The sequence below is a fragment of the Propioniciclava soli genome, from assembly GCF_038502305.1.
GTDB classification, from domain to species: Bacteria; Actinomycetota; Actinomycetes; order Propionibacteriales; family Propionibacteriaceae; genus Propioniciclava; species Propioniciclava soli.
Genome location: NZ_CP115965.1, coordinates 1,261,493 through 1,376,547 on the forward strand (window position 1 = coordinate 1,261,493; position 115,055 = coordinate 1,376,547).

General features: G+C 71.4%; 107 protein-coding genes, 1 tRNA gene and 3 rRNA genes (2 of these 111 running past the window's edge). 80 read left to right on the forward strand and 31 right to left on the reverse strand.

What is annotated here, in order from left to right; all coding sequences use genetic code 11:
• A protein-coding gene (locus PCC79_RS05770) for a cytidylate kinase family protein (RefSeq protein ID WP_232549752.1) crosses the window boundary here: on the reverse strand, positions 1–13 show its 5' portion. The gene continues 608 nt to the left of window position 1, outside the view; only the first 13 of its 621 coding nucleotides appear in the window; its start codon is at positions 11–13; its stop codon lies off the left edge, out of view.
• A gap of 95 nt (positions 14–108) precedes the next feature.
• Between PCC79_RS05770 and PCC79_RS05775 the strand changes: the two genes are divergently transcribed.
• The 3 genes from PCC79_RS05775 to PCC79_RS05785 all read left to right on the forward strand — a co-directional run bounded on the left by PCC79_RS05775 (position 109) and on the right by PCC79_RS05785 (position 4,392).
• On the forward strand, positions 109–1,791 hold the full coding sequence (locus PCC79_RS05775) for a ribonuclease J (protein WP_342373266.1): 1,683 nt from the start codon (positions 109–111) through the stop codon (positions 1,789–1,791).
• A 114-nt stretch (positions 1,792–1,905) separates the two neighbouring features.
• Positions 1,906–2,091 carry a 50S ribosomal protein L28 gene (gene rpmB, locus PCC79_RS05780; RefSeq protein WP_232549750.1) on the forward strand — a complete coding sequence of 62 codons (186 nt, stop codon included), beginning with the start codon at positions 1,906–1,908 and terminating at the stop codon, positions 2,089–2,091.
• Between the two features lie 57 nt (positions 2,092–2,148).
• On the forward strand, positions 2,149–4,392 hold the full coding sequence (locus tag PCC79_RS05785) for an ATP-dependent DNA helicase RecG (protein ID WP_425325655.1): 2,244 nt from the start codon (positions 2,149–2,151) through the stop codon (positions 4,390–4,392).
• A gap of 41 nt (positions 4,393–4,433) precedes the next feature.
• Here the strand turns inward: PCC79_RS05785 and PCC79_RS05790 are convergent, their stop codons facing one another.
• Both PCC79_RS05790 and PCC79_RS05795 read right to left on the reverse strand, forming a co-directional pair.
• Positions 4,434–4,967, reverse strand: coding sequence for a helix-turn-helix transcriptional regulator (locus PCC79_RS05790; RefSeq protein WP_342373268.1), 534 nt, complete (start codon positions 4,965–4,967; stop codon positions 4,434–4,436).
• Positions 4,968–5,131: 164 nt separating this feature from the next.
• A complete protein-coding gene (locus PCC79_RS05795; protein ID WP_232549747.1) occupies positions 5,132–5,569 on the reverse strand; it encodes a pyridoxamine 5'-phosphate oxidase family protein in 438 nt (145 codons plus the stop codon).
• Positions 5,570–5,745: 176 nt separating this feature from the next.
• On the opposite strand from PCC79_RS05795, the gene PCC79_RS05800 reads away from it, so the two are divergent.
• The 12 genes from PCC79_RS05800 to ffh all read left to right on the forward strand — a co-directional run bounded on the left by PCC79_RS05800 (position 5,746) and on the right by ffh (position 17,321).
• On the forward strand, positions 5,746–6,339 hold the full coding sequence (locus tag PCC79_RS05800) for an RsmD family RNA methyltransferase (RefSeq protein ID WP_232549746.1): 594 nt from the start codon (positions 5,746–5,748) through the stop codon (positions 6,337–6,339).
• Positions 6,336–6,809: a pantetheine-phosphate adenylyltransferase gene (gene coaD / locus PCC79_RS05805; protein ID WP_232549745.1), complete on the forward strand. Its 474-nt coding sequence runs from the start codon at positions 6,336–6,338 to the stop codon at positions 6,807–6,809. Before PCC79_RS05800 ends, coaD begins: the two co-directional genes overlap by 4 nt.
• A gap of 120 nt (positions 6,810–6,929) precedes the next feature.
• Positions 6,930–7,475, forward strand: coding sequence for a YceD family protein (locus PCC79_RS05810; RefSeq protein ID WP_232549744.1), 546 nt, complete (start codon positions 6,930–6,932; stop codon positions 7,473–7,475).
• A gap of 33 nt (positions 7,476–7,508) precedes the next feature.
• Entirely contained in the window at positions 7,509–7,700 is a 192-nt protein-coding gene (gene rpmF, locus PCC79_RS05815; RefSeq protein WP_232549743.1) for a 50S ribosomal protein L32, read from the forward strand.
• A complete protein-coding gene (gene rnc / locus PCC79_RS05820; RefSeq protein WP_232549742.1) occupies positions 7,697–8,413 on the forward strand; it encodes a ribonuclease III in 717 nt (238 codons plus the stop codon). The genes rpmF and rnc overlap by 4 nt, the downstream gene beginning before the upstream one ends.
• A gap of 18 nt (positions 8,414–8,431) precedes the next feature.
• The gene (mutM, locus tag PCC79_RS05825; protein WP_232549741.1) at positions 8,432–9,289 is read left to right on the forward strand and encodes a bifunctional DNA-formamidopyrimidine glycosylase/DNA-(apurinic or apyrimidinic site) lyase; all 858 of its coding nucleotides are present in this window, start codon (positions 8,432–8,434) and stop codon (positions 9,287–9,289) included.
• Positions 9,286–9,852, forward strand: coding sequence for a GtrA family protein (locus PCC79_RS05830; protein WP_232549740.1), 567 nt, complete (start codon positions 9,286–9,288; stop codon positions 9,850–9,852). The genes mutM and PCC79_RS05830 overlap by 4 nt, the downstream gene beginning before the upstream one ends.
• 32 nt (positions 9,853–9,884) lie before the next feature.
• Positions 9,885–13,475: a chromosome segregation protein SMC gene (smc, locus tag PCC79_RS05835; RefSeq protein WP_342373269.1), complete on the forward strand. Its 3,591-nt coding sequence runs from the start codon at positions 9,885–9,887 to the stop codon at positions 13,473–13,475.
• 81 nt (positions 13,476–13,556) lie between these two features.
• Positions 13,557–13,958 (forward strand): hypothetical protein, encoded by a 402-nt coding sequence (locus PCC79_RS05840; RefSeq protein ID WP_342373270.1) that lies wholly within the window; start codon positions 13,557–13,559, stop codon positions 13,956–13,958.
• 30 nt (positions 13,959–13,988) lie between these two features.
• A complete protein-coding gene (gene ftsY, locus PCC79_RS05845; RefSeq protein WP_425325668.1) occupies positions 13,989–15,140 on the forward strand; it encodes a signal recognition particle-docking protein FtsY in 1,152 nt (383 codons plus the stop codon).
• A gap of 1 nt (position 15,141) precedes the next feature.
• Positions 15,142–15,702 (forward strand): N-acetyltransferase family protein, encoded by a 561-nt coding sequence (locus PCC79_RS05850; protein WP_342373271.1) that lies wholly within the window; start codon positions 15,142–15,144, stop codon positions 15,700–15,702.
• Positions 15,703–15,743: 41 nt separating this feature from the next.
• Entirely contained in the window at positions 15,744–17,321 is a 1,578-nt protein-coding gene (ffh, locus tag PCC79_RS05855) for a signal recognition particle protein (protein ID WP_232549736.1), read from the forward strand.
• Between the two features lie 8 nt (positions 17,322–17,329).
• Here ffh and PCC79_RS05860 read toward each other — a convergent pair whose 3' ends face one another.
• Positions 17,330–17,854 carry a gamma carbonic anhydrase family protein gene (locus tag PCC79_RS05860; protein ID WP_342373272.1) on the reverse strand — a complete coding sequence of 175 codons (525 nt, stop codon included), beginning with the start codon at positions 17,852–17,854 and terminating at the stop codon, positions 17,330–17,332.
• A 280-nt stretch (positions 17,855–18,134) separates the two neighbouring features.
• On the opposite strand from PCC79_RS05860, the gene rpsP reads away from it, so the two are divergent.
• From rpsP to PCC79_RS05925, 13 genes are all read left to right on the forward strand, one after another.
• Entirely contained in the window at positions 18,135–18,599 is a 465-nt protein-coding gene (rpsP, locus tag PCC79_RS05865) for a 30S ribosomal protein S16 (RefSeq protein WP_232549734.1), read from the forward strand.
• Between the two features lie 2 nt (positions 18,600–18,601).
• Entirely contained in the window at positions 18,602–18,853 is a 252-nt protein-coding gene (locus PCC79_RS05870; RefSeq protein WP_232549733.1) for an RNA-binding protein, read from the forward strand.
• Between the two features lie 63 nt (positions 18,854–18,916).
• Positions 18,917–19,447 carry a ribosome maturation factor RimM gene (rimM, locus tag PCC79_RS05875; protein ID WP_232549732.1) on the forward strand — a complete coding sequence of 177 codons (531 nt, stop codon included), beginning with the start codon at positions 18,917–18,919 and terminating at the stop codon, positions 19,445–19,447.
• 2 nt (positions 19,448–19,449) lie between these two features.
• Entirely contained in the window at positions 19,450–20,187 is a 738-nt protein-coding gene (gene trmD, locus PCC79_RS05880) for a tRNA (guanosine(37)-N1)-methyltransferase TrmD (RefSeq protein ID WP_232549731.1), read from the forward strand.
• Positions 20,188–20,286: 99 nt separating this feature from the next.
• Entirely contained in the window at positions 20,287–20,988 is a 702-nt protein-coding gene (locus PCC79_RS05885; RefSeq protein ID WP_232549730.1) for a succinate dehydrogenase cytochrome b subunit, read from the forward strand.
• Positions 20,988–23,012: a fumarate reductase/succinate dehydrogenase flavoprotein subunit gene (locus PCC79_RS05890; RefSeq protein WP_342373273.1), complete on the forward strand. Its 2,025-nt coding sequence runs from the start codon at positions 20,988–20,990 to the stop codon at positions 23,010–23,012. The genes PCC79_RS05885 and PCC79_RS05890 overlap by 1 nt, the downstream gene beginning before the upstream one ends.
• Positions 23,009–23,770, forward strand: coding sequence for a succinate dehydrogenase/fumarate reductase iron-sulfur subunit (locus PCC79_RS05895; protein ID WP_232549728.1), 762 nt, complete (start codon positions 23,009–23,011; stop codon positions 23,768–23,770). Before PCC79_RS05890 ends, PCC79_RS05895 begins: the two co-directional genes overlap by 4 nt.
• Before the next feature lie 210 nt (positions 23,771–23,980).
• The gene (gene rplS, locus PCC79_RS05900; RefSeq protein WP_342373274.1) at positions 23,981–24,331 is read left to right on the forward strand and encodes a 50S ribosomal protein L19; all 351 of its coding nucleotides are present in this window, start codon (positions 23,981–23,983) and stop codon (positions 24,329–24,331) included.
• A 24-nt stretch (positions 24,332–24,355) separates the two neighbouring features.
• The gene (lepB, locus tag PCC79_RS05905) at positions 24,356–25,132 is read left to right on the forward strand and encodes a signal peptidase I (RefSeq protein ID WP_342373275.1); all 777 of its coding nucleotides are present in this window, start codon (positions 24,356–24,358) and stop codon (positions 25,130–25,132) included.
• 4 nt (positions 25,133–25,136) lie between these two features.
• A complete protein-coding gene (locus tag PCC79_RS05910) occupies positions 25,137–25,775 on the forward strand; it encodes a ribonuclease HII (protein WP_232549725.1) in 639 nt (212 codons plus the stop codon).
• Positions 25,772–26,083: a DUF2469 domain-containing protein gene (locus PCC79_RS05915; RefSeq protein ID WP_182815893.1), complete on the forward strand. Its 312-nt coding sequence runs from the start codon at positions 25,772–25,774 to the stop codon at positions 26,081–26,083. The genes PCC79_RS05910 and PCC79_RS05915 overlap by 4 nt, the downstream gene beginning before the upstream one ends.
• A 5-nt stretch (positions 26,084–26,088) precedes the next feature.
• The gene (locus PCC79_RS05920; protein ID WP_232549724.1) at positions 26,089–27,246 is read left to right on the forward strand and encodes an alanine racemase; all 1,158 of its coding nucleotides are present in this window, start codon (positions 26,089–26,091) and stop codon (positions 27,244–27,246) included.
• Positions 27,243–28,532 (forward strand): D-arabinono-1,4-lactone oxidase, encoded by a 1,290-nt coding sequence (locus PCC79_RS05925; RefSeq protein WP_342373276.1) that lies wholly within the window; start codon positions 27,243–27,245, stop codon positions 28,530–28,532. The genes PCC79_RS05920 and PCC79_RS05925 overlap by 4 nt, the downstream gene beginning before the upstream one ends.
• A gap of 24 nt (positions 28,533–28,556) precedes the next feature.
• On the opposite strand, the gene PCC79_RS05930 is transcribed toward PCC79_RS05925, so the two are convergent.
• Positions 28,557–31,022, reverse strand: a complete 2,466-nt coding sequence (locus tag PCC79_RS05930) for a LuxR C-terminal-related transcriptional regulator (RefSeq protein ID WP_342373277.1) — start codon at positions 31,020–31,022, stop codon at positions 28,557–28,559.
• A gap of 137 nt (positions 31,023–31,159) precedes the next feature.
• Positions 31,160–32,185: a hypothetical protein gene (locus tag PCC79_RS05935; protein ID WP_232549721.1), complete on the reverse strand. Its 1,026-nt coding sequence runs from the start codon at positions 32,183–32,185 to the stop codon at positions 31,160–31,162.
• A gap of 88 nt (positions 32,186–32,273) precedes the next feature.
• Between PCC79_RS05935 and PCC79_RS05940 the strand changes: the two genes are divergently transcribed.
• Genes PCC79_RS05940 through PCC79_RS05950 form a run of 3 tightly spaced genes read left to right on the forward strand, consistent with a single transcriptional unit; the run spans position 32,274 to position 35,363 of the window.
• Positions 32,274–32,639 carry a YraN family protein gene (locus PCC79_RS05940; RefSeq protein WP_232549720.1) on the forward strand — a complete coding sequence of 122 codons (366 nt, stop codon included), beginning with the start codon at positions 32,274–32,276 and terminating at the stop codon, positions 32,637–32,639.
• Positions 32,640–32,674: 35 nt separating this feature from the next.
• On the forward strand, positions 32,675–34,177 hold the full coding sequence (locus PCC79_RS05945; RefSeq protein WP_342373596.1) for a YifB family Mg chelatase-like AAA ATPase: 1,503 nt from the start codon (positions 32,675–32,677) through the stop codon (positions 34,175–34,177).
• The gene (locus PCC79_RS05950) at positions 34,170–35,363 is read left to right on the forward strand and encodes a DNA-processing protein DprA (protein WP_342373278.1); all 1,194 of its coding nucleotides are present in this window, start codon (positions 34,170–34,172) and stop codon (positions 35,361–35,363) included. Before PCC79_RS05945 ends, PCC79_RS05950 begins: the two co-directional genes overlap by 8 nt.
• Here the strand turns inward: PCC79_RS05950 and PCC79_RS05955 are convergent.
• On the reverse strand, positions 35,320–36,078 hold the full coding sequence (locus PCC79_RS05955) for a sulfite exporter TauE/SafE family protein (RefSeq protein ID WP_342373279.1): 759 nt from the start codon (positions 36,076–36,078) through the stop codon (positions 35,320–35,322). The genes PCC79_RS05950 and PCC79_RS05955 overlap by 44 nt on opposite strands.
• A gap of 209 nt (positions 36,079–36,287) precedes the next feature.
• Here PCC79_RS05955 and PCC79_RS05960 point away from each other — a divergent pair, with 209 nt between their 5' ends.
• Complete coding sequence (locus tag PCC79_RS05960; RefSeq protein ID WP_342373280.1) at positions 36,288–37,730, forward strand: peptidoglycan DD-metalloendopeptidase family protein; 1,443 nt, start codon at positions 36,288–36,290, stop codon at positions 37,728–37,730.
• A gap of 88 nt (positions 37,731–37,818) precedes the next feature.
• Positions 37,819–39,216, forward strand: a complete 1,398-nt coding sequence (locus PCC79_RS05965; RefSeq protein WP_342373281.1) for a glycoside hydrolase family 30 protein — start codon at positions 37,819–37,821, stop codon at positions 39,214–39,216.
• Here PCC79_RS05965 and PCC79_RS05970 read toward each other — a convergent pair.
• From PCC79_RS05970 to PCC79_RS05980, 3 genes are read right to left on the reverse strand one after another with little or no spacing between them, the layout of a single operon-like run.
• Entirely contained in the window at positions 39,200–40,756 is a 1,557-nt protein-coding gene (locus tag PCC79_RS05970) for an AtzH-like domain-containing protein (RefSeq protein WP_342373282.1), read from the reverse strand. The genes PCC79_RS05965 and PCC79_RS05970 overlap by 17 nt on opposite strands.
• Entirely contained in the window at positions 40,753–41,829 is a 1,077-nt protein-coding gene (locus tag PCC79_RS05975; protein ID WP_232549714.1) for an acetamidase/formamidase family protein, read from the reverse strand. The genes PCC79_RS05970 and PCC79_RS05975 overlap by 4 nt, the downstream gene beginning before the upstream one ends.
• Positions 41,826–42,575 carry a FadR/GntR family transcriptional regulator gene (locus PCC79_RS05980; protein ID WP_342373283.1) on the reverse strand — a complete coding sequence of 250 codons (750 nt, stop codon included), beginning with the start codon at positions 42,573–42,575 and terminating at the stop codon, positions 41,826–41,828. The genes PCC79_RS05975 and PCC79_RS05980 overlap by 4 nt, the downstream gene beginning before the upstream one ends.
• A 215-nt stretch (positions 42,576–42,790) precedes the next feature.
• On the opposite strand from PCC79_RS05980, the gene PCC79_RS05985 reads away from it, so the two are divergent.
• The 10 genes from PCC79_RS05985 to PCC79_RS06030 all read left to right on the forward strand — a co-directional run bounded on the left by PCC79_RS05985 (position 42,791) and on the right by PCC79_RS06030 (position 53,934).
• Positions 42,791–44,005 carry a pyridoxal-phosphate-dependent aminotransferase family protein gene (locus tag PCC79_RS05985; protein ID WP_232549712.1) on the forward strand — a complete coding sequence of 405 codons (1,215 nt, stop codon included), beginning with the start codon at positions 42,791–42,793 and terminating at the stop codon, positions 44,003–44,005.
• Positions 44,002–45,321, forward strand: coding sequence for a Zn-dependent hydrolase (locus PCC79_RS05990; RefSeq protein WP_342373284.1), 1,320 nt, complete (start codon positions 44,002–44,004; stop codon positions 45,319–45,321). Before PCC79_RS05985 ends, PCC79_RS05990 begins: the two co-directional genes overlap by 4 nt.
• Positions 45,322–45,324: 3 nt before the next feature.
• The gene (gene allB / locus PCC79_RS05995) at positions 45,325–46,713 is read left to right on the forward strand and encodes an allantoinase AllB (protein WP_232549710.1); all 1,389 of its coding nucleotides are present in this window, start codon (positions 45,325–45,327) and stop codon (positions 46,711–46,713) included.
• Positions 46,710–47,411 (forward strand): GntR family transcriptional regulator, encoded by a 702-nt coding sequence (locus tag PCC79_RS06000; RefSeq protein ID WP_342373285.1) that lies wholly within the window; start codon positions 46,710–46,712, stop codon positions 47,409–47,411. Before allB ends, PCC79_RS06000 begins: the two co-directional genes overlap by 4 nt.
• 133 nt (positions 47,412–47,544) lie before the next feature.
• A complete protein-coding gene (locus PCC79_RS06005) occupies positions 47,545–48,048 on the forward strand; it encodes a 2-oxo-4-hydroxy-4-carboxy-5-ureidoimidazoline decarboxylase (protein ID WP_232549708.1) in 504 nt (167 codons plus the stop codon).
• The gene (gene uraH, locus PCC79_RS06010) at positions 48,045–48,371 is read left to right on the forward strand and encodes a hydroxyisourate hydrolase (RefSeq protein WP_232549707.1); all 327 of its coding nucleotides are present in this window, start codon (positions 48,045–48,047) and stop codon (positions 48,369–48,371) included. The genes PCC79_RS06005 and uraH overlap by 4 nt, the downstream gene beginning before the upstream one ends.
• Positions 48,372–48,422: 51 nt before the next feature.
• Positions 48,423–49,850, forward strand: a complete 1,428-nt coding sequence (locus PCC79_RS06015; protein WP_342373286.1) for a nucleobase:cation symporter-2 family protein — start codon at positions 48,423–48,425, stop codon at positions 49,848–49,850.
• Positions 49,850–51,007 (forward strand): FAD-dependent urate hydroxylase HpxO, encoded by a 1,158-nt coding sequence (gene hpxO, locus PCC79_RS06020; protein WP_342373287.1) that lies wholly within the window; start codon positions 49,850–49,852, stop codon positions 51,005–51,007. Before PCC79_RS06015 ends, hpxO begins: the two co-directional genes overlap by 1 nt.
• 1 nt (position 51,008) lies before the next feature.
• The gene (locus PCC79_RS06025; RefSeq protein WP_342373288.1) at positions 51,009–52,373 is read left to right on the forward strand and encodes a dicarboxylate/amino acid:cation symporter; all 1,365 of its coding nucleotides are present in this window, start codon (positions 51,009–51,011) and stop codon (positions 52,371–52,373) included.
• A 208-nt stretch (positions 52,374–52,581) separates the two neighbouring features.
• Positions 52,582–53,934, forward strand: a complete 1,353-nt coding sequence (locus PCC79_RS06030) for an HNH endonuclease signature motif containing protein (protein ID WP_342373289.1) — start codon at positions 52,582–52,584, stop codon at positions 53,932–53,934.
• A gap of 72 nt (positions 53,935–54,006) precedes the next feature.
• Here the strand turns inward: PCC79_RS06030 and PCC79_RS06035 are convergent, their stop codons facing one another.
• The 10 genes from PCC79_RS06035 to PCC79_RS06080 form a co-directional block, all read right to left on the reverse strand.
• Entirely contained in the window at positions 54,007–54,744 is a 738-nt protein-coding gene (locus PCC79_RS06035) for a GntR family transcriptional regulator (RefSeq protein WP_342373290.1), read from the reverse strand.
• A gap of 74 nt (positions 54,745–54,818) precedes the next feature.
• Complete coding sequence (locus PCC79_RS06040; RefSeq protein WP_232549701.1) at positions 54,819–55,640, reverse strand: carbohydrate ABC transporter permease; 822 nt, start codon at positions 55,638–55,640, stop codon at positions 54,819–54,821.
• Positions 55,637–56,563 (reverse strand): carbohydrate ABC transporter permease, encoded by a 927-nt coding sequence (locus PCC79_RS06045; protein ID WP_232549700.1) that lies wholly within the window; start codon positions 56,561–56,563, stop codon positions 55,637–55,639. The genes PCC79_RS06040 and PCC79_RS06045 overlap by 4 nt, the downstream gene beginning before the upstream one ends.
• Positions 56,564–56,580: 17 nt before the next feature.
• The gene (locus tag PCC79_RS06050; protein WP_342373291.1) at positions 56,581–57,870 is read right to left on the reverse strand and encodes an ABC transporter substrate-binding protein; all 1,290 of its coding nucleotides are present in this window, start codon (positions 57,868–57,870) and stop codon (positions 56,581–56,583) included.
• Between the two features lie 155 nt (positions 57,871–58,025).
• Positions 58,026–58,535: a fluoride efflux transporter FluC gene (locus tag PCC79_RS06055; RefSeq protein ID WP_232549698.1), complete on the reverse strand. Its 510-nt coding sequence runs from the start codon at positions 58,533–58,535 to the stop codon at positions 58,026–58,028.
• Positions 58,511–59,008, reverse strand: a complete 498-nt coding sequence (locus PCC79_RS06060) for a fluoride efflux transporter FluC (RefSeq protein WP_232549697.1) — start codon at positions 59,006–59,008, stop codon at positions 58,511–58,513. The genes PCC79_RS06055 and PCC79_RS06060 overlap by 25 nt, the downstream gene beginning before the upstream one ends.
• Positions 59,009–59,041: 33 nt before the next feature.
• Positions 59,042–61,126, reverse strand: coding sequence for an efflux RND transporter periplasmic adaptor subunit (locus tag PCC79_RS06065; RefSeq protein WP_342373292.1), 2,085 nt, complete (start codon positions 61,124–61,126; stop codon positions 59,042–59,044).
• Positions 61,127–61,138: 12 nt separating this feature from the next.
• Positions 61,139–62,365: an ABC transporter permease gene (locus PCC79_RS06070; RefSeq protein WP_232549770.1), complete on the reverse strand. Its 1,227-nt coding sequence runs from the start codon at positions 62,363–62,365 to the stop codon at positions 61,139–61,141.
• The gene (locus PCC79_RS06075) at positions 62,365–63,066 is read right to left on the reverse strand and encodes an ABC transporter ATP-binding protein (protein WP_342373597.1); all 702 of its coding nucleotides are present in this window, start codon (positions 63,064–63,066) and stop codon (positions 62,365–62,367) included. Before PCC79_RS06075 ends, PCC79_RS06070 begins: the two co-directional genes overlap by 1 nt.
• 59 nt (positions 63,067–63,125) lie before the next feature.
• Positions 63,126–64,421: a hypothetical protein gene (locus tag PCC79_RS06080; protein WP_342373293.1), complete on the reverse strand. Its 1,296-nt coding sequence runs from the start codon at positions 64,419–64,421 to the stop codon at positions 63,126–63,128.
• A gap of 245 nt (positions 64,422–64,666) precedes the next feature.
• Here PCC79_RS06080 and PCC79_RS06085 point away from each other — a divergent pair, with 245 nt between their 5' ends.
• Both PCC79_RS06085 and PCC79_RS06090 read left to right on the forward strand, forming a co-directional pair.
• Entirely contained in the window at positions 64,667–67,129 is a 2,463-nt protein-coding gene (locus PCC79_RS06085) for a phosphoketolase family protein (RefSeq protein ID WP_342373294.1), read from the forward strand.
• A 594-nt stretch (positions 67,130–67,723) separates the two neighbouring features.
• A complete protein-coding gene (locus PCC79_RS06090) occupies positions 67,724–68,008 on the forward strand; it encodes a hypothetical protein (protein ID WP_342373295.1) in 285 nt (94 codons plus the stop codon).
• 778 nt (positions 68,009–68,786) lie between these two features.
• Here the strand turns inward: PCC79_RS06090 and PCC79_RS06095 are convergent.
• The 5 genes from PCC79_RS06095 to PCC79_RS06115 all read right to left on the reverse strand — a co-directional run bounded on the left by PCC79_RS06095 (position 68,787) and on the right by PCC79_RS06115 (position 72,673).
• A complete protein-coding gene (locus PCC79_RS06095; RefSeq protein ID WP_232549692.1) occupies positions 68,787–69,188 on the reverse strand; it encodes a hypothetical protein in 402 nt (133 codons plus the stop codon).
• Positions 69,188–69,772, reverse strand: a complete 585-nt coding sequence (locus PCC79_RS06100) for a nucleotidyltransferase domain-containing protein (protein ID WP_342373296.1) — start codon at positions 69,770–69,772, stop codon at positions 69,188–69,190. The genes PCC79_RS06095 and PCC79_RS06100 overlap by 1 nt, the downstream gene beginning before the upstream one ends.
• A gap of 815 nt (positions 69,773–70,587) precedes the next feature.
• A tRNA-Leu gene (locus tag PCC79_RS06105) sits at positions 70,588–70,673 on the reverse strand.
• Positions 70,674–70,781: 108 nt separating this feature from the next.
• On the reverse strand, positions 70,782–71,756 hold the full coding sequence (locus PCC79_RS06110) for an aldo/keto reductase (RefSeq protein WP_232549690.1): 975 nt from the start codon (positions 71,754–71,756) through the stop codon (positions 70,782–70,784).
• A 77-nt stretch (positions 71,757–71,833) separates the two neighbouring features.
• Entirely contained in the window at positions 71,834–72,673 is an 840-nt protein-coding gene (locus PCC79_RS06115) for an undecaprenyl-diphosphate phosphatase (RefSeq protein WP_342373598.1), read from the reverse strand.
• Between the two features lie 128 nt (positions 72,674–72,801).
• Between PCC79_RS06115 and mshC the strand changes: the two genes are divergently transcribed.
• From mshC to PCC79_RS06135, 4 genes are read left to right on the forward strand one after another with little or no spacing between them, the layout of a single operon-like run.
• Complete coding sequence (mshC, locus tag PCC79_RS06120) at positions 72,802–74,052, forward strand: cysteine--1-D-myo-inosityl 2-amino-2-deoxy-alpha-D-glucopyranoside ligase (protein ID WP_342373297.1); 1,251 nt, start codon at positions 72,802–72,804, stop codon at positions 74,050–74,052.
• Between the two features lie 11 nt (positions 74,053–74,063).
• Positions 74,064–74,327 (forward strand): phosphoribosyl-ATP diphosphatase, encoded by a 264-nt coding sequence (locus PCC79_RS06125; RefSeq protein ID WP_232549688.1) that lies wholly within the window; start codon positions 74,064–74,066, stop codon positions 74,325–74,327.
• 10 nt (positions 74,328–74,337) lie between these two features.
• A complete protein-coding gene (hisG, locus tag PCC79_RS06130) occupies positions 74,338–75,195 on the forward strand; it encodes an ATP phosphoribosyltransferase (RefSeq protein ID WP_342373298.1) in 858 nt (285 codons plus the stop codon).
• A 22-nt stretch (positions 75,196–75,217) separates the two neighbouring features.
• A complete protein-coding gene (locus PCC79_RS06135; RefSeq protein WP_342373299.1) occupies positions 75,218–75,718 on the forward strand; it encodes a PH domain-containing protein in 501 nt (166 codons plus the stop codon).
• On the opposite strand, the gene PCC79_RS06140 is transcribed toward PCC79_RS06135, so the two are convergent.
• Both PCC79_RS06140 and PCC79_RS06145 read right to left on the reverse strand, forming a co-directional pair.
• Positions 75,719–76,480, reverse strand: a complete 762-nt coding sequence (locus PCC79_RS06140) for a hypothetical protein (protein WP_342373300.1) — start codon at positions 76,478–76,480, stop codon at positions 75,719–75,721.
• A gap of 1 nt (position 76,481) precedes the next feature.
• Entirely contained in the window at positions 76,482–77,030 is a 549-nt protein-coding gene (locus tag PCC79_RS06145) for a hypothetical protein (RefSeq protein WP_342373302.1), read from the reverse strand.
• 57 nt (positions 77,031–77,087) lie between these two features.
• Between PCC79_RS06145 and PCC79_RS06150 the strand changes: the two genes are divergently transcribed.
• Positions 77,088–77,597, forward strand: a complete 510-nt coding sequence (locus PCC79_RS06150) for an SseB family protein (RefSeq protein ID WP_342373303.1) — start codon at positions 77,088–77,090, stop codon at positions 77,595–77,597.
• 87 nt (positions 77,598–77,684) lie between these two features.
• On the opposite strand, the gene PCC79_RS06155 is transcribed toward PCC79_RS06150, so the two are convergent.
• The 3 genes from PCC79_RS06155 to PCC79_RS06165 are packed head-to-tail and all read right to left on the reverse strand — an operon-like array spanning position 77,685 to position 80,424.
• On the reverse strand, positions 77,685–78,719 hold the full coding sequence (locus tag PCC79_RS06155; RefSeq protein ID WP_342373304.1) for an ABC transporter substrate-binding protein: 1,035 nt from the start codon (positions 78,717–78,719) through the stop codon (positions 77,685–77,687).
• Positions 78,720–78,772: 53 nt separating this feature from the next.
• Positions 78,773–79,648: an ABC transporter permease gene (locus PCC79_RS06160; protein WP_232549681.1), complete on the reverse strand. Its 876-nt coding sequence runs from the start codon at positions 79,646–79,648 to the stop codon at positions 78,773–78,775.
• Positions 79,645–80,424 (reverse strand): ABC transporter ATP-binding protein, encoded by a 780-nt coding sequence (locus PCC79_RS06165; RefSeq protein WP_342373305.1) that lies wholly within the window; start codon positions 80,422–80,424, stop codon positions 79,645–79,647. Before PCC79_RS06165 ends, PCC79_RS06160 begins: the two co-directional genes overlap by 4 nt.
• Positions 80,425–80,727: 303 nt before the next feature.
• Between PCC79_RS06165 and infC the strand changes: the two genes are divergently transcribed.
• The 23 genes from infC (at position 80,728) to rrf (ending at position 109,425) form a co-directional block, all read left to right on the forward strand.
• Positions 80,728–81,450, forward strand: coding sequence for a translation initiation factor IF-3 (infC, locus tag PCC79_RS06170; protein ID WP_232549680.1), 723 nt, complete (start codon positions 80,728–80,730; stop codon positions 81,448–81,450).
• 97 nt (positions 81,451–81,547) lie between these two features.
• On the forward strand, positions 81,548–81,742 hold the full coding sequence (rpmI, locus tag PCC79_RS06175) for a 50S ribosomal protein L35 (protein ID WP_342373306.1): 195 nt from the start codon (positions 81,548–81,550) through the stop codon (positions 81,740–81,742).
• Positions 81,743–81,777: 35 nt separating this feature from the next.
• Positions 81,778–82,143, forward strand: a complete 366-nt coding sequence (gene rplT, locus PCC79_RS06180; RefSeq protein ID WP_232549678.1) for a 50S ribosomal protein L20 — start codon at positions 81,778–81,780, stop codon at positions 82,141–82,143.
• A gap of 112 nt (positions 82,144–82,255) precedes the next feature.
• Positions 82,256–83,113 carry a TrmH family RNA methyltransferase gene (locus tag PCC79_RS06185; protein WP_232549677.1) on the forward strand — a complete coding sequence of 286 codons (858 nt, stop codon included), beginning with the start codon at positions 82,256–82,258 and terminating at the stop codon, positions 83,111–83,113.
• Positions 83,114–83,213: 100 nt separating this feature from the next.
• Entirely contained in the window at positions 83,214–84,323 is a 1,110-nt protein-coding gene (pheS, locus tag PCC79_RS06190) for a phenylalanine--tRNA ligase subunit alpha (RefSeq protein WP_232549676.1), read from the forward strand.
• Entirely contained in the window at positions 84,320–86,926 is a 2,607-nt protein-coding gene (pheT, locus tag PCC79_RS06195; protein ID WP_232549675.1) for a phenylalanine--tRNA ligase subunit beta, read from the forward strand. The genes pheS and pheT overlap by 4 nt, the downstream gene beginning before the upstream one ends.
• A gap of 533 nt (positions 86,927–87,459) precedes the next feature.
• Complete coding sequence (locus tag PCC79_RS06200; RefSeq protein ID WP_342373307.1) at positions 87,460–89,982, forward strand: DEAD/DEAH box helicase; 2,523 nt, start codon at positions 87,460–87,462, stop codon at positions 89,980–89,982.
• A gap of 164 nt (positions 89,983–90,146) precedes the next feature.
• A complete protein-coding gene (locus PCC79_RS06205; protein ID WP_342373308.1) occupies positions 90,147–93,131 on the forward strand; it encodes a DUF4040 family protein in 2,985 nt (994 codons plus the stop codon).
• The gene (locus tag PCC79_RS06210; RefSeq protein WP_232549672.1) at positions 93,128–93,457 is read left to right on the forward strand and encodes a sodium:proton antiporter; all 330 of its coding nucleotides are present in this window, start codon (positions 93,128–93,130) and stop codon (positions 93,455–93,457) included. Before PCC79_RS06205 ends, PCC79_RS06210 begins: the two co-directional genes overlap by 4 nt.
• Positions 93,457–94,971 carry a monovalent cation/H+ antiporter subunit D family protein gene (locus PCC79_RS06215; protein WP_342373309.1) on the forward strand — a complete coding sequence of 505 codons (1,515 nt, stop codon included), beginning with the start codon at positions 93,457–93,459 and terminating at the stop codon, positions 94,969–94,971. The genes PCC79_RS06210 and PCC79_RS06215 overlap by 1 nt, the downstream gene beginning before the upstream one ends.
• Entirely contained in the window at positions 94,968–95,330 is a 363-nt protein-coding gene (locus tag PCC79_RS06220; RefSeq protein ID WP_232549670.1) for a Na+/H+ antiporter subunit E, read from the forward strand. Before PCC79_RS06215 ends, PCC79_RS06220 begins: the two co-directional genes overlap by 4 nt.
• Positions 95,327–95,587 (forward strand): monovalent cation/H+ antiporter complex subunit F, encoded by a 261-nt coding sequence (locus tag PCC79_RS06225; protein ID WP_232549669.1) that lies wholly within the window; start codon positions 95,327–95,329, stop codon positions 95,585–95,587. Before PCC79_RS06220 ends, PCC79_RS06225 begins: the two co-directional genes overlap by 4 nt.
• A complete protein-coding gene (locus tag PCC79_RS06230) occupies positions 95,584–95,949 on the forward strand; it encodes a cation:proton antiporter (protein ID WP_232549668.1) in 366 nt (121 codons plus the stop codon). Before PCC79_RS06225 ends, PCC79_RS06230 begins: the two co-directional genes overlap by 4 nt.
• Before the next feature lie 54 nt (positions 95,950–96,003).
• A complete protein-coding gene (gene argC / locus PCC79_RS06235) occupies positions 96,004–97,035 on the forward strand; it encodes an N-acetyl-gamma-glutamyl-phosphate reductase (protein ID WP_342373310.1) in 1,032 nt (343 codons plus the stop codon).
• On the forward strand, positions 97,032–98,186 hold the full coding sequence (gene argJ / locus PCC79_RS06240) for a bifunctional glutamate N-acetyltransferase/amino-acid acetyltransferase ArgJ (RefSeq protein ID WP_342373311.1): 1,155 nt from the start codon (positions 97,032–97,034) through the stop codon (positions 98,184–98,186). The genes argC and argJ overlap by 4 nt, the downstream gene beginning before the upstream one ends.
• Complete coding sequence (argB, locus tag PCC79_RS06245; RefSeq protein ID WP_342373312.1) at positions 98,183–99,085, forward strand: acetylglutamate kinase; 903 nt, start codon at positions 98,183–98,185, stop codon at positions 99,083–99,085. The genes argJ and argB overlap by 4 nt, the downstream gene beginning before the upstream one ends.
• A complete protein-coding gene (locus PCC79_RS06250; RefSeq protein ID WP_342373313.1) occupies positions 99,082–100,320 on the forward strand; it encodes an acetylornithine transaminase in 1,239 nt (412 codons plus the stop codon). The genes argB and PCC79_RS06250 overlap by 4 nt, the downstream gene beginning before the upstream one ends.
• On the forward strand, positions 100,317–100,817 hold the full coding sequence (gene argR / locus PCC79_RS06255) for an arginine repressor (protein WP_232549664.1): 501 nt from the start codon (positions 100,317–100,319) through the stop codon (positions 100,815–100,817). The genes PCC79_RS06250 and argR overlap by 4 nt, the downstream gene beginning before the upstream one ends.
• Positions 100,814–102,214 (forward strand): argininosuccinate lyase, encoded by a 1,401-nt coding sequence (gene argH, locus PCC79_RS06260; RefSeq protein WP_332836199.1) that lies wholly within the window; start codon positions 100,814–100,816, stop codon positions 102,212–102,214. The genes argR and argH overlap by 4 nt, the downstream gene beginning before the upstream one ends.
• A gap of 34 nt (positions 102,215–102,248) precedes the next feature.
• On the forward strand, positions 102,249–103,514 hold the full coding sequence (gene tyrS / locus PCC79_RS06265) for a tyrosine--tRNA ligase (RefSeq protein ID WP_342373314.1): 1,266 nt from the start codon (positions 102,249–102,251) through the stop codon (positions 103,512–103,514).
• Positions 103,515–104,137: 623 nt separating this feature from the next.
• Positions 104,138–105,648, forward strand: a 16S ribosomal RNA gene (locus PCC79_RS06270).
• 407 nt (positions 105,649–106,055) lie between these two features.
• Positions 106,056–109,169: ribosomal RNA gene (locus PCC79_RS06275) — 23S ribosomal RNA — on the forward strand.
• 139 nt (positions 109,170–109,308) lie between these two features.
• Positions 109,309–109,425, forward strand: a 5S ribosomal RNA gene (rrf, locus tag PCC79_RS06280).
• Together the 16S, 23S and 5S rRNA genes form the textbook arrangement of a ribosomal RNA operon.
• A 453-nt stretch (positions 109,426–109,878) precedes the next feature.
• Here rrf and PCC79_RS06285 read toward each other — a convergent pair.
• On the reverse strand, positions 109,879–110,703 hold the full coding sequence (locus tag PCC79_RS06285) for a hypothetical protein (protein WP_342373315.1): 825 nt from the start codon (positions 110,701–110,703) through the stop codon (positions 109,879–109,881).
• Between the two features lie 123 nt (positions 110,704–110,826).
• Here PCC79_RS06285 and PCC79_RS06290 point away from each other — a divergent pair, with 123 nt between their 5' ends.
• The 7 genes in view from PCC79_RS06290 to PCC79_RS06320 are tightly spaced (at most 37 nt apart) and all read left to right on the forward strand, a layout consistent with a single transcriptional unit that may run on beyond the window.
• On the forward strand, positions 110,827–111,792 hold the full coding sequence (locus PCC79_RS06290) for a hypothetical protein (protein WP_342373316.1): 966 nt from the start codon (positions 110,827–110,829) through the stop codon (positions 111,790–111,792).
• Positions 111,789–112,778: an HAD-IIA family hydrolase gene (locus PCC79_RS06295; RefSeq protein ID WP_342373317.1), complete on the forward strand. Its 990-nt coding sequence runs from the start codon at positions 111,789–111,791 to the stop codon at positions 112,776–112,778. The genes PCC79_RS06290 and PCC79_RS06295 overlap by 4 nt, the downstream gene beginning before the upstream one ends.
• Before the next feature lie 37 nt (positions 112,779–112,815).
• Positions 112,816–113,439 (forward strand): biotin transporter BioY, encoded by a 624-nt coding sequence (locus PCC79_RS06300; protein ID WP_232548277.1) that lies wholly within the window; start codon positions 112,816–112,818, stop codon positions 113,437–113,439.
• The gene (locus PCC79_RS06305; RefSeq protein ID WP_342373318.1) at positions 113,436–114,140 is read left to right on the forward strand and encodes an ABC transporter ATP-binding protein; all 705 of its coding nucleotides are present in this window, start codon (positions 113,436–113,438) and stop codon (positions 114,138–114,140) included. The genes PCC79_RS06300 and PCC79_RS06305 overlap by 4 nt, the downstream gene beginning before the upstream one ends.
• Positions 114,137–114,784: an energy-coupling factor transporter transmembrane protein EcfT gene (locus tag PCC79_RS06310; protein ID WP_342373319.1), complete on the forward strand. Its 648-nt coding sequence runs from the start codon at positions 114,137–114,139 to the stop codon at positions 114,782–114,784. The genes PCC79_RS06305 and PCC79_RS06310 overlap by 4 nt, the downstream gene beginning before the upstream one ends.
• Entirely contained in the window at positions 114,781–114,993 is a 213-nt protein-coding gene (locus PCC79_RS06315) for a hypothetical protein (RefSeq protein WP_232548274.1), read from the forward strand. Before PCC79_RS06310 ends, PCC79_RS06315 begins: the two co-directional genes overlap by 4 nt.
• On the forward strand, positions 114,990–115,055 hold the beginning of the coding sequence (locus PCC79_RS06320; protein WP_342373320.1) for a TlyA family RNA methyltransferase. Its footprint extends 684 nt past the window's final position; the window shows 66 of its 750 coding nt (coding positions 1–66); its start codon is at positions 114,990–114,992; its stop codon lies off the right edge, out of view. Before PCC79_RS06315 ends, PCC79_RS06320 begins: the two co-directional genes overlap by 4 nt.

The following is a 115,055-nucleotide window of genomic DNA, read 5'->3' on the forward strand; positions in this document are numbered from 1 at the left end:
GGCCGGTGTCCATGCCGTCCTCCGATGGCTGCAGGGTGACCCCATCCTAGGACCCGTCGCGGTGGGGCGCAGCGATCCGGGCCGTCCCGCACCCTCTAGAGTGGTCGGGTGCGAGAAGCCCTGAAGACGCCCCCGAAGCTGCGCCCCGACACCCTGCGGATCATCCCCCTGGGGGGTCTCGGCGACGTCGGACGCAACATGGCGTCGTTCGAGATCAACGGCGAGATCCTGCTGGTGGACTGCGGCGTGCTGTTCCCCGACGAGAACCACCCGGGTGTCGATCTCATCCTGCCGGCGCTCCACCTGCTGGACGACCGTCTCGACGACGTCGTCGGCCTCGTGCTCACCCACGGCCACGAGGACCACATCGGAGCCGTTCCGTTCCTGCTGCGGCGGCGCCCCGACATCCCCGTCCACGGCAGCAAGCTCACCCTGGCGCTGGTGCGCGAGAAGCTCAAGGAACACCGCATCCGGGGCTTCGACCTCCGTGAGATGGCGGCAGGCTCCACCACGTCCGCCGGTGGGTTCGATCTCGAGTTCCTCGCGGTCAACCACTCCATCCCGGACGCCCTCGCCGTCCACATCGCCACGGCCGCGGGCACCGTCCTGCACACCGGCGACTTCAAGATGGACCAGCTGCCCCTCGACAAACGCCTCACCGACCTGCGCGGCTTCGCCCGCGTCGGCGAGAAGGGTCTCGACCTGTTCATGGTCGACTCCACGAACGCCGAGACGCCCGGCTTCACCACGCTGGAGAAGGACATCCAGCCCGCCATGGAGCGGGTGTTCTCCCATGCGAGCGGACGCCTCATCGTCGCCTGCTTCGCCAGCCACGTGCACCGCGTGCAGCAGGTGATGGACGAGGCCGTCCGCCACGGCCGCAAGGTCTGCTACGTGGGCCGCTCGATGGTGCGCAACATGACGATCGCCGCGCAGCTCGGCTACCTCAACGTGCCGGGCAACACCCTCATCGCGCTGGACGACCTCGAGAAGTACCCCGACGACAAGGTCGTCATCATCTCGACGGGCTCCCAGGGCGAGCCGCTCAGCGCCCTGGCCCGGATCGCCAACCACGAGCACCCGGTCATCACCGCGGGGGAGGGCGACGTGGTGCTGCTCGCCAGCTCCCTGATCCCGGGCAACGAGAACTCCGTCTACCGGGTCATCAACGGGCTGGTGAAGAACGGCGTGAAGGTCGTCCACAAGGGCAACGCGCTGGTCCACGTCTCCGGGCACGCCAGCGCGGGCGAGCTGCTGTACTGCTACAACCTGGTCCAGCCCCGCAACGTCATGCCGGTGCACGGCGAGGTGCGCCACCTGGTGGCCAACGGCGAGCTCGCCATCGCGACCGGCGTCCCGCGCGAGAACACCGTCATCGTCGAGGACGGCGCCGTGGTCGACCTGCGCGACGGCAAGGCCCGCGTGGTCGGACGCCTCGAGTCCGGCTACGTGTTCGTGGACGGCACCACGGTGGACGCGGTGGGCGACTCCCAGCTCGACGACCGGCGCATCCTGGGCGAGGAGGGTTTCATCTCCGCGATCGCCGTGGTGAACCTGCACTCGGGCGAGCTGGTCGAGGGGCCGATCGTGACGGCCCGCGGCTTCGTGGACGGGGAGGGTCTCTTCGACGAGATCTCCGCCGAGATCGCCCGCGCCCTGCGCGACGCGCTCACCGAGGGGGCCGACGACACCCACCAGCTTCAGCAGCTGATGCGCCGCCGGCTGGGGCGCTGGGTGAGCCGGGCGTACCGCGCCCGGCCGATGATCGTCCCCGTGGTGTTGTCGACCTGACCCGACGTCCGCGATTTCGCCTCGCCGAGGCCCTCGGCTATCATGGTCAGGTTCCGTTTTCCCGTCGGGTTCGAGGCGCGCCCTGCGCCACCCGCAATTGCAAGGAGATCAGCCATGGCCGCCGTGTGCGACGTCTGCGCCAAGAAGCCGACCTTCGGCCACAATGTGCCTTGGTCGAAGAAGAAGACCAACCGCCGTTGGAACCCGAACATCCAGAGCGTGCGCGCCGTGGTCAACGGGGGCACCAAGCGGATGAACGTGTGCACCTCGTGCATCAAGGCCGGCAAGGTCGCGCGCTGACCTCAGCGCACCTGCCGCCCGCACGCACCAAGGACCCGCTCCGGCGGGTCCTTTTGCATGCCCGACCTGTCGGAGCCGCCGTTTAGGATCGGGGGCGTGGAACCACTCAACGGCTGGCGCACCGCCGCGTTCGCGGAGTTGAACGCGGCCGCGGACTCGGTGTTGGGAGCGAAGACCGCGAAGGAATTCGCCGCGCTGCGGGTCGAGACGGTCGGTGACCTCCTGCGCCACCTGCCGCGTCACTACCTCAGCGGCACCGAGCTCACCGACCTGGCCACCCTTGAGGAGGGCGAGCACGTCGCCGTCATGGCCAAGGTGGCGTCCACCGACATCAAACGCAACCAGTCCGCCCCCACGGGCCGGCGGCGCAGCAGCGCCCGCCTCGAGGTCGTCCTCACCGACGGCAAGGGGCGCCTCCGGGTCACGTTCTTCGGCAATGACCACGTCGTGGGGTGGTGGCAGGCGCAGCTGAGGATGGGCGTCCGCGGCATCTTCGTCGGCAAGGTCGGCAGCTTCCAGAACCAACCGCAGATGACGCATCCCGCCTTCGTCATGCTGGATGCCGCGGGCAAGGTCGTGGGCCACTCGGAGGAGAAGGAGCGCATCGCCGAGCTCTCCCGCTCCGGCATCGTCGGTCTCTACCCGGCCACCGCGAAGCTGCCGACCTGGAAGATCGCCGAGTGCGTCCGGTTCGCGCTGGCCACCCTCGGCCAGACGGAGGATCCGTGGCCCGCCTGGGTCCTCGATCGCTCCGGCGTGTGTGGGCACGCGGACGCCTTCGCCTTCGTCCACCGCCCCGGTTCGCTCGGCGAGGTCGAGACCGGACGCCGCCGCCTGCTGTTCGACGAGGCGTTCGCCACCCAGCTCACCATGGCCTACCGCCGCGCGGACAATGCCCGGCAGTCCGCGGGCCCCCGCGTGCGGCGTCCCGACGGCCTGCTGGACGCCTTCGACGCCCGCCTGCCGTTTCGGCTCACCGACGGGCAGGCCGAGGTCGGTGAGGAGATCTTTGCCGACCTGGCCCGCCACCAGCCCATGCAGCGGCTGCTGCAGGGTGAGGTGGGCTCGGGCAAGACACTGGTGGCGCTCCGGGCGATGCTGGCCGTGGTCGACACCGGGGGGCAGGCCGTCCTGATCGCTCCCACCGAGGTGCTCGCCCAGCAACACCACGCCACGATCACAGGGCTGCTGGGGGAGCTGGGGCGGGGCCGCGTGCTCGGTGCCCCGGACGCCGCCACGGACGTGGTGCTGCTCACGGGCTCGACCCCCTCGGCGCAGCGGCGGGCGACGCTGTTGAAGATCGCGTCCGGTGAGGCCGGTCTGGTGATCGGCACGCACGCGCTGCTGGCCGACCAGATCTCGTTCGCCGACCTGGGGCTCGTGGTCGTGGACGAACAGCACCGCTTCGGCGTGGAGCAACGGGCGCGTCTGACCGACCGCTCCGCCTCCAAGCCACACGTGCTGGTGCTGACCGCCACGCCCATTCCCCGATCGGTCGCCATGACGGTGTTCGGCGACCTGTCCGTGTCCACGCTGACGGAGATCCCCGGAGGCCGGGCCGAGGTCACCACCACCGTCGTCAACGGCCTCACGCGACCGACGTGGGTGGAGCGGGCGTGGGAGCGGGTCGACGAGGAGGTCGCCCAGGGGCGCCAGGTGTTCGTCGTGGCGCCGCGGATCGGCGCGGACGGCAGCCCCGGCGGCGTCCTGTGGTTGACCGAGCGGCTGGCCCTCGGCCCGCTGGAGCGCCGGCGCCTCGCCGTGCTGCACGGCCAGATGGCCGCCGACGCCAAGGAGGCGACCATGGCGGCCTTCGTCGCCGGCGAGGTGGACGTGCTCGTCTCGACCACGATCATCGAGGTCGGCGTCGACGTGCCCAACGCGTCGATGATGGTGATCTGGGACGCCGACCGGTTCGGCATCAGCCAGCTCCACCAGCTCCGGGGGCGGATCGGGCGCGGCGAGCATCCCGGGGTGTGCCTGTTGATCAGCAACGCCGATCCGCAGTCGGACGCCTGGGTGCGCCTGTCCGCCGTCGCAGGCACCCGGGACGGTTTCGCCCTCGCCGAGCTGGATCTGGCGCAACGCCGCGAGGGCGACGTGCTCGGTGCCCACCAGTCCGGCGGACGCTCCACCCTGCGGCTCCTGCGGGTGCTCGACCACGCCGACCTCATCGACGCCGCCCGCGGGGTGGCCGACGAGGCGGTCGTCCGCGACCCCGAGTGCGCCACGCCCGGGTTCGCCGATGCCGTCGCGCAGACGAACCTCCTGGCCGGCGGGGAGTGGATCGAGCGGGCCTGACCCGGCAATCGTCAGCCCTCGGGCGTCACGTCCGTGCGGGCTCAGGTCCACGGTGGCGGCTGGGTGTGCGGGATCACCCAGCTCGTGCGCGGCGCCGTCGCTCCGGGGCTGGCCGCCATGAACTCCCGCAGCCGTGCGCGGTTGGCCGCGGCCCGCGCGGCGCGCTGCTCGACCAGATCCGTCAGCGCGGGGTGGTCGTCGGGCCGGATCCCGGTGCGCCTGCGGCGCTCGTCGCGCCCGCGGCGGTGCGGAGCACGGATCCAGGGCTCCCCACTGAACGCGTCGCGATCATCGATCAGGTCGAGGTGGGCCGGGCGCAGCCGACCGGCCCGGTCGCGCGGGGCTTCCCACGTCAGGGGTCGCGTCGCTCGCTCCACGGGCGCCGTGAGCGTCACGGTGATGTCCGCCAGTGCCAGCAGCCGGCGGTATTGCGAGATGGTCGGTTCGGTTTGCCCCGTTTCCCACCGTGCGATGGTGGCCTGGCCAACCCCGAGCGCCTGGGCGAGACCACGTTGGCTCAGGTCGGCCTCGCGCCGGACGCGCCGAATGGTGGCGGGAACGTCGTCGGTGTCCATGTGGGCAGTCTGCCGCTCGGGTCCGACAGTTTTTTGCGACGGCCACCCAGCACTTTCCTGGCCGGGTCTGTGCGCCCACAGCACTGTCGAAGTGATCCGTTGTTGGATCAGTTCGACAGTCTCCCCGGTGGAGTGGCCCGGGGAGCGGGGGGAGGGGCGGGCCGTCAGCCGAGGGGGTGGAAATCCTCCGGAGCGTCTCCGAAGGTGAAGCGGCGACCGCTGATCTGGGTCACGTCCAGCCGGACGTAGTGCGACTTGACCGTGCCGACCCACGAGCGCAGGGGTAGTTCTTCGGCCTGTGCGAGGGCCTGGGCGCCCTCCATCTCGGCCAGGGGGCCCCGGGCGATCACGCTGGTGCCTGTGGAGTCGTCGAAGCGGTCGACCTCCAGAGCGCCCACCCCACCGAGCGTGGCGGCCAGCAGCTTGCTGCCCTCGGCGGTGCGGAAGACCAGGGAGCGGCCGTCCACGGCGAAGTTCACCGGGAAGATCTCGGGCTCGCCACCCAGGCTCACGGCGAGGCGCCCCACGGCGTGCGTCCGCAACTCGTCCCACGCTGCGTCGTCGTCGAGGAAGGTGACCGGGTTCGCGTCAGGCGGGCTCATGGGAACCATCGTGCCGCCCCCGGGGGCAGCCCGCACGGCGTTGCGGAGAAGAGTTGTGGAGATGAGGGGTACGGAGATGAGGGGTGCGGAGATGAGGGGTGCGGAGAGGGCAGCTGCTGACACCGGGGGACGTGAGGAGCACGTGGGGAGGGGGACGGGCGACTACCCTGACGGAAATGAGCCGGATCATCGCCGGCCGGGCCGGCGGGCGCAAGCTCGCCACCCCGGCCCACGCCCGTACTCGCCCGACGTCGGACCGGGTGCGTGAGTCGGCCTTCAACCTGATCGCCGACTGGGCGGGCACGACCGGGGAGCCGGCGGAGACGATGCTGGACCGCTTCAGCTTCCTCGACCTCTACGCCGGGACGGCGGGGGTGGCGCTGGAGGCCGCCTCGCGCGGGGCCGCTCCCGTGACCGCGGTCGAGCGCGACCGCGCCACGGCGCACCTCGCTCGGGGGAACGTGCGCACCACGGGTCTGGACGTGACCGTGGTGGCCGCCTCGGTCGACACGCATCTGGCCGGCGACGGCGCCGGCCAGGGGAGCCCCTTCGACATCGTGTGGTTCGACCCGCCCTACGACGTGGCGAATGCCACGCTGACCGCCCAGGTGGAGCGCGTGGTGGAGGCGTGGCTCGCCGAGGACGGGCTCGTCGTGGCCGAGCGGGCCACCCGGGACGCCCCCTTCGCGTGGCCGGACGTCCTTGGGCGTCGCTGGCATCGGCGCTACGGTGAGACGACCCTGTACTTCGCAACCAAGGAGGACGCGTGAGGGCGATCTGCCCCGGCTCGTTCGACCCGGCCACGCTCGGCCACCTCGACATCATCACGCGCGCGGCAGCGCTCTTCGACGACGTCGTCGTCGCAGTCGGGCGCAACAGCGCCAAGAACTACCTGTTCGACCCCGACGAGCGCGTCGCGATCCTCGCCGAGGCCACCGGCGGCCTCGCCAACGTCACCGTGAAGCCGATCTCGGGGCTGCTCGTCGACTTCTGCGCCGACGAGGGGGTGGACGTCATCGTGAAGGGGCTGCGATTCGCCAGCGACTTCGAGTTCGAACTCCAGATGTCGCAGATGAACCACGCCATGACGGGCATCGAGACGATCTGCCTGCCCACCTCCTCGGCGGTTGCCCACATCAGCTCCACGATGGTCCGCGAGATCGCGCGGCTCGGCGGCGACGTGGGTCAGTTCGTGCCCGAGGGCGTCCATCGACGCATCCGGGCCAAGGTGGCGGGCTGACGCGTCGAGGCCCGCGTGGGGTCGCCCAGGGGCGCAGGTCTGGTTGGACGGCGACGGGCGGGGCAGGTAAGGTTGACCCTCGGTGATGACGTTGTCGTGCCCAGGTGAAGGAGTTCTCTCATGGCTCGCTCCATCGATCCGCGTTCCGCGCTCGTGTTCGACATTCACGAATTCGGGCACCACGCGGGGTCGGTCAAGGAGATTGCGCACGAGGTTCCGGCGCCAGAAGGCATCGGCAACGACGTGATCGCAGTACCGACCTCGGCACCCATCGACCTCGACCTGACGCTCGAGGGAGTGGGGGACGGGGTCCTGGCCACCGGAACCGCCGGCGTCCAGCTGCGCGGGGAGTGCGCTCGGTGCCTGACGACGATCGACGCTTCGGCCGAGGTCGACCTGCAGGAACTGTTTCTCTTCCCGGGCGTGGACCCCGACGATGCCGAGGCCAGCCGCGTCGAGGCCGAGATGATCGACCTCGAACCGCTGCTGCGGGACGCGGTGGTGCTGGAACTGCCGTTCATCCCGCTGTGTCGGCCCGATTGCGCCGGGTTGTGCTCCGTCTGCGGAGTCAACCTGAACGACAATCCCGACCACGGCCACGAGGAGTCCGTCGATCCGCGATGGGCGAGCCTGGCCGGCTGGGGTGACGACGAGAAGGACGAATGAGGGGCTCCGGCCCCACGAACCGAGGAGTTTGACGTGGCTGTTCCCAAGCGGAAGATGTCTCGCAGCAACACGCGTGCCCGTCGCGCGCAGTGGAAGACGCAGGCGCCCGCGCTGGTGACCTGCGCCAACGCCGCCTGCCGTGCGAAGCACCTGCCCCACACCGCCTGCCCGAGCTGTGGGCAGTACGGGCCGCGCAGCGCGCGTCGGCAGGTCGTCGAGTCGTGACCTCCGCGGCGCCGAGCCGCGTGTTGGAGACGTTCAGCGAGCTGGGGATCGATCTCGATCCCCAGCTCTTCCGGCTTGCCATGACGCACCGTTCCTGGGCCTACGAGAACGGCGGCACGCCCCACAACGAGCGTCTGGAGTTCCTGGGCGACGCCGTGCTGGGCATCGTCGTCACCGAGCACCTCTACCGGCTGTACCCCGACGACGCCGAGGGCGTCTTGGCGAAGAAGCGATCGGCCGTGGTCAACACCTACGCGCTGGCCGATGTCGCCCGCAGCATGGGGCTGGGCGCGCACCTGCTGCTCGGCAAGGGCGAGAGCTCGACGGGCGGGGGCGACAAGGACTCGATCCTCGCCGATGCGACCGAGGCCCTCATCGCCGCGGTGTTCCTCTCCGGGGGCCGCGACGCCGCCGACTCCTTCGTCCACCACATCATGGATCCGCTGGTGGCCAAGGCCACGGCGACCGGGGTCACGATGGACTGGAAGACCGCGCTGCAGGAACTGTGCGCGGCGCACGGCCTCCCGGTTCCCCGCTATTCCCACACCTCCACCGGCCCCGACCACGACAAGCGGTTCGAGGCGGTCGCGATCGTCGGCGACTCGAACTTCCCCGCGTCCGTGGCACGCTCGAAGAAGATGGCCGAGCAGGGCGCGGCCGAGCAGGCGCACGCGGCGCTGACGGCCGCCTTCGCCGTCACCGAGACCGTCTGAGCCCGGTGGCGAGCCCCCGTGCCTGAGCTGCCGGAGGTCGAGACCGTCCGGGCGGGTCTCGAACCCGTGGTGACCGGACGCCGCATCGAGGCGGTCCGGGTGCTGCACCCCCGCCCGGTCCGGCGGCACCTCGCCGGTGCGGACGCCTTCGCCGCCACCCTGGTGGGGCGCACGTTCGCCGTGCCGCGCCGTCGCGGCAAGTACCTGTGGCTGCCGCTGACCGACGGCGACGCCGTCCTGGCGCACCTCGGCATGAGCGGCCAGTTCCGGGTGGACGCCCCCGGCGCCCCCTTGCAGAAGCACGCGCGCGTGGTGGTCGACCTGGGCGGGAGCGAGCTGCGCTTCGTCGACCAGCGCATGTTCGGTGGCCTCTCGCTGGCCACAGACGGGGCGGAGCTGCCCCGCGAGATCGCCCACATCGCCCGCGACCTCTTCGATCCTGAGCTGGATCTCGACGCCGTGGTGGAGCGGGTCGCAGGCAAGCGCAGCGCCATCAAACGGGTGCTGCTCGACCAGACGGTGGTCAGCGGCATCGGCAACATCTACGCCGACGAGGCGCTGTGGCGGGCCGGCGTCCACGGCGAGACCCCGGCCGAGACGCTCGGGGCGGCGTCCGTGCGCCGCGTGCTGGAGGTCGCCCGCGCGGTCATGACCGAGGCCCTGGCCCAGGGGGGCAGCTCGTTCGACGCGCTGTACGTCCATGTCAACGGCGAGTCGGGATACTTCGACCGGTCGTTGGACGTGTACGGCCGCACCGGTCAGCCGTGTCGCCGGTGTGGCACGCCCATCGTGCGGGAGGCGTTCACCAACCGCAGTTCCCACAGGTGCCCCACATGCCAGCCACAGCGGGGCGGGGATAGGATCTCGTGTTCGTGAGCACCTGGCAGAGCCTCAACACCCGCTGGGGCAACAGCGCGCGCGAGTTCGTGAAGTTCGGGCTCGTGGGCGCGTCCGGCGTCGCGGTCAACCTGCTGGTGGTGGCGCTCTGCCACAACATCGGCGTCCACGTGTTCGGGGTGGCCGACACCGATGCCTTCATCCCGGTTCCGGGCACCGATCGGGCGCTGCGCTACTACATCGTGTACGCCGGCATCGCGTTCCTGGTGGCCAACCTCGTCAACTTCCTGGCGAACCGCGCCTGGACGTTTCGGCACCAGGGCGCGCGCGCCCCGTTCCTGACCGAGCTCCTCCCGTTCCTCACGGTGGGGGCGGCGGCCCAGCTCGTGGGTTTCGTCATCCTGTTCGCCCTCCGCAACGAGAACTCCCCGCTCTACCTCAGTGCCGGCTTCTTCACCGACGACGGCCCGTGGTGGACCAAGCGCCTCTACTGGGCCCAGCTCATCCAGATCGTGCTCGTCATGCCGATCAACTTCGTGGTCAACAAGCTGTGGACGTTCCGCGTCGTCCGCCGCCGCCACCACGCCCGGCTCGGCCGCTGAGCGTGCGGCCCTGCGCCCCGTAAGGTGACCGTGTGTACCTGAAGGCCCTGACGCTGCGCGGATTCAAGTCGTTCGCCTCGGCGACGACGCTGCAGTTCGAGCCCGGCATCACGTGCGTCGTGGGCCCCAACGGCTCCGGGAAGTCCAACGTCGTGGACGCCCTCAGCTGGGTGATGGGGGAGCAGGGGGTCAAGACGCTGCGCGGCGGCAAGATGGAGGACGTCATCTTCGCCGGCACGTCCGGACGCGCACCGCTCGGCCGCGCGGAGGTCAGCCTCACCATCGACAACAGCGACGGCGCCCTGCCGATCGAGTACACCGAGGTGACGATCAGCCGCACGATGTTCCGCTCCGGCGGCTCGGAGTACGCCATCAACGGCGCGTCGGCCCGGTTGCTCGACGTGCAGGAACTCCTCAGCGACTCCGGGATCGGCCGCGAGATGCACGTCATCGTCGGCCAGGGGCAGCTCGACACGATCCTGCAGGCCACCCCCGAGGTGCGGCGCGGCTTCATCGAGGAGGCGGCCGGCGTCCTGAAGCACCGCAAGCGCAAGGAGAAGGCGCTCCGCAAGCTGGACGCCACGCAGGCCAACCTCGACCGGCTCTCCGACCTCATCGCCGAGATCCGCCGCCAGCTCAAGCCGCTGGGCCGGCAGGCCGAGGTGGCCCGCAAGGCCGTCGTCATCGCCGCGGAGCTGCGCGACGCCAGGGCGCGCCTGCTGGCCGACGACTACGTCATGGCGAGCCTCGCCCTGGAGTCCGACCTGGCGGCCGAGGCCGAGATCCGCACCCGCCGCACCAACGTCGAGGCCGCGCTGGAGGCGGCCCGGGCCGCCGAGGCGGAGGCCGAGGACGCCGTCCGCGCGGCCGTGCCGTCGCTGAACCGCGCGCAGGAGACCTGGTACGCCTTGGCGGGCCTGCGGGAGCGGGCGGCGTCCATGGCCGCGATCGCCGCCGAACGCGTCCGCAACGCGTCGAACGTCACGGTGGAGGACCGGCGGGGCCGTGACCCCGAAGCCATCGAGGCCGAGGCCGCCCAGATTCGCGAGGCCGAGGCCGATCTCGCGGGCGTCGTCGCCGAGCGGGCCGACGCGCTCCGGGCCGCGACGCAGGAGCGCGAACGGCTCGAGGCGGCCCACGCGGCCGCGGAGAAGCGGTACGCCGCCCAGCTGCGCGCCATCGCGGACCGTCGCGAAGGGCTCGCGCGGCTGGCGGGGGAGGTGAAGTCGCTGACGTCGCGCGCCGAATCCGCCCAGGCCGAGGCCGGGCGCCTGCGCGCCGCCGCCGAGGAGGCCCGCGGGCGCGCCGAGCAGGCGCGCCGCCGCTTCACCCAGCTCGAGACCGAACTGGGCGGGGTCACCGAGGGCGAGGCGGGCCTCGACGAGGCCTACGCACGCGCCGAGGCCGCGCGGACGGAGGCCGCGGACGCGGTCGAGCGGCTGCGCACCGAGGAGCAACAGGCCGGCGCGGAGCGGGGCGCGCTGACGGCCCGGCTCGAGGGCCTGCGGGTGGGCCTGGACCGCAAGGACGGCTCCGGCGCCCTGCTCGCGGCCCAGGGCACGCTGGCCGGCGTCCTGGGTTCGGTCGCGGCGCTCGTGAGCGTCGAGCCCGGGTATGAGAGCGCGGTGGCGGCCGCGCTGGGCAACGCCGCCGAAGCGGTGGCCGTCGCCGATCCGGACGCCGCGGTGGCGGCCTTCGCCCATCTCAAGGCCGAGGACCTCGGCCGCGCCGGCCTGCTGCTCGGTGCGGGCACGGACGCCGGCGCGCCCGCCGGTGCGGAGGCGGACGCCGCGCGGTCCGCGTGGCCGGACTTGCCGGGCGGGGCTCGTTATGCCGTCGACGTCGTGGACGCCGAGCCGGCGCTGCGGCCAGCCCTGACCCGGCTGCTGCGCAAGGTCGCGGTGGTGGACGACCTGGCCGCCGCGCGGGCCTTGGTGGGCGGCCTGCCCGACGTGGGCGCCGTGACGCGCGAGGGCGACCTGCTCAGCGCCTGGTACGCCGCGGGCGGCTCGGCGAGCCAGCCGAGTCTCATCGAGGTGCAGGCGGCGGTGGATGAGGCGTCCGCCCGCCTGGAACAGGTGCAGGCCGATGTCGAGCGGCTGACGTTCGCACGCTCCCGGGCCGCGACGGCGCTGGACGAGGCGACGGCGGCGAGCGAGGCGGCGTTGGCGCGCCTCCACGAGTCCGACGCGCAGTACTCGGCGCTCGCGGAGGAACTGGGACGCCTCAACCAGACCGCCCGGGCCGCCCTGGCCGAGGCCGAGCGGCAGGACGCGGCGGTCCTGCGGGCCGAGACCACGCAGGCCTCCCACGCCGACGCCCTCGCCGAGCTCACCGACCGGCTGGAACGGGCCCAGGAGACCACCGAGGTCGACCACGCGGATCCGACCGAGCGGGACGAGCTCGCGCGCGAGACGGCCCGGGCCCGCCAGGTCGAGATGGACGCCCGGCTCGGGCTGCGCACCGACGAGGAACGCGCCCGGGCGCTCGCGGGCCGCGCCGACGCGCTGACGCGGGCGGCGCACGCCGAGCGCCAGGCCCGGGAGCGGGCCCGGGTGCGCCGCGACCAGCTGCGCGCCGAGGCCGAGGTGGCGCGCGCGGCGTCCGCGGCCGTGGAGCACCTCCAGGGTGTGATCGCCGCGTCGGCCGAGGCGGCCGGACGTGAGCGCCGCGCGGCTGACGAACGCCGCATCGAGGCCGACCGCCGGGTGGTGGACGCCCGGCAGCGCAGCCGCGACCTCGGGCGGGAGTTCGAGCAGCTCATCGACACCGCCCACCGTGACGAGCTGGCGCGCGCCGAGCAGCGGATGCGCGTGGAATCGCTCGCGGAGAAGGCGCTGGCCGAGCTGGGCCTGGAGGCCGCGGTGCTGGCCGACGAGTACGGGCCGGACCAGCCGATCCCCGTGCTCACCCACCCCGACGGGCGCGCGATCGGCGAGGACGAAGAGCACCCCGAGCCCCGCCCCTTCGTCCGCGAGGAGCAGGAGAAGCGGCTGCGCGTCGCCCAGCGCAACCTCGACGTGCTGGGCCGGGTCAACCCGCTGGCGCTGGAGGAGTTCGAGGCGATGAGCGAGCGGCACGCCTTCCTCGCCGAGCAGCTCGACGACCTCCGCCGCACGCGGGCCGACCTGCTCGGCATCATCGAGGAGGTGGACGCCCGCGTCGAGCAGGTGTTCGCCGAGGCGTACGCCGACGTCGAGGCCGCCTTCGAGCACAGCTTCTCCCGGTTGTTCCCGGGCGGCGAGGGCCGCCTGGTGCTGACCGAGCCGGGCTCGTGGCTCACCACGGGTGTCGACGTGGAGGCGCGCCCGGCCGGCAAGAAGGTCAAGCGGCTCTCGCTGCTCTCGGGCGGGGAGCGCTCGCTGGTGGCGGTCGCGTTCCTCGTCGCGCTGTTCAAGGCGCGCCCCTCGCCCTTCTACATCCTCGACGAGGTGGAGGCGGCGCTGGACGACGTGAATCTCGGCCGGTTGCTGGGGATCTATGAGGAGTTGCGCGAGAACAGCCAGATGCTCGTGATCACCCACCAGAAGCGCACGATGGAGATCGCGGACGCCCTGTACGGCGTCACCATGCGCGAGGACGGCGTGTCCACCGTGATCAGTCAACGCCTGCGCCAGACCTGACCGCGCCGTCCGGGCTGTGGGGTGCGGACGCGGACGTGGGGCATACTGGTGGGGTCCCCAACCCGAGGTGGAGTCGTTCCCATGCCTGCCGTGATCTTCACGATGCTCGTCATCCTCGGCATCGCCGCCGTCGTGATCGCCGTGGTGGTGATGGGGATGGAGGGCACGGGGCGCGCGAAGCACCCGGAGCTCGCCGACGCGATGGCGCGCACCGCCCGGCACCTGAACGGCGAGGGTGAGCCGCCGCGCGGGCTGCGCGTGCTGTTCGACGAGGCGGGTGACGTGCGCACCGCGGCCTCGACGCGATCGGCGTCGTCCGCCGGCTCGGCACCGACAGTCAGCCCGGTGGAGCCCGACGAGCCGGAGGACGCGACCGTCCCCCAGCACGAGGTGCGGGCGTGGCTCGAGGACGCGCCGGGCGACGACGACCCGTTCGGCCTCGCCGGCGCCCCGGCGATCGGGCCCGGGCAGCGCGCCGATTAGCATGAGCACGTGAATCCCTTCTTCGACCAGATCTGGGCCGACCCGACCTTCTGGGTCATCCTCGGCGTCCTGGCCGTCGCCCTGGTGGGCATCGGTGTCGGCCTCACGCTGCGGTCCCGTGGGTTGCGCGAGCTCGAACGCGCCGAGCGCGAACGGGCGATCACGGACGCGGCCGTGCGGCCGGCCGAGCCCCCGGTGTACGACGGCGAGCTGGTCGCCGAACCGGAGGCTCCGGTGGGGCCGACGGTCGACGCCCCGGAGGCGGCGAGCACACGGATGGCGCGGCTGCGGCGGCGGCTGGCGTCCTCGAACAACGCCCTGGCGCGCGCTCTCGGGGACCTGCTGAGTTCCAGCCGCCTGGACGCCGACGTCTGGGACGACTTCGAGGCCACCCTCATCGGCTCCGACCTCGGCGTGGGGCCCACCACCGAGCTGGTCGACAACCTGCGCCGCGAGCTGGCGATCGACGGGGTCGACGACCCCGCCAGGGCGGGCCGCGTGCTGCACGCCGAGCTGGTGAAGCTCGTCGACCCGAGCCTCGACCGGGCGCTGAACGACACCGGGGCCGACGGGCTGCCCGCCGTCGTGCTCGTCGTGGGCGTCAACGGCACGGGCAAGACGACCACCGTCGGCAAGCTCGCCCGCGTGCTCGTCGCCGAGGGCAAGACCGTGCTGCTGGGCGCGGCCGACACCTTCCGGGCGGCGGCCGCCGACCAACTGCAGACCTGGGGCGACCGCGTCGGCGTCGACACGATCCGCGGCGCCGAGGGCGCCGACCCCGCGTCCGTGGCGTTCGAGGCCGTCAACGCCGGCGTCGAACGCGGCGTGGACGTGGTGCTCATCGACACGGCCGGCCGCCTGCACAACAAGGCCAACCTCATGGACGAGCTGGGCAAGATCCGCCGCGTGATCAGCCGCCGTGCCCCGGTGACCGAGTGCCTGCTGCTGCTCGACGCCACGACGGGCCAGAACGGGCTCGTGCAGGCGCGCGTGTTCAACGACGTGACCGACGTCACGGGCATCGTGCTCTCCAAGCTCGACGGTTCGGCCAAGGGCGGCATCGTGGTGCAGGTGCAGCGCGAGCTGGGGGTGCCGGTGAAGTTCATCGGGCTCGGCGAGGGCGTGGACGACCTCGCCCCGTTCACCGCGGAGGGTTTCGTCGACGGATTGCTGGGGCAGTGACGTGGCCGAGGTGCTGATTCGCGACGCCACGGCCGACGACGTGGCCGAGATCAACCGCATCTACAACCACGAGGTGGCGGTCAGCACGGCGAGTTGGGACGCGGAGCCCGAGCCGCTCGCGCAGCGGCAGGAGTGGTTCGCGGCCCGGCAACGCGCGGGTCACGCCGTGCTGGTGGCCGACCGGGACGGCCAGATCCTCGGCTACGGCTCCTACGGCCCGTTCCGGGCGAAGTCCGGGTACGCCCTCACCATGGAGCACTCGGTGTACGTGGACGCCGCCGCGCGTCGGCTCGGAATCGGCGCGATGCTGCTCGGGTCCATCATCGACCGGGCCCGGGGCGCCGGCGTCCACGTGCTCGTCGGTGGGCTGAGCAGCGACAACGAGGTGTCGCTGCGCCTGCACGAGGCGTTCGGGTTCGTTGTCGTGGGGCGACTGCCGCAGGCCGGGGTGAAGTTCGGCCGCTGGCTCGACCTGGTGCTGGTGCAGCTCACGCTGGACGACGCACCGGCCCCGCCCCCGACCGGAGCGGCCGCCGACGGGCGGGGCGCGGACTACCGGTAGGCTGGCCGGGTCCGTTTCCGCGCCCTGACCCGAAGGCACGCATGTTCGACACCCTGCAAGACCGGCTCCAGGCGACCTTCCGCAACCTGCGCGGCAAGGGACGCCTCAGCGACGCCGACATCGACGCCACCGTGCGCGAGATCCGTCTCGCGCTGCTGGAGGCCGACGTCAACCTCGCCGTCGTCAAGGAGTTCACCGCCGCGGTGCGGGACCAGGCGCGGGGGGCCGAACTCAGCCAGGCGCTGAACCCGGCCCAGCAGATCATCAAGATCGTCAACGCCCAGCTCGTCGAGGTGCTGGGTGGGCAGGCGCGTCAGCTGCGCTTCGCCAAGACGCCGCCGACCGTCATCATGCTCGCCGGCCTGCAGGGCTCGGGCAAGACGACGCTGGCCGGCAAGCTCAGCCTCTGGCTGCGGCAGCGCGGCCACACCCCCATGCTGGTGGCGGCCGACCTGCAGCGCCCCAACGCGGTGAACCAGCTCCAGATCGTGGGGCAGCGCGCCGGCGTCCCGGTGTTCGCCCCCGAGCCCGGCAACGGCGTCGGCGATCCAGTGGCCGTCGCGCGGGCGGCCATGGACGAGGCGCGGCGCAAGCTGTACGACACGGTCATCGTCGACACCGCCGGACGCCTCGGCGTCGACGCCGAGCTGATGGCCCAGGCCGCGGACATCCGCGACGCCGTCCACCCCGACGAGATCCTCTTCGTGGTCGACGCCATGATCGGTCAGGACGCCGTCAACACCGCCAACGCCTTCGCCGAGGGTGTCGGCTTCGACGGCGTGGTGCTGTCCAAGCTGGACGGTGACGCGCGGGGCGGCGCGGCCCTGTCGATCGCCAAGGTCACCGGCAAGCCCATCATGTTCGCCTCCAACGGCGAGGCTCTCACGGACTTCGACCTGTTCCACCCCGACCGGATGGCGAGCCGCATCCTCGACCTGGGCGACCTCCTCACGCTCATCGAGCAGGCCGAGCGCACGTTCGACGTCGAGCAGAGCCGCCAGGCGGCCGACAAGCTCATGGCCGGCGGCGACTTCGGCCTGGACGACTTCCTGCAGCAGATGCAGGCCGTCCGCAAGATGGGCCCGATGAGCAAGATCCTCGGCATGATGCCCGGGATGGGCCAGATGAAGGACGTCATCGAGAACATCGACGAGCGCGAGATCGATCACATCGAGGCCATCATCTACTCGATGACCCCGGCCGAGCGCGCGAACCCCGACATCCTCAACGGCTCGCGCCGGGCCCGGATCGCCCAGGGCTCCGGCATGCAGGTCTCCGACGTGAACGGGCTGGTCAACCGCTTCAAGGAGACCCGCAAGATGATGCAACAGATGGGTCGCGGCGGTGGCATCCCCGGGATGCCGGGGATGCCCGGCATGGCTGGTCTGCCGGGGGCGCGCCGTGGGGGCAAGCAGGCGGCCCAGCCGAAGAAGAAGAACAAGAAGGGCGTCTCCGGGAACCCCGCGAAGCGTTCCGGCGTCGAGCAGCAGCCGGCGGCCACCCCGGCGGGCTCCGCGTTCGGCGCGCCCCAGGGCCCCGACACGACGGCCCAGCAGATGGCCGACTTCCAGCTGCCGCCCGAGCTGGCCAAGATGTTCAACCAGCAGAACAAGGGCTGAGCCGGGGGTCAGTCCTCGAGGAGCCGACCCCCCGCCGCATACTGGCGGGCGCGGTCGACGTAGACGGCCGCGTTGCGGGCGACCCGGGCGACCTCGTCGGGCTCCAGGGACCGGCGGACCTTGCCCGGGACGCCCACCACGAGGGAGCGGGGCGGGATCGTGGTGCCCTCCGAGATCAGGGCGCCAGCCGCGACCAGGGTGTCCGAGCCGATGACGGCGCCGTTCATCACGGTGGCGCCCATCCCGATGAGCACCCGGTCGCCGATCGTGCAGCCGTGGATGACCGCGGCGTGACCGATCGAGACGTCGTCGCCGATGCGGGCGGGGAAGCCGGGGTCGGCATGGACGACCGCGTTGTCCTGCAGGTTGCTGCGCTCGCCCAGGCTCACGGCGTCGCCGTCCGCGCGGATCACCGCCCCGAACCACACACTGGCCCCGGCGCCCACCGTGGCGTTCCCCACCAGGGTGGCGGTGGGGGCGATGAAGGCGTCCGGGGTCGTCACCGGTCGCTGCCCGTCGATCTCGTAGCGCATGGTGGCGAGCCTAGCCGCCGGGGGCCCCGGCGGGCGTCGACCCGAGTGGGTGATGGGGCGGGGCGGTGGGGGCGTGGTGGTGGGGCGGGTGGCGGCCGGGTTGGCCCGAAGGCGGGCCGGTCTGGCACAATGAACGGTGCGCTGTGTTCGCGGTGCCCTCTCACGCCGTGAACACGTCCACTCCGAGTCCACCCGCGCCGGCGTCCCACACCGGATGGGCGGCTCACCCGATCCGTCCCCGCACGTGCGGGGGCATGTTCCAACAGGAGAAACCACACCCGTGGCCACCAAGATTCGTCTCAAGCGGATGGGCAAGATCCGCACCCCGATGTACCGCATCGTCGTCATGGACGGTCGCACCAAGCGTGACGGCCGGGCGATCGAGGAGATCGGCATCTACCAGCCGAAGAACGACCCGTCGATCATCGAGGTCAACTCCGAGCGGGCCCTGTACTGGCTGGGCGTCGGTGCGCAGCCGTCCGACACCGTCCGCGAGATCCTCAAGCTCTCCGGCGATTGGCAGAAGTTCTCCGGCGAGGACGCCCCGTCCGGCATCACGCCGCAGCCGGAGAAGTCCGACAAGCTGGCCGCCTTCAACGCCGCGCTCGCCGAGGCCGACGACGAGCCCGCCGCCGGTGCGATCACGGGTCGCCGGGCCAAGGGCGCCGACGCGCCGGCCGAGGAGTCTGCTGCGGAGGGTGAGACCGCCGAGGCCGACGCCGCCGAGTCGACCGACGAGGCCTGATCGTGCTGCCCGACGCGCTGGAGCACCTCGTCCGGGGCCTCGTGACCAATCCGGACGACGTCACCGTGTCCGACCTCGAACGGCGTCGCGTGCGCACCCTCGAGGTGCGGGTGAACCCCGAGGACATCGGCAAGGTGATCGGACGCCAGGGCCGCACGGCGAGCGCGCTGCGCACCGTCATCACGGCCCTGGCCGGCCGCGAGCAGGTGCGGGTCGACTTCATCGACGTCGACCGGCGGTCGCGCCGCAACTGAACCACCACGGATCCCCGGGCCGCGCGGCCCGGGGATCCGTCTTTTCCACGGCAGGAGGCCGAGATGGCGAGCGAGATCGACGTGCTGGTCGGCACCGTGGGGCGCGCCCACGGATTGCGCGGTGAGGTCAGCGTCCACGTCCGCACCGACGAGCCCGAACGCCGCTTCGTACCCGGTGCGCGGCTGCGGGTCACCCCACCGCAGGGGCGCGCGTCCGAGCGCACCGTGCGGGAGGCCCGCTGGCACTCCGGCACGCTGCTGCTGGCGTTCGAGGGGGTGGGGGACCGGACGGCGGCCGAGGCGCTGCGCGGGGCGGAACTGTGGGTCGACGTGCCGGCCGACGAGGCGCCCATGGACGCCGACGAGTTCTACGACCGGCAGCTGGTCGGCCTCGTGGTGCGCGACCACACCGGGGCCGAGGCGGGTCGCGTCCGGGAAGTGCTGCACCTGCCGGCCCACGACACCCTGGTGGTCGACACCCCCACCGGGCAGCGGCTCGTGCCGTTCGTGGGCGCGCTGGTGCCCGTCGTCGACCTCGCGGCCGGGTTCGTCCAGGTGGCGGACGTCGGCGGCCTGCTCACCGAACAGGAGTGAGCGTGCAGGCCGACATCGTCACGATCTTCCCCGACTACTTCGCGCCGCTGGACCTGTCGCTCATCGGCAAGGCGCGGGCGGCGGGCCTGGTGGACTGGCGCGTCCACGACCTGCGGGCCTGGACGCACGACCGCCACCGCACGGTGGACGACACCCCCTACGGCGGGGGCGCCGGCATGGTGATGAAGCCCGAGCCCTGGGGCGAGGCGTTCGACGCCGTGCTGGGGCGGGCCGACGCCCCGCCGACGCTCGTCGTCCCGACCCCGAGCGGCGAACCGTTCCGGCAGGCCACCGCCCACGAGTTCGCCGCGCTGCCCCACCTGCTGTTCGCCTGCGGCCGCTACGAGGGCATCGACGCCCGCGTGGTCGAGCACGCGCGCACCCGGATGCCCGTGCGCGAGGTGTCGCTGGGCGACTACGTGCTCAACGGGGGAGAGGTCGCTGTCCTCGCGATCCTGGAGGCCGTCGTGCGGCTGCTGCCCGGCGTCGTGGGCAACCCGGCGAGCCTGGTGGAGGAGTCCCACAGTGTCGCCGGGGCCGGCTGGCTGGAGTACCCGGTGTACACCAAGCCGCTGAGCTGGCGGGGGCTCGACGTGCCGCCGGTGCTCCTGTCCGGCCACCACGGTCAGGTGGCCGCCTGGCGGGCCGAGCAGTCGCTGGAACGCACGCGGGCACGACGTCCGGATCTGCTCCCCGACACCCCGCCCGCGGCCGAAATAGGGGACGCCGAACTGGCGTAAATGCCGCAGTGGGGGCCCGAATCGACCCACGTCGGGGCGATCTCGCGAAATCGCGTGGGAAGACACGACAAGGCAGGAGTGTTTGTCTAGGGTTGACCCGTGGCTACGACAACTTTGACTCCCCACCAGCGGGCTGTCAGATCGACCGTCGCCCTGAAGGTGCTCATGGCACTGACGGGTCTGATCATGGTCGTCTTCCTGCTGGCGCACATGTACGGCAACCTGAAGGTGTTCCTCGGCGCGGATGCCTTCGACCACTACGCACACTGGCTGAAGGGGGAGATCCTCTACCCGCTGGTGCCGGAGGGGTGGTTCATCTGGATCTTCCGCTTCGTCATGCTCGCGGCCATCGCGGGTCACGTGTACGCGGCCGCGGTGCTGAGCGCGCGCAACGTGAGCTCGCGCTCCAGCAAGTACGCCCACGGGCACAACCACCAGCAGACGTATGCGGCCCGCACCATGCAGTGGGGCGGCGTCATCCTGCTGATCGGCCTGATCTTCCACCTGCTGCAGTTCACCGCCCAACTCGTGACGACGGGCTTCGCGTCCGGCTCCGAGCCGTACCACATGGTGATCGCGACCTTCTCCCAGTGGTGGCTGGTGCTCGCCTACGCCGTCTGGGTGTTCGTCGTGTGCCTGCATGTGCGCCACGGCGTGTGGAGCGCGTTGACGACGCTCGGCGCCAACACCTCCCCCTCGGCCCGCGCCTTCCTCAACGGGCTCGCGTGGGTGATCGCGGTGGTGTTGTTCGTGGGCTTCATGATCATGCCGGTGGCGGTTCTCTTCGGATGGGTGCAGTGATGGCGACGGCAGTGAACGAGACGACGCAGAACCCGGGTGCGGGGGCCTACTTCGAGGTCGGCGCCGACATCGGTGACACCAAGGCCCCTGACGGCCCGATCGACCGCAAGTGGAGCCAGCGCAAGTTCGGCGCGGCCCTGGTCAACCCGGCCAACCGCCGCAAGCTGAGCGTGATCGTGGTCGGCACCGGCTTGGCGGGCGGCGCCGCGGCGGCGACGCTGGGCGAGGCCGGCTACAACGTGCTGAACTTCTGCTACCAGGACAGCCCGCGCCGCGCCCACTCCATCGCAGCGCAGGGCGGCATCAATGCGGCGAAGAACTACCGCAACGACAACGACTCGACGTACCGGCTGTTCTACGACACGGTGAAGGGCGGCGACTACCGCGCCCGGGAGAACAACGTGTACCGGCTGGCCGAGGTCAGCGCGAACATCATCGACCAGTGCGTCGCCCAAGGCGTCCCGTTCGCCCGCGAGTACGGCGGCCTGCTCGACAACCGCAGCTTCGGCGGCGTGCAGGTGCAGCGCACCTTCTATGCGCGCGGCCAGACGGGCCAGCAGTTGCTGATCGGTGCCTACCAGAGCCTGGAGCGCCAGGTCGCGGCGGGCACGGTGCAGATGTTCGCCCGCCACGAGATGCTCGAGCTGATCCTCGTCGACGGCCGCGCCCGCGGCATCGTGACCCGCAACATGGTCACCGGCGCCATCGAGGCGCACACGGCGGACGCCGTCGTGCTCGCCACCGGCGGCTACGGCAACGTGTTCTTCCTCTCGACCAATGCGATGGGCTGCAACGTGACCGCCTGCTGGCGGGCCCACCGCAAGGGCGCCTACTTCGGCAACCCCTGCTACACGCAGATCCACCCCACCTGCATCCCCGTGCACGGCGACACGCAGTCGAAGCTGACGCTCATGAGCGAGTCGTTGCGCAACGACGGCCGGATCTGGGTGCCGAAGAACGCCGAGGACTGCGACAAGGATCCGCGCGAGATCGCCGAGGAGGACCGCGACTACTACCTGGAGCGGATCTACCCGGCCTTCGGCAACCTGGTGCCCCGCGACATCGCGTCGCGGCAGGCCAAGAACCGGTGTGACGAGGGCCGCGGTGTCGGCCCGGCCGTGGAGGAGGTCGACCACGAGACCGGCGAGACCCGCCGCGTCCGCCGCGGTGTCTACCTCGACTTCGCGTCCGCGATCGAGCGCATGGGCCGCCAGACAGTGGAGAACAAGTACGGCAACCTGTTCGACATGTACGCCCAGATCACGGGCGAGAACCCGTACGAGACGCCGATGCGCATCTACCCGGCCGTGCACTACACGATGGGCGGGCTGTGGGTCGACTACGACCTGATGAGCAACATCACCGGCCTGTACGTCACCGGTGAGGCGAACTTCTCCGACCACGGCGCCAACCGCCTGGGCGCGTCCGCGCTCATGCAGGGCCTCGCCGACGGCTACTTCGTGCTGCCGAACACCATCAACGACTACCTGTCGAAGGGGCCGTTCGAGAAGGTGGGGGCCGACCACCCGGCGGTGGTCGAGGCGCTGCGGGAGACGACCTCGCGCGTGGAGCGCCTGCTCGCGATCAACGGCAGCCGCACGGTGGACAGCTTCCACAAGGAGCTCGGCACCATCATGTGGGAGTACTGCGGCATGGAGCGGACCGAGGAGGGCCTGACGTTCGCGATCGCGCGCATCCGGGAGCTCCGCGAGGAGTTCTGGCGCGACGTGAAGGTGACGGGGCTGAACGAGGACTTCAACCAGACCCTCGAGCGCGCCGGCCGCGTGGCCGACTTCCTGGAGATGGGCGAGCTGATGTGCGTGGACGCCCTCCACCGCCGGGAGTCCTGCGGCGGACACTTCCGCGCCGAGTCCCAGACCGAGGACGGGGAGGCGCTGCGCCACGACGACGAGTTCCTGTACGTCGCGGCGTGGGAGTTCACCGGCGTGGGCAACAAGCCGGTGCTGCACAAGGAAGCGCTCGTGTACGACAACGTCGAGCTGAAGCAGAGGAGCTACAAGTGATCATCAACCTGCGAGTCTGGCGGCAGGCCAGCGCCAGCGCGGAGGGGAAGATGGTCTCCTACCGCGTCGAGGGCGTGTCGGAGGACATGAGCTTCCTCGAGATGCTCGACCTGCTGAACGAGGACCTGACGCTCAAGGGCGAGGAGCCCATCGCGTTCGACCACGACTGCCGCGAGGGCATCTGCGGCATGTGCGGCGTCGTGATCAACGGCTCCGCGCACGGCCGCGCGTCCTCGCCGGTGCCGACCACGACCTGCCAGTTGCACATGCGGTCGTTCGCCGACGGGGCGACGATCGACGTGGAGCCCTGGCGGGCGGGGGCGTTCCCGGTGATCAAGGACCTGGTGGTCGACCGGACGGCGTTCGACCGGATCATCCAGGCCGGGGGCTTCATCTCGGTCAACGCGGGCGCGGCGCCGGAGGCCCACTCCGTGCCGGCTCCGAAGATCGAGGCCGACCGTGCCTTCGACGCCGCCACGTGCATCGGCTGCGGCGCCTGCGTCGCGGCGTGCCCGAACGGGTCGTCGATGCTGTTCACCTCGGCGAAGATCACGCACCTGGCGATGCTGCCCCAGGGGCAGCCGGAGCGCTACTCCCGCGTCAAGGCGATGGTCGCGACGCAGGACGAGCTCGGCTTCGGAGGGTGCACCAACATCGGCGAGTGCGCGGCGGTCTGCCCCAAGCAGATCCCGCTCGACACGATCAGCCAGCTGAACCGCGACCTCATCAAGGCGCTGTTCCGCAAGGACGGCAAGTAGCAGGTACGCCTGTTGCTCTGGCTCTGACCCGGCCGGCCCCGCACGTGCTGCGGGGCCGGCCGGGTCGCGTCCGAGGGTCGATTTCGCCGGCTCGGACGGGTGTGGCAAACTTGGTCAGGTTGTGCTGCGCCCCTGCCGGGGGGGGACAGGTGCAGCGCCCACGAACACTGTCGACTACCAGGTGACCTGCGGCACCGGCGAGGACCTCCCATGAACCAGATCATCTCCGAGCTCGCAGCCGAGCAGCTGCGCAGCGACATCCCCGACTTCCGTCCCGGCGACTCCGTGCGCGTGCACGTCCGCGTCGTCGAGGGCACCCGCTCCCGCATCCAGGTGTTCGCCGGCGTGGTCATCGCTCGCAACGGGCGCGGCGTGGGCGAGGCCTTCACCGTCCGCAAGGTGTCCTTCGGCACCGGCGTGGAGCGCACCTTCCCGCTGCACTCCCCGATCATCGAGAAGATCGAGGTCGAGCGCCGCGGCGAGGTCCGCCGCGCGAAGCTGTACTACCTGCGCGGGCTGCGCGGCAAGGCGGCCAAGATCAAGGAGAAGCGCGACAACTGAGTGCGCGCGCACAGGAACAGGGCCGTGGAGTCGGACGAGCAGGACCGCGCACCCCAACCCCAGCGGGCAGCTGCCGGGGCGTGGAGCTTCCTCAAAGAGGTGCTCATCGTGGTGGTCGGGGCGCTCATCGCCTCCACGGTCCTGCGTCTGTTCCTGCTCCAGGTGTTCCTCATCCCGAGCCGGTCGATGGAGACCACCCTCGACGTCGGCGACCGCGTCGCCGTGCTCAAGCTGGGCGGCTTCGAGCGCGGTGACGTCGTCGTGTTCCGCGACGACCTCGAATGGCTGGGCAACCCCGACCGGTACACCCGCCAGTGGTGGCAGGAGGCGTTGACGTTCGTGGGGCTCGTGCCCGACGAGGCCACGAACCACCTCGTGAAGCGGGTCATCGGCCTGGCGGGCGACCACGTCGTCTGCTGCGACACGGGCGGCCGCATCACGGTGAACGGCGCGGCGCTGGACGAGACGTCCTACCTGTACACGGATCCCTCCGGGGTGCAGGACGGCGCCTCGACCTACCCGTTCGACGTGGTCGTTCCCGTCGGACGCGTGTTCGTCCTCGGTGACCACCGCACCAACTCGGCCGACTCGCGCTGCCACCTCGACGAGGCGGTGGGCGGCATCGCCGGGCTCGGGGCGTTCCCCCTGACCGAATCCGTCGTCGGGCGGGCGACGGCCACCATTTTCCCGTTCGACCGCTGGCGCGGCTTCGCGACGCCCGCCACCTTCGCGGCCATCGGCGACGCCCCCCAGCCGGCGCCGCTGGAGCCGACGGTCACCGGGGAACTGCCCCCCTGCTGACGCCGTGGCCTTCGTCGTGCGCCGCGATGCCGGCCTCTACGGGTACGAACGGGCCCTCGGCCGGGCCGGGTTCGCCCGCGTGGCCGGGGCCGACGAGGCCGGGCGCGGTGCCTGTGCCGGCCCGCTGGTGGCGGCGGCGGTCGTCCTGCCGCCCCGGCCCCTCGAGGGCCTCAACGACTCCAAGAAGCTGACGGCCCGCGCCCGGGAGCGGCTGTATGCGGCCATCACGAGCGCGGCGCTGGCCTGGTCGGTGGTGCGGGTGGAGCCCGCCGAGTGCGACCACCTCGGCATGCACGTCGCGAACCTGGAGGCGCTGCGCCGAGCGGTCGCGCTGCTCGAGGTGCGGCCCGACTTCGTCCTGACCGACGGGTTCGGGGTGGACGGGCTCGGCACCCCGTCGTTGGCGATGTGGAAGGGCGACGCCGTGGCCGCCAGCGTCGCCGCGGCGTCCGTGGTGGCCAAGGTGACGCGCGACGCCATCATGACCGCCTACGCCGGCGATCACCCCACCTACGCGTTCGACGTGCACAAGGGGTACTGCACCCCGTTGCACCAGTCCGAGCTCGACGCGCAGGGCCCGTGCGCGATCCATCGCATGAAGTGGGACAACGTGCGCCGAGCCACTAGGCTGGAGCGACCATGAGCACCGAGGATCTCGAGCAGTACGAATCCGAGCTGGAGCTGCAGCTCTACCGCGAGTACAAGGACGTGGTGGGCATCTTCACCTACGCGGTGGAGACCGAGCGCCGCTTCTACCTGTGCAACGCCGTCGACCTGAAGGTGCGCACCGAGGGTGGCGACGTGTACTACGAGGTCTCGATGGGCGACGCCTGGGTGTGGGACATGTACCGGCCTGCCCGCTTCGTGAAGTCGGCGAAGGTGCTGACCTTCCGCGACGTGTCGATCGAGGAGATCGCGCACTCCGAGCTCCAGGTTCCCGACAACCTCTGACGGCCATGGTCCGTGCCGGGGCGACGCCGCCCGACCTGCCGCTGCTCGTCCCGGGCGCGCCCGCGGCCGTCGTCGATCTCGCGGCGTTCGACGCCAACGCCGACGACTTGGTGCGCCGGGCCGGCGGGAGGCCCATCCGCGTGGCGTCGAAATCGCTGCGCTGCCGGGCCCTGCTGGAGCGGACGCTGGCCCGCCCCGGTTTCGCCGGGGTGATGGCGTACTCGCTGGCCGAGGCGATCTGGCTGGTGCGCACCGGCACGAGCGACGACGTCTTCGTCGCCTACCCCAGCGCCGACCTCGCCGCCCTGCGCACGGTGGCCGCCGACGCAGCCCTGCGCCGCGCGATCACGTTGGCCGTGGACGCGACCGAGCAGCTGGAGCTGTGGGCCGGCGCGCTCGGGTCGGGCGCGGGGGTGCGCGTCGCGGTGGACGTGGATGCCGGCCTGCGGCTGGGGCCGCTGCGGATCGGTGCCCGCCGTTCGCCGGTGTGGACGCCGTCCCACGCCGCCGCGGTCGCGCGCCACGCGGTGGCGCGCGGGTTCGTTGTGGTCGGCGCTCTGTTCTACGACGCGCAGGTGGCGGGGGTGGCGGACGCCTCGGCTGCGGTCCGCTGGGTGAAGCGCCGCTCGCTGGCCCAGCTGGCGCGGCGCCGCACGGGGATCGTGGCGGCGCTGCGCGAGGTCGCCCCGTTGGAGTTCGTCAACGTCGGCGGCACGGGAAGTCTCGACCGGTTCGGTGCCGACCCGGTGATCACGGAGGTGGCGGCCGGTTCGGGGTTGTACGGCCCGGCCCTGTTCGACGGCTACGACGGGTTCGCACCCCGGGCGGCCCTGTGGTTCGCGACCCCCGTGGTGCGGCGTCCGGGGCGGGGGTTGGTGACGGTGTTCGCCGGCGGCTACGCGGCCTCGGGCGCCGCGGGCCCCGACCGGCTGCCGCGTCCGGCGTCCGGGCTGCGGCTGCTGGGGTTGGAGGGGGCCGGGGAGGTGCAGACCCCCGTGCGGGGCCGCCGGGCGCGCCGCTTGCGCGTGGGCGACCCCGTCTGGTTTCGACCGGCCAAGGCCGGGGAGGTGCTCGAGCGCTTCGACGCGGTGCACCTCGCGGACGCGGGCCGCGTCGTCGACGTGGTGCCCACGTACCGGGGCGAGGGGAGGAACTTCGGATGAGGTGGAGCAATTGGGCCGACACGTCGTCGGTCTGCGGCATCGAGGTGGCCGAGCCGGCCGCCACCGCGGAGGTCTCGGCGTTGCTGCGCGAGGCGTCCGAACACGGACGCCGGGTGCGACCGATCGGTGCGGGTCACTCGTTCAGCGCGGTGGCGCGCCCGGTGGATCTCGCGGTGGACCTGCGGCGCCTGTGCGGCGTCCGGGTGATCGCCGACGGCGGGGGACGGGTCCGGGTGGGTGCCGGGATCGTCCTGGGTGATCTGAACGCGGCGCTCGCGGCGCACGGGCTGGCGCTGCCGAACCTCGGCGACATCGACCGGCAGCGCCTGGCCGGCGCCCTGGCCACCGGCACGCACGGCACGGGGGGGCGGCTGCACGGGCTGGCGTCCGCGGTGACGGGGCTCACGCTGGTGACGCCCGACGGGCAGATCCACGCCACCGCCCCGGGGGATGGGCTGTTCGAGGCGGCGCGGATCAGCCTGGGGGCGCTGGGTGTGGTGACCGAGGTGGAGCTCGCGACGGTGCCGGCGTTCCGGTTGCGGGCCGAGGAGGGGCCCGAACCGCTGGACGCCGTGCTCGCCGACGTCGACGCCTTCGTCGCCTCGGCCGATCACGCGGAGTTCTTCTGGTTCCCGCACACGCGCGTCGCCTCGACGCGCCGGAACCACCGCGTGGACGACGGCGGGGGCCGTCCCCTGCCGCGGTGGCAGAGCCACCTGAGTGACCACCTGCTGGGCAACCGTGCCTACGAGCTGGTCAACCGGGTGGGGGCGGCTCGTCCCGGGTGGGTGCCGGCGCTCAACCGGCTCAGCGCCGCAACCCTGGGCCGGCGCACCTACACCGACGCCTCGGCGCAGGTGTTCTGCTCTGAGCGGTCGGTGCGCTTCGCCGAGAGCGAGTACGCCCTGCCGCGGGCTGCGGTCGTCCCGGCGCTGCGCGACCTGCGCGCCTGGTTCGACCGGACGCGCGCCGCCGTGACCTTTCCCCTGGAGGTCCGGTTCCTGGCCGCCGACGACGTGTGGCTGTCCGGCGCGCAGGGGCGCGCCACGGCGTATGTGGCGTGCCACCAACACGTGCGCGGCGGCTTCGCCGACGTGTTCGCGGCGTTCGAGACGATCATGGCGGCGTACGACGGGCGTCCGCACTGGGGCAAGCTGCACACGGTGGACGCGGCGCGGCTCGCGGAGCTCCACCCGCACTTCGAGGACTTCCTCGCCGTGCGTGAGCGCTGCGATCCTGCCCGGGTGCTGACCAACCCTCACCTGGAGCGCATCCTCGGGCCCTGACCCCTGGCCGGATGGGGCGCCGGCTCAGAGCAGGCCGAGGGCGCGGCCCACCTCGACGGCGCTGTGCCGGTCGTGGACGCCGAGGCGGCGGTAGAGCTCCTTCGCGGTCGAACGGACGGTCTCGGTGCCGAGGAAGAGCTCCTGGGCCACCTGGGCCATGGTGGCGTCGGTGGCCAGCGCGCGCAGGACGTCGAGCTGGCGTCGGGTGAGTTTGACGTCCGGGAGGACCGGGGGGGCGGCGTCCGCAGCCAGGCCTGGCAGCGCGCGCACCGCGGGGGAGGCGAGCCGGGCGGTGACCAGGGCGCGGACCCGGTCGGGGAAGAGGGCGACGGTGCCGACCTGCTCGTCCCACGGTTCGGCGGCCAGCGCCACCTCGCTCTCCGCCCGGCGGCCGTCCGCCAGCAGCGCCTCGAGCCGGGCGCCGAGCGCCAGCAGCCGCCAGTGGGGGGCAAGGTCGGCCAGCGCGAGCACCTCGTGCGCCATCTTCTCGGCGGCGGCGGGGTGGCCGCCCGCCAGCGCGAGGTGGGCGCGGACGGCCATGCCGAGGGCCGGCGGCAGCGGTGCGCGTTCCAGCACCTGCTGGGCCCGTCCCGGCTGTCCCGCCCGAGCGTGCAGCAACACCAACGCGGCGCGCAGCCCCCACCACGCCCAAGCTGGGCTCTCGGTCCACGCCGCACGGCCGAGCATGGCGTGCAGCCACTCGGCGGCCGCCGCCGGCCCGTGCCGCAGCAGGACGCCGCGCGCGCGGGCGAGGGCGTCCTCGGGCGCGAAGTCCCGCTCGGTGTCGACGAACTCCAGCGGCGCGTCGGCCGGGATGGACCCGCGGTCGAGGGCGACGAGCCGGGCCGCGAGATCCGCGAGCTCGGCGGTGGTCTCGTCGGGGGGATCAGCGTGGGTGTGGTGGGCGTAGCTCTCCAGGCGGACGGTCGCCACGGCGGGGGAGCCGACGACGGCGCTGGTGAACGCCGCGTGCGCGAGGACGCTGGGGCGCAGCAACGGGAACCAGGCGGCGCGGGTGCCGAGGGCGTGCATGAGTCGGGTCGCGAGCCGGACCAGCGACAGCGCCACCTGCAGGTCGCCGATGCGCACCGCGGCCTCGCTGGCCGCCAACGACAACGAGATGAGGGATGCCGCCTCGTCGGCGCGGGCCCGGACGCCGGCACTCTCCACCTGGTGGCACAGGTCGGTGAGGAAGGTGTGCACGGTGGCGAGATCGGCGGACGCCTCCGCCTGCGTCCAGGGCCGTCCGGGCGCGATGACCCGCGTGATCTGCTCGCGCACCGCCTGGCTCGGCCCACCACGCTGGGGTGCTTCCGCCAGGTGGAGGCGGCCGAGGTCGAGCCAGCCATTGAGCACGCCCGGTGCGGACGGCCGGGGTTCCTGCGGATCCACGAACCGCCGGCCGGCCGCGAGGTGCGTCAGGCGCTCCGGCACGGGCGAGGGCCAGGCCGAGGCACACCGCCGACGTTGGGCAGGGGTGAGGTGCACGAGGAGGTGGGCCGCGGTCCCGAGGACGTGGTCCAGCGCGGCCCAGGCACCCAGCCGGGTGAACAGCCGGACCGCCTCCAACGCCGGGACGGGAGCGGCCAGGGCGGCGGCGACGACGGCCTTCCGGCCGGGCGCGGCGCGGCGGGGACCGGCCTGCAACGCGGCGGCGAGAGCACCGGGCAGCGCAGGGTCGTGCCCGTCGACGCGCGTCACCAGCGAACAGGAGCGGGTCCGACGGACCGCGGCGAGCGGCACCGGTGCCGCTGCCAACCGGGACGCGAGCAGAGCGACGCTCTCTTCGTGCAGCCGGCCGCACCACACGTGCAGCCCGAGCAGCGGATCGGCCGCGACGGCCGCGGCGCTGCGGTCGGCCCACGCCCGGGCGAGACGGGTCATGGTGGCGGTGGCCCGGTCGCGGAAGGCAGGGTCTTGGGGGGCGGTGTGGCTGAGGGTGGCGTCGCGGGGCTCGGGGTCGGTCGGCTTCGGGCCGGCCCGAGTCCACGGACCCACGAGGGCGGGGACGCCCCCGGTGGCGGCGAGCAGCGCGTGGGCCTCGTCCGTGGTGGGGGTACAGGGCAGGGCGGAGAGGACCTCGGCGGTCGTCAGGGTGAGGTCGCGATGGTCGAGCACCAGGTCGAACGCGGCGAGCTGCGCCTCGGTGGGTGTGGCGTCGCCGGCGCAGACCACCGCCCACACCGAGGCCGGAGGATCCGAGGTGGCCACGCGGCGGACCTCCTCCGCCGCCACGGGTGCCGCCGCGGGGTCGTCCACGAGCACCAGCACCGGGCTGGCGCCGGCCAGGGCTCCGGGCAGGTGGGCCGCGTCCCCCGGCAGGTGCAGGCGGACCGGTGGGCGTCCGGTCGCGTGGGCGAGCGCGGCCGCCGTCAGCGCGGCCGGCCAGTACTCGGCCGGCGCGTGGACTGCCGTGGCGGTGGCGTGATGGAAGCGAGGCGCCAGACGTGGGGCCGCCGCCCTCGGCAGGGGGGACGGATCGAGGGTCATCCGGGTCCTCCTCGCCGCATCGCTGGCGTCACGCCGGGCGAGGCCGGGCCCGCGTGGGTCACCGCGGGTGACGGCCGAGGGCGTGGCTCGTCTGGTTCTCCGGTCAGTATTCCACGGCGGGGCGTGCCCGGGGCGGCTCACACGGGCCGGTTCGCCCCGAGGCCGGGTTGGTGGCTTCGCGGCGTGCGCGCCACCTGCTCGGCGCGTAGGCGCGGAAGAATCACGTCGGCGAACAGCGGGTTGAACAGGTCGGGTCGGTAGGACAGGTTGTCGTGGGTGGCCCCGGGAACCCGGATGAGCTCCATGCCGGGCAACACCTCCCGCCAGTCCGCGTAGGCGCCCTCGGTGTCGACCATCACGTCGTCGGCCGGGTCGCCGGTGGTGAGGTAGACGGAGTAGGGCATGCGGGGCGGCTCCTCCAGCGCCGAGGCGCGCGTCAGGCTGCAGAGCTGGTTGACGATGACCCGGCCCCGGTAGGAGGTGCCCGAGCGGTAGGCCTGCGCCACGTCACGCGTGCTGTTCACGTGCCCCTGGGAATTCTGGTTCAGCACCTCGAGCAGGCCGAGGGTGACGCGTCCGGGGGCGACCAGCCAGCACGACTGGTCCAGCAGTGCCTGCACCGTCCGGCCGCCGCGCACGCGGGTGCGCTTGCCAGGGCCGGGGCCGGTGTTGACGACGAAACCGACCACACGGACGTCGGGGTGACGCTGCTCCAGGGACGCGACGACCTCCAGCCCGCGCACGTCGCCCATCGAGGACGCCACGAGGCCCAGGTACACCGGGGTTTGGCCGTCACCCGGGGGCGCGAGGATGTCGTGGAGGGCGTCCGCGGCTTCGTCGGGGTCGAACACACTGGCGTACTCGAGGGCCAGCACCCGGCCGTACCGGCCGACCGACGGGGCCAGGGCCAGGGCCTGGCGGCCACTGATGTCCAGGCCCAGGCCGTTGAGGAAGACGACGGCGAAGCGCGGGTCGTACGTCGCGGCGTCGCGGACGCCGGGGCTGGCCTCCACCACGGTCGTGCGCCGTTCCGGGCTCGTCGCAGCGGTGACTGCCGCGTCCACCGCCAGGGCGCCCACGACGAGGGTGACGACGAGCGTCAGCGTGAGGGCGCCGATCGCCGCCGGGCTGCGACGCGGGCGTGTCTTGTCGGGGCGGGCCACGTCCACAACCCTAAGCGGGGAGGCGGGAGTTTTCCACAGCGTCGTGTCCGGTGACCGGATCGGGGTCCGGCGGCCGAATGTGGAGGGCGTGACGGACGAACGAATGACGGTGGGGCGCCGCGGTGAGGATCTGGTGGCCGCCCATCTGGAACGGCGCGGCTGGTGCGTGCTGGCCCGCAACTGGCGCTGCGCCGAGGGAGAGATCGACCTCGTGGCGACCGACCCGGCCGGCGTGGCCGTGGTGTGTGAGGTGAAGACGCGCCGGGGTCTCGGCTACGGCAGCCCGCTGGAGGCGGTGACGTGGGCCAAGGCGCGGCGGCTCCGGCGGCTCGCCGCGGCATGGGCACGGGCGCAGGGCGTCGGCCTGGGCGGTCTCCGGGTCGACGCCTTCGGCGTGCTGGTGCACCCCGACGGCACCGCGTCGATCCAGCATGTCAGCGGGGTGGACGGGTGAAGCTCGGGCTGGCGTTGTCGGTGGGGCTCGTGGGGTTGGAGGCGACGCTCGTGGAGGTGGAGGTCGCCCTGGGCAACGGGCTGCCGCGCACGGTGATCGTCGGGCTGCCGGACGCGGCGCTGAACGAGGCGCGCGACCGGTGTCGGGCGGCGATGGCCCACCTCGGTGTGCCGTGGCCGGCGCAGCTCGTCACGGTCAACCTCTCCCCGGCGACGCTGCCGAAGTCGGGCAGCCACTACGACCTCGCCATCGCGGCGGGCGTGTTGTGCGCGGCGGGGGAGGTGCCGCCCGAGCGCCTCGCCGGGTGCGTCGTGCTCGGAGAGCTGGCGCTCGACGGTCGGGTGCGTCCGGTGCGCGGCGTGTTGCCGTCGGTGCTGGCCGCACAGCGGGCGGGGTGTCACCACGCGGTGGTGCCGGCGGCGCAGGCGGCCGAGGCGCGGCTGGTCGAGGGGCTGGAGGTGGTGGGTGTCGAGACGCTCGCCGAGCTCGTCGCGGTGCTGCGGGGGGCGCCGCCCCCACCCAGGCTTCCCGAGGTGGCGGCCCCGGCCGATCCGGCGCCCGCGCTCGACCTGGCGGACGTCGCCGGCCAACTCGAGGCGCGCTGGGCGGTCGAGGTCGCGGCGGCCGGGGGGCACCACCTGCACCTGCACGGGCCGCCCGGGGTGGGCAAGACGCTGCTGGCCGAGCGGTTGCCGGGGCTGTTGCCCGAGCTCGGGCCGGTCGAGTCGCTGGAGGTCTCCGCGCTGCGGTCGGTGTGCGGGCTGGGCCTGGAGCACGGCCTGGTGCGGCGCGCCCCGTTCGCGGCGCCCCATCACACGGCGACCGTGGCGGCCCTGGTGGGCGGCGGCTCGCGCATCGCCTCGCCCGGCGCGGTGTCGCTGGCCCATCACGGAATCCTGTTCCTGGACGAGGCCCCTGAGTTCAGCTCGGCGGCGCTGGAGGCCCTGCGGACGCCGCTGGAGTCGGGCCAGGTCGTGCTCATCCGCTCCCAGGCGCAGACGACGTACCCTGCACGCTTCCAGCTCGTGCTCGCCGCCAACCCCTGCCCGTGTGGCAACCGGGAGACGAGCGGCATGGAGTGCACCTGTTCGTCGACGGCGGTGCGGCGCTACCGCGACCGGCTGTCCGGGCCGATCCTCGACCGGGTCGACATCACCTGTCACCTGCGGCCGATGACGCAGTCCTACCTGCGCGCCTCCCGGGGCACGGCGGAGGACACGGCGACCGTCGCGGCGCGCGTCCTCGGCGCTCGCGAGCGGCAGCGGGCTCGGTTGGCGGGGCTGCCGTGGACGACGAACGCTGCGGTCCCCGGGCCATGGCTGCGCCGTGAGTTGCCGTTGCCGGAGGGGGTGGAGCTGGTCGACCAGGCGGTCGCCCGGGGGCGGCTCAGCGCCCGGGGCGTCGACAAGGTGATGCGGATCGCCTGGACCGTCGCCGATCTCGCGGGTGCGGACCGTCCGGCCCGCGCCCATCTGCTCACCGCGTTGGCCATGCGCAGCGGTGGGCCCGACCTGGAGAAGGTGAGTGGTTGTGCCTGACGAAGTCGACGAGCGGGGCGCCCGGATGCGGCTGGCCTGCGTGGTGGAGCCGGGGGACCCAGCGATCGGACCGCTGCTCCGCGAGTTCGGGGCGCCGGCGGTGTGGGAGCAGTTGTTGCGGCCGGGCCCGGACGGGGCGTGGCGGCGGCGGGCCGCGGCGCTCGACCTCCGCGGCGTGCGCGTGCTCATGCACCGCCACGGCCTGCGGTTCATCGTTCCGGGCGACGACGAGTGGCCCGAGCAGCTGGCGCCGCTGGAGTACTGCGAGCCGGTCCAGGGATCCCGGGGCGTGCCGCTCGGCCTGTGGGTGTGCGGGCAGGGATCACTGGCGGAGCTCACGCGCTCGTCGGTGGCCTTGGTCGGGTCGCGGGCCTCGACCGCGTACGGGGAGCGGCTCGCGTGCGATCTGGCGGCCGACCTCGCCGCCGGGCGGCCCCACGGGACGCCGCTCACCGTGGTCTCCGGGGCCGCCTTCGGCATCGACGCCGCCGCCCACCGCGGCGCACTGGCCGAGGACGGGCCGACGGTCGCGGTGCTGGCCGGCGGGCTCGACACCCCCTACCCGAAGGCCCACGAGGCGCTGCTCGGCCGCATCGCCCACACCGGCGTGGTGGTGTCGGAGAACGCGCCCGGTGAGACGCCGTCGCGGCGCCGCTTCCTCTCCCGGAACCGCATCATCGCCGCCCTGTCGCTCGGGACCGTGATCGTCGAGGCGGCGCTGCGCAGCGGGGCGCGGAACACCGTGACCTGGGCCTCGGCCTGCGGTCGACCGGTGATGGCGGTGCCCGGACCGGTCGGGTCGGCGACCTCGGCCACGCCGCACCGGTTGATCCGGGGTGGGGAGGCCGTCCTGGTCGAACGGGTCGAGGACATCCGTGAGCAGGTGGGGCGCTTCGGCGAACTCGCGCCCGGACGTCCGCCCCAGGATCGGTTGTTCGACCACCTGGACGCCCCCGAGCGGGCCGTCTATGAGGCATTGCCGAGCCGGGGCGGGCGCGATGCCGGCGACGTCGCGCTCCGGTCCGGCCTGGCCCTGCCCGCGTGCCTGGCCGTGCTGGCCCACCTCGCGGAGCAGGACCTGGCCGAGAGGAGCGACCAGGGCGGGTGGCGGATCGGGCGTGTGCAGGATCGGCCGGTGCGCCTCAGCGCAGCAGCAACAGCCCCGCCGACAGTGCCGACGCGATGAGGGTGACGACCTCGAACTGGCGCTGGGAGACGCGTCGGATCACCGCGATGCCGAGGGCGCAGCCGAGCAGGACGGCCGGCACCAGCAGCAGGTCCAACAGCAGGTGGGCCGGTGTGAACAGCCCCAGGGCCGCGGTCAGCGGCACCTTCGCCAGGTTGATCAGGGCGAAGAACCAGGCGTTGGTGCCGATGAAGCGCACCTTGTCGATGCGGGCGGCCAAGAAGTACAGGGCCATGACGGGCCCCGCGGCGTTGGCGGTCATGGTGGTGAAACCGGCGGCGACGCCGGTGCCGATCGTCCGTGCGGGGTGGGGCTCGCCGACCTCCGTCTCGGGCGCGGCGGGACGCCGCCGCTGCCACAGCTGGAGCAGCACCATCGCCAGCAGCAGCAGCCCGATCGTGCGTCGCATGACGCCGTCGCTCACGAAGGCCATGAACAGGGCGCCCAGCAGCAGCCCCGGCAGGACGCTCGGCACCAGGCACAGCAGGAGGCGCCACGAGACGGTGCGATACCGGAGGATCGCCACGGCGTCCCCGACCAGCAGCAGCACCAGGACGGCGGCGGTCGACTCGCGCGCCGGCATCGCCAGGGCGAAGACCGCGACCGAGATGCCGGCGATGCCTCCGAACGACGTCTTGGAGAAACCGATCACCACGGCCGCCGCGGCCATCGCGGCCAGCATCGGCCACCCGTACCCCAGCACCTCGGCGATCACCGGGCCACCCTAGCCCGGCTAGGCACGACGGCGGGGGCGGCTGGCTCGGCCGCGCGGTGGCGGTGCGCGCTGTTAAAACCGAAATTCTGGGACGGATGCTGAGTGGTTTCCGGCGTTCCAGTGCGGCACACTGAGAAAACCCCAAGAGTTCTCAGCGGTCGGGGCGGCAGGGATGCCGGCCGGGGCCGCACCACGAGCGAGGAGGACGGGTGTCCCCGAGAACGATCCACAGGGCCGTGGTGGTGGCCGCGCTGGCGCTGGTGGCGCCCCTGCTGGGCCCGGGCGGGCTCGCCCTGGCCACGACGCCGGTGCCGGCCGGGACGCCGACGGCCACGGCGATCCCCGAGGCAGCGAGCACTCCCACACCGCCGAGCACGACCACGCCGGAGCCCACGCTGCCTGCTGACGGCCTCACGGCCGCGGCGGACGCCGGGCCCGCCGCCGTGGCCGCCGCGGCGTCGGATCTCGGCGAGGCCCGCACCGGGCCCGCGACGCAGCCGGTGCGGTGTGAGGCAGGTGTGTGCGGCGCCGGGTTCGTCCGCCTGCAGGTCGCGTGGTCGCAGGATGCGGGCGTCGTGCTGCATCGCTCGACGGCACCGGTGAGCACCGCGCGTCCGCTGGCGGACGTGCGTGCCGGTGATGCCTTCCTCACCGAGATCGAGTGGCTGCACGCCGTGGGGGTCGCGAACGGCTGGCCGGACGGCACGTACCGCCCGTTGGAGGAGGTGAGCCGTGGCGCCGTCGCGGCCTTCCTCTACCGCCTCGCCGGGGCGCCGTCGTACACGGCCCCGGGCACGCCCACCTTCGCCGACGTCCCGCGTCACCACCCCTTCTTCCACGAGATCGAGTGGTTGGCCGACCGCCGCATCACGAGCGGCTGGGTGGAGAACCACCAGCGCTGGTTCCGCCCGGACGCGAGCGTGCAGCGCGAGGCGATGGCGGCGTTCCTCCACCGCTTCTCCGGCTCGCCGGGGGGCGGTGCCAGCGAGGGGTTCAGCGACGTCGTGGCGAGCAACCCGTTCCGCGCCGAGATCGCCTGGTTGGCGTCCACCGGGGTGTCGACGGGCCACCCCGACGGCACGTTCCGTCCCTACGACCCGGTGCGTCGCGACGCGATGGCCGCCTTCCTGTTCCGGCTCCAGGGGCTGGCGGGCCTCGGCCTGCCCGCCTCGCAGGGGCAGCTGGCGCCGATCCCGCAACCGCCGCCGCCCCCGCCCCCACCGCCCGCCCCCGCCCACCGGATGCAGCAGCCGGCCGGCACCAACGGCCCCCCGACGAGCCCGTTCGGCATGCGGCTGCACCCCATCACCAAGAAGTGGACCCTCCACAACGGCGTCGACCTCGGCAACACCACCGGCCAGCCCGTGGTGGCCGCCGCCGACGGTCAGGTGTACCTCCGGAGCTGGACGTCCGGGGGCGGGAACTCCCTCTACCTGCGCCACGGCCAGTTCGGTGACGTGACGACGCGCTACCTGCACCTCAACAGCTATGCCGTCGCGAACGGCCAGTGGGTGGCCCGCGGGCAACTGATCGGGTACATGGGTGCCACCGGGTCGGTCACCAAACCCCACCTGCACTTCTGCGTCACGGTCAACGGCGGGTTCGTCAACCCCGAGGACTGGATCGGGCCGATCAGCGGTTACCACCGCTGAGCCCCGTCTCTGCCGAGGGGGCACGCGGCCCGGCCCCGGGTCCTAGGCTGGGGAGGCGGGGCCCGCAGCCCGCAAGGAGGGTGCGACGATGGGTGAGACAGCAGCGACCGGGGGTGGCCGCGCCATCCGGTGGGTGACCACCACGCAGGACGACGCGTGGGTGGAGCAGGAACCGGTGGGCTTCGGCCCGGTGACGGGAATGCCGAACGTGTTCCTCGACCCGGAGCACCCCCAGCAGCGGATCGACGGCATCGGCGGGTGCTTCAACGAGCTCGGGTGGGACGCCTTGGCGCTGCTGCCCGATGACGACCGGGAGGCCATCCTCGCGGACTTCTTCGCCCCCGGTGCCGGGCTCAATCTGAGCCTGTGCCGCATGCCGGTCGGCGCCAACGACTTCTCCCGCGACTGGTACTCCTACGACGAGGTGGACGGTGACTTCGCCCTGGAGCACTTCAGCATCGACCACGACCGGGAGACCCTGGTGCCGTTCATCCGGGCGGCCCAGCGGCACCAGCCCGAGCTGCGGTTGTGGGCGTCGCCCTGGAGCCCGCCGGTGTGGATGAAGCGCAACGGCCACTACGCGTGCGCCCAGCCCGGCCCGTTCCAGAACGCCGAGAACGGCCTGCGGCCCGAGCAGGTGGCCCTCGAGGGCACCGACACCTTCCGGCTCGAGCCCCCCTACCTGGACGCCTACGCCCGCTACTTCGGCGCCTTCATCGACGCCTACGCCGCCGAGGGCATCGCGATCGAGATGGTGATGCCGCAGAACGAGTTCAACTCCCCGCAGGTGTTCCCCAGCTGCACGTGGACGCCGCCGGGGCTGGCCGCGTTCGTGGCCGAGCTGGGCCCGCAGATGGCGCGCCGCGGCGTCCGCGTGTTTCTCGGCACCCAGGAGCGGCCTCACGACGAGCAGGTCGAGCAGGTGCTGGCCGATCCGGACGCCGGGGCCCACATCGCCGGGGTCGGGTTCCAGTGGGCGGGCAAGGGGTCGATCGGCCCCGTCCACCACGCCCACCCCGAGTTGGAGCTCTACCAGACCGAGCAGGAGTGCGGCGACGGGCGCAACGACTGGCGTTTCTGCCGCCACGCCTGGTCGTTGATGAAGCACTTCTTCGGCCACGGCGTCACGTCGTACGCCTATTGGAACCTGGCGCTCCTCGAGGGTGGTGTCAGCCGGTGGGGCTGGGCGCAGAACTCGCTCGTGGTCGTCGATCCGGACGCGCGGACGGCGCGCTTCACCCACGAGTACCACCTGCTCAAGCACGTGGCGCACTTCCTGCAGCCCGATGCCGTGCGCATCCCGACGTTCAGCTGGACCGGGCACGAGAACCAGCTCGCCTTCCAGAACCCGGACGGCTCGATCGTCGTGGTGGTGGCCAACGAGATGGCCGAGCCGATGACGATGTCGTTCCTCCTGGCCGGGGAACTCTTCACCCCGACGCTGCCGGCGGACTCGTTCTCGACCTTCGTCATCCCGGCGGGCTGACCCCCACCGGCAGCGTGGCGGCCTCCTCGAGGAGTGCCAGGTCGCTCGCCCGTGGGCCGATGAACGACACTCCGACCGGCCCGGTGGGCGTGGTCAGCAGGGGAGCGGAGATGGCGGGCCGCCCCGTGATGCCCGCGATGCACGTGAGGCCGAAGGTCGCGGCACGGTGCGCGTCCACCTGCTCCGGGGTGGCCCAGCGTCGCGGCGCGGCGGACGCCGCCGAGGGCACCACCAGCGTCGCGTCGCCGAGCGTCGCGTCCAGGGTGGCGCGCCAACGGGCCAGCGTGGCGCGCGCCGCCCGGTCCTCGGCCACGGTGACGGACGCCGCCGCCGCGAACCGCTGGCCGGCCGCTCCGAGCATCGCCCCGGGGTGGGAGGTGAGCCAGCGGCCGTGCGCCTGCCACGCCTGCCATGCCTGGTGGACGCGGAACGCCTCGGCGGCCTCGGCGAGGTCGGGCAGCTCGAGGATGCCGAGGCCCGCGGCGTCCGCCCAGGCCTCGAAGGCGGCCCGGGCCGACGCAGCCACCCCGGGCAGCGTGGCGGGGCGGACACGCTCCCCGCACGTCTGCGTGCCGGCCGACTCACCGAGCAGCACGGCTGCGGCGCGGCGCAGCGGGTCCAGCTCGCGGGTGAGCAGCCCGACGGTGTCGAAATCGGGGGCCAGCGGCAGCAGGCCGCCGGTGGGCACCCCACCGTGGGTGGGCCGCCACCCCCACAGGCCCTGGTAGGACGCCGGCACCCGCACCGAGCCGGCCGTGTCGGTGGCCAGGCCGATCGTCGCGGCGCCGAGGCTCACCGCCACCGCGCTGCCGCTCGACGAACCGCCCGGCAGGGCCCCGGGGACGGCCGGGTTGACCGGCGTGCCATGGTGGGGGTTGTCGCCGGCGAGGCTGTAGGCGAACTGGTCGGTGCGCGCGATGCCCCGGATCAATGCCCCGGCCCGGCGCAGCAGCGCCACCGCCGCGCTGTCGGACGCCGCCGGCTCCTGCTCGGCGAGCCAGGCCGGGACGCCTGCCCCGACCCGGTGGCCGGCCACGGCGAACAGGTCCTTCACCGCGACGCTCTCACCGGTGAGCGGGCCCGCCCCGGTCGGGAACGCCAGCGGATCGCCCACCACGCGCCACACCGAGGCGTCGAAGGTGACCGGCGGCGGAGCCACGTGGGCGACGTCGATGCGCCAGGCCCCGTCCGCCCCACGCCGCCAGGCCTGGGTCTGCAGCCCGTGGCCGCCGCGCGTGGGCTCGGTCACGGCCACGACGACCGCCGTCTCGCCGGTGCCCACCACACGCACCGCAGCCAGGGTGCGGGACGGCGCGCCGCCGCGCACCGCACGGAACGCCCCGATCGCGGCATGGCCCACCAGCAGCCCCTCGGGGTCGCCGCGCAGCGTGCCGGGGGCGTCGGCGAACAGGTCGTCCAGAACGGCCAGGTCGTCGGCCATCAGCGCGTCCTCGTAGGCGCAGAACGCCTCAAGCAGCCCGGCCGGGGCGTCGGGGTTGTCGGCCCGCCAACGGTCGGGGTGGGTGGGGGCGGGGTTCATGCGAAGTCGGCCTTCCGGATGCGAGCGTGGACGCCCTTCACCAGGTCCACGACCTGCGAGATGTTGAAATCGGTGGCGGCCGAGAGGTAGGCGTAGGCGAGGTGGCGGTCCATGCCGTGGCGGGCCTGCAGCAACCCCAACGCGGCGCGCACGCAGTTCTGCGTCGCGACGTCCAGGTCGGGGTCCAGCCCGGTCGGCACCAGATACTCCGCGGTCTCCGCCAGCGGCCCGAGCAGCTCGCCGAAGCGGGCCGCGGCGTCCCCGGCCGGCACCACGTCGAACCGCAGGGTGGCCCGCAGGGAGGCCTCCAACGCGGTGAGGCACACCTCGCCGTCCCCCTGGGCGAAGTGGGGGTCGCCGACGTGGGCGAGCCCTCCCGGCACCTGGACCGGCAGGTACAGCGTCGCGCCCTCCACCAGCAGGGCGATGTCGAGGTTGCCGCCGTGGGGGCCGGGCGGCACCGAGTGCAGGCGCTCCCCGGGGGTCGCCACGCCCATGATCCCGAGGAACGGCGCGAGCGGGAACCGGACGCGGCCCGCGTCCGCTGCGCCGGACAGCGGCAGCTCGCCGTGCGCCCCGGAGGCGTCCTCGACCACGGGGGTGAACACGCTCACCGTGCCCGGTTGCTCGGGCAGTTCCCCCGCCAGGGAACCGCGGCCGTGCCGGTTGCTGATCACGCCGTAGTCGACGCGGCGGTCGAGCCGTTCCACGGTCAGGGCCAGCAGGTCGCCCGGACGGGCCCCCGTCACGGCGATCGGCCCCGTGACGACGTGCGGGCCGTCCACACCCGGGTCGTGGGGATGGGTGGAGGCCGCCAGCTCGGACGCCTCGGGCAGCACCAGTTCGGCCGGCACGCCGTGGCGCCCGAAGAAGGCGCGGGGGTCGCGGCCCTGGTCCTCCAACAGCCCCTCGTGGCTCACCGTGTCGATGGTCACCGACTCCCCGGGGCGCACCGTCAGCAGCGGGGCGTCCGCATCGGAGGGCAGGCGTCCCCAGAACAGCTCCTCGGCGCGGGCGGGCAGGTAGTGGTCGCCGGGGATGTCCCCGGCGTCGCGCAGCAGGATCCGGCTCACGCGGCACCCCCGCCCGCACCGGCGGACGCCTCGGCCGCCAGGAGCGCGTCCAACCCCGCCAGCACGTCCGCCACCTCGCCGAGGTGGGTGAGCATCGCCTGCTTCGCGCCGGCGGCGTCATGGGCGGCGACGCACGCGTAGAGCCGGTGGTGGCCCTCGATCGAGTTGCGCCGCCCGCTGCGCGACACGTGGGACCGCAGGCGCACGTCGTGCACCAGGTGGTTCATGGCCTCGCACACGCTCGCGAGCAGGGGGTTGCCGGTCGCGGCGGCGAGCTGCTCGTGGAAGCGGATGTCGAGTTCCAGCGCCTCGGACGCCGTCAGGCCGGCGTGGCTCTCGAGCAGGGTCTGCTCCAGCAGTGCGAGGTCGAGGTCGGTCGCGCGGCGGGCGGCGAGCTCGGCCACGGCGGGCTCGACGGTGCGGCGCAGCTCCACCACGTGGGCGATCTCGGCCGCGCTCGCCCCCTGCGTGGCGACGAACTGGACGCCGAGCGCGTCGGGTGGCGGCGCGAGCACGGTCGTGCCCCGGCCCGGACGCCGCTCGACCAGTCCGCGCCCCTCGAGCGCGTGCATCGCCTCGCGCAGCGTGGCGCGCGAGATGCCGAACGTGGTGCAGAGCTCCCGTTCGGGCGGTAGGCGGTCGCCGGGGGACAGGTCGGTGGTGATGTGGCGCTCGAGCCGCGCGGCGACGTCGCCGCTGATCGAGCGCGGCCGGGGGAGCACGGCCGTGGCGTCCGGTGCCTGCATGGGGGTGTCCTCCCGAGGTGTGTTCCGACTGGTGGGCGGCGGGACCGCCGACACGGGTCATTGGTATGTTGGTCAGACCAATGGTGTCACCCTAACCCACCCGGACCCCCGGGCGGTGCCGGTGTCCACCGTCGTCCCGAACGCCACCCCCCACGCTGGCACGAAGACCCAGCCGACCGTCCCCCCGCCCGCACGCCGACCCGAAGGACCTCCCGGTGACCGCAGAACCCATCCATCCCCCGCACCGCCTCCTCATGGGTCCGGGCCCGATCACCGCGGATCCGCGGGTGCTGCGCGCGATGTCGGCGGCGTTGGTGGGCCAGTTCGACCCGTGGATGACCGACACGATGAACGAGACCCAGGAGCTGTACCGGCAGGTGTTCCGGACGCGGAACGACGCGACGGTGCTCGTGGATGGCACGTCGCGGGCGGGCATCGAGGCGGTGCTGGTCTCGCTGCTCTCCCCGGGCGACCGCGTCCTCGTGCCCGTGTTCGGACGCTTCGGCCACCTGCTCGCCGAGATCGCCCAGCGATGTGGCGCGGAGGTCCACACCATCGAGACGCCGTGGGGAACCGTCTTCACCCCCGAGCAGATCGAACAGGCGATCGTGGCGGTGCGGCCCACGTTGCTGGCGCTCGTGCAGGGCGACACCTCGACCACGATGAACCAACCTCTTGCCGATCTCGGCGGGATCTGCGCCGAACACGGCGTCCTGTTCTATGCCGACCTCACGGCCTCGGTGGGCGGCAACCCGTTCGCGATGGACGACTGGCGGCTCGATGCGGTCTCGGCGGGGTTGCAGAAGTGTCTCGGCGGCCCGTCGGGCAGCGCGCCGGTCAGCCTCTCGCCGGCGGCGCTCGCGGTGATCGACGGTCGGCGTCACGTCGAGGCCGGCATCCGCGAGGCCGGGGACGTGGCCACCGGTGAGCGCATCCGCTCCAACTACTTCGACCTCGGGATGATCCTCGACTACTGGGGGCCGCGCCGCCTCAACCACCACACCGAGGCCACGACGATGCTGTACGGCGCCCGCGAGTGCGCCCGGCTGCTGCTGCAGGAGGGGCTCGATGCCGCCGTCGATCGCCACGCGCTGCACGGTGCGGCGATGCTCGCCGGCGTGCGGGGCCTCGGCCTGACTCCGTTCGGCGACCTGGCGCACAAGATGCACAACGTCGTCGCCGTCGAGATCCCCGAGGGGGTGAACGGCGACGCCGTGCGCGCGGGCCTGCTGACCGACTACGGCATCGAGATCGGCACCTCGTTCGGGCCGCTGCACGGCCGGGTCTGGCGCATCGGCACCATGGGGTACAACGCCCGCCACGATGCGGTGCTCCTCACCCTCGCGGCCCTCGAACAGGCGCTCCGCGAGGCCGGTGCCTCGCCCACACCGGGCGCCGGCGTCGCGGCGGCCAAGGAGGTCTACGCGTGAGCCCCGTGCCCGCCGACGCCCGCCTGGCCTTCGATCGCTGTGAGGAACTCGGTGGCATCACGAGCGTGCCCGGCACGATCACCCGGTTGCACCTCAGCGCCGAGCACGCGTGGGCCAACGCGCTGGTCGCCCGATGGATGCGCTCGGCCGGCCTGCGCACCTGGGTGGACGCCGCCGGCAACCTCTGCGGCCGTCTGGAAGGACGCGAACCGGGGCTTCCGGCGGTCGTCCTCGGCTCCCACATCGACACGGTGCCGGACGCCGGCCGCTACGACGGCCCCCTCGGTGTGATGCTCGCCCTCGGCGTAGCCCGCCGCCTCCGCAACCGCATGGAGAACAGCCCCCACGCGCTTGAGGTGGTGGCCTTCAGCGACGAGGAGGGTGCGCGCTTCGGCTCGGCGCTCATGGGGAGCCGGGCCTTCGCGGGCACGTGGGACGACGCCTGGTTCGACCAGACCGACGAGGCGGGCATGACCCTGCGCCGCGCCTTCGCCGACTTCGGCCTCGACCCCCACCAGGTGGGCGCCGCCGCGCGCGAACCGAGCGACGTGGTGGCCTACCTCGAGGCCCACATCGAGCAGGGGCCGCTGCTGCAGGACGCCGGCCGCTCGCTCGGCGTCGTCACCTCCATCGCTGGCGCGCGCCGGTTCGCGCTGACCGTCACCGGCGAAGCCCGCCACGCCGGCGGGACGCCCTACGACCGGCGCCGCGACGCACTGGTGGGCGCCAGCTTCGCCGTGATCGCGGTGGAGGACATCGCGAAGCGGCGCGACGTGATCGCCACCGTCGGCCAGCTCCAGGCCCACCCCGGCGCAGTGAACGTGGTGCCGGGACGCGTCGAGTTCAGCCTCGACCTGCGGGCGGCGGACGACCCGGCCCGCGACGCCGCCTGGGAGGAGATGCTGGCCACCATCACGAGCGTGTGCGACGAGCGGGGCCTGCAGTTCCACTGGGTCGAGGAGCACCGGGCCCCGGCGGTGGTCTGCGCCCCGTGGCTGCAGGACGTGATCCGTGACGCGGTCGCCGGCGTCGAGCTGGCCGCCGGGGCCGAGGATCCGGCCCCCGCACCCGGCGCGGGAACCGCGGCGCGGGCGTCCGGGCCGGTACCGCCGGTCGAGGTGCCCGAGCTGTACAGCCGGGCGGGGCACGACGCGATGGCGGTCGCCCACCTCACCGAGGTGGGCATGCTGTTCATCCGCTGCCTCGACGGCATCTCCCACAGCCCTTTCGAGTCGGTCACCGTGGACGACGTCGCCGACGCCCTGGACGCCTTCACCTCGGCCACCGCGGCCGTCCTCGCCACCGAACGGAGCTGAGCCGTGCGCAAGATCTTCCGTGCCGAGCAGACCCTCGTGGGGGGCCGGCTCGTGCCGGCCGATGTGGAGGTCGACACCGCGTCCGGTTCGATCACGGCGGTGCGCACCGGGGACGAGCGCGACGCCGCCCTGGCCCGCGACGCGCGGATGGACGCGGGCCACGACGCCTCGGGCGCGCTGGTCGTCAACGCACCGGACGGCACGCTGCTGTTGCCGGCCTGCGTCGACACCCACGTGCACGTCAACGAACCCGGCCGGACGTCGTGGGAGGGGTTCGCGTCCGCCACCGAGGCCGCCGCGTACGGGGGCATCGCGACCCTGGTCGACATGCCGCTCAACTCGATCCCGCCCACCGTCGACACCGATGCGCTGGCGGTCAAGCGCGCCGTGGCGGCCGGGCAGATCTTCACCGATGTCGGCATGTGGGGCGGTGCGGTGCCCGGCAACCTCGGCCGGCTGGAGGCGCTGTGGGACGACGGCGTCTACGGGTTCAAGTGCTTCCTGGTCGACTCCGGGGTGCCCGAGTTCGCCCCCCTGGCCCCGGACGCGTTCGACGCCGCGATGGCGGAGATCGCGGGCTTCGACGGGCTGATGATCGTGCACGCCGAAGATCCGGACGTGCTGGGCGCGGTGCCCCCGTGGTCGAGCCGCCACTACGCCGACTTTGTCGACAGCCGGCCCGACGAGGCAGAGGTGCGGGCCGTCCGCACCGTGATCGAGGCGGTGCGGCGCCACGGCACCCGCGCCCACATCCTGCACGTCAGCAGCGCCCGCGCGCTGGAGCCCATCGCGACCGCCAAGGCCGAAGGGCTGCCGCTCACGGCCGAGACGTGCCCGCACTACCTCGTGTTCGACGCGCAGGCGGTGCCGGACGGGGCGGCGGAGTTCAAGTGCTGCCCCCCGATCCGCGACCCCGGGAACCGCGAGGAACTGTGGGCGGGGCTCGTCGACGGGGTGCTTGACTGCGTGGTGTCCGATCACTCGCCCTCGACCCTGGAGGAGAAGACCCGCGGCGGGGGAGACCTGGCGCAGGCCTGGGGTGGGGTGTCGAGCGTGCAGGTGACGTTCCCCACCATGGTGGACGCCGCCGCGCAGCGTGGCCTCGGCATCGAGACGGTGAGCCGCTGGATGTCGGCCGGCCCGGCCCGGGTGGCCGGGTTGACGGGCAAGGGCGACCTCGCCGCCGGGATGGACGCCGACCTGATCTGGTACAGCCCGGGCCGCTCCATCGCCATCGACGGGAGCCGGCTCGCGCACCGCAACAAGCTCTCCGCGTACAGCGGCCGCGTGCTCTCGGGCAGCGTGTCGCGCACCGTGCGCGCCGGGCGGACGGTGTTCGACGGTCACGATCTCGCCGAGCCGGACGGCCGCATCCTGCGGCGGGGCCGGTGAGGGCACCCGGCCGGGCCTCCGCGCTGGTCGCGGCGCTCGAACCGCGGGGACGCAGGCAGGCCGACATCGTGGCGGAGCTGCGCCGCGTCCTCGTGGCCGGCCGCGCGGGCCCCGGGGCCCTGGTGCCCCTGGACCAGATCGCGCAGCGCTTCGAGGTGAGCCACATCCCCGTCCGCGAGGCCCTCAAGACGCTCCAGGCCGAGGGTCTGGTGGAACACACCCCGGGCAGCGGGTTCCGGGTGGCCCGGCTGGGGCTGCCCGACCTGCTCGAGCTCTACACCGTGCGGCGCGCGTTGGAGGCCGCGGCGCTCGGCCCGGCGTTGGAGCGGGCGGGGGAGGACGACAGGGCGACGGCCCGAGTCAGCCTCGCGCGGCAGTCCGCGGCGCTCGCGAGTGGTGACGTCGCGGCCTGGGACGCCGAGAGCCGGCAGTTCCACACGTTGCTCGTGGCGCCGTCGGGGATGCCGCGGTTGTGCCACATGATCGCGGTGGCCAGCAACGCGATCGGGCCCGCGCTGCCCATGGTGCGGCTGCCGGCCGACCGGGTCCGTGCGCTGCACGCCGACCATGCCGAGCTCACGGCCCTGTTCGTCGCCGGAGGGGATCCGGGGCCGATCCAGGCACTGGCCGCCGCGCACGTCGAGCGCATGGCCGCCTGGCTGACCGAGGCATGGCCCTCGGCCGGCGGCACGCGCTGATCTGCGCACCCCGGTGTTCGGGCCGCATCATATATTTGGCTGAAACCGCCGCGTAATGGGCATCGCCGTTTGCTGAAACACGCATTTCCTACCGTTTCGCGTGTCGTTCTTCGTCACGGTCAGGAGCTCACCGATGCCCCGTCAGGATTCGCTCGCGGCGCCCAGGGCGCTCCCGCAGGCGAACGCGCTGCGCTCGCTGCTGCTCACCTGCGCCCGCATTCCCCGGTGGGCCGACGCGGTGCTCGCCGAGGCGCCGGCGTCGGCCTCCGAGGCGCGGGCCGTGGCCGAGCGGTTGTCGTGGGGCTGGACGTGGGCGGAGGTGGAGGCCGCCCTGGCCACCCACCCCCGGATCGGGGAGCGACCCCCCGTGACGGACGCCGACGCCGATTCGGCGCTGGCGCGCCGCGAGCAGGCGGGCGTGGGCGACACGCTCGCCGCCGACCTGCACGCCGCGAACGTCGCCCACGAGCAGCGGTTCGGTCACGTCTTTCTCATCCGTGCCGCCGGTCGCTCGGGGGCGGAGATCCTCGCCGAGGCGCGCCGACGCCTGGCGCTCGACGCGGCGTCCGAGCGTCGGGAGACGACCGACCAGTTGCGCGAGATCGCGCTGCTCCGGCTGGAGGGGATGCTCCCATGAGTCTCGTCACGACCCACGTGCTCGACGCCGCGACCGGTCTGCCGGCCGAGGGCGTGGGCGTCCGCCTGCTCACCGGAGACGGCGCGGAGGTCGCCACCGGCGTGACCGACGGCGACGGCCGCATCGCCGCACTGGGTCCCGAACGTCTGGCACCGGGGCACCACCGGCTCGAGTTCGCGGTGGGGCCGTATTTCGCCGCCCGCGCGACGCCCACCTTCTTCCCCGTCGTCACCCTCGACTTCCTCGTGGGCGCGCTGGACGACCACCTCCACGTGCCGCTCCTGCTCAGCCCGTTCGCCTACTCCACCTATCGCGGCAGCTGACCACGCCGCCCCCCCATCCCCCCGCCCACATCCCGTCCGAGGAGACCGTCCATGACCACCACGCTCGATCCCGTCACCGAGGCGCCGCCGGCGCGGCCCGAGGACGAGAAGCTTCCCCTGCCCACCCTGCTCGGCGCCGGGCTCCAGCACATCCTCGCCATGTTCGGCGGCGTCATCGCGGTGCCGCTCATCATCGGCGGGGCCGCGGGCCTGGAGGGCCCGCAGATCGCGCTGCTCGTCTCCTGCAGCCTGTTCGTGAGTGGCCTTGCGACGGTGCTGCAGACCGTCGGCGTGCCGTGGTTCGGCTCGCAGTTGCCGCTCGTCCAGGGCATCTCGTTCGCCTCGGTCTCGACCCTGCTGACCGTCGTCGCCGGCAACGGTGCGGAGGGCATGCGGGCCGCGTTCGGCGCCACCCTGGTCGCCGCGCTGGTGTGCCTCGCGATCGTGCCGTTCTTCGCCCAGGTCGTGCGGTTCTTCCCGCCGGTGGTGACAGGCTCGATCATCACGGTGATCGGCCTGTCGCTGATGCCGGTGGCCGCAGGCTGGGTCACCGGGCAGGCGACGCTGAACGGAGCGCCGAACCCGAACTACGCCTCCGGGGCCAACCTGGCGCTGGCCCTCGTCACGCTCGCCGTCGTGCTCGTGCTGAGCAAGATCCGGGCGACGAGCCGCATGGCGATCCTGCTCGGGCTGCTCATCGGCACCGTCATTGCGCTGTTCACCGGTCAGGCGACGTGGAACCTGGCCGGCGCCGCGCCCTTCGCCCTCCCGCAGCCGTTCGCGTTCGGGACGCCGACGTTCGCCCTCGGCGCCATCATCGCCATGACGGTCGTGATGGTCGTGGTCATGGTCGAGACGACCGCCGACATCCTGGCCGTCGGCGAGGTGATCGGCACCCACGTCGACAGCCGGCGGGTGTCCGACGGCCTGCGCGCCGACATGCTGTCGTCGGCCGTGGCGCCGGTGTTCAACACGTTCCCCGCCACGGCGTTCGCCCAGAACGTCGGGCTGCTCGCGCTCTCGGGCATCAAGTCCCGCTGGGCGGTGGCCGCCGGCGGTGTCGTGTTGGCCTTGCTCGGGTTGTCGCCCATGCTGGCCGCGGTCGTCCGCGTCATTCCGAGCCCCGTGCTCGGCGGCGTCGGGATCGCGCTGTTCGGCACCGTGGCGGCGTCCGGCATCCGTACGCTCAGCAAGGTCAACTACCAGGGCAACCAGAACCTGCTGATCGTGGCGGTCGCGATCGCGTTCGGCCTGCTGCCCGACCTGTCGCCCTCGTTCTGGCACTCCCTGCCAGAGGGCCTGATGGTCGTCGTGGACTCCGGCATCTCCGCCGCCGCGATCGTGGCCGTGGTGCTGAACCTGGTGTTCAACGTGCTGGCGCCCGGACGCCCACCCGAGCCCAGCCACCTGGCCGCGGCGCCGCCCCGGCTGGTGCAGCAGGGCGAGATGGAGATGCTGCGCGGAAAGGGTGAGCACTGATGAGGGTTCTCGTCATCGGCGCCGGCATGGGTGGCCTGACCGCCTCCCTCGCCCTCCGGGCCCACGGCCACGAGGTGACCGTCTACGAGCGCGTCCGGCAGAACCGGCCGGTCGGCGCGGCGATCTCGATCTGGAGCAACGGGGTCAAGTGCCTCAACTACCTGGGGCTGGGCGACAAGGTGAAGGCGCTCGGCGGCCCCATGGACAACCTGGCCTACGTGGACGGCCTCACCGGGGACACCCTGTGCCGGTTCAGCCTCGACCCGCTCGTGGAGCAGGTCGGCCAGAAGCCCTACCCCGTGTCCCGGGCCGAACTGCAGGCCATGTTGTTCGACGAGGTGGGCGCGGAGAACATCCGCCTCGGCCACAACCTCGTCGGTGTGGAGGACGACGGTGAGACCGTGACCGCCCACTTCGAGAACGGTGAGACCGCGACGGGGGACGTCCTCATCGGCGCCGACGGGGCCCACTCGACCGTGCGGCAGTACGTGCTGGGCGGCCCCACCGAGCGCCGCTACTCGGGCTATGTGAACTACAACGGCCTCGTGCCGATCTCGGCCGACCTGGCGCCGGCGGATCAGTGGACCACGTGGGTCGGGCAGGGCAAGCGCGCCTCCGTCATGCCCATCGCGAACGGGCGGTTCTACTTCTTTCTCGACGTGCCGCTGCCCCTGGGGCTGTCGCCGGACAAGGACGCCTACAAGGCGGACCTCTCGGAGTACTTCTCCGGCTGGGCGCCGCCGGTGCAGCATCTCATCGGCACGCTCGACCCGGCGACGACCAACCGCGTCGAGATCCACGACATCGAGCCGTTCATGACCTGGACGCGGGGCCGCGTGGCCCTGCTCGGCGACGCGGGGCACTCCACGACGCCCGACATCGGGCAGGGCGGATGCCAGGCGTTCGAGGACGCCATCGTGCTCGCGATGGCGCTGCAGACGAACACCCTCGGCATCGAGGACGCACTCGTGCGCTACCAGAACCGGCGCAACGAGCGGACGGCGGAACTCGTCCTGCGTGCCCGGAAGCGCGCCGACGTGACGCACGGCGTCGACATGGCCGTCACTCAGGCCTGGTACGACGAACTGAGCCGAGAAGACGGCACCACCATCATCCGCGGCATCGTCGCGAACATCGTCGGGAACCCGGTGTCCTGACATGGCCATCGCAGCGCACACCGCACCCACCGCGTCCATGCCACCCCACGAGAAGAGGGCCCGTACCGTGAAGATCCTCAAGAACCCCGCCCTGCTGATCGGGGTCGCCGCCCTCGCCGGAATCCTGTTCGGCCTCGTCGTCGGCGAGTGGGCGGGCAACCTCGCCTTCATCGGAAGCATGTTCATCCGCCTCATCCAGATGTCGATCGTGCCGCTCGTCATGGCCTCGGTGATCGTGGCCACCGGCTCGATGACCGGTGCGGGCGCCGGGCGCCTTGCCGGGCGCACGTTCGGGTGGATGCTCGGCTTCTCCGCCGTCGCGGCCCTCCTGGCCTACGGGTTGGCGGTGCTGATCCGGCCCGGGGTGGGCATGGTCTACTCCGGTGAGGTCGACCCATCGCTCGCGGAGTCGGCGGCGGCGTCCACCGGCTGGCAGGAGACCCTGCTCGGGTTCGTGTCCACGAACGTCGTGAACGCGATGTCGACGGCCTCGATGATCCCGATCATCGTGTTCTCGTTGCTGTTCGGGTTCGCGCTCAACGTCCAGATCGCGGCCACGGGCAACCGGCTGTTGCTGGACGTCATCGACCAGGTCCAGCAGGTCGTGCTCACCATGATCCGCTACGTCATGTACCTGGCCCCGATCGGGGTGTTCTGCCTGTTGGCCGACCTGGCGGGGCGCATCGGCTTCGCGGTCGTCACCACCGCGCTGTCCTACCTCGGCACGACGCTGCTCGGCGTCTTGATCCTCATGATGCTCATGGTGGCCGTGGTGGCGGTGCGCACCGGCCTGAACCCGGCCCTGCTGCCGCGCCACCTCGCCGAGCAGACCGCCATCGCGGTGACGACGACCAGTTCGGCCGTGACCTTCCCGACGGTGCTGCGCAATGCGGTTGAGAAGGTCGGCATCAGCCAGCGGGTCGCGAACTTCACGCTGTCGGTGGGGCTGACCATGGGCTCCTACGGAGCGGTGCTCAACTACATGATCGTCGTGATGTTCCTGGCCCAGGCCGGCGGCGTGGCGCTCTCACCGGGCCAGATCGTGCTCGGCATGGGCCTGGCCATCCTGCTCAACATGGGCACCATCACGGTGCCGGGCGGGTTCCCGGTCGTGGCGATGTTCCTGGCCACGTCGCTGGGGCTCCCGTTCGAAGCCGTCGGGCTCCTCATCGCGGTCGACTGGTTCACCGGCATCTTCCGGACGTTCCTCAACGTGAACGGGGACACGTTTGTCGCGATGCTGGTGGCGAAGGCGACCGGGGAGATCGACGAGGACGTCTACAACGGCTGCGCCACGGCGACCGCCGATGAGCTCAACCTCGGCGAGTACGCCGCCACGTTCGAGAAGGCGGACGCCCAGGACTGAGGTGCGCGCGGGCCACCCGGGCATGGCTGAGGCGTCCGGGTCGGGGCGACCAGCCATCAGCTCCCTGGGACAGCCCCGTTGGGCGGACAGGGCGGTGGGGCGGTGCGCTGGTCGCGAGTCGTAACTGTGATCTATTCGTGAGCCATTGTCCCTCGTCGATTCCAGGTTCTGAGAGAAAATGTCAGACCCAGCTCCTAGGGTGGGTCCCATGACGGAGGAGCTGCACCACCTGAGCGACCTGGAGCTGGTCGCCCTGGTCGACGCCGCCCTCGACGCGCTCACCGACGACCGGCTGCGGCTGCCCGATGACCGCGACGTGCTCGCGCTCACGCACGAGGCGGTGCGCCTCACCGGGCGGGTGCAGGCCTGGCAGACCGCGCTCGTGGCCCGTGTGGAGGACGAGGAGGTCGCGGTCCGCGCCCACGGGACATCGGCGGCGACCTGGCTGGCCGACGTCGCCAACCTGACCCGCACCGAAGCGCTCGCGCTGGTGCGGTCGGGGCAGGAGTGGCGGCGGTTCCCGCAGGTCGCCCAGGCGGTGCACGCCGGGGCGATGCTGCCGGCGCAGGCGTCCGCCATCACCCACGTGTTGGGCCAGCTGCCCGACGACCTGCCCGAGGCCACCCTCGGCCGGGCCGAGGAGATGATGGTCGACTTCGCGCGCCGGCACAACGCGGTCGAGCTGCGCCGGTTGTCGGGGCGGTTGCTCGAACTGGTGGCGCCCCAGATCGCGGAGGAGGCCGAGGAGCGGCGCCTGGAGCGGGAGCTGCTGCGGGCCATGCGGTCGCGATTCCTGTCGTTCAGGCCGGATCACGCGGGCTCGGTACTGATCCGCGGCAGCCTGCCGGTCGGCGCGGCGCAGGCGGTGACCACGGTGCTGGACGCCTTCGCCGACCAGATCCGCCGCGGCGCGGAGGTTCTCGATGCGAACGCCGAGCAACTCACGCCCGGCATGCGGCGGGCCGATGCGCTGTGCGCGATGGCGGATCTCCTGCAACGGCAGGGGCGGACGCCGGTGCACGGCGGTGACCGGCCCCGCGTGGTCGTCACCTGCAGCTGGGAGACCCTGACCCGCGCCGCGACGGGGGTGGGACCGCTGGCGGGACGCCTGCTCGCCACCGACGAGCCGATCGCGCCCTCGCAGCTGCGGCAGTGGCTGTGCGACTGCGAGGTGCTGCCCGTGGTGCTCGGCGGCGCGTCCGTGGTGTTGGACGCCGGCCGCGCCGAGCGGCTCGTGCCGCCCGCCATGCGCGCCGCCCTGGAGGCCCGGGACCGCGGCTGCGTGTTCCCCGGCTGCGACGCGCCCCCGGTCGCCTGCCACGCCCACCACATCCAGCCCTGGTGGGCCGGCGGGAGGACCAGCCTGGCCAATCTCGTGCTCGTCTGCCCGCACCACCACGGAATCGTGGAGCCCAGTTCGCGCCCCGAGGACGACCCCACCCGCCGGTGGCAGGTGCGTCTCCCGCAGTCGGGCCCCGCCGAGGTGATCCCCCCACGCCATGTGGATCCGACCCTGCGGCCCCGCATCCACAACCGCTTCCGGGTGGTACTGCGGACGTAGCGGGTGGCAGGGCGTAGACCGGACGCCAGCCAACCCTGGGGCACGCCAGGCGGGGCGGACCTGCCCCGACCGTCAGCGTGCGAAGAGCGTCGTCTCGTAGTCGTAGCGCAATGCTCGGTAGTAGTGGTGACCGACCTCGATGACGGCGCCGGTGTCGTCGAAGGCGATCCGATCGATGGTGAGCAGCGGCGTCCGGCCAGGCTCCTGGAGCATGCGCGCCTCGGACTCCGTGGCCAGCCTGGCCCCGATGCGCTGCCGGGCGAGCGCGGGCTGGACGCCTCGGCTGCGCAGGGACGCGTAGAGCCCCCGCTCGGCGAGCTCCGCCTCGGCCGGCGCGATCTCTCGCCGCAGGAGGTTGGTCATCACCGCGATGGGCTCGGCGTCGGCCAGGCAGAGCCGGCGCACGACCACGACGGAGGTGCCGGCGTCGACCTCCAACTCGCGGGACATCTCTGGGGTGGCCTCGGTGGGGCAGTACTCAAGGATGCGTGTGTCCGGCCGACGCCCGGACGCAGCCAGGTCTTCGTTCAGCGAGGTCAGCCCCGCAGGGCGCCGCACGCGCTCCGGGGCCACCTGGGTTCCCACGCCCCGACGCCGCACGAGCAGGCCGCGGTCCACCAGAGAACCCAGGGCCTGCCGCGCCGTGGGTCGAGAGATGCCGAGCCGCCCGGCCAACGCCACCTCGTTCTCCAGCAGCACCCCGGCGCGCAGCCGGCCCTCCGTGATGGCGGTCTCGATGCCCGCCGCCACTTGGTGGTAGAGCGGGACGGGGCTGGTCCGGTCCAGCTCGATGCGCAGCGGCGTCGTCACCGTCCCTCCCGGGGGCGGCTGGTGCCCTCGTGGGCTGGGGCCGGCGATTCGGCCGGGACGGCCACGCTCATGGGTCAGTCCTTCAGGCCGGAGTTGATGTCGGCGTTCATGATGTAGCGCTGGAAGACGGCGAAGAGGATGACCATCGGGATGAGCGAGATGACCGACGCCGAGAGCAGCACCGACCAGTTGATGTTGTCGGCGCCCACGATGGAGCGCAGCGCGAGCTGCAGCGTGTAGCGGTTCGGGTCGTTGAGCACGATGAGGGGCCAGATGTAGTCGTTCCAGCGCCACTGGACGCTGAAGATCGCCAGCGTCACCGCGATGGGGCGCGCGAGCGGGAACATGATGCGCGTGAAGATGCGGAACTCGCTGGCTCCGTCGATGCGGGCGGCCTCGAGCAACTCGTCCGGGATCGTGCGGAAGTACTGCCGGAACATGAAGATGCCGGTGGCCGTGATGATCGACGGCACGATGATGCCGGCCAACGTGTTGTACAGCCCCAGGTCGCGGATGATCGCGAAGGTGGAGGGCATGATGACCTCGGTCGGCAGCATCGTGGTGGCGAGGATGCACAGGAAGAATGCCCTGAGCCACCACGAGCGGAACTTCGCGAAGGCGTACCCGGTCAGGGCGGAGACGATGACGGTCAGGGCCGTGGTGATCACGGCGACGAGACCGGTGTTGTAGAAGTACCGCCAGAAGTCGAATCGCGTCCAGGCCGTCTCGTAGCCGGAGAGGGTCCAGGTGCGGGGGAACAGCGAGAGCGGCAGGGAGAACAGCTCACTGCCGGGTTTGAACGAGCTGAGCAGGAACCACAGTGCCGGGAAGAGGAAACCCAACGCCACGAGCACGAGCAGCAGGGTCAGGGGGATGCTGACGGCGCGCGCCCTCATGCGAGGTCCTCCCGCCGGTCGAACCGCATCTGGATGATCGCGATCACGACGAGAATCCCCATGAGCACCATCGAGACGGCGCTGGCGTAGCCGATCTGGGCGCGCTCGAAACCCGTGCGGTAGATGTACTGCACCATGAACATGTTCTGCGTACCCGGCCCGCCGCCGTTGAGGGCCTGCACCAACGCGAACTCCTTCATCGCCCCGAGCGTGCCGAGCAGGACCACCAGGAACATGGTGGGCCGCAGCAGCGGCAGCACGATGCGGAAGAAGCGCTGGGACGACGTGGCCCCGTCGATCTCGGCGGCCTCGAGGTAGGACTTCGGGATGTTCTTCAGGGCCGCGATGAACAGCAGCATGTTGAACGCCGTCCCGCCCCAGGTGCCGGCCAGGATGAGCACGAGCAGGGACAGGTTGCCGTCGGTCTCCCACCGCTGCGTCGGCAGGTTGACCACGGTGAACAGGTAGTTGATGAGGCCGAAGTTCTCACCAAACAGCCAACGCCAGATGACGCCGGCGACGATGGGCGAGATGAGCCAAGGGATGAAGAAGATCACCCGGGCCACCGTCTGGAAACGGGTGGCGGCGCTGGTGAGCAACAGCGCGATGCCGAGCGCGACGACGACGTGCACCGGCACCGACAGCACGGTGTAGGTCAGCGTGCGGCCGAGGACCGCGTAGAACTGCTCGTCGGCGAACAGGCGCTGGTAGTTGTCCAGTCCCACCCACCGCGGGCTGCCGACGCCCCGGTAGTCCGTGAACGAGTAGTACAGACCCAAGGCGCCCGGGCCGACGAAGAAGACGCAGAACAGGACGAACGCGATCGCGATGAACAGCAGGGGCACCAGGGTCTGGCCCGGGCGCGTCCGGCGCCGCATGGCGGTGGTGCCCGAGGGAGCCGCAGCTGTCGTGGTCTCAGCCATGCCGGTCGCCCCCGTGCTCAGCCGAACGCCTCGGTCATGCGGTCACTGACGTTCTGGATCGCCGTGCCCAGGTCGATCTCGTCGTTGAGGTACCGGATCACCTCGTCACGGAGCGGGTCGCCCTCCGTGCTCAGCCCTTCCGCCTCGAAGCCGATCTCCATCTGCTTGATCTCGCCGACGACCGGGGCCGCGTTCGCGATCTCGTCGTTGTAGAGGTCGAAGGCCGCCTGGTTGTTCGCGTAGGTGATCTCGGCGTCCGTCGTGGCGGGCAGGAAACCGGAGGTCTCGGCCAGTTCGCGATAGTTCTCGGTCTGGTACAGCCAGTTCACGAAGTCGTACGCGGCGTCGGCCTGGTCGCCCTCGAAGACGACGATGGACGCCGCGTTGCCGTACTGGACGGCCTGGATGGGCTGCCGTGGGGTGTACACCGAGACCCATTCGAAATCGGCGATGTTCTCGGCGAAGTCCGCGATCTGCCACGAGCCCGAGTAGTACGACACGACGTCGCCGGACTTGAACAGGGCGTTGCCGTCGGCTTCGGACAGCCACACCGAGCGCGGCATGAAGGTGTCGTCGTTGAGGTTGTGGAAGTACTCCAGGGCAGTGCTCGTCGCGTCGTTGGTCTCGAAGACCCCCTCGGCGTTGGGCTGGAACAGCGTCGAGCCGAACTCGTACAGGAACGACTTCAGGCGGTGGGAGGAGCGGTCCATGGCCATGCCGTAGGACGCCCCCGTGGCGGCCTGCACCTGGCGCACGGAGTCGACGAACTCGTCCCAGCTCCACACGTCGACGTCCTCGGTCGGGTACGCCACGCCGGCCTGGTCGAACAGGGTCTTGTTCAGGTACAGGCCGACGGCGGTCACGTCGGTCGGCACCGAGTAGACGAAGCCGTCCTCGCCGGTGGTGGCCAGGTCGGCCATGATGTTGTGTTCGGCCACCAGCTCGCGCAGGTCGCGGGTCACGTTCATCCAGACGGGGTCGACGGCGCCGACGCGGGCGAGCGCGGGCAGGGCGTTGGCCTGGGCGGCGTTGCGCAGCCGCGTGCGGAGGTCGTCGTTCGCGATGTCGACGATCTCGACCGTCACGCCGGTCTCCTCGCCGTATTTCTCGGCCATGTGCGCGAAACCGCCACCTTGGTTGGCGTCGCCGGAGAGGAAGAACTGCAGGGTGCCCGGATCGCCGCCGTCGCCACCGGCGCCGGACCCCGAGGTGGTGCCACCACCACCGCAGCCGGCCGTGAGGCCCAGCACCGCGGTGCCGGCGACGCCGCCGGCGATGAGGGTCCGTCGGGAAATGCCAGTACGCATGTCGATCCTCTTCCTTGAGTGACGCAGGTTCCTACCCGACTCTGGGTCAGCCCCGCGCGGAGGCGGCCGGATGACGGCTGGGCTGAACCTAGCAGTGGCGTTGGGCCGGGTCAATCAATTGTTCGGACATTCTGACCTGGGCCACGCGGCCAGCCTCAGGCGGACGCCCCCAGCCACAGCCCGACGACCAGCGCCGTCACGCTCGCCACGAACATGAGCAGCCCGAGCCCCAGCACGACGCCCCAGCGATTCAGCGGGCGAGAGTCATGCGACGGGCGAGAGTCATGCGACGGGCGGGAGCCGTTCGGCGGACGGGAGCCATGCGAGGCGCCGTCGCCGTTCGGCGCGGTCCGCCCGGGGGTGGCGCAGGGCGGCTCCGTCCGCCGGAGCCGGACGAGCTCGACGCTCGCCGTGCTGAACGTGGTGAACCCGCCGAGAAACCCCACCCCGATGACGGAACGCGTCACCGGGTGCGCCGCGCCCGCCCAGCCCACGAGCAGGCCGAGCAGCAAGGACCCGAGCACGTTCACCACCAGCGTCGCCACGGGCCATCGCCCCCGCCACCGGCTGACGACGAGGGCGTCCAGCCAGAACCGCGCCCCGGCACCCAGCCCGCCGGCGAGGGCCACCGCCCATCCCGTCACCCCCATCGCGTCGGCCCCCACCGTCGGCGCCCCTTCAGTCGCGGCGTGGCACGCTGCCCCCGGATGCCGAGGGTCAGGCCCACCGCCGCGGCGAGGTACCCGGCCACGAGCGAGGCGGCGGCGTACACCAGGGCGACCCCCGGGCGGCCGGCCCCGGCGAGGGTCACCGACTCGAGCACGAACGTCGAGTAGGTGGTATAGCCGCCCAGCAGGCCGGTGCCCAACCCAAGGCGCAGCAGGCGGCGGACGCCGGCGTCCGGCTTGGTGCCCAGCCACCCCAAGAGGGTCCCCAGCGCGAGGGCACCGCTCGCGTTGATCAACAAGGTCACCCACGGCAGACCCTCGGCCTGCGGGGGCCACGCGTGGGTCAGGGCGGCCCGCAGCGCGGTGCCGAGGGCACCGCCGGCGATCACGGCGGCGACGGGCAGCACGCCCGGCCACGCCAGCCGTGCCCCGAGCGTCCGCGCAGCGGGGGTGGGGGGCTGCGGGCTCACCCCGTCACGCTATCGCCGTGCCGGGGTGGACTGTCACCAGTCCAGGCTCGGCAGGGGCAGCTCGGCGTCGGCCACCACCAGGCGGTCGCCGACCTCGACGCCGCTGATGATCTCGATCCGCGTGTCCCCGACGCTGCCGAGTTCGACCGGCACGTCCACCACGTCCGAGCCTGCCAGCACGCGCACCATCCCCGACGTCCCGGTGCGGGTCACGGCCGTCAGCGGCGCGACCACCACGTCGGTGGCGTTGCTCACCTCGATCTCGACGGTCGCGTTCGTGCCCGGGGCGAACGCCTCGGCGTCCGCGCCGGTGCTCACGACGGTGACGGGGTAGGCGCCGGTGCCTGTCGGGACCAGGTTCTTGGTCAGCACGGACGCCTGCGCCTGCGCTCCGCCGCTGCCCCGCAGCTGCGCTGTCTGGCCCGGCTGGACCGAGGTGAAGGCGGACGCGGGAATCGTCATCGTCACGCGGATGCCGCCCGGGGTGGAGATCACGGCTCGCTGCGTCGGCGAGGCGACCGACCCGACCGTGAACGGCAGGGAGGCGACCACGCCGTCCACGGGGGTGCGCAGGCTCGCGTTCTCGAGATCGCTCGTGGCCTGTTCCAGCGCCCGTCGCGCCTTGCCGAGCGCGACCTCGGCCGAGACGATCGGTGATCGTTGGACGACCGGTGTGCCCGTCTGGGTTCCGCTGTCGCCCAGCGAGGCGTCGGGCAGGGACGGGCCCGGCACGGGTGCCGACGGTGGAGCCGGCACCACCACGACCTGCGGGGTGGCGGCGGCCTCCCACGCGGCAGCGAGGGACTCCACGGCGCCCGCCGCCCAGGCCTGCACCTGGGTCACCGCTTCGTTCAGGGCGCCGACCAGGGCCTGCAGGAGGCCCAGCCCCTCGGCGTTGAGGTCACCGGCCGCCCGTTGGGATTCGTCCAGAGCCATCTGGGCGGTGGCGGACGCCTCCAGCGCGGCCACGCAGGCCTCGGGATCGGGGGCCGGGGAGCTGGGCTCGGGGGAGGGGGTCGCGGTCGGGCCCGGCGTGGTGGACGGATCGGGCGTCGGCGTCACGGTGGGATCCGCGGTGGCGGTGGGATCCGGTGCTGCTGTGGGGTCGGCGATGGGATCGGGTGCTGCTGTGGGGTCGGCGGTGGGATCGGGTGCTGCTGTGGGCTCCGGGGTATCGGTCGGTTGCGGCGCGGCCGTCGGATCCGGAGTGACGGTCGGGTCCGGGGTGCCGGTCGGGTCCGGAGTGGCGGTCGGATCCGGACCGACCGTGGGAACCGGCCCGACGGTCGGATCCGGAGTGGCCGTGGGATCCGGGGCCGGGCCCGAGCTGGGGGTGGGCCCCGGCGTCGGGCTGGGCGTGTCGGTGGGCTCGGCGCTCGGATCCGGCGTGGGCGTCGCCGGCCCGTCGGGCAGCGGGCACTGCTCGCGCACGGCGGCCAGGGCGGCGTCCGCCGCCTCGCGGCGGGTCGCAACCTCGAGGGCGGCGGCGTCCGCCCGGGCGAGCAGGTCGGTGAGGGGCCCGAGGTCGATGCCCGACTCCGGGGCCGGGGGCAGCTCGGGCAACGGCGCCGGGTCCAGCCCCGTCTGCTCGGCGATGGCGTCGGCCAGCCCGTCGACTCCGGTCGACAACCCCACGGGGGCCGACTCGGCGGCGGCGTCCTCGACCGCCTCGGCACTCTGCCGCGTCTGCTGCAGGGCGAGGGCGGCGGCGTCCACGTCGGCCTGCGCCCGCAGGACGCGGGTGCGCAGGGCGGCGTCGTCCATGACGGCCAGGACGTCCCCGGCCCGGACCGCGTCGCCCGGGGCCACGCGCACCTCCGTGACGGTGCCGGCGGCGGGGAAGCGGACGGACACGTCGTTGAGCTCCTGCACGGTGCCGGCCGCGGTGAGCACCTGGGTGACCGACCCGCGGGTGGCCATGACGGTGGTGTAGCGGTCGCCGCCATCGCGTGCGCGCTCCTGGGCGAGGGCGGCGCTCCACAGCGCCCCGCCGGTGAGCACGAGCGCGAGCACGGCGATCAACGCACGCCGCCGGCGCAGCGCGGCGATGTCGCGCCGGCTGCCGCCGGCCGGTGGGTTCACCCGGGCGGGCGGCAGGGGGGCGGGGAGGTCAGACATGCGCGGTTCTCCTCACTCGCGGCGGAGTGCGTCGATGGGGGCGAGCCGGGCGGCCCGGGAGGCGGGGTAGACGCCGGCGATGATGCCGATGGCGGCCGAGACGCCCAGGGCGGTCAGGACCGTCGGCACCGAGACCGGGATGGTGATGGGGCTCGACGACGTCACGATCCACGCCACCAGCGCGCTCAGCCCCAGGCCGAAGGCACCGCCGAGCACGGCCAGCATGGCGGCCTCGGTGAGGAACTGGGCGAGGATCGTGCGGCGTCGCGCACCCAGCGCCTTGCGCAGCCCGATCTCGCGGAACCGCTCCGACACCGACACGAGCATGATGTTCATCACCCCGATGCCGCCGACCACCAGCGAGATGGCCGCGATGCCGCCAAGCAGCAACGTGAGGGTGTTCGTCACGGCGGCCATGGCGTCCACCAGCGACTGCTGGGTCATGATCATGATGCCGGCCTGCTCGATCGAGTCGACGCCGCGGCGGGCCGTCAGCAGGCTCTGCGTCTCCTGGTAGGCCTGGCTGAGGCTGGCGTCCGAGGCGGCCTGGACGTAGATCGACGACAGCGACTCGTCGCCGTACCCGAGGCGTTGCTGGTAGGTGGTGAGCGGCAGGACGGCGAGGTCGTCGGTGTCCATCATGCCCCCGGCCGCACCGAGCACCCCGACGACGCGGAAGCTGCTGCCCCCCGCCGCCACCATCGAGCCGACGGCGGCCTGCGGGTCGCCGAACAGGGTGGTCGCCGTGGTGGTGCCGAGCACCAGCACGGGCGCGCCCTCGTCGTAGTGCTCGGCGGTGAAGAAGGTGCCGGCCGCCAGGGAACGCCCGCGGACGTCCAACCAGTCGGCCGTGGTCGCCTCCCCGCTGACGACGGCCGCGGTGTCGCCCGCCGACAGGTCGAAGCCGGTCTGGATCGCCGGCGCCACCCCGGTGATGTCGGGGGCCGCGTCCGGGTCGGCCAACGCCTGGGCATCGGTCAGCGAGAGCGGCACCATCTCGGCGGCCTCGGCGCCCATGCCCGAGTCGAGCGGGCCGGAGTAGCCGCCCATCACGGTCAGCGTGTTGGAGCCGAGACTGTTGATCTCCGAGGTGATGGACGCCGACGCCCCCTGCGCCAGCCCCACGGACAAGGTGACCGCCGCGATGCCGATCATGATGCCCAGCGTCGTGAGGGCCGAGCGGACGCGGTGGGCCACGATGGCCGCCACCGCGATGCGGATCGTCTCCCACCAGGTCATCACGATGCGGCCCCGACCGCGAGGTCGGCGATCCGGCCGTCGAACACCCGCACGATGCGCTGCGCCCGCTCGGCGACCTCCTGCTCGTGCGTGATCAGGACGATCGTGCGGCCGGCCGCGTGCAGCTCGTCGAGCAACCCGAGGACGTCCTCGGTGGAGACCGAGTCGAGGTTGCCCGTGGGCTCGTCGGCGAGGATCAGGGCGGGGTCGGTCACCAACGCCCGCGCGATCGCCACGCGCTGCTGCTGGCCGCCCGAGAGCTGGTTGGGCCGGTGGTGGGCACGATCGGCGAGGCCGACGCGGGCCAAGGAGTCGAGGGCGCGTTGACGGCGTTCGGCGGAGCGGACGCGGGCGTACCACAGGGGTAGCTCGACGTTGCGCCACGCCTGCTGGCTCGGCAGCAGGTTGAACTGCTGGAACACGAAGCCGATCCGCTCGTTGCGGATGTCTGCGAGGTCGTTGTCGCTCATGCGCGCCACGTCCTCACCGTCGAGCACGTACTGGCCCGCGGAGGCGACGTCGAGGCAGCCGATGATGTTCATCAGCGTCGACTTGCCCGAACCGGACGGGCCCATGATCGCCACGTACTCCCCGGCGTGCACGTCGAGGTCGACGCCGCGCAGCGCGTGCACCTGCACCGCGCCCGAGGCGTAGGTCTTCCACACGTTGCGCAGCTGCAGCACCGGGATGGGGTCGGTCAGCGGGTCGGCCACGTCGGACGCCGGCGCACCGACCTCGGCGGCGTCGTGCACCGGGACGCTCACGGGGTGGCCTCCGGGGCCGGCGCCGCCGCGGAGCCGTCCAGGGGCATGCCGTCCGGGCCGACCGCGCCGTCGGTGGTCATCATGCCGACGGTGATGAGGACGGTGTCGCCCTCCTCCAGGCCCGAGACGATCTCCACCATGTCGCCCCCGGTCTCACCCAGGGTCACCGGGGTCGGTATCTCCTCCCCGTCGCGCAGCACGATGACCGTCCCGTCCGTGCCCGAGCCCCAGTCAATGATCGCGGACATGGGGACGGCCAGGACGGCCTCGGACGCGTCGGTGGAGAGGGTCACGATCGCCGCGATGCCGGCGAAGACGTCCGCGGGCTGCCCATCCAGCGTCACCGTGACCGGGAAGTTCGCGGCCCCGGGGCGTCCTTCCGTCTGGGACGCCTCCGCCACGACACCGAGGCCGGTCACCGTGCCGGGGATCGGGTCGGGGGAGGACGAGACCGTGACCGTCGCGGGCATGCCGATCGACAGCCGGGAGCGCTCCGAGCCGCCGACCGTGGCGTCCACCTGGAAGGTGTGGGAGATCACCACCACGGCGGCTCCACCGCTGGTGGCCGCACCGGTCGCGTCCGCCGCCGATGTCGTCGAGCCCGCTCCCACGCTGTCGCCCACGTGGACGTCGACCGCCGCCACGACGCCGTCGATCGTGGAGACCAGGCTGGCCTGCTCCAACGCCTTCTCCGCCTCGGTGAGCGCCTGCTCCTTCACCGCGTGCTCGGAGCGCAGGGCGGTGACCTCGGCAGAGCTGCCCGAGCGACGGGCGTTCTGGTAGTCGGTCCACGCCGCATTGACCTCGGCCCGCGCGTCGGTGACGGCCTGGCGCAGTTCCGCGTCGTCGATGGTCGCGAGCACGCTGCTGGCGGTGACGGTGTCGCCCACGTTCACGTTGACCGCCGTCACGTCGCCCTCGCTGGTGAAGGACAGATCGAGCCGCTGCGTGGGTTGCACCGTTCCCGAGAGCGTGACCTCCGAGCCGAGGGTCGTGCGCTCCACCACGTACTCGGCGTTCTCGACCGGGTAGCCACCCATCGCCGCGTCGAACGACCGCTGCACGGCGCTGACCACCATGAACCCGGCGACCAGGAGGCCCACCAGGGCCAGCGCTCCGATCGCCAGGGCATCCCGGCCGCTGAGCCGCCAGAACGGCTCCCGTGCGGGCGGCACCGGCGGGGGAGCGAGCGGGGTGGCGGTGGGGGTCGGATCGTCGGTGGCCACCCGGGTCGGGGCGGGGTCGACGGGCTCGGAGTCCGGCTGCGGTGCCGGGTCGGGAGCAGTGGTCACGGCGTCACTCCTGGGTCGGGGCTGGCCACACTCTGTCACCAATCGGTGCGCGTGTCCTCCAACCCAGGTCGAGTCGGGTCTCGTACCTAAGCACCATCGCGTGGCCGGGCGCCGGGAGGTGATCGGACGCCCTTACTCCGAGTCAGCCCACTCCACGGACGCCGAACCGCCCACGTCGGGCCGCGGCGGGCTAGCGTGGGGGGCGTCCGGAACCACACCACCCAGGAACACCGGGAGGCATCACGATGACTGCGCACGACACCTGGCCCCAGACCACCGGCACGCCCCTCGACGCGGAGGGTGCGCGGCTGATCGATGCGTGGTTCCGCGCCGCGAACTACCTCTCGGTCGGCCAGATCTACCTGTTGGACAATCCGCTGCTGCGCGAGGAGTTCACCGTCGACGACGTCAAGCCCCGCCTGCTGGGCCACTGGGGGACGACGCCGGGGCTCAATTTCCTCTACGCGCACTTCAACCGCGCCATCGCCCAGCGGGGGCTCGACGCGCTCTACATCACCGGCCCCGGCCACGGCGGCCCCGGCCTGGTGGCGAACACCTATCTGGAGGGCACCTACACCGAGGTGTACCCGACGGTCACCCGCGACACCGCGGGGCTGGGCCGGCTGTTCAAGCAGTTCTCCTTCCCCGGCGGCATCCCGAGCCACGTCGCGCCCGAGACCCCGGGCTCGATCCACGAGGGGGGCGAGTTGGGCTATGCGCTCTCGCACGCCTATGGCGCCGTCTTCGACAACCCGAACCTGCTGGCGTTCACCGTCGTCGGCGACGGTGAGGCCGAGACCGGCCCGCTGGCCACATCGTGGCACTCGAACAAGTTCGTCAACACCGCCACCGACGGCGTCGTGCTGCCGGTGCTGCACCTGAACGGCTACAAGATCGCCAACCCGACGGTGCTGGCGCGCATCCCGGAGTCCGAGCTCGCCGATCTCATGCGGGGCTACGGCCACGAGCCGTTCTTCTTCACCGGTGGCTTCGACGACGAGGATCCGCTCGAGACCCACCAGCGGTTCGCGGCCGTCCTCGACGAGGCACTGGACGCCATCGCCCGCATCAAGGCGCAGCCCGAGGGCAAGGACGCCCCGCGTCCGGTGTGGCCGATGATCGTGTTCCGGACGCCGAAGGGCTGGACCGGCCCGGAGGAGGTCGACGGCAAGCGCACCGAGGGGAGTTGGCGCAGCCACCAGGTGCCGCTGGCGTCCGCCCGCGACACCCCCGAGCATCTCCAGCAGTTGAAGGACTGGCTGCTCTCCTACCGGCCCGAGGAGCTGTTCGACGCCGACGGGGCGCTGCTGCCCGAGATCGCCGCGCAGGCGCCGCAGGGGGAGCGCCGCATGAGCGCCAACCCTGTCACCAACGGCGGGCTGGTGCTGGCCGGCCTCAAGCTGCCCGACTTCCGCGACCACGCCGTCGACGTGGAGGAGCCCGGCGCGACGGTCTCGGAGGCGACTCGCACGCTGGGCGCGTGGCTGCGCGACGTCGTGGCGGCGAACCCGACCACGTTCCGCATCTTCGGGCCGGACGAGACGGCGTCCAACCGGCTGCAGGACGTCTACGAGGTGACCGACAAGCAGTGGAACGCCGAGTTCCACGACACCGATGACGACGACCACCTGGACGTGAGCGGCCGCGTCATGGAGATGCTGTCGGAGCACCAGTGCCAGGGCTGGCTGGAGGGCTACCTGCTCACCGGGCGCCACGGGATGATGAGTTCCTACGAGGCGTTCATCCACATCGTCGACTCGATGTTCAACCAGCACGCCAAGTGGTTGAAGGTGACGAACCAGATCGAGTGGCGGCGTCCGATCGCGTCGCTGAACTACCTGCTGAGCAGCCACGTGTGGCGGCAGGACCACAACGGCTTCAGCCACCAGGATCCGGGTTTCATCGACCATGTGGTGAACAAGAAGTCCGAGATCATCCGGGTCTACCTGCCGCCGGACACCAACACGCTGCTGTCGACGTTCGACCACTGCCTGCGCTCGCGGCAGTACGTCAACGTCGTCGTGGCCGGCAAGCAGCCGAACCCGAACTGGCTGAGCATGGAGGAGGCCATCAAGCACTGCACGCGCGGCCTCGGCATCTGGCACTGGGCGGGCACCGAGTCCGACGGGGACGACCCCGACGTCGTGCTCGGCTGCGCCGGCGACATCCCGACCATCGAGGTGCTCGCGGCGGCGAAGATCCTGCGCGAGGCGATCCCGGAGCTGAAGGTGCGCGTCGTGAACGTGGTCGACCTGATGCGGCTGCAGGACGCCGACGAGCACCCCCACGGGCTGACCAGCCGGGAGTTCGACACGTACTTCACGCCCGATCGGCCCGTGGTGTTCGCCTACCACGGCTACCCGTGGCTGATCCACCGGCTCACGTACCGGCGCACCGGCCACGCGAACCTGCACGTGCGCGGCTTCAAGGAGGAAGGCACCACCACGACGCCGTTCGACATGGTGATGCGCAACGACCTCGACCGCTACCACCTGGTGATGGATGTCATCGACCGCGTGCCCTCGCTCGGCTCGCGGTACGCCAACCTGCGGCAGTACATGGCCGACCAGCGCATCATGTGCCGCCAGTACGCCTACACACACGGCATCGACCACCCGGAGGTGAACGACTGGGTCTGGGGCGACGGGGGCGACTCGACGGAGTCGGTCGTGGCGGGTACCCAGGGCACCGGCGGGGACAACGAGTAGGACGGCGTCGGGGTCGGGTCTGGACGCGGTCGCCTCCGGGTTGCTGGGCGTCAGCCGGCGGGGTGGACGCCGCCGTGGCGCGCGTCGGGAATGCACGTGGCGCACCTTGGCGGCACGTGGCGCAGCGGACGTCACCCGGCGGTCCGTCCAGGCCCCGCCAGGTGAGCTGCACTGCGCCAAGTGCAGAAAGGAGGCGCCAAGTGCAGAACAGATGCGCCAGGTGAGGAGAGGGCGCTCCACGTGAACGGGACGAGCGCCCAGCGAGCGGGGCGTCCCGTCTCGGTGACGGATTGGTTCCACGAGTCACCGGTCCTCCCGCCGATCGTGGGACGCCGCGGTGAGCTGGCGAGGTCAATGAGCCCGCGGGCGGCGACGTGCCGTGCCATTGACTGCGCCTTCTTCTCCGCATTACGTTGAGCCCCTGGCGGGTAGATCCCTGCATCGCCTCAAAACAGTTTTCGAGCTCGCATGCGGGTTGGGGTGACAGTCTCAATGGTGGTGGAGAGGCGTTCTCGAAGGCAAAAGGAGCTGCTGTCCTTCTGCCTTCGTGAAGAATGTGTGGATGGTGTTTGCTTTCTCGTCTCCACCGCCCCCATGGTGCACGACGCTGTAGCCCACCCCGGCCGCCTGTTGGTCAGCCCTCGGGGGCAGCTCATGCTCGACGGCGAAGTGGGCCAGCGGGCGGGTCGATTCATTTTCGTGCTCGACGAGGGCACAACTTTCACTGAGGGGTGCCTCGTCTCCCGGCATGGGTCGGTGGTGCACGTGGGGCAATCCTTCTTCTTCGATCGGGCCGGCAGCGCCTTCTGGGCTGGGGACGAGGTTCTCTCCTTGCTCGATGACCACGATGCCGTTGGTGTCATCGGTATCGGAACCTGATCTGCTCCTTCCAGATGGCAGGCCTGGAGGAGCACGGATGGTGTGCAAAAGCGTGACGTGTGCGCAGGCGTGACCTCAGGCGAGGGGCGGTGGCAGAGCCCGCCAAGCGGCTGCGGCGGTCACGGCGCACACCGGCGCCCAGATCGCGGGCTCCACCGGGACGGCGACGCCAGGTTCGGTAGGACCGCCAGGCCCAACAGTGCCGCGACTGTTATGAACATGCCGCGGCGAACCATGGGCGTCCCCGCGCCTGAGGCGACGAACGTCGCGAGGGTCGCGTAGCCGATGGCAGCGCCGGCGCTGGTACGGCGGAGGCGAACGGGGAGGCGTCCTGGGCGGCCGCCGTAGGCGGCTACCCCCCACGGGGCACCGGCGGCCAGGGTGGCCTGGAAAGCGGCCAGGCCGGCCAGTCCCGCCGAGGCGGTGGCAGTGGCCCACGGGACTGTCATGCCGTCACACCAGCCCAGGCGGACGCCACCGCTCACCGGATGCGGCGCAAGGGGTCGCCTCCTCCCAGGGCCCGGATAGGTGAAACGCCTTGTCAGTGGGACAATTGGAGTAGACGGGAAGCTCCCAGTGCGCGAGAGAGGACTTGAATCTCCACGCCTTTCGCCTGGAATCCCCCTCGGCAATGCTCTTTTCCGTTGGTTGTTCACGTATTGCGCCTCGTCGTGGGGAATGCGTGGGCAATCGTCTGCGTTGGTGAGCGCCTTGACTGTGCCCTTTTGGTGAGCCTGGGCCGACGGTCACCCGATCGGGAGTCTCCGCCAGCGGGAGGTCAGGTTCCCAGGTGGACGATGTCGACGGCCAACTCGACCAGGTTTCTGGCGCGTCGAACGAGCGGCTCGGCCTTGGCTGCGGACACCAGGGTGACGCCGTACTCGACATCGGCTTTGCTGGAGATCAGGTCACGGAGCCACTTCTCAGCGGCGGCGGCCTCGGACCGTTTGCCCAGGGCTTGGCGAAGCTCTTTCGCGGCGGTTGCGTGGTCCCTGCCCTTGCCCGTGCTGCCGGTCAGGTTGGTTACGATCGCGTCTTTGGCGCTGATGCCGGCGTGGATCGCGTTCGCCGCCGCGACAGTGTTGCGCTCGGCCGCCAGGTCGGCTTCCGCCGAGGCGAGATACTCCTGCGCCTTCCTCAGGAAGCTCCGGGCGTGGTTGCGTTGCTCGAAACTGGGCATCAGGCCACCTGTGATCCGGGTCGGGGGAGTGAGCCCACCAGCGCAACACCATCGGCCATGATCTGCTCGACCACCGGTTCGTCCCCGCTCGCGGCGAGTTGAGCGAACCGGTGAGGAGTGAACACAACCACATCGCAGTCGTTGCCGAGTTGTGCGCGGACGGAGTCCTCCAGCTCTGCTCGTCCATCCCACGATTCCTCCGCGATCACGGCCAGGTCGATGTCGCTGCTGGCCGTGGCCTCGCCACGGGCGACCGAACCGAAGAGGACGACCGAGTCCGCCCCGGATGCGGCGGCGATCTCACGCAGGGTGCCGAGGGGCTCCAGGAGGGCCCTCAGGGCCCCCACGGTGTAGTGGGCCTCGTTGACCGTGTAGAGGTTCGCCCGGCCCACGGTCGTGCTCTCGAGGAGTCCGAGCGAAACGAAGTCCGCGAGGGCCTGCTGTACCGACCACAAGCTGTGCTCGTCCCGCATCAAGCCGTGAATCTGCCTTCCCGTCAGAGGTGTGCCTGTGCGTAGCAGGACAGAAAGCACCGCGCTGCGTGCCCCGGGGAAGAGGCCGCCGAAGGGCTGTCCGAACATCATGTGATCATCGTCCCACCGAAATGACTGGAATTCCAGTCATGTGATCGCGCCACCGATCAGTCGGATCAGAGAACCCTCGGATCCGGCCCAGATGCTCCACCACCTGGACCCCGGACACGACGTCTCCCGCGGCCCTTCCCACGACGCAGCCCTCGGCGCGACGATCGCCCGGATCGGCGATGTCACTGCCGCTGCCACAGCACCCGGCCGCAGCCGCCGACGTGCCAGCACCGCTGCTGCGTGCTCGCCTAACACCTCGGGCAGGAGTGGAGGGGTTGCGGTCCTGACCGGCGGCGTCCACTCACCCCGGCTGATCGAGCGCTCCTGGTCGACCAGCCAGGCCTTTGGATCCATCCGCGCCACGAACGTCACGGGGGCGCTGTGGCGCCGCAGATCGGGTCCGGGTCAAGTCCGGTGTAGCGCGCCCGGAATCGGCCCCTGGGTAGCTTCGAGATCTCGCCGGAGACACGGCGTCCGGCCGTCCGGCTTCTAGGCATGACGAGCCATCACCAGTACGCGCATCATGTCCGGCCGCCCGGTTCGTACGCCGGCGGCCGCACCCCGGGCAGCCCCGCCGCGGGGGAGTGGCTGAGACATGGCGCGCTCCTTCGCTCACCTCAAATGACGGTGTCGAGGGTGCCTTCACGGCCATCGGGGGGCAGGTTCCCCATTCCCCACGTGGGGAGAGCGTGGGGAGTACGTGGGGATAGAACGGCACTATCCGGCCACTTGTGTCCACTTCGGACCAAGAGCGAGATAGGTAAATCGCCTTGTCAGAGAGGCAAAAGCAGTAGTCAGGAAGCCGAAGCTCCCAGTGCGCGAGAGAGGACTTGAACCTCCACGCCCTTAATCGGGCACTAGCACCTCAAGCTAGCGCGTCTGCCAATTCCGCCACCCGCGCAGGTGTCGGCCGGGTTGCCCCGACAGCCCTAGAACCATACCGCGCCGAGGCGGAGATGTCGAAACGACGCCGCCGTCCGTCCACCACAGGGCGGCCGACCCGCGCCCCTCACGCCGTCGGCGCCGGACGCGCGTCGTTCGGCCCGCCGGAGACGTCGTCCAGGGCCGCCGCGATGGGGACCGGCAGCTCCATCTCCTCCGCAGCCAGGTACTCCGCCAGTTGCTCGGCGGTCCGGGCGCCCAGCAGGGGAGCGGTGACGCCCGGGGCGTCCCGAACCCACAGCCAGGCCACCTGCAGCGGCGTGATGCCCAGGCCGTCCGCCGCCTTGGCCACCGCCTCCACCACCGCCCGCGAGCGCGGCTCCAGGTAGGGCTCGACGTACCAGCCGAAGTGGTCCGACGCCGCCCGCGACCCGCGCGGGACGCCGCCGCGGTACTTGCCCGTCAGCACCCCGCGTCCCATCGGCGACCACGGGAAGAACCCCATCCCGAAATGCCGGATCGCCGGCAGCACCTCCACCTCGGCCCGCCGCGCCAGCAGCGAGTACTCCACCTGGTTGCCCACGATGCGGGCACGCCCCGGGAACGCCTCCTGCCACGTCGCCGCCGAGGCCGTCTGCCAGCCCACGAAGTTCGAGACGCCGGCGTACCGCACGTCGCCCACCGTCACCGCATGGTCGAGCGCTGCGAGCGTCTCCTCGAGCGGCGCGGGCCCCCAGGCGTGCACCTGCCACAGGTCGATGTGGTCGGTGCGCAGCCGGCGCAGCGACTCGTGCAGGTCGTCCAACAACGCCCGGCGCGAGGTGTCGATCACCCGGACGCCGTCGCGGAACGTGAACCCGGCCTTCGTGGCCACCACGATGTCGTCGCGGTTCACCTCGGTCTTCATCAGGACGCCGAGGATGCGCTCGGCCTCGCCCCTCGCGTACGCCGGGGCGGTGTCGACGAGGTCGCCGCCCGCCTCGGTGAAGGCGCGCAGCAGGCCGCGGGCATCCTCCTTGGAGGTGTCGCGGCCCCACGTCATGGTGCCGAGCCCCATGCGAGAGGTCGACAGCCCGCTGGTGCCCGCGTTCCGGCGCAACATGCGCGCAACCCTAGCCAACGGACGCCGCCCCGCTCATCCGGGCGGGCTCACGCGTCCGCCACCGCGTCAGAGCCGGTTCACACCGGCGTGATCACGCCGCCGAACAGCAACCCGACGATGACCAGGCCCACCACGATGCGGTAGATCACGAACACGGTGAAGTCGTTGGTCGCCACGAACTTCAGCAGCCAGGCGATGGACGCGTACGCCACGACGAACGACACGACGATGCCGATCACCGTCGCCAGCCACCCGACGCCACCGGGGGCCGCGATGTCGGGCGCGGCGGTGATGGCCTGGAACGTCCCGGCCGCCACCAGCGTGGGGATGCCCAGGAAGAAGCTCATCCGGGTCGCGCTCACGCGGTCGATGCCCATGAACAGCGCGCCGGAGATGGTGGCGCCGGAGCGGCTCACCCCCGGGATCAGCGAGATCGACTGGATGAGGCCCAGCAGCAGGCCGTCCTTCCAGGTGATCGACTCCTCACCGCGGGTCTGCTTGCCGAGCCGGTCGCCGGCGAACATCACGAAGCTCCAGAGGATCAGACCGCCGGCGACGACCCACAGCGAGCGCAGCGGCCCTTCGATGAAGCCGCGCAGGGCCAGGGCGATGACGGCGGTCGTCGCGAAGCCGACGATCACGGCCCACCCGAGCCTGAAGTCGTTCCCGCGCTTCTGGGCATCGGCCAGCCCGGCGAACCAGGCGGTCGCGATGCGGACGATGTCGCGCCAGAAGTACACGATGGACGCCAGCATGGCGCCCACCTGGATGATCGCCGTGTATGCGGTCACCGACGGGTCGTCGATGGGCAGCCCCATCAGCTTCTCCACGACGGTGAGGTGCCCGGTGGACGACACCGGGAGGAACTCGGTGATGCCCTCGACGATGCCGAGGATCACGGACTCCCACCACTGCAGCATGAACCAGCTCCCTGTCTCGGGCGCATGTCGCCCCGGCGAGCCAGCGTAATGGCGACGCTAGGCTTTCCCGAGGCAGGTTGCCGCAACCGCGCGCGTCGCCGCCCAACTCGACGACAGGAGCCCCCATGCAGGCATGGTCCGCCCCGGACGTGCCCCCGCTGGCCCACCGGGACCCGCGGCGTCCGCGCGTGTTCGACACCGCGACCGGCCGTCTGGTTGAGGTGGGCCCGGCCTCGGACGCCGACGCCCGGCTCTACGTCTGCGGCATCACGCCCTACGACGCCACGCATCTCGGCCACGCCAACACCTACGTCGCGTTCGACCTGCTGAACCGCGTCTGGCGGGACGCCGGCGTGGGCGTCCGCTACACCCAGAACGTGACCGACGTCGACGACCCGCTGCTCGAGCGCGCCGACGCGACCGGCGTCGCGTGGGAGGAGCTGGCAGAAGACCAGACGCAACTGTTCCGCACCGACATGGAGGCCCTGTGCGTCCTGCCGCCCGACCACTACGTCGGGGCGGTCGAGTCCATCCCGCTGGTCGTGAGCCTGATCGAGCGACTCCGGCCGACGGGTCTTGTGTACCAGGTGGACGACCCCGAGCACCCCGACTGGTACTTCGCCTGCAGCGCCGCCGACGGCTTCATGGACGTCGCGCATCTCGACCTCGCGGCCGCCCGGGCGATCTTCGCCGAGCGTGGCGGGGACCCCGACCGCCCGGGCAAGCGCGACCCCCTCGATTGCCTGGTCTGGCGCCAGGCGCGCGACGGAGAGCCGGCATGGGAGTCGAGCCTGGGGCGGGGGCGTCCAGGTTGGCACATCGAGTGCACCGCCATCGCGCTGGAGCACCTCGGGGAGACCTTTGACGTCCAGGGCGGCGGCTCCGACCTGGTGTTCCCGCACCACGAGATGTGCGCCGTCGAGGCGCGCGCCGCCACGGGCGAGCCGTTCGCCCGCGCCTACGTGCACGCCGGCATGGTCGGCTACGACGGCGAAAAGATGAGCAAGTCCAAGGGCAACTTGGTGCTCGTCTCGAAGCTGCGCGAGCAGGGCGTCGACGCCCGGGCCATCCGGCTCGTGCTGCTCGCGCACCACTACCGCGACGACTGGGAGTACACCGACGCCGACCTGGCCGCGGCGCAGCAGCGCCTCGCCTCGTGGCTCGCGGTCACCAACGATGCCGGGGGCTTCACCGCCGACGAGACGGTCGCCGCGATCCGGGACGCGCTGCGCAACGACCTGGACGCCCCCGCGGCCCTGGCGGCCGTCGACACCTGGGTGGCGGCCCACACGAGCGTCGGCGGGGACGACCCGGCCGCCGTCGACGCCGTGGTCACCGCCGTGGATGCGCTGCTCGGCGTCCGCCTGAACGGCTAGGGTGGGGCCACGTGAAGACGTTCGAGGATCTGTTCGCGGAGCTGTCCGCCAAGGCGGCCGAACGGCCCGAGGGGTCGGGCACGGTGAAGGAGCTGGACGCCGGCGTCCACTTCATCGGCAAGAAGGTCGTCGAGGAGGCGGCCGAGTCGTGGATGGCCGCGGAGTTCCAGTCCGACGCCGAGACGGCCGAGGAGATCAGCCAGCTGCTCTACCACACGCAGGTCCTGATGATCGCGAAGGGTCTGACCCTCGCCGACGTCTACCGCTACCTCTGAGAGGCCGACCGTGACCGACCGACCGCTGCGCATCGCCCTGCCCAACAAGGGCTCCCTGGCCGAGGCGACCACCCACGTGCTGACCGAGGCGGGCTACCGGCAGCGCACCGACTCCAAGGATCTGGTGTTGCTCGACGCCGCCAACCAGGTCGAGTTCTACTACCTGCGGCCCCGCGACATCGCGGTGTACGTGGGGGAGCGGACGCTCGACCTCGGCTTCACCGGCCGCGACATGCTGCTCGACTCCGCGGCCGCCGCCGAGGAGGTGCTCGCCCTCGGGTTCGGCGGCACGAAGTTCCGCTTCGCCGCGCCGGGGGCGTCCGGCTGGAGCGCCGCCGACCTCCACGGCACCCGCATCGCCACCAGCTACCCGGGGCTGCTCGGGGCCTGGCTCGCCGAGCGTGGCATCGAGGCGCGCCTCATCAAGCTGGACGGGGCGGTCGAGTCGGCCGTCCGCCTGGGGGTGGCGGACGCCGTCGCCGACGTCGTCGAGACCGGTTCGACGCTCAAGCGCGCCGGGCTGGAGATGTTCGGCGAGCCGATCCTGGTGAGCGAGGCGATCCTGATCCAGCCGCGGGGCGTCGAGCGTCCGGCGGGGCTGGACCTGCTGCTGCGCCGCCTCGCCGGGGTCATGACCGCCCGCAACTACAAGATGATCGACTACAACGTCTCCGAGGCACGCCTCGAGGCCGCCTGTGCGATCACCCCCGGCATCGACAGCCCGACCGTGTCACCGCTGGCGCGCGACGGCTGGCTCGCGGTGCGCGCCATGATCCCGGCCGCCGAGGCGCACCGGCTCATGGATGAGCTGTGGGACGTCGGCGCCGAGGGCATCCTCGTCACCGACATCGCGGCGTGCCGCCTCTGAGCGGGTCGCTAGGGTGGGAGCCATGGGCCGTCCGAAGGAACTGAGTCAGGTCGAGCTGGCCGCGCACCCCCGCATGGTGCGCCGGCAGGCGATCCTGTGGTCGATCGTGTTGCCCGGGGCGGCGCTGCTGGGCTGGTTCATGCTGCCGGCATCGATTCGCGTCCTGTTCACCGGCCTGCAGATCGGCACGCTCGTCTTCTTCGTGCTCATCATGCTGGGCATCGTGTGGATCATGGCGATGTGCTGGGTGAAGGCCGGCCCGGAGGGCGTGGTGTTGCGCAACGGTCTCAAGCGCTATCACGTGCCGTGGGACGCCGTCGCGGCGGTTCGCTACTGGCCGGGCGACTCGTGGGCATTCCTCGAGAAGGGTCACCTCGACCAGCCGGTGCTCGCACTGCAGCGCGTGGACGGCCACTACACCGACGAGGACGTCGAGGTGCTCCGCGAGCTCCACGCCCGGTACGCGCCCGTCCGGCCCGCGTCCGATGTCGCCGTGCCCGGCGTTGAGGGGGGCGAGGGCTGATCAGCCCCAGGCGGGCAGCTTGTCGTTGACGGTGTCGCCGCCGTAGTCGATGCGGTCGTCCGGCTGGACGCGCACGACTTCGAGTTCCGGGTCGTCGAGCAGCGCCGTGGCGAGAGCCTCATCACCGCCGATGAGCGTGAAGCGGTGGTCGATCTCGGTGGCCACGAACCACGTGTGCTCCGCCGGCCAGATCAGATTGGGCGACTGCTCCGGTTCGAGGGGTGCGTCGCCCTGCCCACGTGTCACCAGCGCGAGGGGATGCAGGGGGCCGCGCAGGACGACGTAGCCGCGGGAGGGCAACTCCAGCAGCGGGGTGCGCCAGCTGTCGATCCGCCGGCCCTGGCCGAGCACCCGGCCCGGTCGCTCCGGGTCCAGACCGGCCGCGACGTAATCGAGACCGAAGCCGTTCCAGAAGGCGTAGTAAACCTCGTCGGCTGACGGCAGGTGGCCGAACAGCCGGCGCATCTCGGCCTCGGGCAGCGAGCCGATCATCGGCCCGTTCACGAACTCGTCCTGGTTGCGGCACAGGCCCTCCCACTGCATCAGGGGGTGCGCGAAGCGATACCGCTGGGCGGCGATGCGATCCCAACGGCGGCCGTCGGGGGCGGGGTGGAACAGGCGGAGGTAGACCGCGAATCCGGTGGGCACCTGCGAGCACACGGGCACACCGCGGCCCCAGCCCCACGGTTCCAGACGCGGCTCGATCCACGTGGTGGGGGAGAGGTCGGTGACGAGCTCGGGCGGTTGTGCGGGGTGGTGCACGTCAGTTGATGCCGCGCTTGCGGAGCAGTTCCGCGATCTCGTCGAACTCGGCGTCGGAGCCCGCCGCCTGGTTGCCGGGGGCGGCCGTCCCAGGGCGCGTCGCCCCACCGGCAGCGGCGGAGGTGTCGCGGCCGGTCACGGCCGGGCGGGGGCGTCCGCTCGCGGAGGCTCGCGCCGTCGGCGCAGCACTCCCGGACGCGGTGCGCGGCTGCTTCGCGGCGTCCTTGCGAGCGGCACGACGGTCGGCGAGTGATTCCGAGGGAATGAGCCGGCTGCCCAGCATGAGGAGGGCCGAGAGCCCCGCGAGCACGATGCCCGTCCAGACCAGCGGCGTCAGCGCGAGACCCTGCACCCAGGACGTCAGGGTGGTGATCGCGCCGTCGACGGCGGGCGCCAGGCCCAGCAGGTAGACGCCGGCGGGCAGCAGGGTGAGCCCGATCCACCAGAACACCGTCTTCACCTGGGCGCGGCGCCAGATCAGGGCCGTGACCACGGCGAAGAGCAGCGTCAGCACGACGGTGATGACGATGTGGAGGACGTCGGGTTGCATGGCTCCACCCTACGGCCCCCGGGAGCCCCGGTCCCAACCGGCGCTACCGTGGGCCCCGTGCGTTTTCTCGGCCAGCCCCAAGCGTCCTATGCCGGCGACACCGGCGCCCCCGACCCAAGGGTGCGGGCGGCGCTCGCGTCCGCCTACGACGACGCCCGCGCCTACCAGCGGGCCATCGTGGAGCTGTGCGTCGGCCGCTTCCTGCTGCCCATCGTCGCCACGGGCGACGAGGGTGGCGACGGCCCCGACCCCGACCGGCACGCCGAGATGGCGGCCGTCCTGGTGCAGTCGGACGCCGGCGCCACGGCCGTGCCGGTCTTCAGCGGCCTGGACGCCCTGACCGCCTGGCAGCCCCAGGCGCGACCCGTCCCGTGCACCCTGGACGACGTCGCCGCGACCGCCGCCGAGACCGGGTCGGTCGCCGTGGTCATCGACATCGCCGGTCCGGCGTCCTTGGTGCTGGAGGGCGACGTCCTCGCGCAGCTCGCGCAGGGCCGCCGGCTCGTGGAGCTCGACGACGGGGGTTTCGGCTGGGTCCACGCCCGCGGCAAGACCAATGCGGGGTGACCAGCCCTTGAACGGTGACCTGCCCAAGAAGGTGAACGCTGAGCCCGGCCCCAGTCTTAAGCGGCCCGGGCGCCCCTGCGACGGCGGTCAGGAACCGGCGTTCGCGCTGAACTCGTCGTTCACGAACGCGTCGGCCCCCAGCGGCGTGGTGTGGGTGATCTGCCCGCCGGCCATCCAGATGCGCTCCATCTGGTCGATGGTCTCGGGGTAGGGCGCCAGGCCCGGGTCGAAGGTGTACTTCGGCGCGGTGCGCAGCACCTCGATGTCCTGCGACGTCGCCTCGGCGAGGATCTGCAGGTTCTCCTCGTCGGTGGCACCCTCGCCCTGCAGGTCGGCCGCGCCCTGCACGAGCGCGTCGAAGAACTGCTGCGCGGCCGGGGTGGCGGCGAACTCGGGGCCGTACAGGACGCCGGTCGAGCTGACGCCCGCGGCGGGCACCCCGATCACGGTGCCGGCACCGTCACCGACGACCCGCTCCGACAGCGGCGCCGAGATGAGCGCGGCGTCCACCGCGCCCGTCGCCAGCGCGTTGGGCATGTCGGGGGTGGAGACGTTGACGATCTCCACGTCCGTCAGCTCCAGGCCGGCCTCCTCCAGGATCGACGCGACCAGGAACCCGCCCGTCGCCCCCGGGCCGCCCGCGGCGGCGATCCGCTTGCCCGCCAGATCGGCCACCGACGTCACCGAACCGTCGTCGTAGGACGCCTGCGCCGCGATGAGCGAGGTGGGCGAGTCCTCCGGGTCGCCGGTCTGGCGCCCCATCGAGCCGACCACCTGGAACTCCAGGCCCTCGCTGCGCGCGTTGAACATGCCGGCGGAGAAACCGGCGGTCAGCGCGTCCAGCCGCCCGGAGGCCAACAGCGGGATCGCGTCCTGGCCCGACTGCACCGCCTCCAGCTGCACCTCGACGCCGTTCTCGGCGAAGTACCCCTTGGCCTGGGCGATGTACAGCGGGGAGAACAGCGTCGACGGCACGTGGGCGACGCGGACGGTGGTGGTTTCGGTGCCTTCGGCCGTGCCGGCCGAGTCGGACGCCGACGGCGCGGCCTGCCCGGTGCAGCCGGCCAGGGCCAGGGCGAGGCCGGCCACCAGGCCGGCGATGCGGTTTGCGGTGCGCTTCACGGGAGTGCTCCTCAGGTGGGTGGTGCGGTCGGTTTCAGGGTTGGGGGAGGACGTCAGGACGCGCGGCGTCCGCGGCGCCACGGGATGGCCCGGCGCTCGAGCAGGGCGAACAGGGCGGTGAGGCCCGCGCCGAGCAGCGACACCATCACGAGCCCCACGTACATGCGGGCAGGCATGAACAGCGTCCAGGAGTTCCAGATGAGATAGCCCAGGCCGGTGTTGGACGCCAGCATCTCCACGGCGGTGATGACGATGACCCCCGTGCCCACCGCGACGCGGAACCCCGCGAAGACGTAGGGCAGCGCCCCGGGCAGGATCACGAAGCGGAAGCGGTCGAGCCCGCGGGCCCCGTAGGCCCGGGCGGCCTCGAGCAGCTTCGCGTCGATCGCGTGCACCCCGGCCACGGTGTTGATCTGCATGATGAAGAACACGCTGATCACCACCGACAGGATCCGCGGCGTCTCCGTGAGGCCGAAGATGAACAACAAGATGGGCAGGATGGCCACCTTCGGCAGCGCGTACAGCGCCGCGAACGTCGGGCCGAGCGCGGCGTTGAGCGCGCGGGAGGTGCCCATGAGCAACCCGACGACGACCCCCAGCACCGCCCCGATCAGCCCGCCGATGGTGAGGCGCCCGAGCGTGGCGAGCGTGTGGGTGGCCAGCGAACCGTCGGACGCCATGGTCGCGGCCTGGGCGGCCACGGCGGTGGGGGAGGAGAAGACGCGGATGTCGATCCACCCCGCCCGGGCGGCCACCTCCCACAGGGCCAGCAGCGCCACCGGCGTCGCGACGGCCAGCACGAGATCCCGGGTGCGCAGGCGCCGCTCGCGGGCGCGCTCGTCGCGGGCTGCCGCCTCGGTGCGCGCCGCGCGGTCGGGCGACTCGCTGGGCGCGGACGCCGGCGTCGCGGCGTGGTTCGTGGGCGTCATGCCCCCTCCTCGGTGGCGCGGACGTCGTCCTTGAGCAGGCCCCAGATGCGGTGGCGTAGGTCGACGAACGCCGGGTCGCGTTCGATGCCCATCGTGCGGGGGCGGGGGAACGGCACGGCGATGTCGGACGTGATGCGCCCCGGTCGGGTCGACATCACGATGATCCGGTCGCCGAGCAGGATCGCCTCCTCGATGTCGTGGGTCACCATGAGCACCGTCTTGCGCTCGGCCTCCCACAGGGTCAGCAGCTCCTCCTGCATGAGCTGCCGGGTCTGCGCGTCCAGCGCGCCGAGGGGCTCGTCCATGAGCAGCACCGCGGAGCCGGTCGCGAAGGCGCGCGCGATGGCGACGCGCTGCCGCATGCCACCCGAGAGCTGGTGGGGGTAGTGGCCCTCGAAGGCGGCCAGCCCGACGCGGGAGATCCAGTCGCGTGCCGTGGCCGTCCGGGCGGACGCCCCCGCCCCGTTCATGCGCAGCCCGAAGGCCACGTTGTCGAGCACGGTCATCCAGGGGAACACGCCGTGCTCCTGGAACACGAACGCCTCGCTGACGCGCTGGCCGCTCTGGGGACGCCGCACCTCGCCGGAGGTGAGCGGCTCCAGGCCGCCCATGATGCGCAGCAGCGTCGACTTGCCGCAGCCGGACGGGCCCACGATGCAGGTGAACGACCCCGGGTCGAGGGTGAGCGAGACGCCGTCGAGGGCCCACACCGGATCCGATCCGGAGAAGAAGACCTTCGACACCTCGCGGGCCTCCACGGTGGCGGCCTTGGCCATGCTGCGATCCTCCCGGGCTCGGTGATGGGTGCGTGCACGTCGGTGTGAAAGGCACCAGACTAGGGGGCGGAACCGGGCGTCCGCGTCCGCCGACACATCGTGGGCGGGCAGCCGACTTGGGCGAGGGCGCGGGGTCCGATAGGATGGACGGGTTCGACCACCCGTCGAGGGTGCGTTCGCTGCGAAGTGGAGTCGCCAAGCTCCCACCCGCCCGGCCCCCGGCCGGCAGGGTATCGGTGCCCCCGGGGAGTCGGGGTGAGTGCCGCTGGGCTTGGGCTTCCGCACGCAGCGGGAGCCCTTTTCGTGTGTCGACGCCCACCACGACAGGGAGGCACACCCATCAGCACCGAACCGCGCATCAACGATCGCATCCATGTGAACGAAGTACGCCTGGTCGGCCCCAACGGCGAGCAGGTCGGCATCGTCCGCATTGACGACGCCCTGCGCCTGGCCCGCGAGGCGGATCTCGACCTGGTCGAGGTCGCGCCGCAGGCCCGTCCGCCGGTCGCGAAGCTCATGGACTACGGAAAGTTCAAGTACGAGAGCGCGCAGAAGGCGCGCGAGAGCCGACGCAACCAGACGAACACGGTCATCAAGGAGATGAAGCTCCGCCCGAAGATCGACGACCACGACTACGAGACGAAGAAGGGCCACGTGGTCCGCTTCCTCCGTGGCGGGGACAAGGTGAAGATCACCATCATGTTCCGTGGCCGCGAGCAGAGCCGCCCCGAGCTCGGCTACAACCTGCTCAAGCGCCTCGCCGACGACGTGGCGGAGGACGGCAGCGTCGAGAGCCAGCCGCGCCAGGACGGCCGCAACATGCTCATGGTGCTCACGCCCACTCGGCGCAAGGCCGAGGCCCGCGCCGAGGAGCAGGCCGCCAAGCAGGTCCGCGCCGAGCAGCGTCAGGCCGACGCCGAGGCCGAGGCCCGGGAGGCCGCCGAGCAGCGGGCCGCGGCGCACGCGTCCGCCCAGCCCCGGCGCAAGCGGGGGCCGGCCGACAACCTGGATCCCGACGTCATCTGACGTCGATCGCCATCCGCACGGGCCCGCCCGGGATCCGTGTGCCAAGAACCTGCGACCTCGCGCCCGGGGTCGTGCCGAAGAAAGAAGGAGCGGCGACATGCCGAAGATGAAGACGCACTCCGGTGCCAAGAAGCGGTTCCGGGTCACCGGCAGCGGCAAGATCATGCGCCGCCGCGCCGGCAAGATGCACCTCAACGAGCACAAGCCCACGACGCGCACCCGCCGCCTGAGCAATGACGTCGTGCTGAGCGAGGCCGACACCAAGACCGCCAAGCGCCTGCTCGGCAAGTGACCCACCCGAACTGACACCCACGAGGAGATACCACCATGGCTCGCGTCAAGCGCTCCGTGAACGCGAAGAAGAAGCGCCGTGAGGTGCTGGACGAGGCGTCCGGCTACCGCGGCCAGCGCTCGCGCCTGTACCGCAAGGCCAAGGAGCAGCTGCTCCACAGCTACACGTACAGCTACGACCACCGCAAGGACAAGAAGGGCGACTTCCGCCGCCTGTGGATCCAGCGGATCAACGCCGGCGCCCGCGCCAACGGCATGACCTACAACCGGTTCATCTCCGGCCTGAAGGCCGCCGGTGTCGAGGTCGACCGCAAGATCCTGGCGGATCTGGCCGTGACCGACGAGCAGGCGTTCGCGTCGCTGGTCGAGCTGGCCAAGGCCAGCCAGCCCGCCGCCGCCTGAGACGGTCCACGCCGCGCGGCAGCCGGGGTTCCCACGTGTCCCGGGCTGCCGCGCGCGCATGTTCGCGTCCGTCAGATGTGCAAGGCTGGGCGACGCGAGATTCGGAGGGATGATGAGCGAACGCATCGAGCTCGAGGAGCCGAGCAACGCCGACCTGCGCAAGGCGCGCAGCCTGCTGCGCCGCAAGGAGCGCCGTGAATCCGGCCTGTTCCTGGTCGAGGGACGCCAGGGGGTCCGCGAGGCCCTCGCGGTGCCGGGCGTGGTCGAGTCGCTGTTCGTGCGCTGGTCGGACGCCGCCGCCAACGTCGACCTCATCGACGCCGCCCGCGCCGAGGCCGTCCCGGTCTACGCCGTCAGCGAGCAGAACCTCGGCACGATGTCCGACACCGTGACGCCCCAGGGCGTCATCGCCGTCGCCAACCGCGTCGACGTCGACCTCTCGACCGTGCTCGGCACGCGCCGCAAGGATCCGACGCAGCCCAAGAAGAAGCACGAGCGCAAGGACGTGGCGCTGATCGTCATCTGCGCCCAGATCCGCGACCCCGGCAACGCGGGCACGGTGATCCGGTGCGCGGACGCCTTCGGCGCGGACGCCGTCGTGTTCAGCTCCGACTCGGTCGAGGTCTACAACCCCAAGACGGTGCGCGCCTCGGTTGGCAGCCTGTTCCACCTCCCCGTCGTGGTCGGCGTGGAGTTGGAGGCGACCATCGAGGCCTGCCGCGCCGCCGGCATGCAGGTGTTCGCCACCGACGGGGACGCCGGGGTCGACCTGACCGATCTCGGGGAGCAGCTCGGCCGGCCGACGGCCTGGGTGATGGGCAACGAGGCGTGGGGCCTGCCGGCCGAACACCTCGACCTGGCCGACACCACCGTGGCCGTGCCGATCTACGGCCACGCCGAGTCGCTGAACCTGGCCACCGCCGCCGCGATCTGCCTGTACGCCTCGGCGTCCGCGCAGCGCACGGCCTGAGCGCCTTCCGCCGCGGGGCGCTGCCCTCGCGGCTCGAAGCGCAGACCCGCCGAACCGCACGCCACCTGAGAGCACGTTGAGTAGCCACGAAGGAGAGCCCATGTCGGGCCCGAACGACCAGTACGACCCGAAGCAGGTGTCGGCGCTGAGCGAGGAGTCGCTGGCGGCGACCGTGGCGGACGCCCTGGGGGCGTTCGCGGCGGCGTCCGACAGCGCCTCGCTGAAGGCCGCGCGGTTGGCGCACACCGGCGACCGGTCGCCGATCGCGCTGGCCAACCGCGAGATCGGCGCCCTGCCGCCGGCCGCCCGCAAGGACGCCGGCCGCCGCATGGGGGCCGCGCGGGGGCAGATCAACGCCGCCCTGGCCGCGCGTGCCGAGGAGATCGAGGCCGCCGAGCTGGAGGAGGCGCTCACGCGGGAGGCCATCGACGTGACGCTGCCGGTGGCGCTGGCGCCGCAGGGGGCGATCCACCCGATCACCGGCCTGATGGACCTGATGGGCGACGTGTTCGTCGCCATGGGCTGGGAGATCGCCGAGGGCCCCGAGGTCGAGGCCGAGTGGATGAACTTCGATGCCCTCAACCTGCACCCCGACCACCCGGCCCGCGCCGAGACCGACACGCTGTTCGTCGAGCCCGCCTCGGCGCACCGCGTGCTGCGCACGCACACCTCGCCGGTGCAGATCCGCGCGCTGCTCAACCGCGAGCTGCCGGTCTACGTCGTGTGTCCGGGCAAGGTGTTCCGCTCCGATGAGTTCGACGCCACGCACGTCCCGGCGTTCCACCAGATCGAGGGGCTGGTGGTCGACAAGGGCATCACGCTGGCGCACCTGAAGGGCACGCTCGATCACCTGGCGCAGGCGATGTTCGGCGACGTGACAACGCGTTTCCGGCCCAACTACTTCCCGTTCACCGAGCCCAGCGCGGAGATGGATCTGGAGTGCTTCGTGTGCCACGGCGCCTCCGTCGGCAATCCGGACGCGCCCTGCCGCACCTGCCGCAGCGAGGGCTGGATCGAGTGGGGCGGCTGCGGCGTCGTCAACCCCCGCGTGCTGCGCGCCGCGGGCGTGGACGCCGACGTCTACAGCGGGTTCGCGTTCGGCATGGGCATCGAGCGCACGCTCATGTTCCGCAACAACGCCGAGGACATGCGCGACATGGTCGAGGGCGACGTCCGGTTCAGCCGGTCGCTGAAGGGGGAGTCCCGGTGAGGGTCACGAAGAGCTGGATCGCCGAGTACGCCGCGCTGCCCGCGGGTCTGTCGGGCCGCGAGCTGGGCGAGGCGCTGGTGCGCGCCGGCCTGGAGGTGGAGCGCGTCGAGGCCGTGGGCGGCGACGTCACAGGGCCGCTGGTCATCGGCCGGGTCGTCGACTTCGTCGAGGAGCCGCAGAAGAACGGCAAGACCATCCGGTGGTGCCACGTGGACGTCGGCGCCGAGCTGGCCCCCGACGCCGCCCCGGGGCCGCTGCGCGGCGAGACGGTGGAGCGGATCGGCTCCCCGGGGGGCGGGTACTGGCCGCGCGGCGTGATCTGCGGTGCCCTGAACTTCGCCCCGGGTGACCACGTGGTGGTGGCGCTGCCGGGCACGACGCTGCCGGACCCCACGCAACCGGGCGGCTTCACCATCGGCTCCCGCAGGACCTACGGGCACCTCAGCGACGGCATGATCTGCGCCGAGGACGAGTTGGGCCTGGGCGAGGACCACAGCGGCATCATCGTGCTGGGTGACATCGACGCGGCGGGGGAGCCGTGGGTGCTCGGCGCTCCGGCGCTGGACGCCATGGGGGTGGCCGACGAGGTGCTCGACATGCCGATCACCTCCGACATGGGGCACTGCCTGTCGGTGCGCGGCCTGGCCCGCGAGGCGTCCCAGTCGCTCGGGGTGGCGTTCACCGACGTGATCGCCCACCCGACACCGGCGGCGTCCGAGGGCGGGTATCCGGTGCGGCTGGAGTCCGACGCCTGCCCGCTGTTCGTGGCGCTGACGGTCGAGGGGTTCGACCCGGCGGCACCCAGCCCGAGCTGGCTGCGCCAGCGGCTGGCGGCCTGCGGCATGCGCTCGATCTCGCTGAGCGTCGACATCTCCAACTACGTCATGCTCGAGACCGGCCAACCGAACCACTGTTACGACGCGGACGCCCTCGCCGGGCCCCTCGTCGTGCGGCGCGCCCGCGGTGGGGAGACGCTCGTGACGCTGGACGGCGTGACGCGTCGGCTGGACGACGAGGACCTGCTGATCACCGACGAGACCGGCCCGATCGGCTTGGCCGGCGTCATGGGCGGGGAGACCACCGAGCTGCGCGACGCGACGACCCGCATCGTCATCGAGGCCGCCCACTTCGATCCGATCAGCATCGCGCGAACCTCGCGCAGGCACCGACTGGTGAGCGAGGCGTCCAAGCGCTTCGAACGCCACGTGGACGCCGGCGCCGCCTACTCCGCCGCCCGACGGGTGGCCGAGCTGCTGGTGGAGCTGGGCGGGGGAGAGCTCGTCGCCGAGACGGTGGCCGGGTCCGTGCCCGCGATGCCCACCCAGACGCTCGCTGCGAACCTGCCGGAGCGGATCCTCGGCATGCCGGTGAGCGCCGATCAGGTGGTGGCGATCCTGACCGCCTCCGGGGTGCGCGTGGCGGGTGTGGACGAGCCGGTTGCGGACGGCGGCGAGGCGGCGCCGGGGGCGTCCCTCACCGTGACCCCGCCGACCTGGCGCAGCGACCTCGTGGACCCCTTCGACTACGTCGAGGAGGTCGGCATCAAGGTGGGGTACGACCGTATTCCATCGGTGGTGCCCACCGCGCCCGCCGGACGCGGCCTCACCCGCGAGCAACACCTGCGGCGTGCCGTCACGCGGGCGGTCGCCACGAGCGGCTTCGTCGAGGTGCTCACGTTCCCGTGGGTGGGCCAGGCGGACGCCGACGCGCTCGGGCTGCTGGCCGACGATCGGCGCCGCCGCGGCGTCCGGCTGGCGAACCCGCTGGCCGACACCGCGCCGGTGCTGCGCACGACGATCCTGCCCGGGCTGTTCGGGGCGCTCGCGCGCAACGCCTCGCGCGGCATCGATGACGTGGCGCTGTTCGAGGCGGGCCGGGTGTTCTTCTCGGCCGGCGACGAGCCGACTCCGCTGCCCGGGGTGTCGGGCCGCCCGTCGGAGTCCGACCTGGCCGCCATCGAGGCGACCCTGCCCGAGCAGCCGCGTCATCTCGCGGCCGTGGTGGCAGGCGACTGGCTTCCGGCTGGCTGGGACGGCCCCGCGCAGCCCGCGGGTTGGCGGCAGGCGTTCGGCCTGGCCGAGCTCGTGGCGACGACCGTGGGCGCCGAGCTGACGCGGGCGCCGGCGTCCGTCATGCCGTGGCACCCGGGGCGGTGCGCCGAGCTGGTCGTGTCCGGGACGGTCGTCGGCCACGCCGGCGAGCTGCACCCCAGCGTCATCAAGGCCTTCGACCTCCCGGCCCGCACGGCCGCCCTCGAGTTGGACCTCGACCTGCTGCTCTCGCTGGCCGGCGAGCCCGGCTCGGTCGCCGCGGTGTCGACGCACCCGGTGGTGAAGGAGGACGTGGCGCTCGTGGTGGAGGAGTCCGTCGGCGCGGCGTCGCTGGAGTCCGCGCTGGTCGCGGGCGGCGGAACGCTGCTGGAATCGGTGCGCCTCTTCGACGTCTACACAGGCGATCCGGTGCCGGCGGGCAAGAAGTCCGTCGCGTTCGCGCTGCGGTTCCGCGCGCCGGATCGGACGCTGACCGACGCCGAGGTGGCCCAGGCCCGCGCCGCCGCCGTCGCCGAGGCGGCGCGCGCGTGGGGTGCCGAGCTGCGGGCCTGACCCATCCTGGCGCGTGGAGCGCGCACACGGACTCCTCCACCACGGGGGTCGCCCATGATCGCGCTCACCACGTGGCGCAGGGGAACTCACGTGGCGCACGTGGTCACCACGTGGCGCAGTGGGCCTCACGTGGCGGGCCTTGCACGGGCCTCCACGTGAGCTTCACTGCGCCACGTGCTGTTGAGGTGCGCCACGTGGGCTCGCACGACGCCGCGTCGACTCACGGAGCGCAGCCGCCTCCCTGCCGCTGCGCCCGCCTCCCTGCCGCTGCGCCCGCCTCCCTGCCGGAGCGCCCGCCTCCCTGTCCGCAATCGACGACCCTGGTGGTGCAACGCTGGGGTGGTGCGATCCGCGCAGGGTGGCGAGCGTGGCGCTAGGGAAGCGACGGTTCCGGCAGGGTAGTGGGGCTTGTTCTGCCAGGGAGTCGGGCGCCACACCACAGAGTCGAGCGAACCACCGGGGGTGGTGGGCCTGACGACAGGAAGCGGGGACAGTCGTGCCGCCCGACGCCCGCGTGGAAGGATGGGTGGGCCATGGTGATCACCGACTTTCTGCCCCCCGACGGTTCCGCCGACCCCGACGACCTGGAGACCGGCTTCGTCGCCTGGGCCACGGCGCAGGGACTGACCCTGTACCCCCACCAGGAGGAGTCGCTGCTCGAACTCCTCGTCGGCAACAACGTCATCGTCACCACCCCCACGGGCTCGGGCAAGACGCTGATCGCCACCGCGGCGCACTTCGCGGCCTTCGCCCGCGGCGTCCGGACGTACTACACCGCCCCCATCAAGGCGCTGGTGAGCGAGAAGTTCTTCGCGTTGGTCGACACCTTCGGCGCCGAGAACGTCGGCATGGTCACCGGTGACGCCGCCGTCAACGCCGACGCCCCCATCGTGTGCTGCACCGCCGAGATTCTGGCCAACATCGCCCTCCGCGAAGGGGTGGACGCCGTCGTGGGGCAGGTCGTCATGGACGAGTTCCACTTCGTCGCCGACCCCGACCGAGGCTGGGCCTGGCACGTTCCGCTCGTGGAGCTGCCCCAGGCGCAGTTCCTACTCATGTCGGCCACCCTCGGCGACGTCACCCGGCTCGCCGAGCGGCTCACCACCGCCACCGGACGCGAGACCGCCGTGATCGGCGGGGCGGAGCGGCCGGTCCCGCTGTCGTTCTCGTGGTCGCTCGAGCCCATCCACGAGACGATCGAGCAGCTCATCGCCACCCACCAGGCGCCCGTCTACGTCGTCCACGGCACCCAGGCGGCGGCCGTCGAGCGAGCCCAGGCGCTGCTCAGCCAGGGCATCACCGACCCCGCGCGCCGTGCCGAGATCGGTGAGGCGCTCAAGGGGTTCGGCTTCGCGGGCGGCTTCGGCACCACGCTGGAAAAGCTGCTCCGCTCCGGCATCGCCGTGCACCACGCCGGCATGCTGCCCCGCTACCGGCGCCTCGTGGAGCGCCTCGCCCAGCGCGGCCTGCTCGCGGTGATCTGCGGCACCGACACTCTGGGCGTCGGCATCAACGTCCCCATCCGCACCGTACTGTTCAGCGCCCTCACCAAGTTCGACGGACGCCGCCAGCGCGTCCTGCGCAGCCGCGAGTTCCACCAGATCGCCGGACGCGCGGGCCGCGCCGGCTACGACACCGTCGGCTACGTCGTCGCGCAGGCCCCCGAGCACGAGGTGGAGAACGCCCGTATTCTCGCCAAGTTCGCCGGCGACCCGAAGAAGCTCCGCTCCGTCCGCCGCAAGCAGCCGCCGCCCGACTTCGTCAACTACACCGAGTCGACGTTCACCAAGCTCATCGCGTCCACCCCCGAGGAGCTCCACCCCCGCCTGTCCATCAGCCACGCCCTGCTGCTCAACCTCCTGCAGCGCGACGTCGACACCGCCGAGGTGCTCGTGCGGCTCATCGACTCGGTCAACCCGGACGCCGCCACCCGCCGTCGTCTCATCCGGCGGGCCGCCCAGCTCGCCCGCTCCCTCGTCCGGGCGGGGATCGTCGTGCGCCGCGACGAGCCCACCCGGGGAGGACGCCTGTACTCCGTCAGCGTCGATCTGCAGCGCGACTTCGCGCTCAACCAGCCGCTCAGCGCCTTTGCGCTGGCCGCCATCGAGACCCTCGACCCGGCATCGCCGGAGTACGCCCTCGACGTGGTCAGCGTGGTCGAGGCGACCCTGGAGAACCCCATGGTGATCCTGCTCGCCCAGCAGTTCCGCGAGCGTGGCGAGGTGGTCGCGGAGCTGAAGGCCGACGGTGTGGAGTTCGAGGAGCGTCAGGAGATCCTCGACGAGGTCACGTGGCCGCGCCCGCTCGCCGAGCCGCTCGAACAGCTGTACGGCCTCTACGCCACGACGCACCCCTGGTTGGCCGAGACCCCGCTGTCGCCCAAGGCCGTCGTCCGCGACATGTACGCCCGCGGCATGACGTTCGGCGAGTTCGTGGCCCACTACAAGATCCAGCGCTCCGAGGGCCTGCTCCTGCGCTACCTCTCCGACGCGTGGCGGGCCTTGCGCCAGACCGTGCCCGAGGCGTCGCGCACCGACGAGCTCGGTGACCTGATCGCGTGGCTCGGGGAGGTCGTCCGGCTCGTCGACTCCTCACTGCTCGATGAGTGGACGAAGCTCGCCGGCATGGCCGGGGAGGCAACGCCCGCCGAGGACGCGCCGCCACCCCCGGCCCGCCCGGTCACCGGAAACGAGCGCGCCTTCCGCGTCCTCGTCCGCAACGCCCTGTGGCGCCGCATCGAGCTGATGGCCGACGACGACCTGGACGCGCTCGCGTCCCTGGAGACCGGCCAGCAGGTCGTGATGACCCGCCGCCACTGGGACGAGGCCCTGGAGCTCTACTACGCCGAACACGACCGGCTCGGCACGGACGCCGACGCCCGCGGCCCGCGCTTCTTCGACGTCGAGGCGAAGGGCCGCACCTGGCAGGTGCGCCAGATCGTCGCCGACCCTGAGGGCAACCACGACTGGGCGGTCCACGCGTGGGTCGACCTCGACGAGTGTGACGCCGCCGGCGAGCTCGTGGTGCACACCACCGACGTCAGCCGGCAGGACTGAGCACCCCCAGGCCAGCACCAGCGTCCGGCAGGTGGGAGGAGCGCTGTCGGGTGGCGTGTGCTCGGAGGACGGAGCAGACCCGGTAGACTGCGGCGAGCTGCTGCGCCAACGGCGCGGCCCCCTCTAGCACGACGTCGATCCGCCGAAACGAGGTGCCCCCGCCCATGAGCATGGTCTGGACGCTCGGCGTGCTCGCCCTCGCCGTGGTGCTCACGCCGCTGCTCAACCGGTTCCTGGGCCGTGCCGCGGGCTGGCCCCTGGCGGCGCTCTACCTGGCCGCCACCGCCACCCTGTGGCCCGCGATAGCCGAGGTCTTCGCCGGTGGCACCCCGACGTTCGCGGTTCCGTGGGTCGAGGCCCTGGGCGTCGCGTTCGCCCTGCGCCTGGACGGCCTGGGCGTCGTGTTCAGCCTGATCGCGCTGCTGATCGGCGCCGTCGTGTTCGTGTACTCCACCGACTACCTCGGCCGCGGCTCGCAACTCAGCTTCTACCTCGTCATGACCGTGTTCACCCTGGCCATGGTCGGCCTGGTGATGGCCGACGACCTGGTGGTGCTGTTCATCTGCTGGGAGCTCACCAGCCTGGCGTCGTTCTTCCTCATCGCTCGTTCCGGCAACGCCGGTGAGGCGGCGTCCATGCGGACGCTGCTGCTCACGTTCATGGGCGGCCTCGCCCTGCTGGCCGGCGTCGCCCTCATCGTCGTGCGCACCGGGACGACCAACCTCACCGCGGCGTTGGCGTCCGACGTGTGGACCACCGATGGCACCTTCACCGCCGTCGTCGCCACCCTCGTGCTGCTCGCCGGGTTCACCAAGAGCGCGCAGTTCCCCTTCCACGTGTGGCTCCCGGACGCGATGGCCGCCATCACGCCTGTGAGCGCCTACCTGCACGCTGCGGCCGTCGTGAAGGCGGGCATCTTCCTGCTCATGCGGTTCAGCCCGGCGTTCCACGCGGCCCCGGTCTGGAATGCGGCCCTGATCTCGGCTGGCCTGTTCACCGCCGCGCTGGGGGCCTGGTTCGCCCTCACGCAGACGGACCTGAAGAAGCTGATGGCCTACTCGACGGTGAGCCAGCTCGGCCTCATCGTCGCCACGATCGGCGTCGGCACGGAGGCCGCCCTGGCCGCGGCCGTCATCCACACCATCGCGCACGCCCTGTTCAAGTCGGGCCTGTTCATGATGGTCGGCGTCGTCGACCACTCCACCGGTACCCGCGACCTCCGCCGCCTGCCGGTGCTGTGGCGGCGCATGCCGCTCAGCTTCACGGTCACCGCCGTGGGGGCCGCGTCCATGGCCGGGCTGCCCCCGCTGCTCGGCTTCATCTCCAAGGAGTCGCTCTTCGCGGCGCTGCTGGACGCCCCCGGCGCGGCCTGGACCGGTTGGCTCGCCCTCGTGCTCGCCGCGGGCGCGTCCGTGCTGACCTTCGCCTACTGCACCAAGATCCTGTTCGGCGGGTTCGTGGACGGCCGCGGCGCCGATCGGGACTCCGACCACGAGCTCCACCCCCATGAGGGCGTGATGCTCGGCGCGGCGGCCGTCCCGATCCTCACCGGGGTACCCCTGGGCCTGGCCGCCTTCCTGCTGGACGCCCCGGTCGACCTCGCCACGCGCGCCGCCCTGCCACTGAGCGATCCCCACGCCCACTTCACCCTGTGGCACGGCATCACGCCCGAGCTCATCGCCACCCTCGTGGTGTTCGCGCTCGGCGGGGTCGTCATCGCCCGCCGCGCCGCCCTGTGGCCGGTGCTGGAGGCCCACCGCTTCCCCGTCGACGGTGCAGTCGTCATCGGAGCGCTGCACGACGGCCTGCGGGCCGCCGCCCGGCCGTGGGTGCGCGTCTTCGTCTCCGACCACCCCGACCGGCACCTCGCCGTCCTGTTCGGCGCGTACCTCGCCGTGGTGCTGCCCGGCCTCGTGCTCGTCGCCCCAGGGACGCCCGCCTTCGCGGTCGGCCCCGTGGCGCTCACCCAACCCGTCGACGTCGTGGTCTGCCTGCTCATCGCCGCGTCCGTCGTCTGCCTGTGCCTCACCACCTCGCGCCTCGCCGCCACCTTGTGCCTCTCGGCGATCGGCATCATCTCCACTGTCCAGATCCTGGCCCTTGGCGCCCCCGACGTCGCCCTCACCCAGCTGCTCGTGGAATCGCTCACGGTCATCGTCATCATGCTGATGCTGCAGAAGCTGCCGACCCACTTCAACTTCAAGACGACGCCGCGCGTCGCCAAGGCCAGCGCCATCGCCGTGGGCATGGGCCTGGCCGCCGGCGGGGCAACCTGGTTCCTCGCGGCTCGCCGGCCCCGCTCCGACGTCGCCGACTACTACGCCGGCAACGCCACCGACGTCACCAGCGCCCAGAACATCGTGAACGTCATCCTCGTCGAGTTCCGCGCGCTCGACACCCTGGGTGAGCTCACCGTACTCGGCATGGCGGGCATCGCGATTCTCGCCCTCGTGTCGTCCGTGCGGCACCGTCAGCTCGATCCGAGCCCGGAGGAGGACCGCACCCACGTGCCCCCGCCCGAGCTGGCCCTGCGCCCGGAGGGCACCCCCGCCCACCGCGCGATCACGGACGCCTGGTCGAACGTCCTGCCCATGCAGCTGGTGCTGCGCTTCATGGTGCCGGTGCTGGTCGTGCTCTCCGCGCTCATCTTCTGGCGCGGCCACAACGAACCCGGTGGCGGCTTCATCGCCGCGCTGGTCGGCTCCGCGGTCGTCGGCCTGATCTACCTCTCGACGTCGCGCGACCGCCAGATCGGCCCGCCGCGCCTGCCCATCCGGCTCATCGGCTGGGGCGTGGTGATCGCGGTCGTCACCGGCCTGTTCGGCCTGGCCTTCGCGTCCTCGTTCCTCGAACCGATCCACGGCTACCTGGGCGGCGTCCATCTGGTGACCTCGATGCTGTTCGACGTCGGCGTCTACCTCGCCGTCATCGGCCTGGTGATGCTCGCGTTCAACCTGCTGGGCACCAGCGGTGACAGCCTCACCCGCGACGGCGGCGAGAGCACCCGTGAGCGCGCAGACGAGGCCGTCGAGGGCGAGCTGCCCGGCCCGCTCGACACGGTGCGGGGTGAGCCCGCCGCAGCCGGACGCGTCGGCGTCCGCTCGCGCTTCCTCGCCGAGGGCACGCCGCCGAAGGAGCTGGGCCGATGATCCTCGCCGTCACCGTCGGAGTCCTCGTCGCCGGAGGCACCTACCTCCTGCTCTCGCGCAGCATGGTGCGTTCGGTCTTCGGCATCGCCGTGCTCAGCCACGCCGCCAACTTCGTGCTGCTCGCCGCCGGTGTGCCCGCGTGGCGCTCCGAGCCGCTCAGCGACACCACCGACCCGGCCCTCATGGGCGACCCGTTGCCCATGGCGTTCGTGTTGACCGCCATCGTCATCACGCTGGCCGTCACCGTCGTCATGCTCACGTTCGCCGTCCTCGGCCACAACGACGACACCCACAAGACGCCGGCCACGGGGGAGACCCACGTCTGATGAACCCTGCGCTGCTGCCCCTCTTCGTCGCCGTGCCGCTGCTCGTGTCCGGCCTGCTCGTCGTGATCCGCCACCGCCTCGTCGACCGCGTGGCGATGGTCGGCACGCCGCTGGTCTCCGCCGTGGCCGCGGGCGCCCTGTTTGTCCACCATGCAGCCGAGCCGGTGGTGGCCCACAATGTGGGCGCCTTCGTCCCCGGAGTCGCGATCCCGTTCGTGTCGGACGCCGCGTCCGCGCTCATGCTGGTGCTCACCGGCCTGATGGCCGCGGCGGCCGCCTGGTACTTGACGCTGACGGGCGAGGACCGTTACCGCTTCGTCCCGCCGCTGGTGGTCATGCTCATCGCGGGCGTGAACGGCGCGCTGCTCACCGGCGACCTGTTCAACCTCTTCGTCTTCGTCGAAGTGATGCTGCTGCCCAGCTACGTCCTGCTGGCCGTCACCGGCACGTGGCGCCGCCTCGGCGTCGGTCGCGTCTACATCTTGGTCAACCTGCTCACCAGCACGTTCCTGCTTCTCGGTGTCGGCTTCGTCTACGCGGTGGCCGGCACGGTCAACCTCGCCGTGCTGCAGGGTGCCGCGGCCCAGGATCCCCGGCTGGGCCTGGCCATCGGCATGGTGCTACTCGCGCTCGCGGTGAAGGCCGGCGTCTTTCCCGTGCACGGCTGGCTGCCCAGTGCCTACCCCGCCACCTCCGCCGGCATCATGGCGCTGTTCTCCGGGCTGCACACCAAGGTGGCGCTCTACGCGATCTTCCGCATCGTCGCGACGACGTACGGCGAGGTGGTGCCCTGGGTGGGGGTGCTGTTGGCCGTCGTGATCGCGACCATGCTGGTGGGCGCGGTCAGCACCGCCGGCGTGGGCCGCCTCCGGTCGGCCATCGCGTTCCAGATGGTCTCCGGCATCGGGCACATTTTGATCGCGCTCGTCGTGTTCAGCGCCGCCTCGCTGGGCGCGGGCCTGTTCTACCTCGCGCACCACGTCATCACCGTCGGCGGCCTGCTGCTCCTCACCGGCGCCATCGAACAGACCTACGGCAGCGGCCGCTACGACCGGCTGAGCGGCCTCATGCGGCGCGACCGGGTGGTCGCCGTCGGTTTCGCCCTCGGCTTGTTCTCCCTGGTGGGGCTGCCGCCCACCTCCGGGCTCTGGGGCAAGGTGGGGCTCATGCGGGCGGCGGCCGAGGCGGACGCCGGCGTGGCCGCCGCGCTCATCGGGGCCGTCATCCTCGCCTCGATCGCGTCGCTGATGGCGCTGACCCGCTTGTGGCGCGAGGTGTTCTGGGGGGCGCCGATGGACAGCTATTCACCCGATGACCCCGAGTTCGGACGCGCCCCGCGCACGGCGCTGCCCGACGGCGTCCGCGTCCCGCTGGGTCTCGCCGCGCCCGGGCTGGCGCTCATCGCGGTCTCGGTCGCCCTGTTCGTCTTCGCCGGGGTCTTCTACCCCGTGGCGGCGGACGCCGGCGTGGCGCTCGCCGACGCCACTGCCTACGCCGAGGCGGTGCTGCGATGAGGGTGCTGTATGCGCTCGGCTACCTGGTCTGGATCGCCGTCGAGGTCGTGAAGGGCTCGTTCGACGTGGCCCGGGACACCCTCACCCCGGGGGTGGGTTCGACCCCGGCCATCGTGGAGTACCCGCTGCGTTGCCGCACCGATCTGGAGGTGACCGTCATGGCGTCCTCGATCACCATCACCCCGGGCACGATCGTGCTCGGCACCGCGTCCGCCCGCGACGGTGAGCCGCCCGTGCTCTACGTCCACAGCCTGTACGCCCGCAGCCGCGCCGACATCATCGCCGGCCTGGATGAGATGGAGACCCGCCTGCTGCGCGCCACGCGCGGCCGCCGGGCGGGGGAGGTGCAGGCCGCATGATCGTCGGAGTGTGGATCGCCACGGGCATCCTGGCCGTCTCCATCGTGCTCGGCCTGGTGCGCATCGGCACGGCCACGGACGCCGCCAGCCGCGCCGTGGTGGGCGATCTGGTGTTCTTCAGCGCCATCGGGTTGCTGGTGCTGCTCGGCATGCAGACCCAGTCGGCCGCCGTCGTGGACGCCGCCATGCTGGCCGCGTTGCTCGGCATCCTGGCCACCATCGCGCTGGCCCGCATCATCACCAGGGGGCGTCGATGACCGGCACCGCGTTCGTCGTGCTCGAGGTGCTCTCGGGCGTCATGGTCGTGGCCGGAGCGCTGTTCGTGCTCGTCAGCGCCATCGCCATGCTGCGGCAGCGCGATGCCTTCGCGCGGATCAACGTCATGTCCCCGGCCACGGGGATGGGGCTGCCGCTCATCGTGGTGGCCGCGTTCGTGCACCGCGTGGCCCTCGGCACCGCGACCGTCACCGATGGCCTCAAGACGGTGGTCACCGTTGCGGCCCTGCTGGTCGTCTCCTCGGTGGCGACAAACATCCTGGCCCGGGCCGCCTACCTCTCCGGCGCCCCCGTGGCGCCCGAAACCCAGCCCCAGGAGCTGGCGGAGGACCCCCGCCCCTGAGCCGTGGCCACCCCGTGCTTGCATAACCATGTATGACACTGCATGATATGTGACATGAAGACGCGCATCGCCGTCGCCGGTTGCACGGGATATGCCGGGGGCGAGATCCTCCGGCTCCTGAGTGTGCGGGACGACATCGAGATCGGCGCCCTGACGGCCAAGGCGTCCGCCGGGTCGCCGCTCGGCCAGCACCAGCCCCACCTGTCGGCCCTGGCCGACCGCGTGGTCGCGGACACCACCGTCGAAAACCTCGCGGGTCACGACGTCGTCTTCCTCGCGCTGCCGCACGGCGCGTCCGGCGAGGTCGCGGCCCAGCTCGGCGAGGACACCCTCGTCATCGACGCCGGCGCGGACTTCCGCCTCCGCTCGGCCGAGGACTGGGAGCGGTTCTACGGCACGCCCCACGCCGGCACCTGGCCCTACGGCCTGCCCGAGCTTCCCGGCCAGCGCGAGGTGCTCGCCGCGACGAAGCGCATCGCCGTGCCCGGCTGCTTCCCGACCACGGTCACCCTCGCGCTCGCCCCGGCCATCGCCGCCGGCCTGACCGATGCCCACGACACGGTCGTGGTCGCCCCCACCGGTCCCTCCGGCGCGGGGAAATCCCTCAAGCCCCACCTGCTCGGTGCCGAGCTGATGGGCTCGGCGTCCGCGTATGGCGTCGGGGGCGTCCACCGCCACGTGCCCGAGATGCTGCAGAACTTCCGCCGCCTCGGCGCGGCGAACCCGACCGTCTCGTTCACCCCCGTGCTCGTGCCGATGTCGCGCGGCATCCTCGCCACGGTCACGGCCCCCCTGGCCACGCCGCTCCAGGCCGAGGACGCGCACCGCACCTACGCCGACTTCTACGCCGACGAGCCGTTCGTGCACGTCCTGCCCCCCGGGCAGTGGCCCATGACCCAGTCGGTGCTGGGCAGCAACCACATCCAGGTCCAGGTGGGCGTCGACGCCGCCGCGAACCGGCTGGTCGCGGTCGCCGTGCTTGACAACCTCACCAAGGGCACCGCGGGCGGGGCCGTCCAGTCCATGAACCTCGCCCTCGGCCTCCCCGAGACCCTGGGCCTCACCACGTGGGGAGTCGCACCGTGAGCGTCACCGCTGCCAGCCAGTTCACCGCCGCGGGGGTGGCCGCCGGCATCAAGGCGTCGGGCAACCCCGACCTGGCCCTCGTCGTCAACACCGGCCCCGAGCGCGTCGCCGCCGGCGTGTTCACCTCCAACCGCTTCCAGGCCGCCCCGGTCGTCTGGTCGATCGACGCCCTGGCCGACGGCCGCGCCGACGCCGTCGTCCTCAACTCCGGTGGCGCCAACGCCTGCACCGGCCCCGACGGGCTGGCCGATGCCGCCGCCATGGCCGAGCTCACGGCGTCCGCGCTCGCGACGACGCCCGACCAGGTGGCCGTCTGTTCCACCGGGCTGATCGGCGTCCGCCTGCCCATGGACGCCGTCGCCGCCGGCATCGCGGACGCCGCCGCCCAGCTCTCAGCCGAGGGCGGCCCGGACGCCGCCCGCGCGATCATGACGACCGACACGGTCAGTAAGCAGGCCGCCGTCACCTCCGAGGCCGGTTGGACCGTCGGCGGCATGGCCAAGGGTGCCGGCATGCTCGCCCCGGCGTTGGCCACGATGCTGGTGGTCGTCACCACCGACGCCGCCCTCGACGCGGCCACCGCGGACGCCGCCCTGCGCCGCGCCTGCGCGCTCACCTTCGACCGCACCGACGCCGACGGCTGCATGTCCACCAACGACACCGTGATCCTGCTCGCCAACGGCGCGTCCGGGGTGACTCCGAGCCCCGAGGAGTTCACCGAGGCCCTCGCCGGGGTGTGCGCGTCGCTGGCCCGCCAGCTCATCACCGACGCCGAGGGCGCCCACCACGACGTGGTGGTCAGCGTGGTCAACGCCGCCACCGAGGCCGACGCGCTCGAGGTTGCCCGCTGCGTGGCCCGGTCCAACCTGTTCAAGTGCGCCATCTTCGGCGACGACCCGAACTGGGGCCGGGTGCTGGCCGCCGCCGGCACGTCGAGCGCCACGTTTGACCCCGGGCAGGTGAGCGTGGCGTTCAACGGCGTCACGGTGTTCGCCCGCGGCGCCCTGGGTGACGACCGCTCGCTCGTGCCGTTCGAGGGCCGCGACGTCACCGTCGAGATCGATCTGGCCGCCGGCGCGGAGACCGCCACCATCTGGACCAACGACCTGACGTACGACTACGTCAAGGAGAACGCGGAGTACTCCTCATGAGCCCCACCCTCACCCGCACCCCGGCGGCCCAGCAGGCCGCCTACGCGAAGGCCGGCGTCCTGGTGGAGGCCCTGCCGTGGCTGGAGAAGTACGCCGGCTCGACGATGGTCATCAAGTACGGCGGCAACGCGATGACGAGCCCCGAGCTCAAGGCGGCCTTCGTCAAGGATGTCGTCTTCCTGCGGCGCTGCGGCGTCCGCGTCGTCGTGGTGCACGGCGGCGGGCCGCAGATCAACGCGATGCTGCAGCGGGTCGGGATCGCGCCGGAGTTCAAGGGCGGGCTGCGGGTCACGACGCCGGCGACGATGGAGATCGTCCGGATGGTGCTCGTGGGGCAGGTCGGGCGCGAGCTGGTCGGGTTGCTGAACAGCCACGGCGCGCTCGCGGTGGGCATGTCCGGTGAGGACGCCAATCTGTTCACCGCCCAGCGCCGCGGCGCGGTGATCCAGGGTGAGCACGTCGACCTCGGCCTCGTGGGCGAGGTGGCGGCCGTCAACACCGCCGCGATCGCCGACATCATCGACGCCGGCCGCATCCCCGTCGTCGCCACCGTCGCCCCGGACGCCGACGGCGAGGTCCACAACGTCAATGCAGACACGGCGGCTGCGGCGCTGGCGGCGGCCCTGGGCGCCGAGCGGCTCATCGTGCTGACCGACGTCGAAGGGTTGTACGCCAACTGGCCGAGCACCGACGAGATCATCGCCGCCATCACGGCCGACGAGCTCCGCGCGATGCTGCCGACGCTGAGCAGCGGCATGATTCCGAAGATGGAGGCCTGCCTGGCGGCCGTCGACGGCGGTGTCCCGCTGGCCACGGTGGTGGACGGCCGCGCGCCCCACTCGATCCTGTTGGAGATCTTCACCGATGAAGGGGTGGGAACGATGGTGGTGCCCTCATGAGCCGCACGAGCGATCCGGCGACGCCGGCCCAGGCACACGAGCCGGGCGGCGCGGCGTCCGCGGACCTGCTGGCCCGCTACGGCGACGCGCTGATGACCACGTTCGGGACGCCGGCGCGCGCCCTGGTGCGCGGCGAGGGCCCCTACGTCTGGGACGCCGAGGGGCGCCGTTACCTCGACCTGCTCGGCGGCATCGCCGTGAACGCGCTCGGCCACGCCCACCCGCGGTTGGTGGCCGCGATCGCGGACCAGGCCGCGACGCTGGTGCACGTCTCGAACCTGTTCACGAGCCGGGTGCAGGTCGATCTCGCCGAGAAGCTGGACGCCCTCGTGGCCGGGGATTCCGGCCTGGGCGCTCGCGTGTTCTTCGCCAACTCGGGCACCGAGGCCAATGAGGCGGCGTTCAAGGCGACCCGCCGCACCGGCCGCACGAAGGTGATCGCCATGGAGGGGTCCTTCCACGGCCGCACCATGGGGGCGCTGTCGCTGACGGCGACCGAGGCCTACCGGGCGCCCTTCGCGCCGTTGGTTCCGGACGTGACATGGGTGCCCTTTGGCGACGCGGACGCCCTCGCCGCGGTGATGGACGACACGGTCGCGGCGGTCGTCGTCGAGCCCATCCAGGGCGAGAGCGGCGTCGTCGTGCCCCCGGACGGGTGGCTGGCCCGGGCCCGCGAGCTGTGCACGGCCCACGGGGCCCTGCTGTGGCTGGACGAGGTGCAGACCGGTGTGGGTCGGACCGGCACCTGGCTGGCCGCCGAGCATGACGGGGTCGTGCCCGACCTCGTCACCCTGGCGAAGGGGTTGGGCGGGGGCGTCCCGATCGGGGCCTGCGTCGGGCTCGGGGCGGCCGGCGACCTGCTGCAGGCCGGCCACCACGGCAGCACGTTCGGCGGCAACCCGCTCGCGTGCCGGGCGGCGCTGGAGGTGATCGCGGTCATCGAGGAGGACGACCTGCTCGCCCACGTCACCGCCACCGGCGACTGGCTCGCCGCCGCCATCGAGGGGCTCGGGCTGCCGCAGATCTCCCACGTGCGGGGCCGCGGGCTGCTGCGCGGCGTCGTGCTGACCGCACCGGTCGCCAAGGACGTGCACGCCAAGGCGCTGGCGGACGGCTTCCTCATCAATGCGCCGCGCCCCGACGTGCTGCGGCTCGCGCCGCCGCTCATCGTGACCCGCGAGCAGCTCGAGCCGTTCGTGGCCGCGCTGCCCGGGTGGCTGGGGGCGTCCGCGTGAGCGAACGCGCCGTGCCCACCTCGAAGGCGGCCCGGCAGGGGCGCATCGTGGAGCTGTTGACGCACGCCACCATCCGGTCCCAGACCGAGCTGGCCGAGCGGCTGGGCGCCGAGGGGTTCGGGGTGTCCCAGGGCACGCTGAGCCGGGATCTGGCCGACATCGGTGCCCTGCGCGTGCGCACGCCGAGCGGTGACCTGGCCTACGTGCTGCGCGCCACCGAGCCGGCCGACGCGGGCCGCGCCGAGAACCGGTTGGGCCGGTTGCTGGGGGAGTTGCTGCTGACGGCCGAGGCGTCCGCCAACCTCGTGGTGCTCAAGACACCGCCCGGAGCGGCGCAGTTCCTCGCCTCGGCGATCGATCGTGCGGGGGTGGACGCGGCGCTCGGTACGATCGCGGGCGACGATTCGATTCTGCTCGTCAGCCGCGACCCCGCCGGGGGCGAGGCGCTGGTCGAGCACCTGCTCGCCCTGGGCGAGCGCGGCAAGGAGGGGCAGTGAGCGAGGCAGGCGACGGACGGCTCTGGGGTGGACGCTTCGAGGGGGGCCCGGCGGAGGCGATGTTCGCGCTGAGCAGGTCCACGCACTTCGACTGGCGGCTGGCCCGCCACGACCTCGCCGGCTCCCGCGCGCACGCCAAGGCGCTGCACCGCGCCGAGCTGCTGACCGACGACGAGCTGGCCGGGATGCTCGCCGGGCTCGATGAGCTGGACGCCGACGTGGCCTCCGGCGCGTTCACGGCGGCCCCCACCGACGAGGACGTCCACGGCGCGTTGGAGCGCGGCCTGATGGAGCGGGTCGGCCCCGAGCTGGGCGGACGCCTGCGCGCCGGCCGGTCGCGCAACGACCAGATCGCGACGCTCATCCGCAGCTACCTGCGCGAGGAGCTGGCCGGCGTGGCGTCCGACGTGGGCGAGCTGGTGGGGGCGTTGCACGCGCAGGCGACGCAGCACCTCGGGGCGCCCATGCCCGGCCGCACGCACATGCAGTCAGCCCAGCCCGTGCTGTTGTCCCACCACCTGCTGGCCCACGCCTGGCCGTTGCTGCGCGATCTCGAGCGCATCGCCGACCTGGATCGGCGCCTGGCGTGGTCGCCCTACGGGTCCGCCGCGCTGGCCGGCACCTCGCTGGGGCTCGATCCGGAGTTCGTCGCGTCCGAGCTGGGTTTCGACGGCAGCGTGGCCAACTCGATCGACGGCACCGCCGCGCGCGACCTCGTGGCCGAGGCCGCCTGGGTGCTGGCGCAGATCGGCGTCGACCTCTCGCGGATCAGCGAGGAGGTGATCGTGTGGTCCACCGTCGAGTTCGGTTTCGTGACGCTGGACGACGCCTGGTCCACCGGCTCCAGCATCATGCCGCAGAAGAAGAACCCCGACGTGGCGGAGCTCGCCCGCGGCAAGGCCGGACGCCTCATCGGCAACCTCGCTGGGCTGCTGGCCACGCTGAAGGGGCTGCCGCTGGCGTACAACCGCGACCTGCAGGAGGACAAGGAGCCGATCTTCGACGGGCTCGACCAGCTCCGCGTGCTGGTGCCGGCCGTGACCGGCATGGTCGCGACGCTGACCTTCCACACCGACCGTCTCGCGGAGCGCGCGCCGGCGGGCTTCTCGCTGGCCACGGATGTGGCCGACTGGTTGGTGCGCCAGCGCGTTCCGTTCGCCCAGGCCCACGAGATCTCGGGGGCGGCGGTGCGGTACTGCGAGGAGCGGGGCATGGAGCTGACGGACCTGACGGCGTCCGACCTGCCCGCCATCGACCCACGGCTGGGTGCCGACGTGCTGGAGGTGCTGAGCGTGGCCGGTTCGATCGACGCCCGGGACGGACGGGGCGGCACCGCCCGCGTCCGGGTGGCCGAGCAGCTGGACGAGGTCGCGCATCGGCTCGCCGAGCTGCGGTGAGGGCGGCGGGGGCGGCGCGGTAGCCTTGTGCCCCGTGAATGCCGTGATCGACGACCTGTCCTGGCGGGGGCTCCTCGCCCACACGACCGATCTGGACGCCCTGGGCGCCCACTTCGATGAGGGCCCGGTCAAGACCTACGTGGGGTTCGACCCGACCGCGCCGTCGATCCACATGGGCAACCTGGTGCAGATCATGGTGCACCGGGCGCTGCAGCGAGCGGGGCATCGCCCCGTGCTGCTGGTGGGGGGCTCGACCGGGCTGATCGGCGACCCGAAACAGGCCGGTGAGCGTGTGATGAACGATGTGGACGTCGTGGCGGGGTGGGTGGAGCGCATCCGATCCCAGGTCGGCCGCCTCATCGATCTGGACGGCCCCCACGCCGGAACCCTCGTGAACAACCTGGACTGGACGTCCGGCATCTCGGCGCTCGACTTCCTGCGCGACGTGGGGAAGCACTTCTCGGTGAACCGCATGCTCGACCGCGAGGTGGTGAAGAGCCGCCTCGAGGCGGGCATCAGCTACACCGAGTTCAGCTACGTCCTGCTCCAGTCGCTGGACTACCGGGAGCTGTACCGCCGCTACGGCGTGACCCTGCAGACCGGCGGGTCGGACCAGTGGGGCAACATCACCGCCGGGGTCGATTTGATCCGGCGCTCCGAGGGCGCTCGGGTGCACGCCTTGGCAACCCCATTGCTGACGAAGTCGGACGGGGTGAAGTTCGGCAAGACCGAGTCCGGCACCGTGTGGCTCGATCCGGAGATGACCTCGCCCTACGCGTTCCACCAGTACTTCCTGAACGCCGAGGACGAGATGGTCGTCTCCTACCTGAAGGTGTTCAGCGAGCGATCCCACGAGGAGATCGACGACATCGCCGCCCAGCAGGCCGAGAAGCCGTTCCTGCGCGTGGCGCAGCGGGCGCTGGCCAACGACATCACCGACCTGGTGCACGGGGTGGGCGAGCGGCAGGGCGCCGAGGCTGCCGCAGCGGCCCTGTTCGGGCGCAGTGAACTGCGCGACCTGGACGCCCGCACGCTCGCCGCCGTCGCCACCCAACTGGACGCCGCCACGGTGCAGGTGGGGGAGACCTGGCCCTCGGTGGTGGACGCCCTGGCCGAGTCCGGCGTCGTCGCGAGCCGTTCGGCCGCGCGACGTGCGATCGAGGAGGGCGGGGCGTACGTGAACAACATGAAGGTCACCGAGCCGGACGCCCGTCTGAGCCAGGAGGATCTGCTCGGTGGGCAGATGGTGATCGTGCGTCGCGGCAAGAAGACCGTCGGAGCACTGCGCATCCAGCGCTGAGCCCCGTGGGTGCCGGGCGGCACCGCGAGGGCCGCTGTGTCGGGCCGGGCGAACGGCGCGGGGACCGCGCCGGGGACACATGGCTGGAGACACACGGCTGGGGCACGTGGCCAGGGAGACCGGCTGGGCAGGCCGGCTCGGGCCACCGCGACACGCCCGGGCTGCACAGCCGATTTGCGTCCGCCGACACACCCCTGTAATGTTTACCAAGCCCTCGGGGGAACGGACGAGCCGCACAACGGATCGGACGGACCGAGTGGCGGACCTCAACCAATGACGATCAAGCCTTCTGGGCTTGAGTTCGCCGACGGCGGTCGCTGGAGGAGAATCGCAGGATTTGACTCCGGGATTCGGACCAAGTTATGTTGGTCTGGTTGCCCCGGAAGGCGCCGAGAAATCGGAGCCCAAGGTGTGTGGTGGAAGTTCGAGAACTCAACAGCGTGCTTAGGTCAATGCCAGTTGGTCTGCCTCTTTTGTGGGGTGGATCGCTAAATATGCACATTTTTGTGTGCCTCGTCGTCTTGCTGCCCTGTGGGGTGGTGGGGTGATGTTTCTTTGAGATTAATTTGATGACCGGCCTCTGTTTGGGGGTTGGTTGGTCAGGTTTTGCTCGTCATTGTTTTTCGATGGAGAGTTTGATCCTGGCTCAGGACGAACGCTGGCGGCGTGCTTAACACATGCAAGTCGAACGGATCACTCTTCGGGGTGGTTAGTGGCGAACGGGTGAGTAACACGTGAGCAACCTGCCCTTCACTCTGGGATAACTGTGGGAAACTTCAGCTAATACCGGATATTACCTGTCACTGCATGGTGGTGGGTGGAAAGATTTTTTGGTGGGGGATGGGCTCGCGGCCTATCAGCTTGTTGGTGGGGTGATGGCCTACCAAGGCTTTGACGGGTAGCCGGCCTGAGAGGGCGACCGGCCACACTGGGACTGAGATACGGCCCAGACTCCTACGGGAGGCAGCAGTGGGGAATTTTGCACAATGGACGGAAGTCTGATGCAGCAACGCCGCGTGCGGGATGAAGGCCTTCGGGTTGTAAACCGCTTTCACCGCCGACGAATTGAAGACGGTAGGCGGAGAAGAAGCACCGGCTAACTACGTGCCAGCAGCCGCGGTGATACGTAGGGTGCGAGCGTTGTCCGGATTTATTGGGCGTAAAGAGCTCGTAGGTGGTTTGTTGCGTCGGGAGTGAAAACACGCCGCTTAACGGTGTGCTTGCTTTCGATACGGGCAGACTTGAGGAAGGTAGGGGAGAACGGAATTCCTGGTGGAGCGGTGGAATGCGCAGATATCAGGAGGAACACCAGTGGCGAAGGCGGTTCTCTGGACCTTTCCTGACGCTGAGGAGCGAAAGCGTGGGGAGCAAACAGGCTTAGATACCCTGGTAGTCCACGCCGTAAACGGTGGGCACTAGGTGTGGGACCCATTCCACGGGTTCCGTGCCGTAGCTAACGCATTAAGTGCCCCGCCTGGGGAGTACGGCCGCAAGGCTAAAACTCAAAGGAATTGACGGGGGCCCGCACAAGCGGCGGAGCATGCGGATTAATTCGATGCAACGCGAAGAACCTTACCTGGGTTTGACATGCACCAGACGCATTCAGAGATGGATGTTCCCTTTGGGCTGGTGTGCAGGTGGTGCATGGCTGTCGTCAGCTCGTGTCGTGAGATGTTGGGTTAAGTCCCGCAACGAGCGCAACCCTCGTCCTATGTTGCCAGCGCGTAATGGCGGGAACTCATGGGAGACTGCCGGGGTCAACTCGGAGGAAGGTGGGGATGAGGTCAAGTCATCATGCCCCTTATGTCCAGGGCTTCACGCATGCTACAATGGCTGGTACAAAGGGTTGCGATGCCGCGAGGTTGAGCGAATCCCGTAAAGCCAGTCTCAGTTCGGATTGGGGTCTGCAACTCGACCCCATGAAGTCGGAGTCGCTAGTAATCGCAGATCAGCATTGCTGCGGTGAATACGTTCCCGGGCCTTGTACACACCGCCCGTCAAGTCATGAAAGTCGGTAACACCCGAAGCCGGTGGCCCAACCTTGTGGGGGGAGCCGTCGAAGGTGGGATCGGTAATTAGGACTAAGTCGTAACAAGGTAGCCGTACCGGAAGGTGCGGCTGGATCACCTCCTTTCTAGGGAGCCCATTGTCTATCGGGTCTGACTGGCCCGGAGGCGTCCTGCTTTCTCGCCCGTGTGTGGTGGGGGTGGGGTGGGTTTTGATTGTGGAAGCATTGATCGAGTGCTCTTGCCTGGTGGCTGGTGCGCGTCTGGTACTGCTCGGCCCTCTGTTTTGGGGGTGTGGGTGTGGAAGGGTGTGTGTTGGTTGTGGGTGGGGGTGTGTGCGCGCTGTTGGGTTCTGGAATTTCCACTGTGTCGTCCCTGGTGTTTGTTGGGGGCGGGTGGGGTTTCAAACCAAATTTGTTTGCTGTCTGTCAGCTTGTCTTGCATCGGTTGGTGTGGGGTGGTTGGTGGGTGGTTGTTGTTTGAGAATTGTATAGTGGACGCGAGCATCTTGTAGTTTTTGTTGATCGTTTTTTGGTGACAAGCTACTAAGGGCGGTCGGTGGATGCCTTGGCATCAAGAGCCGATGAAGGACGTTGCAACCTGCGATAAGCCATGGGGAGTTGGTAAGCGAGCTTTGATCCGTGGATGTCCGAATGGGGAAACCTCGAAAGTACCGGAGTCATGTCCGGCGACCTCACTCTGAATGTATAGGGGTGTTGGAGGGAACGCGGGGAAGTGAAACATCTCAGTACCCGCAGGAAGAGAAAACAATTGTGATTCCGTGAGTAGTGGCGAGCGAAAGCGGATGAGGCCAAACCTGGTGTGTGTGAGAGCTGACAGGCGTTGCATGCTGGGGGTTGTGGGACCTGCTTCACTGGGCTGTCATCTGGTGGGCGAGTGATAAAAGACATGCGAAGTTGAAGCCTCTGGGATGGGGCACCATAGTGCGTGATAGTCGTGTAGGCGTAAGTGTGTCTCTCGTGGCAGTGTTCCCAAGTAGCACGGAACTCCTGGAATTCTGTGTGAATCTGGCGGGACCACCCGTCAAGCCTAAATACTCCTTGATGACCGATAGCGGACAAGTACCGTGAGGGAAAGGTGAAAAGTACCCCGGGAGGGGAGTGAAATAGTACCTGAAACCGGCCGCCTACAATCCGTCGGAGCCTCCTTGTGGGGTGACGGCGTGCCTTTTGAAGAATGAGCCTGCGAGTTAGGGGTGTGTGGCGAGGTTAACCCGTGTGGGGTAGCCGTAGCGAAAGCGAGTCCGAAGAGGGCGTTTGAGTCGCATGCTCTAGACCCGAAGCGGAGTGATCTATCCATGGCCAGGGTGAAGCGACGGTAAGACGTCGTGGAGGCCCGAACCCACTTGGGTTGAAAACCGAGGGGATGAGCTGTGGATAGGGGTGAAAGGCCAATCAAACTCCGTGATAGCTGGTTCTCCCCGAAATGCATTTAGGTGCAGCGTCGCATGTTTCTTGCCGGAGGTAGAGCACTGGATGGTCTAGGGGGCCCACAAGCTTACCGAAATCAGCCAAACTCCGAATGCCGGTAAGTGAGAGTGCGGCAGTGAGACTGTGGGGATAAGCTTCATAGTCGAGAGGGAAACAGCCCAGATCACCAGCTAAGGCCCCTAAGGGACTGCTAAGTGGAAAAGGATGTGGAGTTGCGAAGACAACCAGGAGGTTGGCTTGGAAGCAGCCACCCTTGAAAGAGTGCGTAATAGCTCACTGGTCAAGTGATTCTGCGCCGACAATGTAGCGGGGCTCAAGCAGTCCGCCGAAGCTGTGGCATTCACGCGTGTACTTGGGACTTTGTCTCTAGGTGTGTGGATGGGTAGGGGAGCGTCGTGTGTCCGGTGAAGCGGCGGGGTGACCCAGTCGTGGAGGGCATGCGAGTGAGAATGCAGGCATGAGTAGCGAATGACGGGTGAGAAACCCGTCCGCCGATTATCCAAGGGTTCCAGGGTCAAGCTAATCTGCCCTGGGTGAGTCGGGACCTAAGGCGAGGCCGACAGGCGTAGTCGATGGACAACCAGTTGATATTCTGGTACCGGCGAAGCAACGCCCGTGCTGAGGCTAGTGATACTAAGCACGCGAGATTGCCCGTCGATCCCTTCGGGGGTTGTGGGTGGTTGAGTCTGTGACCTGAGCTGGTAGTAGGCAAGCTGCGGAGGGACGCAGGAAGGTAGCCCATCCCACGCGATGGTTGTCGTGGGCTAAGATGGTAGGCCGGCGCATAGGTAAATCCGTGTGCTGTGTGGCTGAGAGTTGATGGCACTGGGGGTTTCGGCTTCTGGTGTGGGTGATCCTATGCTGCCTAGAAAAGCTTCGTGAGCGAGTTGTGAGCCGCCCGTACCCTAAACCGACACTGGTGGATAGGTAGAGAATACTGAGGCGATCGAGAGAATCGTGGTGAAGGAACTCGGCAAAATGCCCCCGTAACTTCGGGATAAGGGGGGCCTGAACCGTGAACCCACATTGCTGGGGTAGCGGGGAGGGTCGCAGAGACCAGGCCCAAGCGACTGTTTACTAAAAACACAGGTCCGTGCGAAGTTGTAAGACGATGTATACGGACTGACTCCTGCCCGGTGCTGGAAGGTTAAGGGGAACTGTTAGCCGTGAGGCGAAGCGGTGAACTTAAGCCCCAGTAAACGGCGGTGGTAACTATAACCATCCTAAGGTAGCGAAATTCCTTGTCGGGTAAGTTCCGACCTGCACGAATGGAGTAACGACTTGGGCGCTGTCTCCACCACGAACTCGGCGAAATTGCACTACGAGTAAAGATGCTCGTTACGCGCAGCAGGACGGAAAGACCCCGGGACCTTTACTATAGTTTGGTATTGGTGATCGGTACGACTTGTGTAGGATAGGTGGGAGACTGTGAAGCATTCACGCCAGTGGGTGTGGAGTCATCGTTGAAATACCACTCTGGTCGTTCTGGTTATCTAACCTCGGACCCTGATCGGGTTCAGGGACAGTGCCTGATGGGTAGTTTGACTGGGGCGGTCGCCTCCCAAAAGGTAACGGAGGCGCCCAAAGGTTCCCTCAGCCTGGTTGGCAATCAGGTTTCGAGTGTAAGTGCACAAGGGGGCTTGACTGTGAGACAGACATGTCGAGCAGGGACGAAAGTCGGGACTAGTGATCTGACGGTGGCGTGTGGAAGCGCCGTCACTCAACGGATAAAAGGTACCCCGGGGATAACAGGCTGATCTTGCCCGAGCGTCCATAGCGACGGCATGGTTTGGCACCTCGATGTCGGCTCGTCGCATCCTGGGGCTGGAGTCGGTCCCAAGGGTTGGGCTGTTCGCCCATTAAAGCGGCACGCGAGCTGGGTTTAGAACGTCGTGAGACAGTTCGGTCCCTATCCGCTGCGCGCGTTAGAGTCTTGAGAAGGGCTGTCCCTAGTACGAGAGGACCGGGACGGACCAACCTCTGGTGTGCCAGTTGTACCGCCAGGTGCATGGCTGGTTGGCTACGTTGGGAAGTGATAACCGCTGAAAGCATCTAAGCGGGAAGCACGCTTCAAGATGAGGACTCTCACCACCTTGAGTGGGTAAGGCCCCCTGGAGACCACGGGGTTGATAGGCCAGATGTGGAAGCACAGTAATGTGTGGAGCTGACTGGTACTAATAGGCCGAGGGCTTGTCACACCACCAAAAAAGTGTGTTGGCATTGACTTGTGTGTGTTCGCGTCCACTGTACGATATCTGGAACAACAACCCCTGACGTTTGGGTTGGTTGGGATGTCCCTCACACCTGGTGGGTGTGGGATGAAAAATTCAAGATTGTTTCGGTGGTCATGGCGAAAGGGAAACGCCCGGTCTCATTCCGAACCCGGAAGCTAAGCCTTTCAGCGCCGATGGTACTGCACTCGTGAGGGTGTGGGAGAGTAGGACACCGCCGAACAACCCCGTTGGAAGAGGGGGAGCAAACCGCGACCGTCATGGTCGACAGGTTTTGCTCCCCCTCTTCTTTGTGCCCACCCCGGGTAGGGGCGGGCCTTCGTGTTGGGCACCGTGGCGGGCCCGGGGGCCAGGGTCGGTTGGTGTCGTGGGTGGCAGGTGTCGAGAAGCCGGGCATGTGCATGGGTCCTCGACGCAAAACCGGTGGTGTGTCGAGAAGCCGGGCATGTGCATGGATTGTCGACGCACAGTCTGGGCAGGGATGGCTCCCGTGTCGATGAGACAGGGGCGTAGTTGTTCTCGCTTTGCTGCCCCGGAGCGGGGACGGCAGACTTGAGCGGTGACTGAGAACAACAACGAGGATCGCAGGGCCGGGCGCGGTAGCGGAAACGAGTCCGGTCGGGGGCGCGGTGCCTACCGCGGCGGTGGGTCCAGCGAGCGCGGAAGCCGCTCGGGATCAGAGCGACGCCCCTCCTACGGCCGCGATGACCGAGGTGGACGCCCCCAGGGTGGGCGCGGCGGCAACTCCTACGGTGAGCGAGGCGACGCCCAACGTGGCGACCGCTCGCACGGCGACCGGAGTGGGTCGCGAGGTCAGTCGTCCTATGGGCAGCGTCGTGACAGCGACCGTGGGGATCGTTCTTACGGTGAGCGTCGGGACAATCAGCGTGGGGATCGTTCCTACGGTGAGCGTCGCGCCAACGACCGTGGCGAGCGTTCCTATGGAGACCGAGGTGGGTCGCGGGGCCAGTCGTCCTATGGGCAGCGGCGCGATAGCGACCGCGGTGACCGCCCCTATGGGCAGCGTCGCGACAATCAGGGCGGCGACCGCCCCTACGGCCAGCGGCGCGACAATCAGCGCGGTGACCGTCCCTACGGCCAGCGGCGCGACAACGACCGTGGTGACCGCCCCTACGGCCAGCGTCGCGACAACCACCGCGGGGACCGCCCCTACGGGCAGCGGCGCGACAACGACCGCGGTGACCGCCCCTACGGCCAGCGGCGCGACAACGACCGTGGCGAGCGTTCCGTTGGTGACCGAGGTGGGTCGCGGGGCCAGTCGTCCTACGGCCAGCGGCGCGACAACGACCGCGGTGACCGCCCCTACGGCCAGCGGCGCGACAACGACCGTGGCGAGCGTTCCTTTGGTGACCGAGGTGGGTCGCGGGGCCAGTCGTCCTACGGCCAGCGGCGCGACAACGACCGCGGTGACCGCCCCTACGGGGAGCGTCGAGACACCCCGCGTGGGGGCCGGCCGACCGACGAGCGGCGCGATACCCACCGCGGGGACGGTCAGCGCTTCGGCGGACGCGATGACCGCCCCCGCCGGGACGACCGCCCCCGCCGGGACGACCGCCCCCGTCGCGACGACTGGGCCCCGCGCGAGGAGGAGACCGAGCCGTACGTGCCGCGTCCCGGCCTCGCGGCGAAGGAGAACGAGCCCGACACCCCCCAGGACATGGATCTGAGGGAACTGCCGCGTGCGGTGCGTGCTGAGCTGCGCTCGCTGAGCCAGGAGACCGCCGAGATCGTCGGAGCGCACCTCCTCAAGGCGGGCGAACTGGTGACCAGCGATCCGCAGCTGGCCTACGCGCATGCGGAGGCGGCGCGGCGGCGGGCGGCCCGGCTGGCCGTCACGCGCGAGGCCACCGGGGAGACCGCCTATGCGGCCGGCGAGTACGCCGTGGCCCTGCAGGAGTTCCGGGCGCTGCGGCGCATGAACGGCGGTACCGAGTTCATCGCCGTGATGGCGGACTGTGAGCGCGCGCTGGGGCGTCCGGATCGCGCCCTCAAACTGGTGCGCGAGGGCCTGGATGCCCAGCCCGACTTCAACCAGCGCGTCGAGCTGCGGCTGGTGGAGGCCGGCACGCGCCTCGACCAGGGCCAGCAGGCCGAGGCGTTGCGCGTGCTGAAGGCCGAGATCGAGGCGTCCGCCGGGAAGGGTTCGCGTGCCGGGCGGGCTCGCCTGCGCTACGGCTATGCCGACCTGCTGGAGCAGAGCGGCGACGCCACGGGCGCCGAGCGGTGGTTCGCCGCCGCTGCGGCGCTGGACACCGAGGGAGAGACCGACGCCGAGGACCGGGTCGCCCGCCTGCAGGGCATCGTGCTCGACCTCGACGAGGACGCCCTGGCCGGTGACGCGCCGGAGGTGGACGCGGCCGAGGACGAGGACGGCCAGCAGGGCGCGGACGACGTCGGTGACACGGCGGCGGACGAGACGCCGGACGTGGACACCGACCCGGAGCCTGACGAGGACGAGGAGGAGGACGCCGACGCGGAGCCCGATGAGGACGCCGACGCCGAGCCCGGTGAGGACGCCGACGCCGACGCTGAGCCTGACGGCGACGCGCCCGCCCCGGAGACGCCATGAGCTTCATCGACGCCTATGACGTCGTGATGTTCGACCTCGACGGGGTCCTCTACCTGGGCCCCGACGCGGTGGAGGGGGGCGTAGACGGAGTGGACCAGCTGGTGCGACGCGGCGTCCGGCCCACCTACGTCACCAACAACGCCGCCCGCAGCACCGCAGCGGTGGCCGAACACCTCGCACGGCTGGGGTACCCGGCCACCGAGCCTGACGTGATCTCGAGCGCGCAGGCGGCCGCTGCGCTGGTGGGGGAGGAGTACCCGCCCGGCACGACGGCGCTGGTGGTCGGCACGCAGAACCTGGTGGACCTGGTCAGCCAGGCTGGGCTGACGCCCGTGGCGTCCGCCGACGACGAGCCGGTCGTGGTCGTCCAGGGTTATGACCCGGACATGACGTGGGCGCGGCTGGAGGAGGCGGGCTTCGCCATCCAGCGAGGTGCCCACTGGGTGGCGACCAACACTGACGCCACCCGCCCGACGAACCGGGGCATCGTGCCGGGGCTCGGCACGATGGTGGCTGCGGTCGGCGTGACCGTGGACGTCGAGCCGACGGTCGTTGGAAAGCCAGAGCGGCCGCTGATGGCCGAGGCGATCCGCCGGACGGGGGCGAAGAACCCCGTGTTCGTCGGCGACCGGATCGACACCGACATCATGGGCGCCCACACCGTCGGCATCGACTCGTTCTTCGTGTTCACCGGTGCGCACGGCGTCCTCGACCTGTGCCATGCACCCGACCACGGGCGTCCCACCGCCATCGGCTGGAACGTGCTCTCCCTGTTCGAGCCGGCGCGCGTCGCCGAGGTGGACGCCGAGGGCGCCACGTGTGGCGGCGTCCGCGTGGTCGTGGCCGGCTCCGGCGCGACCGTCGAGGGCGATCTCGGCACCCGCGAGGCCCAACTGGACGCCGCCTGGGCACTCGCGCAGCTGTGCTGGAACGGGTCCGTGTCCGACCCCGTGGCCGTCGCGGCACGCCTCGATCTGCTCCCTTAGAGTGGAGCCGACACCCGTCACCCCTCCAGGAGGAACCATGGCCGCCCGCTCCCGCTCCACGATGACCGACGTCGCTCTGATCGCCGTCTTCGCCGGGTTGCTGGCCGCGCTGACGTTGGCTCCCGCGGTGCCGGTGGGCCCCCTCGGCGTCCCGATCACCCTCCAGACGCTCGGCGTGGCCCTGTGCGCCATGGTGTTGGGGCCCTGGCGGGGCGCGGCAGCGGTGGGCCTCTACCTGTTGCTGGGGTTCGCCGGTCTGCCGATCTTCGCGCAGGGCAACGGCGGCCTGGGCGTCCTCGCGCGGCCCTCGGTCGGCTACCTGTTCGCCTTCCCGCTGGCTGCGCTGCTCACCGGTGCGCTGGCGCGCCTGGTTCTGCGCCGCACGTGGGCGTCCGGACGCCGCTGGCTCGGCCTCGTCGGCTCCGGGCTGGCCGGTTCGCTGGTGTTCATCCACCCGCTGGGCATCACCGGGATGCACCTCGTCGGCGGCCTGCCCTGGGAGGCGGCCGTCGCGGCCGGCGTCCCCTACCTGCCGGGTGACCTGGTGAAGACCGTCGTCGCCGCGGGCATCGCCGTGGCCGTGCACCGCGCCTTCCCCGACCTGACAGCCCCCCGGGTGGGAAGCGTCACCACGACCCCGGAGCGCGTCGGCACTCGATGATCCGGCTGGAGCATGTCGCACTGCGGGTCGGAGTGCCCGACGCGTCGGGCCGCGGCTGGAGCACGCGCACGCTCCTGCACGACCTCCACCTGGAACTCCCGGAGCGCCGCGTTGCGTTCGTCGGCAGCAACGGCTCGGGCAAGTCCACCCTGCTGCGGCTCCTCAACGGACTGGCCACCCCGACCGAGGGGCGCGTCTGCGTGGACGGGCTCGACCCGGCCACGGACGGCCCGCGCGTGCGCCGGCACGTCGGGTTCGTGTTCACCGACCCGGCCAGCCAGCTCGTCATGCCAACCCCGGTGGAGGACGTGGAGCTGAGCCTGCGCCGCACCCACCGCGACCGCCGGGCCCGGCGTGAGGCCGCCCTGGCGCTGTTGGCGTCCCGCGGCCTGGCCGACGTGGCCGAGCAGAGCATCTACGACCTCTCCGGGGGCGAGCGGCAGTTGGTGGCGCTCACGGCGGTGCTGGCCGTCGAGCCGGCCGTGCTGGTGTTGGACGAGCCCACCACGCTGCTCGATCTCCGCAACCGCAACCTGCTCCATCGCACCCTGGCCGAGCTGCCGCAACAGACGGTGGTCGCCACGCACGACCTGGGCCTGGCCGGGCAGGCCGAGCGGGTGCTGGTCATGGACGCCGGCCGCATCGTCGCCGACGGCGCCCCCACCGAGACGCTCGCGTTCTACGAACGGGTCATGGCGTGAACGCCGCCCGCGCGCTGCTCGGCGTCCACGTGCCCGGCGACACCCTGTGGCACCGACTCGGGCCCGGGCCCAAGTACCTCGTGTTCCTGGCCCTCACCGTGCCGGCGCTCGTGGTGGGCACGCCGCCGGTCGTCCTCGGATTGCTGGCCCTCACGCTGGCCCTGGTGGCCACCACGTCGGCCCCCCTGCGGCTGGCCTGGGGGTTGCCCTGGCCGCTCGCGGTGGTGCTGGCCCTGCTGGCCGCCTTCCACGCCTTCACCGGGGCGCCGGCCACCGGCGTGCGCGTCGTGGGAGTGGTGCTCATCGCGCTGTACGCCTGCCGCATCCTGCTGCTCACCACGCCGATGCCCGTGCTGGTGGACGCCCTCGTCGCGGTGGTGCGCCCGCTGCGTCACCTCGGCGCCGACCCGGAACGCTTCGGCCTGGCCGTGGCCATCTTCCTGCGCTCGGTGCCGCACGTGGTGGCCTCCTTCGGTGAGGTCCGCGACGCCGCCCGCGCCCGCGGTGTCGAACGCAACCCGCTCGCCCTGGTGACCCCCGTCGCCATCCAGACGGTGGCCTACGCCCGCACCACCGGCGAGGCGCTCACGGCGCGCGGCCTGGGCGACCCGGACGAATCGTCCGCCGCTACCATGACGCCATGACCGAGCCCCCCGACGCCGCCCTGGGTGGGGACGCCGTGCCTGCCAACACGGCACCGCCACCGGCCACCGGCCACGCTGAGATCGACGCCGCGCTGGGCCGCCTCGAGCTGGGGCCGGACGTCCACGAGCACCCCGATCGCATCGCCGCCGCGCTCGACGCCGTCTCCCGGGCGCTGCAGGCCGAACCCCGCCCCACCCAGGCCCGGTGACGCAGCGGCTCGACGTCGCGCTGGTCGCTCGCGGCCTGGCGCGCAGCCGAGCCCAGGCGGCC

Bases quoted from the DNA above. Each gene is read 5' to 3' on its own strand.
- rpmB (WP_232549750.1), top strand. From the start codon at position 1,906: ATGGCCGCCGTGTGCGACGTCTGCGCCAAGAAGCCGACCTTCGGCCAC.
- PCC79_RS05785 (WP_425325655.1), top strand. From the start codon at position 2,149: ATGCCCGACCTGTCGGAGCCGCCGTTTAGGATCGGGGGCGTGGAACCA.
- PCC79_RS05790 (WP_342373268.1), bottom strand. From the start codon at position 4,967: ATGGACACCGACGACGTTCCCGCCACCATTCGGCGCGTCCGGCGCGAG.
- PCC79_RS05795 (WP_232549747.1), bottom strand. From the start codon at position 5,569: ATGAGCCCGCCTGACGCGAACCCGGTCACCTTCCTCGACGACGACGCA.
- PCC79_RS05800 (WP_232549746.1), top strand. From the start codon at position 5,746: ATGAGCCGGATCATCGCCGGCCGGGCCGGCGGGCGCAAGCTCGCCACC.
- PCC79_RS05810 (WP_232549744.1), top strand. From the start codon at position 6,930: ATGGCTCGCTCCATCGATCCGCGTTCCGCGCTCGTGTTCGACATTCAC.
- PCC79_RS05840 (WP_342373270.1), top strand. From the start codon at position 13,557: ATGCCTGCCGTGATCTTCACGATGCTCGTCATCCTCGGCATCGCCGCC.
- ffh (WP_232549736.1), top strand. From the start codon at position 15,744: ATGTTCGACACCCTGCAAGACCGGCTCCAGGCGACCTTCCGCAACCTG.
- PCC79_RS05860 (WP_342373272.1), bottom strand. From the start codon at position 17,854: ATGCGCTACGAGATCGACGGGCAGCGACCGGTGACGACCCCGGACGCC.
- rimM (WP_232549732.1), top strand. From the start codon at position 18,917: ATGGCGAGCGAGATCGACGTGCTGGTCGGCACCGTGGGGCGCGCCCAC.
- PCC79_RS05890 (WP_342373273.1), top strand. From the start codon at position 20,988: ATGGCGACGGCAGTGAACGAGACGACGCAGAACCCGGGTGCGGGGGCC.
- rplS (WP_342373274.1), top strand. From the start codon at position 23,981: ATGAACCAGATCATCTCCGAGCTCGCAGCCGAGCAGCTGCGCAGCGAC.
- PCC79_RS05915 (WP_182815893.1), top strand. From the start codon at position 25,772: ATGAGCACCGAGGATCTCGAGCAGTACGAATCCGAGCTGGAGCTGCAG.
- PCC79_RS05920 (WP_232549724.1), top strand. From the start codon at position 26,089: ATGGTCCGTGCCGGGGCGACGCCGCCCGACCTGCCGCTGCTCGTCCCG.
- PCC79_RS05925 (WP_342373276.1), top strand. From the start codon at position 27,243: ATGAGGTGGAGCAATTGGGCCGACACGTCGTCGGTCTGCGGCATCGAG.
- PCC79_RS05930 (WP_342373277.1), bottom strand. From the start codon at position 31,022: ATGACCCTCGATCCGTCCCCCCTGCCGAGGGCGGCGGCCCCACGTCTG.
- PCC79_RS05965 (WP_342373281.1), top strand. From the start codon at position 37,819: ATGGGTGAGACAGCAGCGACCGGGGGTGGCCGCGCCATCCGGTGGGTG.
- PCC79_RS05970 (WP_342373282.1), bottom strand. From the start codon at position 40,756: ATGAACCCCGCCCCCACCCACCCCGACCGTTGGCGGGCCGACAACCCC.
- PCC79_RS05980 (WP_342373283.1), bottom strand. From the start codon at position 42,575: ATGCAGGCACCGGACGCCACGGCCGTGCTCCCCCGGCCGCGCTCGATC.
- PCC79_RS06005 (WP_232549708.1), top strand. From the start codon at position 47,545: ATGCCCCGTCAGGATTCGCTCGCGGCGCCCAGGGCGCTCCCGCAGGCG.
- uraH (WP_232549707.1), top strand. From the start codon at position 48,045: ATGAGTCTCGTCACGACCCACGTGCTCGACGCCGCGACCGGTCTGCCG.
- PCC79_RS06015 (WP_342373286.1), top strand. From the start codon at position 48,423: ATGACCACCACGCTCGATCCCGTCACCGAGGCGCCGCCGGCGCGGCCC.
- hpxO (WP_342373287.1), top strand. From the start codon at position 49,850: ATGAGGGTTCTCGTCATCGGCGCCGGCATGGGTGGCCTGACCGCCTCC.
- PCC79_RS06025 (WP_342373288.1), top strand. From the start codon at position 51,009: ATGGCCATCGCAGCGCACACCGCACCCACCGCGTCCATGCCACCCCAC.
- PCC79_RS06030 (WP_342373289.1), top strand. From the start codon at position 52,582: ATGACGGAGGAGCTGCACCACCTGAGCGACCTGGAGCTGGTCGCCCTG.
- PCC79_RS06040 (WP_232549701.1), bottom strand. From the start codon at position 55,640: ATGAGGGCGCGCGCCGTCAGCATCCCCCTGACCCTGCTGCTCGTGCTC.
- PCC79_RS06045 (WP_232549700.1), bottom strand. From the start codon at position 56,563: ATGGCTGAGACCACGACAGCTGCGGCTCCCTCGGGCACCACCGCCATG.
- PCC79_RS06050 (WP_342373291.1), bottom strand. From the start codon at position 57,870: ATGCGTACTGGCATTTCCCGACGGACCCTCATCGCCGGCGGCGTCGCC.
- PCC79_RS06065 (WP_342373292.1), bottom strand. From the start codon at position 61,126: ATGTCTGACCTCCCCGCCCCCCTGCCGCCCGCCCGGGTGAACCCACCG.
- PCC79_RS06070 (WP_232549770.1), bottom strand. From the start codon at position 62,365: ATGACCTGGTGGGAGACGATCCGCATCGCGGTGGCGGCCATCGTGGCC.
- PCC79_RS06085 (WP_342373294.1), top strand. From the start codon at position 64,667: ATGACTGCGCACGACACCTGGCCCCAGACCACCGGCACGCCCCTCGAC.
- PCC79_RS06090 (WP_342373295.1), top strand. From the start codon at position 67,724: ATGGTGCACGACGCTGTAGCCCACCCCGGCCGCCTGTTGGTCAGCCCT.
- PCC79_RS06095 (WP_232549692.1), bottom strand. From the start codon at position 69,188: ATGCCCAGTTTCGAGCAACGCAACCACGCCCGGAGCTTCCTGAGGAAG.
- PCC79_RS06100 (WP_342373296.1), bottom strand. From the start codon at position 69,772: ATGATGTTCGGACAGCCCTTCGGCGGCCTCTTCCCCGGGGCACGCAGC.
- PCC79_RS06110 (WP_232549690.1), bottom strand. From the start codon at position 71,756: ATGTTGCGCCGGAACGCGGGCACCAGCGGGCTGTCGACCTCTCGCATG.
- mshC (WP_342373297.1), top strand. From the start codon at position 72,802: ATGCAGGCATGGTCCGCCCCGGACGTGCCCCCGCTGGCCCACCGGGAC.
- PCC79_RS06135 (WP_342373299.1), top strand. From the start codon at position 75,218: ATGGGCCGTCCGAAGGAACTGAGTCAGGTCGAGCTGGCCGCGCACCCC.
- PCC79_RS06145 (WP_342373302.1), bottom strand. From the start codon at position 77,030: ATGCAACCCGACGTCCTCCACATCGTCATCACCGTCGTGCTGACGCTG.
- PCC79_RS06160 (WP_232549681.1), bottom strand. From the start codon at position 79,648: ATGACGCCCACGAACCACGCCGCGACGCCGGCGTCCGCGCCCAGCGAG.
- PCC79_RS06165 (WP_342373305.1), bottom strand. From the start codon at position 80,424: ATGGCCAAGGCCGCCACCGTGGAGGCCCGCGAGGTGTCGAAGGTCTTC.
- rpmI (WP_342373306.1), top strand. From the start codon at position 81,548: ATGCCGAAGATGAAGACGCACTCCGGTGCCAAGAAGCGGTTCCGGGTC.
- rplT (WP_232549678.1), top strand. From the start codon at position 81,778: ATGGCTCGCGTCAAGCGCTCCGTGAACGCGAAGAAGAAGCGCCGTGAG.
- PCC79_RS06185 (WP_232549677.1), top strand. From the start codon at position 82,256: ATGAGCGAACGCATCGAGCTCGAGGAGCCGAGCAACGCCGACCTGCGC.
- pheS (WP_232549676.1), top strand. From the start codon at position 83,214: ATGTCGGGCCCGAACGACCAGTACGACCCGAAGCAGGTGTCGGCGCTG.
- PCC79_RS06200 (WP_342373307.1), top strand. From the start codon at position 87,460: ATGGTGATCACCGACTTTCTGCCCCCCGACGGTTCCGCCGACCCCGAC.
- PCC79_RS06205 (WP_342373308.1), top strand. From the start codon at position 90,147: ATGAGCATGGTCTGGACGCTCGGCGTGCTCGCCCTCGCCGTGGTGCTC.
- PCC79_RS06210 (WP_232549672.1), top strand. From the start codon at position 93,128: ATGATCCTCGCCGTCACCGTCGGAGTCCTCGTCGCCGGAGGCACCTAC.
- PCC79_RS06215 (WP_342373309.1), top strand. From the start codon at position 93,457: ATGAACCCTGCGCTGCTGCCCCTCTTCGTCGCCGTGCCGCTGCTCGTG.
- PCC79_RS06220 (WP_232549670.1), top strand. From the start codon at position 94,968: ATGAGGGTGCTGTATGCGCTCGGCTACCTGGTCTGGATCGCCGTCGAG.
- PCC79_RS06225 (WP_232549669.1), top strand. From the start codon at position 95,327: ATGATCGTCGGAGTGTGGATCGCCACGGGCATCCTGGCCGTCTCCATC.
- PCC79_RS06230 (WP_232549668.1), top strand. From the start codon at position 95,584: ATGACCGGCACCGCGTTCGTCGTGCTCGAGGTGCTCTCGGGCGTCATG.
- argC (WP_342373310.1), top strand. From the start codon at position 96,004: ATGAAGACGCGCATCGCCGTCGCCGGTTGCACGGGATATGCCGGGGGC.
- argB (WP_342373312.1), top strand. From the start codon at position 98,183: ATGAGCCCCACCCTCACCCGCACCCCGGCGGCCCAGCAGGCCGCCTAC.
- PCC79_RS06250 (WP_342373313.1), top strand. From the start codon at position 99,082: ATGAGCCGCACGAGCGATCCGGCGACGCCGGCCCAGGCACACGAGCCG.
- PCC79_RS06295 (WP_342373317.1), top strand. From the start codon at position 111,789: ATGAGCTTCATCGACGCCTATGACGTCGTGATGTTCGACCTCGACGGG.
- PCC79_RS06300 (WP_232548277.1), top strand. From the start codon at position 112,816: ATGGCCGCCCGCTCCCGCTCCACGATGACCGACGTCGCTCTGATCGCC.
- PCC79_RS06305 (WP_342373318.1), top strand. From the start codon at position 113,436: ATGATCCGGCTGGAGCATGTCGCACTGCGGGTCGGAGTGCCCGACGCG.
- PCC79_RS06315 (WP_232548274.1), top strand. From the start codon at position 114,781: ATGACCGAGCCCCCCGACGCCGCCCTGGGTGGGGACGCCGTGCCTGCC.